88 protein-coding genes and 1 pseudogene (2 of these 89 only partly in view) are annotated in these 115343 nt (G+C 69.1%); 26 read left to right on the top strand and 63 right to left on the bottom strand.

Annotated elements, in window-relative coordinates; all coding sequences use genetic code 11:
- The 8 genes in view from hisI to hisD are tightly spaced (at most 20 nt apart) and all read right to left on the bottom strand, a layout consistent with a single transcriptional unit that may run on beyond the window.
- Positions 1–7, bottom strand: the beginning of a protein-coding gene (gene hisI, locus ACAG20_RS03600) for a phosphoribosyl-AMP cyclohydrolase (RefSeq protein ID WP_112685126.1). The gene continues 350 nt to the left of window position 1, outside the view; only the first 7 of its 357 coding nucleotides appear in the window; its start codon is at positions 5–7; its stop codon lies beyond the left edge, outside the window.
- Entirely contained in the window at positions 4–789 is a 786-nt protein-coding gene (gene hisF, locus ACAG20_RS03605) for an imidazole glycerol phosphate synthase subunit HisF (protein WP_112685124.1), read from the bottom strand. The genes hisI and hisF overlap by 4 nt, the downstream gene beginning before the upstream one ends.
- Position 790: 1 nt before the next feature.
- Entirely contained in the window at positions 791–1606 is an 816-nt protein-coding gene (locus tag ACAG20_RS03610; RefSeq protein ID WP_112685122.1) for an inositol monophosphatase family protein, read from the bottom strand.
- An 8-nt stretch (positions 1607–1614) separates the two neighbouring features.
- Complete coding sequence (priA, locus tag ACAG20_RS03615; RefSeq protein ID WP_112685185.1) at positions 1615–2355, bottom strand: bifunctional 1-(5-phosphoribosyl)-5-((5-phosphoribosylamino)methylideneamino)imidazole-4-carboxamide isomerase/phosphoribosylanthranilate isomerase PriA; 741 nt, start codon at positions 2353–2355, stop codon at positions 1615–1617.
- A gap of 20 nt (positions 2356–2375) precedes the next feature.
- Positions 2376–2999: an imidazole glycerol phosphate synthase subunit HisH gene (gene hisH, locus ACAG20_RS03620; protein WP_370491560.1), complete on the bottom strand. Its 624-nt coding sequence runs from the start codon at positions 2997–2999 to the stop codon at positions 2376–2378.
- On the bottom strand, positions 2996–3610 hold the full coding sequence (gene hisB / locus ACAG20_RS03625; RefSeq protein WP_370491561.1) for an imidazoleglycerol-phosphate dehydratase HisB: 615 nt from the start codon (positions 3608–3610) through the stop codon (positions 2996–2998). Before hisB ends, hisH begins: the two co-directional genes overlap by 4 nt.
- Positions 3607–4740: a histidinol-phosphate transaminase gene (locus tag ACAG20_RS03630; protein ID WP_370491562.1), complete on the bottom strand. Its 1134-nt coding sequence runs from the start codon at positions 4738–4740 to the stop codon at positions 3607–3609. Before ACAG20_RS03630 ends, hisB begins: the two co-directional genes overlap by 4 nt.
- Positions 4737–6053, bottom strand: a complete 1317-nt coding sequence (gene hisD, locus ACAG20_RS03635; RefSeq protein ID WP_370491733.1) for a histidinol dehydrogenase — start codon at positions 6051–6053, stop codon at positions 4737–4739. The genes ACAG20_RS03630 and hisD overlap by 4 nt, the downstream gene beginning before the upstream one ends.
- Before the next feature lie 211 nt (positions 6054–6264).
- Between hisD and ACAG20_RS03640 the strand changes: the two genes are divergently transcribed.
- Both ACAG20_RS03640 and ACAG20_RS03645 read left to right on the top strand, forming a co-directional pair.
- Positions 6265–6669: a nitroreductase family deazaflavin-dependent oxidoreductase gene (locus ACAG20_RS03640; protein WP_112685114.1), complete on the top strand. Its 405-nt coding sequence runs from the start codon at positions 6265–6267 to the stop codon at positions 6667–6669.
- Between the two features lie 25 nt (positions 6670–6694).
- Positions 6695–7105: a nitroreductase family deazaflavin-dependent oxidoreductase gene (locus ACAG20_RS03645; protein ID WP_112685112.1), complete on the top strand. Its 411-nt coding sequence runs from the start codon at positions 6695–6697 to the stop codon at positions 7103–7105.
- A 32-nt stretch (positions 7106–7137) separates the two neighbouring features.
- Here the strand turns inward: ACAG20_RS03645 and nadC are convergent, their stop codons facing one another.
- The 3 genes from nadC to nadA are packed head-to-tail and all read right to left on the bottom strand — an operon-like array spanning position 7138 to position 10621.
- Entirely contained in the window at positions 7138–7989 is an 852-nt protein-coding gene (gene nadC, locus ACAG20_RS03650; RefSeq protein WP_370491734.1) for a carboxylating nicotinate-nucleotide diphosphorylase, read from the bottom strand.
- A gap of 14 nt (positions 7990–8003) precedes the next feature.
- Positions 8004–9569: an L-aspartate oxidase gene (locus ACAG20_RS03655; RefSeq protein ID WP_370491735.1), complete on the bottom strand. Its 1566-nt coding sequence runs from the start codon at positions 9567–9569 to the stop codon at positions 8004–8006.
- Complete coding sequence (nadA, locus tag ACAG20_RS03660; RefSeq protein WP_370491563.1) at positions 9569–10621, bottom strand: quinolinate synthase NadA; 1053 nt, start codon at positions 10619–10621, stop codon at positions 9569–9571. Before nadA ends, ACAG20_RS03655 begins: the two co-directional genes overlap by 1 nt.
- Before the next feature lie 45 nt (positions 10622–10666).
- Here nadA and ACAG20_RS03665 point away from each other — a divergent pair, with 45 nt between their 5' ends.
- On the top strand, positions 10667–11359 hold the full coding sequence (locus tag ACAG20_RS03665; protein ID WP_370491564.1) for an NUDIX domain-containing protein: 693 nt from the start codon (positions 10667–10669) through the stop codon (positions 11357–11359).
- A 43-nt stretch (positions 11360–11402) separates the two neighbouring features.
- Positions 11403–12740 (top strand): lipase family protein, encoded by a 1338-nt coding sequence (locus tag ACAG20_RS03670; RefSeq protein WP_370491565.1) that lies wholly within the window; start codon positions 11403–11405, stop codon positions 12738–12740.
- Here ACAG20_RS03670 and ACAG20_RS03675 read toward each other — a convergent pair.
- The 3 genes from ACAG20_RS03675 to bioB are packed head-to-tail and all read right to left on the bottom strand — an operon-like array spanning position 12706 to position 14629.
- Positions 12706–13362: a DUF2567 domain-containing protein gene (locus ACAG20_RS03675; protein WP_370491566.1), complete on the bottom strand. Its 657-nt coding sequence runs from the start codon at positions 13360–13362 to the stop codon at positions 12706–12708. The genes ACAG20_RS03670 and ACAG20_RS03675 overlap by 35 nt on opposite strands.
- A complete protein-coding gene (locus tag ACAG20_RS03680) occupies positions 13359–13598 on the bottom strand; it encodes a hypothetical protein (RefSeq protein ID WP_370491567.1) in 240 nt (79 codons plus the stop codon). The genes ACAG20_RS03675 and ACAG20_RS03680 overlap by 4 nt, the downstream gene beginning before the upstream one ends.
- Positions 13598–14629, bottom strand: a complete 1032-nt coding sequence (gene bioB, locus ACAG20_RS03685) for a biotin synthase BioB (protein ID WP_370491736.1) — start codon at positions 14627–14629, stop codon at positions 13598–13600. The genes ACAG20_RS03680 and bioB overlap by 1 nt, the downstream gene beginning before the upstream one ends.
- Before the next feature lie 14 nt (positions 14630–14643).
- Here bioB and ACAG20_RS03690 point away from each other — a divergent pair, with 14 nt between their 5' ends.
- Complete coding sequence (locus ACAG20_RS03690) at positions 14644–15219, top strand: TetR/AcrR family transcriptional regulator C-terminal domain-containing protein (protein WP_370491568.1); 576 nt, start codon at positions 14644–14646, stop codon at positions 15217–15219.
- A 24-nt stretch (positions 15220–15243) separates the two neighbouring features.
- Here ACAG20_RS03690 and ACAG20_RS03695 read toward each other — a convergent pair whose 3' ends face one another.
- The 5 genes from ACAG20_RS03695 to ACAG20_RS03715 all read right to left on the bottom strand — a co-directional run bounded on the left by ACAG20_RS03695 (position 15244) and on the right by ACAG20_RS03715 (position 20528).
- Positions 15244–16770, bottom strand: coding sequence for an HNH endonuclease signature motif containing protein (locus ACAG20_RS03695; RefSeq protein ID WP_370491569.1), 1527 nt, complete (start codon positions 16768–16770; stop codon positions 15244–15246).
- A gap of 82 nt (positions 16771–16852) precedes the next feature.
- Positions 16853–17356, bottom strand: coding sequence for a 2'-5' RNA ligase family protein (locus ACAG20_RS03700; protein WP_370491570.1), 504 nt, complete (start codon positions 17354–17356; stop codon positions 16853–16855).
- A gap of 3 nt (positions 17357–17359) precedes the next feature.
- On the bottom strand, positions 17360–18040 hold the full coding sequence (gene bioD, locus ACAG20_RS03705) for a dethiobiotin synthase (RefSeq protein ID WP_370491571.1): 681 nt from the start codon (positions 18038–18040) through the stop codon (positions 17360–17362).
- A complete protein-coding gene (locus ACAG20_RS03710) occupies positions 18037–19194 on the bottom strand; it encodes an 8-amino-7-oxononanoate synthase (protein ID WP_370491572.1) in 1158 nt (385 codons plus the stop codon). The genes bioD and ACAG20_RS03710 overlap by 4 nt, the downstream gene beginning before the upstream one ends.
- 32 nt (positions 19195–19226) lie before the next feature.
- A complete protein-coding gene (locus ACAG20_RS03715) occupies positions 19227–20528 on the bottom strand; it encodes an adenosylmethionine--8-amino-7-oxononanoate transaminase (RefSeq protein ID WP_370491573.1) in 1302 nt (433 codons plus the stop codon).
- Between the two features lie 161 nt (positions 20529–20689).
- Between ACAG20_RS03715 and ripD the strand changes: the two genes are divergently transcribed.
- The 3 genes from ripD (at position 20690) to glgX (ending at position 25754) form a co-directional block, all read left to right on the top strand.
- Positions 20690–21319, top strand: coding sequence for an NlpC/P60 family peptidoglycan-binding protein RipD (ripD, locus tag ACAG20_RS03720; RefSeq protein WP_370491574.1), 630 nt, complete (start codon positions 20690–20692; stop codon positions 21317–21319).
- 71 nt (positions 21320–21390) lie between these two features.
- A complete protein-coding gene (locus tag ACAG20_RS03725; protein ID WP_370491575.1) occupies positions 21391–23616 on the top strand; it encodes an acyltransferase family protein in 2226 nt (741 codons plus the stop codon).
- Complete coding sequence (gene glgX, locus ACAG20_RS03730) at positions 23607–25754, top strand: glycogen debranching protein GlgX (RefSeq protein WP_370491576.1); 2148 nt, start codon at positions 23607–23609, stop codon at positions 25752–25754. Before ACAG20_RS03725 ends, glgX begins: the two co-directional genes overlap by 10 nt.
- 4 nt (positions 25755–25758) lie before the next feature.
- On the opposite strand, the gene ACAG20_RS03735 is transcribed toward glgX, so the two are convergent.
- From ACAG20_RS03735 to ACAG20_RS03745, 3 genes are all read right to left on the bottom strand, one after another.
- On the bottom strand, positions 25759–27114 hold the full coding sequence (locus ACAG20_RS03735) for a threonine/serine exporter ThrE family protein (RefSeq protein WP_370491577.1): 1356 nt from the start codon (positions 27112–27114) through the stop codon (positions 25759–25761).
- A 74-nt stretch (positions 27115–27188) separates the two neighbouring features.
- Positions 27189–28475: a threonine ammonia-lyase IlvA gene (ilvA, locus tag ACAG20_RS03740; protein WP_370491578.1), complete on the bottom strand. Its 1287-nt coding sequence runs from the start codon at positions 28473–28475 to the stop codon at positions 27189–27191.
- Positions 28476–28503: 28 nt separating this feature from the next.
- Positions 28504–28941 (bottom strand): nitroreductase family deazaflavin-dependent oxidoreductase, encoded by a 438-nt coding sequence (locus ACAG20_RS03745; protein WP_370491579.1) that lies wholly within the window; start codon positions 28939–28941, stop codon positions 28504–28506.
- Between the two features lie 91 nt (positions 28942–29032).
- On the opposite strand from ACAG20_RS03745, the gene ACAG20_RS03750 reads away from it, so the two are divergent.
- Complete coding sequence (locus ACAG20_RS03750; protein WP_370491580.1) at positions 29033–29233, top strand: hypothetical protein; 201 nt, start codon at positions 29033–29035, stop codon at positions 29231–29233.
- 24 nt (positions 29234–29257) lie between these two features.
- Here the strand turns inward: ACAG20_RS03750 and ACAG20_RS03755 are convergent, their stop codons facing one another.
- The 3 genes from ACAG20_RS03755 to ACAG20_RS03765 form a co-directional block, all read right to left on the bottom strand.
- Complete coding sequence (locus ACAG20_RS03755) at positions 29258–29713, bottom strand: DUF488 family protein (protein WP_370491581.1); 456 nt, start codon at positions 29711–29713, stop codon at positions 29258–29260.
- An 83-nt stretch (positions 29714–29796) separates the two neighbouring features.
- Entirely contained in the window at positions 29797–31632 is a 1836-nt protein-coding gene (gene fadD11, locus ACAG20_RS03760; RefSeq protein WP_370491582.1) for a fatty acid--CoA ligase FadD11, read from the bottom strand.
- Between the two features lie 24 nt (positions 31633–31656).
- Entirely contained in the window at positions 31657–32442 is a 786-nt protein-coding gene (locus ACAG20_RS03765; RefSeq protein WP_370491583.1) for an enoyl-CoA hydratase/isomerase family protein, read from the bottom strand.
- 80 nt (positions 32443–32522) lie between these two features.
- Here ACAG20_RS03765 and ACAG20_RS03770 point away from each other — a divergent pair, with 80 nt between their 5' ends.
- Entirely contained in the window at positions 32523–33356 is an 834-nt protein-coding gene (locus ACAG20_RS03770) for a class I SAM-dependent methyltransferase (protein ID WP_370491584.1), read from the top strand.
- Between the two features lie 9 nt (positions 33357–33365).
- Here the strand turns inward: ACAG20_RS03770 and ACAG20_RS03775 are convergent, their stop codons facing one another.
- The 3 genes from ACAG20_RS03775 to ACAG20_RS03785 form a co-directional block, all read right to left on the bottom strand.
- Positions 33366–34073: a hypothetical protein gene (locus ACAG20_RS03775; protein WP_370491585.1), complete on the bottom strand. Its 708-nt coding sequence runs from the start codon at positions 34071–34073 to the stop codon at positions 33366–33368.
- Positions 34074–34270: 197 nt separating this feature from the next.
- Positions 34271–34954, bottom strand: coding sequence for a hypothetical protein (locus ACAG20_RS03780; RefSeq protein ID WP_370491586.1), 684 nt, complete (start codon positions 34952–34954; stop codon positions 34271–34273).
- A gap of 125 nt (positions 34955–35079) precedes the next feature.
- A complete protein-coding gene (locus ACAG20_RS03785; RefSeq protein ID WP_370491587.1) occupies positions 35080–35478 on the bottom strand; it encodes a helix-turn-helix domain-containing protein in 399 nt (132 codons plus the stop codon).
- A gap of 54 nt (positions 35479–35532) precedes the next feature.
- Between ACAG20_RS03785 and ACAG20_RS03790 the strand changes: the two genes are divergently transcribed.
- Complete coding sequence (locus ACAG20_RS03790; RefSeq protein ID WP_112688310.1) at positions 35533–35976, top strand: PPOX class F420-dependent oxidoreductase; 444 nt, start codon at positions 35533–35535, stop codon at positions 35974–35976.
- Here the strand turns inward: ACAG20_RS03790 and dnaE are convergent.
- Positions 35973–39512, bottom strand: a complete 3540-nt coding sequence (gene dnaE, locus ACAG20_RS03795) for a DNA polymerase III subunit alpha (RefSeq protein ID WP_370491588.1) — start codon at positions 39510–39512, stop codon at positions 35973–35975. The two genes, ACAG20_RS03790 and dnaE, sit on opposite strands and share 4 nt — an antisense overlap.
- A gap of 137 nt (positions 39513–39649) precedes the next feature.
- On the opposite strand from dnaE, the gene ACAG20_RS03800 reads away from it, so the two are divergent.
- Positions 39650–39877 carry a dodecin family protein gene (locus ACAG20_RS03800; RefSeq protein ID WP_013829114.1) on the top strand — a complete coding sequence of 76 codons (228 nt, stop codon included), beginning with the start codon at positions 39650–39652 and terminating at the stop codon, positions 39875–39877.
- Between the two features lie 8 nt (positions 39878–39885).
- Positions 39886–40650: a methyltransferase domain-containing protein gene (locus ACAG20_RS03805; RefSeq protein WP_370491589.1), complete on the top strand. Its 765-nt coding sequence runs from the start codon at positions 39886–39888 to the stop codon at positions 40648–40650.
- A 1-nt stretch (position 40651) separates the two neighbouring features.
- On the opposite strand, the gene ACAG20_RS03810 is transcribed toward ACAG20_RS03805, so the two are convergent.
- Together ACAG20_RS03810 and lspA are read right to left on the bottom strand one after the other, a co-directional pair.
- Positions 40652–41572, bottom strand: coding sequence for an RluA family pseudouridine synthase (locus ACAG20_RS03810; RefSeq protein ID WP_370491590.1), 921 nt, complete (start codon positions 41570–41572; stop codon positions 40652–40654).
- Positions 41565–42149: a signal peptidase II gene (lspA, locus tag ACAG20_RS03815; protein ID WP_370491591.1), complete on the bottom strand. Its 585-nt coding sequence runs from the start codon at positions 42147–42149 to the stop codon at positions 41565–41567. Before lspA ends, ACAG20_RS03810 begins: the two co-directional genes overlap by 8 nt.
- A gap of 41 nt (positions 42150–42190) precedes the next feature.
- Between lspA and ACAG20_RS03820 the strand changes: the two genes are divergently transcribed.
- Positions 42191–43132 carry an asparaginase gene (locus tag ACAG20_RS03820; RefSeq protein WP_370491592.1) on the top strand — a complete coding sequence of 314 codons (942 nt, stop codon included), beginning with the start codon at positions 42191–42193 and terminating at the stop codon, positions 43130–43132.
- A gap of 7 nt (positions 43133–43139) precedes the next feature.
- Here the strand turns inward: ACAG20_RS03820 and ACAG20_RS03825 are convergent, their stop codons facing one another.
- Positions 43140–44465, bottom strand: coding sequence for a DNA polymerase IV (locus ACAG20_RS03825; protein WP_370491737.1), 1326 nt, complete (start codon positions 44463–44465; stop codon positions 43140–43142).
- A gap of 81 nt (positions 44466–44546) precedes the next feature.
- Here ACAG20_RS03825 and ACAG20_RS03830 point away from each other — a divergent pair, with 81 nt between their 5' ends.
- A complete protein-coding gene (locus ACAG20_RS03830) occupies positions 44547–45113 on the top strand; it encodes a class I SAM-dependent methyltransferase (protein ID WP_370491593.1) in 567 nt (188 codons plus the stop codon).
- Between the two features lie 7 nt (positions 45114–45120).
- On the opposite strand, the gene ACAG20_RS03835 is transcribed toward ACAG20_RS03830, so the two are convergent.
- The 4 genes from ACAG20_RS03835 to ileS all read right to left on the bottom strand — a co-directional run bounded on the left by ACAG20_RS03835 (position 45121) and on the right by ileS (position 51622).
- Positions 45121–45462: a DUF732 domain-containing protein gene (locus ACAG20_RS03835; RefSeq protein WP_112688074.1), complete on the bottom strand. Its 342-nt coding sequence runs from the start codon at positions 45460–45462 to the stop codon at positions 45121–45123.
- Between the two features lie 30 nt (positions 45463–45492).
- Entirely contained in the window at positions 45493–46866 is a 1374-nt protein-coding gene (locus ACAG20_RS03840) for a PPE family protein (protein WP_370491594.1), read from the bottom strand.
- Positions 46867–46884: 18 nt separating this feature from the next.
- A complete protein-coding gene (locus ACAG20_RS03845) occupies positions 46885–48186 on the bottom strand; it encodes a PPE family protein (RefSeq protein WP_370491595.1) in 1302 nt (433 codons plus the stop codon).
- 307 nt (positions 48187–48493) lie between these two features.
- Positions 48494–51622: an isoleucine--tRNA ligase gene (ileS, locus tag ACAG20_RS03850; RefSeq protein ID WP_370491596.1), complete on the bottom strand. Its 3129-nt coding sequence runs from the start codon at positions 51620–51622 to the stop codon at positions 48494–48496.
- Positions 51623–51887: 265 nt separating this feature from the next.
- On the opposite strand from ileS, the gene ACAG20_RS03855 reads away from it, so the two are divergent.
- Positions 51888–52652: a lipase family protein gene (locus tag ACAG20_RS03855; RefSeq protein ID WP_370491597.1), complete on the top strand. Its 765-nt coding sequence runs from the start codon at positions 51888–51890 to the stop codon at positions 52650–52652.
- A gap of 15 nt (positions 52653–52667) precedes the next feature.
- Here ACAG20_RS03855 and ACAG20_RS03860 read toward each other — a convergent pair whose 3' ends face one another.
- The 5 genes from ACAG20_RS03860 to ACAG20_RS03880 form a co-directional block, all read right to left on the bottom strand.
- Positions 52668–53147: a hemerythrin domain-containing protein gene (locus ACAG20_RS03860; protein ID WP_165825077.1), complete on the bottom strand. Its 480-nt coding sequence runs from the start codon at positions 53145–53147 to the stop codon at positions 52668–52670.
- A gap of 19 nt (positions 53148–53166) precedes the next feature.
- The gene (locus ACAG20_RS03865) at positions 53167–53649 is read right to left on the bottom strand and encodes a hemerythrin domain-containing protein (protein ID WP_112688057.1); all 483 of its coding nucleotides are present in this window, start codon (positions 53647–53649) and stop codon (positions 53167–53169) included.
- Positions 53650–53666: 17 nt separating this feature from the next.
- Entirely contained in the window at positions 53667–54107 is a 441-nt protein-coding gene (locus tag ACAG20_RS03870) for an OsmC family peroxiredoxin (protein ID WP_112688055.1), read from the bottom strand.
- A gap of 126 nt (positions 54108–54233) precedes the next feature.
- Complete coding sequence (locus ACAG20_RS03875; protein WP_370491598.1) at positions 54234–57308, bottom strand: RND family transporter; 3075 nt, start codon at positions 57306–57308, stop codon at positions 54234–54236.
- Positions 57309–57383: 75 nt separating this feature from the next.
- Complete coding sequence (locus tag ACAG20_RS03880) at positions 57384–58880, bottom strand: NAD(P)/FAD-dependent oxidoreductase (RefSeq protein ID WP_112685835.1); 1497 nt, start codon at positions 58878–58880, stop codon at positions 57384–57386.
- 334 nt (positions 58881–59214) lie between these two features.
- Between ACAG20_RS03880 and ACAG20_RS03885 the strand changes: the two genes are divergently transcribed.
- From ACAG20_RS03885 to ACAG20_RS03905, 5 genes are all read left to right on the top strand, one after another.
- Positions 59215–60198, top strand: a complete 984-nt coding sequence (locus ACAG20_RS03885; protein ID WP_165825003.1) for a diiron oxygenase — start codon at positions 59215–59217, stop codon at positions 60196–60198.
- 97 nt (positions 60199–60295) lie between these two features.
- Positions 60296–61063, top strand: coding sequence for a phthiotriol/phenolphthiotriol dimycocerosates methyltransferase (locus ACAG20_RS03890; RefSeq protein WP_205868867.1), 768 nt, complete (start codon positions 60296–60298; stop codon positions 61061–61063).
- 174 nt (positions 61064–61237) lie between these two features.
- Positions 61238–62596, top strand: a complete 1359-nt coding sequence (locus tag ACAG20_RS03895; RefSeq protein ID WP_112685829.1) for a cytochrome P450 — start codon at positions 61238–61240, stop codon at positions 62594–62596.
- Positions 62593–63423 (top strand): SDR family NAD(P)-dependent oxidoreductase, encoded by an 831-nt coding sequence (locus tag ACAG20_RS03900; RefSeq protein ID WP_112685827.1) that lies wholly within the window; start codon positions 62593–62595, stop codon positions 63421–63423. The genes ACAG20_RS03895 and ACAG20_RS03900 overlap by 4 nt, the downstream gene beginning before the upstream one ends.
- A gap of 70 nt (positions 63424–63493) precedes the next feature.
- Complete coding sequence (locus ACAG20_RS03905) at positions 63494–64306, top strand: phthiotriol/phenolphthiotriol dimycocerosates methyltransferase (protein ID WP_112685825.1); 813 nt, start codon at positions 63494–63496, stop codon at positions 64304–64306.
- A gap of 17 nt (positions 64307–64323) precedes the next feature.
- Here ACAG20_RS03905 and ACAG20_RS03910 read toward each other — a convergent pair whose 3' ends face one another.
- Both ACAG20_RS03910 and ACAG20_RS03915 read right to left on the bottom strand, forming a co-directional pair.
- Positions 64324–65109 (bottom strand): alpha/beta hydrolase, encoded by a 786-nt coding sequence (locus ACAG20_RS03910; protein ID WP_112685837.1) that lies wholly within the window; start codon positions 65107–65109, stop codon positions 64324–64326.
- Positions 65110–65184: 75 nt separating this feature from the next.
- Positions 65185–65988 (bottom strand): annotated as a pseudogene (locus tag ACAG20_RS03915) (SDR family NAD(P)-dependent oxidoreductase); the annotation flags it as partial.
- Between the two features lie 146 nt (positions 65989–66134).
- On the opposite strand from ACAG20_RS03915, the gene ACAG20_RS03920 reads away from it, so the two are divergent.
- Entirely contained in the window at positions 66135–67202 is a 1068-nt protein-coding gene (locus tag ACAG20_RS03920) for a PE-PPE domain-containing protein (RefSeq protein ID WP_234825635.1), read from the top strand.
- Between the two features lie 16 nt (positions 67203–67218).
- Here the strand turns inward: ACAG20_RS03920 and ACAG20_RS03925 are convergent, their stop codons facing one another.
- The 6 genes from ACAG20_RS03925 to ACAG20_RS03950 form a co-directional block, all read right to left on the bottom strand.
- Positions 67219–68577 (bottom strand): hypothetical protein, encoded by a 1359-nt coding sequence (locus ACAG20_RS03925; protein WP_112685821.1) that lies wholly within the window; start codon positions 68575–68577, stop codon positions 67219–67221.
- 149 nt (positions 68578–68726) lie between these two features.
- Positions 68727–70403 carry a hypothetical protein gene (locus ACAG20_RS03930; protein ID WP_370491599.1) on the bottom strand — a complete coding sequence of 559 codons (1677 nt, stop codon included), beginning with the start codon at positions 70401–70403 and terminating at the stop codon, positions 68727–68729.
- 339 nt (positions 70404–70742) lie between these two features.
- Positions 70743–72284 (bottom strand): hypothetical protein, encoded by a 1542-nt coding sequence (locus ACAG20_RS03935; RefSeq protein ID WP_165825002.1) that lies wholly within the window; start codon positions 72282–72284, stop codon positions 70743–70745.
- A 196-nt stretch (positions 72285–72480) separates the two neighbouring features.
- Positions 72481–73203 carry a nitroreductase family protein gene (locus ACAG20_RS03940; RefSeq protein WP_112685815.1) on the bottom strand — a complete coding sequence of 241 codons (723 nt, stop codon included), beginning with the start codon at positions 73201–73203 and terminating at the stop codon, positions 72481–72483.
- Complete coding sequence (locus ACAG20_RS03945) at positions 73196–73702, bottom strand: DUF2505 domain-containing protein (RefSeq protein WP_112685813.1); 507 nt, start codon at positions 73700–73702, stop codon at positions 73196–73198. The genes ACAG20_RS03940 and ACAG20_RS03945 overlap by 8 nt, the downstream gene beginning before the upstream one ends.
- Before the next feature lie 13 nt (positions 73703–73715).
- Positions 73716–74411 (bottom strand): flavodoxin family protein, encoded by a 696-nt coding sequence (locus tag ACAG20_RS03950; protein WP_112685812.1) that lies wholly within the window; start codon positions 74409–74411, stop codon positions 73716–73718.
- A 163-nt stretch (positions 74412–74574) separates the two neighbouring features.
- Here ACAG20_RS03950 and ACAG20_RS03955 point away from each other — a divergent pair, with 163 nt between their 5' ends.
- A complete protein-coding gene (locus ACAG20_RS03955; RefSeq protein WP_112685810.1) occupies positions 74575–75405 on the top strand; it encodes a class I SAM-dependent methyltransferase in 831 nt (276 codons plus the stop codon).
- Here the strand turns inward: ACAG20_RS03955 and ACAG20_RS03960 are convergent.
- The 12 genes from ACAG20_RS03960 to mutA form a co-directional block, all read right to left on the bottom strand.
- On the bottom strand, positions 75398–76651 hold the full coding sequence (locus ACAG20_RS03960; RefSeq protein WP_112685808.1) for an acyltransferase: 1254 nt from the start codon (positions 76649–76651) through the stop codon (positions 75398–75400). The two genes, ACAG20_RS03955 and ACAG20_RS03960, sit on opposite strands and share 8 nt — an antisense overlap.
- Positions 76652–76678: 27 nt before the next feature.
- Positions 76679–81085 (bottom strand): type I polyketide synthase, encoded by a 4407-nt coding sequence (locus ACAG20_RS03965; protein ID WP_370491600.1) that lies wholly within the window; start codon positions 81083–81085, stop codon positions 76679–76681.
- A complete protein-coding gene (locus ACAG20_RS03970) occupies positions 81082–86538 on the bottom strand; it encodes a type I polyketide synthase (RefSeq protein WP_370491601.1) in 5457 nt (1818 codons plus the stop codon). Before ACAG20_RS03970 ends, ACAG20_RS03965 begins: the two co-directional genes overlap by 4 nt.
- Positions 86538–91964: an SDR family NAD(P)-dependent oxidoreductase gene (locus ACAG20_RS03975; RefSeq protein WP_370491602.1), complete on the bottom strand. Its 5427-nt coding sequence runs from the start codon at positions 91962–91964 to the stop codon at positions 86538–86540. Before ACAG20_RS03975 ends, ACAG20_RS03970 begins: the two co-directional genes overlap by 1 nt.
- Positions 91961–96748 carry an SDR family NAD(P)-dependent oxidoreductase gene (locus ACAG20_RS03980; protein WP_370491603.1) on the bottom strand — a complete coding sequence of 1596 codons (4788 nt, stop codon included), beginning with the start codon at positions 96746–96748 and terminating at the stop codon, positions 91961–91963. Before ACAG20_RS03980 ends, ACAG20_RS03975 begins: the two co-directional genes overlap by 4 nt.
- A gap of 19 nt (positions 96749–96767) precedes the next feature.
- Positions 96768–102101, bottom strand: coding sequence for a type I polyketide synthase (locus ACAG20_RS03985; protein ID WP_370491604.1), 5334 nt, complete (start codon positions 102099–102101; stop codon positions 96768–96770).
- A gap of 50 nt (positions 102102–102151) precedes the next feature.
- A complete protein-coding gene (locus tag ACAG20_RS03990) occupies positions 102152–103909 on the bottom strand; it encodes an AMP-binding protein (protein WP_370491605.1) in 1758 nt (585 codons plus the stop codon).
- Positions 103910–104480: 571 nt separating this feature from the next.
- Positions 104481–105191 (bottom strand): thioesterase II family protein, encoded by a 711-nt coding sequence (locus ACAG20_RS03995; RefSeq protein ID WP_370491606.1) that lies wholly within the window; start codon positions 105189–105191, stop codon positions 104481–104483.
- 35 nt (positions 105192–105226) lie between these two features.
- The gene (locus tag ACAG20_RS04000; RefSeq protein ID WP_370491607.1) at positions 105227–106492 is read right to left on the bottom strand and encodes a serine hydrolase domain-containing protein; all 1266 of its coding nucleotides are present in this window, start codon (positions 106490–106492) and stop codon (positions 105227–105229) included.
- A 70-nt stretch (positions 106493–106562) separates the two neighbouring features.
- Positions 106563–107567, bottom strand: a complete 1005-nt coding sequence (gene meaB / locus ACAG20_RS04005; protein ID WP_370491608.1) for a methylmalonyl Co-A mutase-associated GTPase MeaB — start codon at positions 107565–107567, stop codon at positions 106563–106565.
- Positions 107568–109874 (bottom strand): methylmalonyl-CoA mutase, encoded by a 2307-nt coding sequence (gene scpA / locus ACAG20_RS04010; protein WP_370491609.1) that lies wholly within the window; start codon positions 109872–109874, stop codon positions 107568–107570.
- Positions 109875–109879: 5 nt separating this feature from the next.
- Complete coding sequence (gene mutA, locus ACAG20_RS04015; protein ID WP_370491610.1) at positions 109880–111778, bottom strand: methylmalonyl-CoA mutase small subunit; 1899 nt, start codon at positions 111776–111778, stop codon at positions 109880–109882.
- A 164-nt stretch (positions 111779–111942) separates the two neighbouring features.
- Here mutA and ACAG20_RS04020 point away from each other — a divergent pair, with 164 nt between their 5' ends.
- The 3 genes from ACAG20_RS04020 to ACAG20_RS04030 all read left to right on the top strand — a co-directional run bounded on the left by ACAG20_RS04020 (position 111943) and on the right by ACAG20_RS04030 (position 114062).
- Positions 111943–112704, top strand: coding sequence for a TVP38/TMEM64 family protein (locus tag ACAG20_RS04020; RefSeq protein ID WP_112689110.1), 762 nt, complete (start codon positions 111943–111945; stop codon positions 112702–112704).
- A 2-nt stretch (positions 112705–112706) separates the two neighbouring features.
- A complete protein-coding gene (locus ACAG20_RS04025; RefSeq protein ID WP_112689114.1) occupies positions 112707–113183 on the top strand; it encodes a nitroreductase family deazaflavin-dependent oxidoreductase in 477 nt (158 codons plus the stop codon).
- 180 nt (positions 113184–113363) lie between these two features.
- Positions 113364–114062, top strand: a complete 699-nt coding sequence (locus ACAG20_RS04030) for an aquaporin (protein WP_112689108.1) — start codon at positions 113364–113366, stop codon at positions 114060–114062.
- Positions 114063–114069: 7 nt separating this feature from the next.
- Here the strand turns inward: ACAG20_RS04030 and ACAG20_RS04035 are convergent, their stop codons facing one another.
- Complete coding sequence (locus tag ACAG20_RS04035; RefSeq protein ID WP_112689106.1) at positions 114070–114453, bottom strand: DoxX family protein; 384 nt, start codon at positions 114451–114453, stop codon at positions 114070–114072.
- On the bottom strand, positions 114450–115343 hold the 3' portion of the coding sequence (locus ACAG20_RS04040; protein ID WP_112689104.1) for an SPFH domain-containing protein. The gene runs 255 nt beyond the window's last position; the window shows 894 of its 1149 coding nt (coding positions 256–1149); its start codon lies off the right edge, out of view; it ends in the stop codon at positions 114450–114452. Before ACAG20_RS04040 ends, ACAG20_RS04035 begins: the two co-directional genes overlap by 4 nt.

Here is a 115343-nt window from a genome sequence, read left to right on the forward strand (position 1 = left end):
CGCTCATCGCACCACGATTCCTTCGGCCGCCATCGCGGCCTTGACCTGCCCGATGGTCAGCTCCCGGAAGTGAAACACGCTGGCCGCCAGCACCGCATCGGCGCCGGCGGCGACCGCCGGCGCGAAATGCTCGGCCGCGCCGGCACCCCCGCTGGCGATCACCGGCACGCTCACCGCCGCGCGCACCGCGCGCAACATCGGCAGATCGAACCCCGCCTTGGTGCCGTCGGCGTCCATCGAGTTCAGCAGGATCTCACCGACCCCGAGCTCCACACCGCGCACCGCCCACTCGACCGCATCGATGCCGGTGCCGCGCCGACCGCCGTGGGTGGTGACCTCCCACCCGGACGGAGTGGGCGCCGATCCGGCCGGAACCGTGCGGGCGTCGACCGACAACACGATGCACTGCGAGCCGAAGTGGCGGGCCAGCTCGGCCAGCAGCTCCGGGCGGGCGATGGCGGCGGTGTTCACCGACACCTTGTCGGCGCCGGCCCGCAGCAGCACGTCGACGTCGGCCACGGTGCGCACCCCGCCGCCGACGGTCAGCGGGATGAACACCTGGTCGGCGGTGCGGGCGACCACCTCGAGCATGGTGGCCCGGCCCGACGACGACGCCGTGACGTCGAGGAAGGTCAGTTCGTCGGCGCCCTCGGCGTCGTAGGCCGCCGCCAGCTCGACCGGATCGCCGGCATCGCGCAGGTTCGCGAAGTTCACACCCTTGACGACCCTGCCGTCGTCGACGTCCAGGCACGGGATGACCCGCACCGCGACGTCGCTGTGCTGCTGCATGTCAGTAGTCCTCCGGTGCGCCGGCGGCGGAAAGGATGTCGAGGATCTCGGTGTGCACCCCCGGTGCGGCCGCCAGCGCCGAGCGCGACTGCGCCGTCCAGGGCGCACCGTTCAGGTCGGTGACGATGCCGCCGGCGGCGCGCACCAGGGCGACGCCGGCGGCGTGGTCCCAGATGTGGTCGCCGAAACTGATCGCGCCGCCGAGGGTACCGTCGGCGACATAGGCCAGGTCGATTCCGGTGGCGCCGTGCATCCGCGGCCGCGATGTCACCCGGCTCAGGCCGGTCAACACCTCGAGCCGATAGCGGCCCGGGAAGCGCCCACGCCAGTCGACGTTGAACGTGCCGACGCCGACCAACGAGTCCGACAGCGCCGCCGGACCCAGCCTCGGCTGCGCCTCCCCGTTGCGCAACAGGGGGCCACCTGCCACGGCGGTATAGCGCTGGTCGGTGAACGGCAGCCAGGTCAGCCCGGCGACCGGTTCGCCGTCGCGCAACAGACCCAGCAGGATCGCGGCCATCGGCGATCCGGCGGCGTAGTTGAACGTGCCGTCGATAGGGTCCAGCACCCATACCAGCGGCGAGTCGATCGGTGGGCCGCCGAATTCTTCGCCGTGCACCCCGATTCCGGTCGCCGACACCAGCCCGTCGGTGATCTGACGCTCCAGGGCGAGGTCGACCTCGGTGGCGAAGTCGTTACCCCCCTTGCGAACTGCCGAGCCGGCCCGGTGGCCATCGAGGAACGGCTGCGCCGCGACATCCAGGATTCTCGACGCCTCGATGACCAGGGCGTCCAGTTCTGCGGTGTCCAGCGCCACGCGCGGTCCTAACCCCGTACCGCGGCCAGCGCCTCGGGCAGCGTGAACCGCCCGGCGTAGAGCGCTTTGCCCACGATCGCGCCCTCGACGCCGCGGTCCACCAACGTGGCGATGGCGCGCAGGTCATCGAGACTGGACACTCCCCCGGATGCGATCACCGGTGCGTCGGTGCGGGCGGCGACTTCGCCGAGCAGTTCCAGGTTGGGGCCGCCCAGCGTGCCGTCCTTGGTCACATCGGTGACGACGTAGCGCGAACAGCCTTCACGGTCAAGGCGTTCCAGTACCGGCCAGAGGTCACCGCCGTCGGTCTCCCAGCCGCGGCCCCGCAGCCGGTGCGCGCCGTCGGGATGGCCGGGCTCGATCTGCACGTCCAGCCCGACCGCGACCTTCTCGCCGTGCTCGGCGATGGCGCGAGCGCACCACTGCGGGTTCTCCAGCGCCGCGGTGCCCAGGTTCACCCGGGCGCAGCCGGTGGCCAGCGCTGCCGTCAGCGACTCGTCGTCCCGGATGCCACCGGACAGTTCGACCTTGACGTCAAGGCGGCCGACCACATCGGCGAGCAGCTCCCGGTTCGAACCGCGCCCGAAGGCGGCGTCCAGGTCGACCAGGTGAATCCATTCCGCACCGTCACGCTGCCAGCCCAGCGCGGCGTCCAGCGCCGAGCCGTACTCGGTCTCGCTGCCGGCTTTGCCCTGCACCAGCCGCACCGCACGGCCGTCGACGACGTCGACGGCCGGCAGCAGAATCAGCGCGTTGTTCACAGACGTACTCACAGTGCCTCCACCCAGTTGCTCAGCAGTCTCGCCCCGGCATCCCCACTCTTCTCGGGGTGAAACTGGGTGGCGGCCAACGGCCCGTCCTCGACAGCCGCCAGGAACGGTACCTGATGGGTTGCCCGGGTCACCAAAGCCTCCGGACGGCCCTGCCAGTGCTGGGCGGCATAGGAGTGCACGAAGTAGAACCGGGTGTCGGCAGCCATACCGGCGAACAGCGTGCTGCCGGGTGCGGCGTCGACAACGTTCCAGCCCATGTGCGGGATCACCGGGGCGTCCAGCCGGCTGACCACGCCCGGCCACTGGCCGCAGCCGGCCGTCTCGACGCCGAACTCCACGCCGCGGGCGAACAGGATCTGCATTCCGACGCATACGCCCAGCACCGGACGACCGGCAGCCACCCGTTCGGCGATGATCTTCTCGCCATGCACCTGGCGCAGCCCGGCCATGCAGGCCGCGAACGCCCCGACGCCCGGGACCACCAGACCGTCCGCGGCGGCCGCCGCGGCGGCATCCGCCGTGACCTCGACCGCCGCGCCGGCGCGCTGCAGGGCACGCTGGGCCGAGCGCAGGTTGCCCGAGCCGTAGTCCAGGATCACCACCGCGGGTTCGGCGGTCACAGAGCACCTTTGGTGGACGGCACGCCGGTCACCCGCGGGTCGGGCTCTACCGCCTGCCGCAGCGCGCGGGCGACCGCCTTGTACTGGGCCTCGGTGATGTGGTGCGGATCGCGCCCGTAGAGCACCCGGACGTGCAGCGCGATGCGCGCATTGGAGGCCAGCGTCTCGAACACATGCCGGTTGATCACGGTGTGGTACGGCGCCTGCGTACCCGCAATCGTGGTGTGCACCAGGTGGTCGGGCTCGCCGGTGTGCACGCAGTAGGGCCGCCCGGACACATCGACGGCGGCGTGCGCCAGCGTCTCGTCCATCGGGATGAACGCGTCACCGAACCGGCGGATCCCTCTCTTGTCGCCGAGCGCCTGGCCGAGGGCCTGGCCGAGCACGATCGCGGTGTCCTCCACGGTGTGGTGCGCCTCGATCTCGATGTCGCCCTTGGCGCGCACCGTCAAATCGAAGCTGGCGTGGCTGCCCAGCGCGGTCAGCATGTGGTCGTAGAACGGCACCCCGGTGTCGATGTCGACGGCTCCGGTGCCGTCCAGATCGAGTTCCACCACGATGTCGGATTCGCGGGTGGTGCGGGTTATCCGGGCGCGGCGGCTGCCGGTCATGAGGCTCCTAATGTTTGGGCGAGTTCGGTGGCCGCCAGGCGTTGGCTGGCGGCCAGCAGCGCGTCGTTCTCCTCCGGCAATCCGGTGGTGGCGCGCAGGTATCCGGCGATGCCGACGTCGCGGATGAGGATGCCGGCATCCAGGTAGCGCTGCCATGTTGCGGGCGCGTCGGCGAATTCGCCGAACAACACGAAGTTGGCGTCGCTGGGAATGACCCGAAAGCCCATGGCGGCCAGTGCCGCCGAGACACGTTCGCGCTCGGCGATGAGCTGCGCGACGCTGCCCAGCGTGTCGTCGGCGTGCCGCAGCGCGGCGCGGGCGGCGGCCTGGGTCACCACCGACAGGTGATAGGGCAACCGCACCAGCAGCATCGCCTCGATCACCGCCGGGGCGGCGATCAGGTAGCCGAGCCGGCCGCCGGCGAACGCGAAGGCCTTGCTCATGGTGCGGGTGACGATCAGCTTCGCCGGATAGTCACCGATCAGCCCGATCGCGCTGGGCTGTGACGAGAACTCCCCGTAGGCCTCGTCCACGATCACGATTCCCGGTGCCGCGTCGAGCAGCCTGCGCAGCTCATCGAACGAAATGCTCTGCCCGGACGGGTTGTTCGGGCTTGCGACGAACACCACGTCGGGCCTGCTGTCGGTGATCGCGGTGACCGCGACGGCAACGTCCAAACCGAAGTCCTCGGCCCGGTTCGCAGCCAGCCACCGGGTCTGGGTGCCGTCGGAGATGATCGGGTGCATCGAATACGACGGGACGAATCCGATTGCGCTGCGGCCGGGGCCGCCGAACGCCTGCAACAGTTGCTGCAGGATCTCGTTGGAGCCGTTGGCCGCCCAGACGTTCTCCGGACCGACCTCGACGCCGGTCTGGGTGCTCAGATAACCGGCCAAATCGGTGCGCAGCGCTACCGCGTCACGGTCGGGATAGCGGTGCAGATCGGCCGCGGCCTGCCGTACCGAGGCCGCGACGTCGTCGATCAGCGCCGCACTGGGCGGGTGCGGATTCTCGTTGGTGTTCAGCCGCACCGGCACCTCGAGTTGCGGTGCGCCGTAGGGCGACTTGCCGCGTAGATCATCGCGCAGCGGCAGGTCGGCCAGTGTGATCTCGCCTCCGGGCCGGGTCACTGCTCGAACCTCCGCCGGACCGCCTCGCCGTGCGAGGGCAGATCCTCGGCGTTGGCCAGCGCGATCACATGTCCGCTGACATCTTTGAGCGCGGCCTCGGTGTAGTCCACCACGTGGACACCGCGCAGGAAGGTCTGCACCGACAACCCGCTGGAGTGCCGCGCACTTCCCGCCGTCGGCAGCACGTGGTTGGAGCCTGCGCAGTAGTCACCGAGGCTGACCGGGGCGTACGGGCCGACGAAAATAGCTCCGGCCGAACGGATCCGGGCGGCCACCGCGGCGGCGTCGGCGGTCTGGATCTCCAAGTGCTCGGCGGCGTAGGTGTTGACAACCCGGATACCGGCGTCCAGGTCGTCGACCAGCACGATCGCTGATTGGCGTCCCGTCAGCGCGGTGACGACCCGCTGGCGGTGCACCGTGGTCTCCAGTTGCGCGGCCACTTCACGGTCGGTCGCGTCGGCCAGTTGCGGACTGGTGGTGACCAGCACGCTGGCGGCCAGCTCGTCGTGCTCGGCCTGGCTGATCAGGTCCGCGGCCAGATGCGCCGGGTTGGCGGTGTGGTCGGCCAGGATCGCGATCTCGGTGGGGCCGGCTTCGGCGTCGATACCGACCTGCGAACGGCACAGCCGCTTGGCGGCGGTCACGTAGATGTTGCCGGGACCGGTGATCATGTCGACCGGGGCCAGCTCGGCCCGATCGGTGTCGGTGCCGCCATAGGCCAGCAGCGCCACCGCCTGCGCGCCACCGACCGCCCAGACCTCGGCCACGCCGAGCAGGCGGGCCGCGGCCAGGATCGTCGGGTGCGGAAGACCGGCAAACGCCGGCTGCGGCGGGCTGGCGATCACCAGCGAGTCCACCCCCGCGGTCTGGGCCGGCACCACGTTCATCACCACACTGGACGGGTAGACGGCGTTGCCGCCCGGCACGTACAACCCGACGCGCTCGACCGGAATCCAGCGTTCGGTGACCGTGGCGCCCGGCGCCAGCGTGGTGGTGGTGTCGGTGCGCCGCTGGTCGGCGTGCACCGCGCGGGCGCGGCTGATCGCCACCTCCAGGGCGGCCTGCACCGCCGGGTCCAACGCGGTCAGTGCGGCCTCCAGCGCCGTTTCGGGCACCCGGATCGCGGGCGGGCGCACACGATCGAAGGATTCGCCGAACTCCAGCGCCGCGGCCGAGCCGCGTTCCGCGACCGCCTCGACGATCGGGCGCACCTGGGGCAACACCGCCTCGACGTCGACACCGCCGCGTGGCAGGGCGGCCCGCAGCGAAGCTGCCGACAGGTTCGCGCCACGCAAATCGACGCGCGACATCAGCGGTGTGGTCACGCCGACCATTGTCCCAGAACAGCTCAAGTGGATTTCGCCCCGTCGGTCGGCGCCCCGGGCGTCGGGTGTGTGGTTCAGCCGCGATTCGGCCGCGAAGCCGCCCAAACCGCTCACTCGACGGCGGTTGAAGCCGCTCCGGGGCGGTCGACAACCCGGCTAGGGTGGACGGCACATGTGAGCTCAGGAACGGAGTCGCCGGTTGTCCGCCAACGATCACCCCAAAAGCATTCCCGGGGTTCCCTACATCTTCCCGGACTGGTTGGACTACCTGCAGCGCACGATCGAAAGCCCGGTGGTCAAGCGCTTCCACCTCCCCACCTTCGCCGTGATCGAGCATCGGGGGCGCAAGTCCGGCAACCCGTACCGGACCGTGGTGCGCGCGTTCTGCAAAGGGCCGGTGCTGGCGGTGCTGCTCGGTCACGGTAAGGCCGACTGGGTCAAGAACGTGCTGGCCGCCGGCGAGGCCGACGTGCAGTTGTTCCGGCGCGCCGTCCACATCACCAACCCGCGGATCGTGCCCGTCGGCGGCGATACCCACGGCCTGCCGCTGATCGCGCGGGTAGGCGCGCGGTGGGTGGGGATACTGGTTGCAGACATCACCTGAAGCACCCACGAGGAACGGAGTCCGTATGGCTGTCGACAACAGTGCCGGTGACGCGTCCAAGCTGCCGGTGGTATTCCCGCAGTGGCTGGACCGACTGCAGATCAAATACATGAACCCGGTGGTCAAACCGCTCGCGAAATACCTGCCCGGAACCTCGGTGATCAAACATCGGGGACGCAAATCCGGCAAGCCCTACGAGACGGTGGTGACGACCTACCGCAAGGGAAATGTGCTGGCGATCGCACTGGGCCACGGCAAGGCCGACTGGGTCAAGAACGTGCTGGCCGCCGGCGAGGCCGACGTGCGGTTGTTCCGCAGCGAAGTGCATCTGACCAACCCGCGAATCCTGCCGGCCGGTACCGCCGATGCGTCGTTGCCGTGGGCGGTGCGGCTGCAAAACCGAAAGGTGGCGGTGCTGGTCACCGACATCGCCTGAGGGCGTCCACCTAACCGCTCCGCGGGGAGAAGCTACATGTCCAGGCCGATGTCGAGCACCCGGACCGAGTGGGTGAGCGCACCCACGGCCAGATAGTCGACACCGGTGGCGGCGTAGGCGGCCGCACTGTCCAGGGTCAGTCCGCCGGATGACTCCAGCAGCACACCGGGCGCCCGGGAGTCGCGGCGCTGCACCGCGGTCTGGGTCTGCCACACCGGGAAGTTGTCCAACAGCACCAGTTCGGGCCCCTCGGCGAGCACTTCATCGAACTGTTCCAGTGAATCGACCTCGACCTCACAGGCCACGTCGGGGGCGGCGGCGCGGACCGCCCGTAGCGCCGCGGCCACCGAGCCCGCCGCGGCGACATGGTTGTCCTTGATCAGCGCGGCATCTCCGAGCCCCATCCGGTGATTCACCCCGCCACCGACGCGCACCGCGTACTTCTGCAGCACCCGCAGGCCCGGCAGCGTCTTACGGGTGTCGCGGACCTGCGCCGACGTGCCGTCCACGGCGTCCACCCAGGCCGCGGTGGCCGTGGCGATCCCGGACAGGTGACAGATCAGGTTGAGCATGGTGCGTTCGGCGGTCAGCAGCCCGCGGGTGTCGGCCTGCAGGCTCAGCACCACCGCGCCGGGCTGCAGCCGGGCGCCGTCGGCCACCCGGTCGCGCACCCGGTAGGCCTCGCGCCCGAGTACTTCGTCGAGCACCAGCAGCGCGATGTCGACCCCGGCGATCACACCGGCGGCCCGGGTCACCAGCGCGGCCTCGGTCACCGCATCGGCCGGCACCGTCGCGACGGTGGTGACGTCGGGGCCGTACCGCAAGTCCTCGTCCAGGGCCCGGGCGATGATGAGGCGGGCCTCGTCGAGTTCGGTCTGGGACAGCGGCTGCGAAAGTGTCACAGCGCCACCGGCTCCTCGAGCACCACGGCGCCGTCACGCAGTCGGACCGTGGTGCTGCGGGCCTGGCCGGCGTCGGGGCCGGCGTACTCGGCACGATGGTGACAGCCGCGGCTCTCGGTGCGCGCCAACGCGGCCTCGGCGACCACCCGGGCCACCAGCGTCAGCGCGGCGTCCTCGCAACCCTTGCGATCAACGGCGGTCCGCTCCTCGGCGTCCGACAGCAACTCGGCGAGCCGCCGCAGTCCGTCGGCGTCGCGGACCACCGACGCATCGCCAGACATGGCCTGCTGCAGGGTCTGTCGCTCGACTGCGGCCTGCCGGCCCGGTTCGGCGGCGACGGCCTGCACCGGTCCGGCCGCCACGGCGTGAGCGGCTGCCGCCGACCCGGCTCGCTCCCCGACGACCAACCCCTCCAGCAGGCTGTTGGAGGCCAACCGATTCGCGCCGTGCATGCCGGTCCGGGCCACCTCGCCGGCGGCGAACAGCCCGGCCAGCTCGGTGCGGCCGGTGACATCGGTGATGACGCCGCCGCAGCTGTAGTGTGCCCCGGGCACCACCGGGATCGGTTGGCTGACCGGGTCGATACCGGCGTCGTGGCAGGCCGCGGTGACCGTCGGAAACCGGTCTGCGAAGCCGGCGATCCCGCGGGCGTCGAGGTAGACGCAGGCCTCGCCGGTCTCCCGCAGCCGGGTGTCGATGGCGCCCGCCACCACGTCACGCGGCGCCAGATCGCCCATCGGGTGGACCCCGGCGGTGACCGAGTCCCCCCGCGCATCGATCAGTTTCGCGCCCTCGCCGCGCACCGCCTCGGTGACCAGCGGGCGTCTGCTGCCGGCGGCGTCGCTGTAGAGCATGGTCGGGTGAAACTGGATGAATTCCAGATCGCTGACCGCGGCCCCGACCCGCAGCGCCAGGGCCACGCCGTCCCCGGTGGCGCCGGCGGGATTGGTGGTCGCGCGGTAGAGCTGACCCAGGCCACCGGTGGCCAGCACCACCGAGGGGGCGTGGATCACCCCGATGCCGTCGGCGTTGGCCACCAGCACGCCGGTGACCGTGTCGGCATCACGCAGGATCTGCAGCACCAGCTGACCGTGACGGATGTCCAGGCCGGCCGCGGCATGATCCAGTGCCCGCTGCACCTCGGCTCCGGTGGCGTCACCGCCGGCATGAATGATGCGCCGCCGCGAATGCCCGCCCTCGCGGGTCAGCGCCCAGTTGCCGACGAGATCCTGGTCGAATTGCGCACCGGCACCGGCTAATTCGGAGACCGCGCGATAGCCGTCGGCGACAATCGAGGTCACCGCGTCGCGGTCGCACAGTCCCGCACCGGCGGCCAGCGTGTCTGCGACATGGGCCGCCACCGAGTCGTCGGTGCCCGGCAGCACCACCGCGATCCCGCCCTGGGCGTAGTGGGTCGCGGTCACCGCGTATCCGGCGTGGGCCTTACTGAGCACCACCACATTCCGGCCGGCACGGCGTGCGGCGCGCGCGGCGGCCAGCCCGCCGACCCCGGTGCCGATGACGACAACGTCGGCACGCTGCTGCCAGCTGGGGCCACCGATCACTTGCTGACCGGGGCCGAGTGCCCGATCGAAACCATGCGCTGCACGCTGCGGGCCGCCAGCCGCGCGGTCTCGGGGTCGACGTCGACCTCGTCGGCGCCCTCGGTCAGACTGCGCAGCAGGGCCGCGGGAGTGATCATCTTCATGTACTTGCAGGCCGCCTTGGAGTTGACCGCCTCGAAGTCGACCTGCGGTGCCGCCTTTTGCAGCTGGTAGATCATGCCGACCTCGGTGGCCACCAGCACCTTCTGCGCCCGGGTGCGCCGGGCCTCCTCGAGCATTCCGCCGGTGGACAGGATCTTGACCCGCTCCTCGGGGAAGTGGCCCTCGCCGACCAGGTACAGCGCCGACGTCGCGCACCCGCATTCGGGGTGCACGAACAATTCGGCATCCGGGTTCGCCCGGGCCTTCTCCTCGAGGTCGTCGCCGTTGATCGCCGCGTGCACGTGGCACTCGCCCGCCCAGATGTGCATGTTCTTACGCCCGGTGACCCGCGCGACATGCTGGCCCAGGAACTGGTCGGGCAGGAACAGCACCTCGCGGTCCGGCTCGATGGCATTGACCACATCCACGGCGTTCGACGACGTACAGCAGTAGTCGGTGAGCGCCTTGACCGCCGCGGTGGTGTTCACATATGACACCACCACCGCGCCGGGGTGGTCGTCACGCCAGGCCTGCAGGTCCTCGGCGGTGATGGAGTCGGCCAGCGAGCAACCGGCCCGGGCGTCGGGGATCAGCACCGTCTTGTCCGGCGACAGGATCTTGGCGGTCTCGGCCATGAAGTGCACGCCGCAGAACACGATGGTGTCGGCGTCGGTCTCGGCGGCGATGCGGGCCAGCCCGAGGGAGTCCCCGACGTGGTCTGCGATGTCCTGGATCGGCGGCAACTGGTAGTTGTGCGCCAGGATCGTGGCGTTGCGCTGTTTCTTGAGCCGGAGGATCTCGGCCACCCACTCCTGGTCGGGCTCGATACCGCTGTAGCCGGCCGGGGAGTTGATGATGCGGTCGGCCAGGCGGCCCGCCCGCACACCGGTCTCGGTGAGGGTGGTCATGGCGACTCCTCTCGCGAATGAGGTTTTCGACTTACAATCGAAAACATGGTTCATACTAGCACCGCGCATGAGGTGCTCACCGCGGTCTTCCAGGTTGGCGACCTCGACAGCCGCCGCCCCCGACTCAACGTTCTGTTGTGGCAACGGGCTCGAGAACCCCAGCTCGGACGGTGGTCCCTGCCGGGTGGACTGTTGCGCGACGACGAGGACGTGACCACGTCGGCTCGCCGGCTACTGGCCGAGAAGGTGGACCTGCGTGAGATCGCCCACCTTGAGCAGCTGGCTGTGTTCTCCGACCCGGGCCGGGTGCCGGGTGCACGCACCATCGCTTCGACGTTTCTGGGCCTGGTGCCCTCCCCCGCCGACCCCGAACTGCCCGGCGACACGCACTGGCATCCGGTCGACGACCTTCCCCCGATGGCGTTCGACCACGCCCCCATGGTGGAGCACGCCCATAGCCGGCTGGTGGCCAAGATGTCCTATACGAACATCGGATTCGGTTTGGCGCCAACGGAATTCATCATTTCGACGCTACGTGACATCTACAGTGTGGTGCTCGGCTACCAGGTCGACGCCACTAACCTGCAGCGGGTGCTGGTCCGCCGGGGGGTGATCACGCGTACCGGCACCACCGCCCGCTCGGGACGCAGTGGCGGACGCCCGGCCGCCCGGTACCGCTTCACCGATTCCGAATTGCGGGTGACCGACGAATTCGCGGCACTGCGGCCGCCGGGGTGAGTCGGACTGGAATCTTAGTGCCTTCTTAAGCAACAATGCCCGGATGGACTTCGACAGCCTGGCCCGCGAACCCTCTGTCGAGTGGATCGGGCAGGCCCCCCACGAGCCGCTGCAACCCGACGACCGCCCGCTGCGGCCGGCCGAGGACCCGTTCTACGAACCGCCGGCCGGCTTCCAGCACGCCGTGCCCGGCACGGTGCTGCGCTCCCGTGAGGTCGAGCTGGCCTTTTTGGGTCTGATCCCCCAGCAACTGGTCGCCACCCAGCTGCTCTACCGGACCGTCGACCGCAACAACGTCCCGCAGGCGGCGGTGACGACGGTGCTGGTCCCGGCCGACCGTGAGCGCAGCCGCCCCTGTCCGATCGTGTCGTACCAGTGCGCGATCGACGCGGTGGACGGCCGCTGCTTTCCCTCGTATGCGCTGCGCCGGCGGGCCAAGGGTTACGGCTCGTTCACCCAGCTCGAGTTCGTGCTCATCGTGGCGGCCCTCGAGCAGGGCTGGGCGGTGTCGATCCCCGACCACGAGGGACGGGACGGCCGCTGGGGGGCACCGTACGAACCGGGTTACTGCGTGCTCGACGGGGTGCGCGCCGCCGTGGGTGCCGAGCGACTGGGGTTGTCCCGCGACGCCCCGGTGGGCTTGTGGGGCTATTCCGGCGGCGGTCTGGCCACCGGCTGGGCCGCGGAAGTGGGCGGCGATTACGCGCCCGAACTCAACATCGTCGGTGCGGTGCTCGGGTCGCCGGTGGGCGACCTCGGGCACACCTTCCTCGGGTTGGACGGGACGTTCTTCTCCGGGCTGCCCGCGGTGATGATCGCCACCTTGGCGAAGATCTACCCCGACTTGCAGAAGGTGATCGACGATCACGCCACCGCCGAGGGCAAGGCATTGATGCGTTCACTGGAGTCCATGACCACGGTCGGCGCCATCATGCGGATGCACCACAAGTCACTCGCGGAGTTCATCGATCGGCCGCTCCAGCACCTGGTGGAACTGCCTGCGGTACAACACGTCTTCGAGGACACCAAGCTCGGTAACCATGCCCCGAAACCGCCGGTGTTGATGCTGCAAGCCGTTCACGACCAGGTGATTTCCGTCGTGCACATCGACCACTTGGCGGAGGCCTATATCGCCGCCGGCGCCCGGCTGACGTATCACCGCGATCCGCTCAGCGAGCACATTCTGCTGCACCCGCTGTCGGTGCCGATGGTGCTGGACTGGTTACGTGACCGGTTCGCCAACCGGCCGCTGCCGGCAGGCGCGGTGCAGAGCCAGTGGCCGACGCTGCTGAACCCCAAGACCTACCTGGGCCTGGCGCGACTGGGCCTGGTGGCGGCGCGGGTGATCACCGGTGGCGCGCTGCGCCGCCTTCCACTGTGACGGTCGGGGCCGGCGGCAACCGCCTCGCCGGTTCGGGCGGATAGCCGCCCAGGTCATCGTGGGGGCTCCAGGTGGCGCACAGGCCGTACACCAGCGCCGCCGTCGCCGCCGGCAACAGCAACGTGGCCGCGATCTGTAACGGCGTGTGCCCGAAGAACACCGACGGGCCCTCCACGACGTAGTGCACCCGATGCTCGGGAGACACCGGCGCACCGTCCACATCGATCACGCCGTAACGGTGCCGCACCACCGCGCCGCCGAGCAGCATCGCCAGCGCCGCGCTCGCGGTCAGGCCCACCGACAGCCCGGCGACCATGCCGGGGCCCCGGTGGGCACGCCACTGCCAGGCGAGCGTGGCCGCCACCACCGCGACCACCCCCAACATCCCCAGCAGCAGAAACGGTGCGACGAAGAAGTGGTCGGCCTCGTTGCCCAGGTAGGCCTGTACCCGCTCACCGCCCCGGGTGAGTGCCACCACGCCGTGCACCGGTGGCGCGATCCATGCCCACAGCGCTCCCACCGGCAGCCCGGCGATGGCCAAGCCGGCAGCGAGGATCAGGCACGCCCGCCGACGGCTCAGCCGCGGCGCGGCAGGGTCCGACGGTGCAACCGGAGCCGTCATCGCCGGGTGTCCAGGTCGGCAGAATCCACCAGGCCGTGCCGAGAACACTTGGCCCACCAGCCGTCCGGGCGAACCTGCACCATCATCCGGCGTCCGCAGGCGCCGCAGAACCGCGGCGGCTCCAGCCCCAATTGGGCGGCCGTGGGCAGCGAGCCACCGGCGGGATCGTCGCGCTGCACGCCCGTGTAGACGTTGTAGACGCCGGCTCCCACCGGAGCGGGCAGGTCACGGACCATCAGAGGGTGGCGTTGAGCGCCTTGATCGGCATCTGGAGGTCGTCGAGCAGCTCCAAGTCCGTCTCGGCCGGACGGCCCAGCGTGGTCAGATAGTTGCCGACGATGATGGCGTTGATACCGCCCAGGATGCCCTGCTTGGCGCCCAGGTCGCCCAGGGTGATCTCCCGACCGCCGGCGAACCGCAGCATGGTACGCGGCAACGCCAGCCGGAACGCGGCGACGGCGCGCAGCGCATCGGCCGCCGGCAGCACCTCCAGGTCACCGAACGGGGTGCCCGGACGCGGGTTGAGGAAGTTCAGCGGCACCTCGTCGGGGTCCAGCTCGGCCAGCTCGGCGGCGAACTCGGCGCGCTGCTCCAGGGTCTCGCCCATGCCCAGGATGCCGCCGCAGCAGACCTCCATGCCGGCCTTGCCGATCATCCGCAGCGTCTCCCACCGCTCCTCCCAGGTGTGGGTGGTGACGACGTTGGGGAAGTGCGAGCGGGCGGTCTCCAGGTTGTGGTTGTAGCGGTGCACGCCCATCGCGGCCAGCTGGTCCACCTGCTCTTGGGTCAGCATGCCCAGTGAGCAGGCGATCTGGATGTCGACTTCGTTGCGGATGGCCTCGATACCGGCCGAGACCTGGGCCAGCAACCGCTCGTCGGGCCCGCGCACCGCGGCCACGATGCAGAATTCGGTGGCGCCGGTCTTGGCGGTCTGCTTGGCCGCCTCGACCAGGCTGGGGATGTCCAGCCACGCGCTGCGCACCGGCGAGGAGAACAGCCCCGACTGCGAGCAGAAGTGGCAATCCTCCGGGCAGCCACCGGTTTTCAGGCTGATGATGCCCTCGACCTCGATCTCCGGTCCGCACCAGCGCATCCGCACATCGTGGGCCAGCGCCAGTAGCTCCTCGAGCCGGTCGTCGGGCAGCCGTAGCACCTCGAGGACCTGATCGGCCCCCAACGCCTCGCCGCGCTCCAGAACCTGTTCACGGGCCAGCGCCAGGATGTCGTCGGTCACACGTGCTCCCCTCAAGACTTGAACGGTGTTCAGGTTAGGGTAACGGGGTGCAGCTGCACAAACGTGACGTGGTCGCCGCGGCGGCCACCATCCTGGACGACTACGGCATCGCCGACCTGTCGATGCGCCGGGTGGCGCGCGAGCTGAACGTCAGCCCCAGCGCGCTTTACTGGCATTTCGCCAACAAACAGCAACTGCTGGGGGCGGTCGCCGACCGCGTGCTGGCGCCGGCCTGCGTCGACCCCGGGCCGGGCGGCTGGCAGTGGCGGATCCAGACCGTGGGTGAACGCCTGCGGGATGCGCTGCTGTCTCACACCGACGGCGCCGAATTGGTGTCGGCCAGCATGGCGGCGGGTCAGTCCCGGGCGGCCACCGACATCCTGGCCCTGCTGGCGGAGGCGGCGACGGCCGCAGGCGTGCACCCGGATCAGGCCGGGCAGGTCGCCCGCACCGTCGTCTACTACGTCTTGGGATTCACCGCCGACGAACAGTCCCGGCTGCAGTGGGACGCCGCCGGGGCTGCCGAGATCACGCCCGAGGCCGACCCGAGCAGCGCGTTCGCGTTCGGGCTGGGATTGCTGATCGACGGGCTGACGATGCGGGCCGGAGCGACGCTCGGCTAGGACCGGAGCCCGTGCTTCGCCGAGTTAGAAGGGCGGCGGGTCGTCGTCTGCGGTGGCGTCGCCTTGGGGAAACCAGACGGCTTCGAAGGCGGCGCGTCGTGCTTCGCGAGCCTTGCGATTCTGGTTGCGTTCGGTGGTGATGCGGGCCGCGCGGTGTTGGGCGCGGGTGCGCCGGCGGCGGGGCATCATCGCGGTGCGATCGCCACAGCGGTCATCGTCACGTGGCTGCGGTGCCGGTAGTTCTGCGGTGGGTGCACACAAGCCCGGGAACAGCCACGCACTGCCCGGGGTGGTGACGTAGGTCTGCCCCGCCGGCGAGGTCAGGATCACCGTCCCGTCCGGCAGTTGCTGATCGCGCCAGCCCCAGAACGTCTTCACCAAATGATGTGTGCGGCAATAGCATTTGAGATTCGAGGGATGGGTGAGTCCGCCCGAGCCACGCGGAATCGTATGGTCGATGTCGCAGTCAGCTGCCGGTCGATCACAGCCGGGCCACCGGCAGGTCAGGTCCCGACACCGCACAAAGTCAGCCAACGCTTTTGAGGGCACATACCCGGGCTCGGGCGGGGCGTCAGTGGGGTGCACCAACGACACCAACCGGGCGGATCGGGCGAGCTCAGCGATCAACTCCGGCGGGATCAGCCCATCAGCGTCGACCAAGGAGCCCGGCACATCACCGGTTCCGTCGACGGTGGCCTGCTCAGCGATGACGTGAATGACCACCGGTGAGGCGGCCGGTCGCCCCGACGCTGCGCAGTCGGGGCGACCGCAACGGCACCCCAGCCGCTCGGCTCGCACCGCCAGCGCCCCCATCGCGTCGGCACGGCGCTGCTCACGAGTGCGGGGATCGTGTTCACACACCGTGGCGGCCAGCGCATCCAATGCCTTATCCAGCGCACGCGCATCGGGGGTGAACATGCTGCCCTGAATCTCCGACAGCCCGCCTTCGAGAAAGGTGCCGAACAGAATCTCGCGTTCGGCTTGGCGATCCTTGCGGCGCCGTACCGCATCCTTATCGGCCTTGGCGACGATCTTGTCGATGCGTGCCGCCAACCGGCTCATGGTCAGCGACGGCCAGCGCGTCACCTGCGCCGCCAACTGGGTATCCACGGCCGCCAATACCTCACGATCGGTGATCAACCCCGTGCGATACACGATGGTCTGGAACAGCCGGATATCGATATCACCGGCCGCAAACACCTGCGCCACCTGCGGCAAATCCTCACGCATTGCCCTGGCATACCGCAGCCGACTGCCCGCGAGCCCTTGGCTGATCCGTAACGCCGCCGCCACCTCCGCAGCCACTGCCGCCTCGGTATCGACCGCCCACTCCTCGGTCTCACCGCACGCGCTCAGCCGCAGCGCAAACAACTCCCCGATTGCCACCAGGTGCGCTGCTGCCGCCCGGTTCTCCGCCCGCGCCGAGGCCGCGATGCGATCCACCAACGCCGCCGACTCCGGCGTCGTCGCCGGATAACGCCGCCGAAACCGCTCGTTGAGCCGCGCGACCGACTCTGGAGACGGAAGCCTCGGTGAAGGGGGTTCGAACATACGTTCGATGCTACCAGGGCCTACTGACTCAACTATGACTCAACTATTTGGCAGGGTCGCGGTATTCACAACGGCTGGGCGGTCAGACCCGATACTCGGTGCGGGTGTTGCCATCCCAGCGTCGCAATCCGATGAATCGGCCGGTGATCTCACCGCGCCCGGCGATGCGCTGGGCGCGGCCCAACTGCGCCGGGCCGACGCGCCGGGCCAGCGTGACGTGGGCGGTCCACCGGCCGGGCGCGACGTTGGACATCGGTCCCGGAAGCAGGTGCGGGGCGCACACCCGGTACACCTGCGCATGCAGGTCCAGTAGCTCGACGGTCGGTACCACCAGCCGGGCAAGCACACCGTGGGAGCGCCCGAAGATCACCGTCGCGCCCAAAATGCAGTCGATCGGCAGCCGGTCGGCGACTGCGGCCAGTTCCCCGTCGACCCGGGCATCGATGCGCTGGGCGACCGCCAGGGTGACGTGCGGTCGGGCGGCCGGCGCCTGGCTGGGCACTCCGGCCGCGGCCAGCTGCGCCCAGATATCGCGGACCGTGGTCTCGGTGGCGGCGTCGAAGACCAACTCGATCGAGTGCACCATCGCTCAGCCCGCCAGCGCGCGCACCCAGCCGACATCGAACGCGGTGCAGCTCATCTCGGCGAACTCCGCAAGGTCCAGGGCCGCCGATCCCTCCGGCAGCGCGGCGCGCACCGGCGCCAGCCTGGCCAGCGCCGCACGATTGGAGGTGGCGACGGCGTCGGGCTGCCCGGGCCAGCTGCCGATGATCAGTCCGGCGCATGACAGGCCTTGTCCGGCAAGGGATTCCAGCGTAAGAGCGGTGTGGTTGAGGGTCCCCAGTTCGGCGTTGACCACCACCAGCACGGCGGCACCGAGGTCGACGGCAAGGTCCCGCAGCGTGACTCCGTCGGCGGCCAGCTCGACCAGCAGTCCCCCGGCGCCCTCGACCAGGGTCAACCGGTCGGGCCGGTCGGCGGCGCGGATCGCCCCGAGCAACTCGGCGCGGGTGGGCAGGGCCATCCCGGCCAGCTCGGCGGCGACCTGCGGGGCCAGCGGGGCCGGGTACCGGGCGGTCCCGAACAGCTCGGTGGCCCCGCACAACCGGCCGACTTCGGCCAGGTCATCGTCGCCGTCGGCGGTGCCGGTCTGTACCGGCTTGCACACCGCCACGTCCAGCCCGGCCTGGCGGGCACAGCAGGCCAATGCCGCGGTGGCGATGGTCTTCCCGACCCCGGTGCCGGTGCCGGTGATGACCAGGACGGTCATTGCGCCGCGGGGCGGTGGTCGCGCAGCACCTGGGTCAGCACCCGGCCGGCCAGCGCGAGATCTCCCTCGGTCAGCGACGCCCGCGCGGTCAACCGCAGCCGCGAGGTGCCGGCCGGCACCGTCGGCGGCCGGAAACAGCCCACCCGCACCCCGGCATCCAGGCAGGCGGCCGCGGCCGACACCGCGGTCTCGGCGTCGCCGAGAATCACCGAGACCACCGCGGACTCCGGGCGTTCGGGCACTCCGCAGACCGCGGCCAGCGTGCGGGCGTGGCGCAATACGTCGGTGGCGCGCGACGGCTCCGCGGCCAGCACGCCCAGGGCGGCCGACGCAGCGCCGAGCGCCGCCGGCGCCAGGCCGGTGTCGAAGATGAAGGTCCGGGCGGCGTCGATGAGATGATCGCGCACCGCGACCGGTCCCAGCACCGCCCCGCCTTGACTGCCCAGTGCCTTGGACAGCGTCGTCGTCATCACCACGTCGGGCGCCCCGGCCAACCCGACCTCGTGTACCAGACCGCGGCCGCCGTCGCCGCGTACACCGACCGCGTGTGCCTCGTCGACGATCAGCAACGCGCCGTGCCGGCGGCATACCTCGTGCAGCTCGCGCAGCGGGGCCAGCGCCCCGTCGGCGCTGAACACCGACTCCGTGATGACCACGGCGCGCTCCTCGGCACGGTCTGCCAGGGCCGCGGCCACCGCGTCGACGTCACGGTGACCGGTGATGACCACCCGCGCCTTCGACAACCGGCAGGCGTCCACCAGCGACGCGTGGCAGTAGGCGTCGGAGACCAGCAGCGAGCCCGGCCCCGACAGGCTCACGACGGCGCCGATATTGGCGGTGTAGCCCGAGGAGAACACCAGGCCCGCCGGCGCACCGACGAAGTCGGCCAAGTCCTGCTCGAACCGGGCGTGCAGTTCGGTGTTGCCGGTGACCAGCCGGGACCCCCCGGCGCCGCCGCCCCAGGTCTGCAGTGCCTCGACCCCGCCGGCGATGACGGCCGGGTGCGCCGAGAGCCCGAGGTAGTCGTTGGAGGCCAGGTCCAGCTCGGTGGCGACGGCGGGCCGCACCCGCAGCGAGCGCCGCAGCCCGTCCTGGCGACGCTGCTGCTCCACTTCAGCCAGCCAGGCCAGCGGAGACAGATCCGTGCGGGTCACCGTGCACTCCCTCGACGACAGTTGAACACCGTTCAGGTTAAGGCACGGACCACGCCGAGCATCGCGGCACCGATCCGGGCGATCTCCTCAGGCGTGCAGACATACGGCGGCATCGTGTACACCAGGTTGCGGAACGGGCGCAGCCAGACCCCGTGGGCCAACGCGGCCGGCGTGGCCACCGCCAGGTCCACCGATTCCCGGCATTCGATGACCCCTATCGCGCCGCACACCCGCACATCGGCGACACCGGGCAGATCGCGGGCCGGCGCCAGCGCGGCGGTCAGCCCGGAGCCGATTTCGCCGACGCGGGAACGCCAGTCCTGGCCCAGCAGCAGCTCGGTGCTGGCGACCGACACCGCGCAGGCCAGCGGGTTGGCCATGAAGGTCGGGCCGTGCATCAGGGCGCCGGCCTCCCCGCCGCTGATGGCATGCGCGATCTCGGTGCTGCACAACGTGGCGGCCAGGCTGAGGTAGCCGCCGGTCAGCGCCTTGCCGACGCACATGATGTCCGGGCTGACACCGGCATGCTCGGCGGCGAACAGCTCACCGGTGCGGCCGAAACCGGTGGCGATCTCGTCGAAGATGAGCAGCACGCCGTGGCGGCTGCAGGCCTCGCGCAGATCCGACAGGTAACGCGGGTCATGGAAGCGCATCCCACCGGCGCCCTGGACCACCGGTTCGACCACCACGGCCGCCAGTTCGTCGCGGTGACGCTCCAGTTGCGCCTCGAACGCGGCGGCGTAGGCCGGGTCGTAATCGCGGGGCACCTGTGGGGCGAACAGCTGCCGGGCCAGCACCGAATGTTCGCCGGTCCACAACGTGTGCATGCCGCCGTCGGGGTCGCAGATGCTCATCGGGGTGAACGTGTCGCCGTGGTAGCCGCCGCGCCAGGTCATCAGCCGGTGCTTGCCGGGGCGGCCGCGCGCGCGCCAGTACTGCAGCGCCATCTTCACCGCCACCTCGACCGACACCGAACCCGAGTCGGAGAAGAACACCGTGTCCAGCCCGGCCGGGGTGATGTCCACCAGCAGCTGTGCCAGCCGGGCGGCCGGCTCGTGGGTGAGCCCGCCGAACATGACGTGGTTCATGGTGCCCAGCTGCGCGGTCAGCGCGGCGTCCAGCGTCGGATGGCCGTGCCCGTGGATCGCGGTCCACCAGGAGCTCATGGCGTCGAGCACGTCGACCGGGGCGTCATCGACGATCAGCGTCAGGTAGGCACCCCGGGCCGCCACCGCCACCGTCGGGGCCGGCGCTTCGGCCCCGATCGTGCTGTAGGGGTGCCACAGGTGTGCGGCGTCGATCGCGCTGATCTGCTCGGGACTCAACGCGGACATGACTGACGACAGTAATGCGGGCGGCGACCGGCGTAACCGTTCGGTCACAGGTTGCCCAATTTCTCGGCAGCCGCAGGGAACCCCGCGTAAGCGCCGGTACGATCTGTGACAGGAGTGACCAATGATGCTGCCGTGATTACCGGCGCGAAAGGAGATGACCGATGAAACGCATCTGCGCCACCGCGATCGCACTGGCAGCGGCAATGGCCCCGACGTTGAGCGCCGCCGGCCCGGCCGGGGCCGACCCGCTCTCCCAGACCGGCCACAACCAGCTCATCGACCGCGTGGTCCAGCGCGCGCTGTCGCAACGCGGCGTGCCCTTCGTCTACGGCGGCGGCGACATCAACGGCCCGACCAACAACGCACGGGCCAGGGCGGCCACCACCCGCGGCGCGCTGACCGATCTCACCGGCCGCACCAGCCGGCCCGGCGGCCCCATCGCGGCCGGCAGCACCATGCCCGGCCTGCCGGGAACCACGCCGGCGCCCGGCGAGGACATCCCCGACACCACCACCGTCGGGTTCGACGCCTCCGGCCTGATCCAGTACGCGTTCGCCGGCGCCGGCATCAAGATGCCGCGCACCTCCGGCGAACAGTGCAGCGTCGGGCAGAAGGTCCCGCCCGCGCAGGCCCGAGCCGGCGACCTGCTCTGCTACGGGCCGGGCGGCACGCAAAGCGTCGCACTGTACCTCGGCAACAATCAGATGATCGAGGGCACCAGCCCGGCGGTCACCGTATCGCCGGCGCGTACCTCCAACATGGTCCCGTATCTGACCCGGGTGATCCCCTGACACACCCGGCGGACGTCACACCGGTTGGAATGCGGTTTCTACCGCCCGGTTAGGTAGATTATCGGGCGATCATGATTGCCCTCTCCCCGCCGCGACCGGCGGCAACACCTGCTGCGGCACCCCCCGCCGGCGGGTCGGTTGCCGGGTCCGTTCCGCCCGCCGGGACGGCCACTGCGATGGGAACCCGCAAGGCGGGCTTCTACCGCCACGACCTCGACGGGCTGCGCGGCCTCGCGATCGCGTTGGTGGCGGTGTTCCACGTCTGGTTCGGGCGGGTCTCCGGCGGGGTCGACGTCTTCTTGGCGCTGTCCGGGTTCTTCTTCGGCGGCAAGCTGCTGCGGGTGGCGCTGAACCCGTCCTCGTCGCTGTCCCCGGTGCCCGACCTGATCCGGCTGGTTCGGCGGCTGCTGCCCGCCCTGGTCGTGGTGCTGGCAGCGTGCGCGGCGCTGACGATATGGATCCAGCCGCAGACCCGCTGGGAGACCTTCGCCGACCAGAGCCTGGCCAGCCTCGGCTACTACCAGAACTGGGAGCTGGCGCGCACCGCCTCGGACTACCTGCGCGCCGGTGAGGCCGTCAGCCCGCTCCAACACATCTGGTCGATGTCGGTGCAGGGCCAGTTCTACCTCAGTTTCCTGCTGTTGATCTTCGGCTTCGCATTCGTCTTCCGGCGCCTGCTGCGCACCCACCTGCGCTCGGCCTTCGTGGTGCTGCTCACCGCGCTGACGGTGGCGTCGTTCTGGTACGCGATCGTCGCGCACCAGGCCAACCAGTCACTGGCTTACTACAACAGCTTCGCCCGCGCCTGGGAACTGCTGCTCGGCGCCCTGGCCGGGGCGCTCATCCCCTACATCCGCTGGCCGATGTGGCTGCGTACCATCGTGGCCACCCTGGCGCTGGCCGCGATCCTGAGCTGTGGCGCCCTGATCGAAGGGGTGCAAGAGTTCCCCGGTCCCTGGGCGCTGGTGCCGGTCGGCGCCACGGTGGCGTTCATCCTGGCCGGAGCCAATCGCCAGGCGCACCCCAGCACCAGCGACAAACTGCCGTGGCCCAACCGGTGGCTGGCGAGCGGGCCGCTGGTGACGCTGGGGGCGATGGCCTACTCGCTGTACCTGTGGCACTGGCCGCTGCTGATCTTCTGGCTGTCCTACACCGGTAACCGACACGCCTCGGTGCTCGAGGGCGCGGTGATCCTGCTGCTGTCCGGTGTGCTGGCCTATCTGACCACCCGGCTCGTCGAAGACCCGCTGCGCTACCGCGCTCCGGCCGGGGCCGGCGTCCCGCCGGCACGGCGCAACCCCTGGCGTGCGCCGTCGCCGGGCTGGTGGAAGCGACCGACGCTGGCGCTGGGCTCCACGGTGGTGCTGCTGGGGGTGGCCCTGACCGCGACGTCGTTCACCTGGCGCGAGCACGTCACCGTCCAGCGCGCCAGCGGCAAGGAACTGGCCAAACTCAGCAAGGACGACTACCCAGGCGCCCGCGCCCTGCTCAAACACCAGCGGGTGCCCAAGCTACGGATGCGGCCCACCATCCTGGAGGCCAAGAAAGACCTGCCCCGCTCCACCCGGGACGGCTGCATCAGCACGTTCAGCAATCCGGCACTGATCAACTGCACCTACGGCGACCCGGAGGCCAGCCGGACCGTGGCGCTGGCCGGCGGATCGCACGCCGAGCACTGGCTGCCGGCACTGGACATCCTCGGCCAGCGGCACCACTTCAAGGTGGTGACCTACCTCAAGATGGGCTGCCCGCTGTCCACCGAGAAGGTGCCGCTGATCATGGGCAACAACGCGCCTTACCCGCAATGCTACGAATGGGTGGGCAAGACCATGGACAAGCTGATCGCCGACCACCCGGACTACGTGTTCACCACCGCCACCCGGCCATGGAACATCAAACCCGGTGATGTGATGCCGGGAACCTACATCGGGATCTGGAAAAGATTGTCCGAGAACAAGATTCCGATCCTCGGGGTACGCGACACCCCGTGGTTGGTGCGCGACGGCCAACCGTTCCAGCCGGCGGACTGCCTGGCCTCCGGCGGCGACGCGGAGTCCTGCGGCATCAAGCGCTCCGAAGTCCTCGTCGACCGCAACCCCACCCTCGATTTCGTCGAACGCTTCCCGCTGCTCAAGCCGCTGGATCTGTCCGACGCCGTGTGCGACACCGATATCTGCCGCGCGGTGGAGGGGAATGTGCTGATCTATCACGACTCCCATCACCTCTCGGCGACCTACATGCGCACCATGACCGGTGAGCTCGGCCGGCAGATGGGTGCGGCCACCGGATGGTGGTGAGCCCGGTCGCCGCGGTCTGGCCAGGCCACAGCTACCCGCTCGGTGCCGTCTACGACGGGGCCGGAACCAATTTCGCGGTGTTCTCCGAGGTCGCCGAGCGCGTCGAACTGTGCCTGATCGACGACCACGACACCACCGAAACCCGCATCGGCCTCGACGAGGTCGACGGATACGTCTGGCACGCCTATCTACCCGGCGTCGGACCCGGTCAGCACTACGGATTCCGGGTGCACGGGCCGTTCAACCCGTCCGCGGGCCAACGCTGCGACCCGGGCAAGCTGTTGTTGGATCCCTACGGGAAGGCGTTCCACGGCGACTTCGACTTCGGCCCTGCCCTGTTCTCCTACGACCTGAACGACCCCGACGGCGCAGCCGGCGACGGCCCTCCCCCTGCGCTGGACTCGTTGGGGCACACCATGACCAGCGTGGTGATCAACCCGTTCTTCGACTGGGCGGCCGACCGGGCGCCGCGCACGCCCTACCACGAGACGATCATCTACGAAGCGCACGTCAAGGGCATGACGCAGACCCATCCCGGCGTCCCGGAAGAGTTGCGCGGCACCTACGCCGGGCTGGCACACCCGGTGATCATCGATCACCTCAAGTCGCTGAGCGTGACCGCCATCGAACTGATGCCGGTGCATCAGTTCATGCACGATCATCGGCTGCGGCAGCTGGGGCTGCGAAACTACTGGGGCTACAACACCGTCGGATTCTTCGCGCCGCACAACTCCTATGCGGCCAGCCGCCAGGCGGGTGGCGCGGTGGCGGAGTTCAAGGCGATGGTGCGTACCTTCCACCAGGCCGGCATCGAGGTGATCCTCGACGTGGTCTACAACCACACCGCCGAAGGCAATCACCTGGGCCCGACGATCAACTTCCGCGGCATCGACAACGCCGCCTACTACCGGCTGTCCGATGACGATCCGCGCCTCTACACCGACTACACCGGCACCGGCAACAGTCTCAACGCCCGGCATCCGCACACCCTGCAGCTGATCATGGACTCACTGCGCTACTGGGTGACCGAGATGCACGTCGACGGGTTCCGCTTCGACCTCGCCTCGACGCTGGCCCGAGAGCTGCACGACGTCGACCGGCTTTCGGCGTTCTTCGATCTGGTGCAACAGGATCCGGTGGTGAGCCAGGTCAAGCTGATCGCCGAGCCGTGGGACGTCGGCGAAGGCGGCTATCAAGTTGGCAACTTCCCGGGGCTGTGGACGGAGTGGAACGGCAAGTACCGCGACACCGTGCGCGACTATTGGCGCGGTGTGCCCGAAACCCTCGGCGAGTTCGCCTCCCGGCTGACCGGCTCGTCGGACCTGTACGAGGCGACCGGCCGGCGTCCCGGCGCCAGCATCAACTTCGTCACCTGCCATGACGGTTTCACGCTGGCGGATCTGGTGTCCTACAACGAGAAACACAACGAGACCAACGGCGAGGACAACCGGGACGGCGAGAGCTACAACCGATCGTGGAACTGCGGCGTCGAGGGGCCGACCGACGACGCCGCCATCCTGGCGTTGCGCGCGCACCAGGTCCGCAACATCATGGCCACCCTGCTGATCAGCCAGGGCACCCCGATGATCGCCCACGGCGACGAACTGGGCCGCACCCAGCACGGCAACAACAACGTCTACTGCCAGGACTCCGAGCTGTCCTGGATGGACTGGTCGCTGGTCGACAAGAACGCCGACCTGCTGGCGTTCACCCGGGCGTTGACCGCGCTGCGCACCGCACACCCGGTGTTCCGGCGACGGCGGTTCTTGCAGGGCCGACCGATCCGCGGCGGGGACGAGGTGCGCGACATCGCCTGGCTGACCCCGGCCGGGCACGAGATGACCCAGCAGGACTGGGACAGCGAATTCGGCAGGTGCGTCATGGTTTTCCTCAACGGCGAGGCACTGCCCGAACCCGATGCTCGCGGGCAGCGCATCGTCGACGACTCGTTTCTGCTGTGCTTCAACGCCGGCGAGACACCGGTGGACTTCGTCACCCCCGACGGCGGCTACGCGCAGGGCTGGCACGCGGTGATCGACACCGCCGACGCCGCCGGCCGCAGTGAGCTGTCGGTTGAGGCGGGACATACCGTCGCCGTCGCGGCACGCTCGCTGATCATCTTGTGCAAGAGCCGCTGAGGCACTAAGCGGTCCGCCGCCCGCGGTAGCGGATACCGGCCAGCTGCGGAACCCGATACGGGCTGCGCAGCCGGCGGGTCCGGTGCCCGTGGCCGCGCAGCTGATAGCGGCCGAGTTCCCGGCGCACCGAGGGCGCCAGCAGCGGGCCCAACACCGCGCCGGCACCGAGTGCCAACGCCAGCCCGATCGCCAGGCCCACCGTCCCCCCGGCATTGGGGTGCCCGTTGACGAACTGCACGAAGCCGCGGAACAAGGTCAGCCCGGGGACCAGCGGAATGATGCCCGCCATGATGATCACCAGCGGTGTCACCCGCAGCCGGGGCGCCAGCAGGGTGCCGACCAGACCGGTCGCCGCGGCCGCTAGGAACGAGCCGGCAATGGGGTCGGCATCCACCAGTCGCAGTCCGAACACCAGCAACGTGGCGGTCGCCCCGGCAAGACCTGCCGCCAACGCCGCCTTGAGCTGCGCGTAGCCGGCTATCGCGGCGGCCGCAGCGCCCATGGCGCCCGCCAGCACGTACACCGGCATACTCAGCACCGCGACCGGTAGCTCGGCGCTCACCCGGACTTGGGCGCCGAACCAGCCACCGATGCGCACCGCGATGGACACGCCGACCAGGATGCCCGCCGACGAGAGCAGGATGTCCATGCCGCGCGAGACCGCGGTGAGCTGGTAGCCGGTGATGGCGTCCTGCACCGAGCCGACGGTGGCCAGCCCCGACAACAGCACCACGATGTTGGCGGCCACCACCGGTGACACCGACGCGCCGGCGGGCAGCCAGCCGACGGCGTGCACCACGATGGCTACGCCGGTGGCCACCGCTGCGGCGGCCACCTGCTGGAACAGCAGCGGTAGCCGCCAGCCGTTGAGCACCCGGCCGACCCGGTCGATCAGTGCGGTGGTGGCCGCCGAGATCATGGCAATCACCGGCCCGGCGCCGATCAGCACCGAGAAGCAACCGGCCATGACCGCCCAGCCGGCGGTGGCCACCCACCGCGGATAGGGATGGTCGGCCCGGCTCACGAGGTCCAGCTGCTGCTGCACCCACTCGGGATCGGGCGTGGTCGTGACGACATGCTCGGCGAGGTCGGTGGCCAGCTGCAGCCGGGTGTAGTCCAGCGAGCGCGACTGCACCAGATACATCGCCGTGACCGGGGCGCCCGGCACCCCGCGAGGCACCGACACCCTGATCGAGTTCGCCATGATGTCCACCTGGGTCTGTGGCAGCCCGTAGGCGGTCGCGATCGAGAGCATGCTCGAGGCGACATCGGCGGTTCCGGCCTGCGATCCCAACAGCAGCTGCCCGAACCGCAGGGCGATGTCGAGCACCCGCCGAACATCGGTTTCATCCATACTCATCGTCTTCGATGACACCATGCCCGTCGGCTACCCGCTCGGTGACCCTGGGTCACCTACGTTGCCGGATCCGACGCTCAGAGCAGGTAGCGATACGCCGGCGAGCCGGGCTCCAGCGGCTCGACGTGGATCTGCGAGGAGCGCATCCTGGCCAGCAGACCACCGAGATCCGCCGCCGAGCCCAATTGAATTCCGACCAGGGCCTCGCCGGTTTCCCGGTTGTTGCGCTTGACGTATTCGAACAGCGTGACGTCGTCGCCGGGGCCGAGAACCTCGTCGAGGAACCGCCGCAACGCGCCCGGCTCCTGGGGAAAATCGACCAGGAAGTAGTGCTTGAGGCCGAGGTGGACCAGCGAACGTTCCAGGATCTCGCCGTAGCGCGACACGTCGTTGTTCCCGCCGGAGATCAGACAGACCACGGTGGACCCGGCCGTGATGTCGGCCTCCAGCAGCCCGGCCACCGACAGCGCACCCGCCGGCTCGGCGATGATCCCCTCGTTCTGGTAGAGGTCGAGCATCGCGGTGCACACCGCGCCCTCGTCGACCGTGGTGACCGACACCATGTCGCCGGCGGCAGCCAGCGCGGCGTAGGGCAGGGCGCCGGCGCGCTTGACGGCGGCGCCGTCGACGAACTGGTCGACGGTGTCCAGGGTCACCAGTTCGCCGGCGGCCAGCGCGGCCATCATCGAGGCCGCCCCGGCCGGTTCGATCCCCAGCACCGCACTTTCGGCAGTCCGCTCCGCGAGGTAACTGGTGATCCCGGCGATACAGCCGCCGCCGCCGACCGGAACGACGACCAGGTCCGGTTCCGTGTCGAGCTGGTTGAGGATCTCCACGGCTATGGTGCCCTGGCCCGCCATCGTCCGCAGGTCGTCGTAGGGCGGCACCAATGTGGCCCCGGTGCGGGCCACGTCGGCCAGCGCCGCCTCCGCAGCCATGTCATACGTCGCCCCGCCCACGATCAGCTCGATGAACTCGCCGCCGTGGTAGCGGATCCGGTCGCGCTTCTGCTTGGGAGTCTTGGCCGGCACGTACACCCGGCCGCGAATGCCCAGCGACCGGCAGGCGTAGGCGAAGCCCTGCGCGTGGTTTCCGGCCGATGAGCACACCACGCCGGCGGCAATCTCATCGGCGGTCAACTGCACCAGCAGGTTGTAGGCACCGCGCAACTTGTAGGACCGCACCGACTGCAGGTCTTCCCGCTTGAGGTACACCCTGGCACCGGTGATCTCCGAGAGCCGGTCGCTGAGCTGCAGCGGAGTCGGCGCCACCACGCCGGCGATTCGCTGGGCCGCCGCGTCGATATCGGCCGCGGTCAGCGGGCAGGCGTTGGAGCCACGGTTCTGGCGCAGTTCGGCGGACACCGCAATATGGTGCCACCCAGCAGCGGGTTCACCCCACCGGGGTCAGCACGAACACCGGGATTTCGCGGTCCGTCTTCTTCTGGTACTCGGCGTAGTCCGGCCAGGCGGCCACCGCGCGCTCCCACCACTGCGCCTTCTCATCGCCGAACACCTCGCGGGCGTCGTAGTCGCCGGTGACGGTGCCGTCCTGCAGTTCGACCCGCGGGTTCTTGACGACGTTGTGGTACCAGACCGGGTGCTTGGGCGCGCCGCCCAGCGAGGCGACGATCGCGTACTGCCCGTTGTGCTCCACCCGCATCAGCGGGGTCTTGCGCAGCTTGCCGGTCTTGGCTCCCACGGTGGTCAGCAGCACCACCGGCTTGCCCTTCATCTCGGTGCCCTCGGTGCCGCCGGAAGCCAGGTACTTCTCGACGTTCTCCCGGGACCAATCCAACGGGCTGGGTGCGTATTCTCCGCTCAAAGGCATGCCGTCCAGACTAGACCGGCGCCGCAACACGGCCGGCCGTCTGTGGAGTTTCGGGTGGTCGAACAATCGGTTATCGCGTACCGTTAACGGCATGACGACCGCCGAGCGCCCACGGCACCAGGTGCCGATTGCCGGGGTGCCGTGGCCGGCCTACAAGCTGGTCGCGCTGGCGGTCGGGCTGGCCACCCTGCTGGTCGTCGGCGCGGCTACGGCCAGTGCCGCGACCGCGGTGCTGAGCGCCGCCGGGGTCTGCACCGCGCTATGGCTGGTGCTGGGCTGGAAGCAGGGCTAGTCCGCGGCATCGCCCCGCGGTGCGTCAACCGGGCGACGGTCGGTCATACACCAGGACATCACCGTCGATCCGCGCTTCTGCCATCGGGCGGTGCTCCCGCAGCTTTCCGTCATGCATCAGGTGGCACACCTGCACGCCGTGGATCAGCGTGAGGTAGTCCGCGATCAGCTTCCGATGGCATCGCCACCACACGGTCTCGGCGCACATCACCGCGACCTGCCGGTCGGCCGCTTCGGCCAGCAGGTCGGCGACGCCGTCCCGAAAGTCGTCGGTGCGCATATAGCCTGCATAGGAGCGGAATGAATCATTGCGCAGTTCGACATCGGGACTGTCGCCGCTGCGCCGCCGCCAACCGCCCAACCGCGGCTCCCAGCGATAGCCGATGCCGGCTTCGGGCAGCCACTGCTGCATCGCCTCGCGCGCGCTGTCGGGATTGCGGCGGCTGCCCGGTGCGCTGCGCACGTCGACCAGACGGCGCACCCCGGCGCCGGTCAGCAGGTTCGTGATCTCCGCTGCCTCCGCGGTGCCGTGTCCGAACGTGAAAATCGCCGTGGTACTCCCCCTCAGACGGCCGTCGCCGGGCGGGCATCCTCGGTGCCCGCCGGCTGATGGATGTGCGGTGCGGGTTCGGACGCGTAGAGCGCCTCGATCTCGGCGGCGTACTTTGCCGCTATCGGCCCGCGTTTGAGCTTCATGGTGAGTGTGACCTCCTCACCGCCGGGCTCCCACAGCGTGGGCAACACCCGGAAGCGCTTGATCTGCTCGACCCGCGAGAGTTTGGCGTTGCCGGCGGCCACGCCGGCGGCGATCTGTGCGATCACCGCCGGGTCGGCGGCCAGCGCCGCAGGTGTCGCCTCCGGCAAGCCGTGCGCGGCCGCATACGGGCCGACCGAGTCGGCGTCGAACACCAGCAGGGCGGTGTTGTAGGGCCGGGCCTCCCCGATGGTGACCATCGCCCCGATCATCGGGCAGGACGCCAGGATGGCGTTCTCGATGTTCGCCGGGGACATGTTCTTGCCCGCGGCGTTGATGATCAGCTCCTTCTTACGGTCGACCACGCGCAGATAGCCTTCGGCGTCTTCCTCGAGGATGTCGCCGGTGTGCAGCCAGCCGTCGGCGTCGATCGCCTCGGCGGTCTTGGCCGCCTCCTTGCGGTAGCCCCGCATCACCAGCGGCCCCCGCACCAGGAACTCGCCGTCGTCGGCGATGCGACTTTCCAGCCCGGGCAACAACTTTCCGACGGTGCCGAGCCGGGCATCGCGAGGATGGGTGGTCGAGGCGACGCAGCTGAGCTCCGACATGCCCCAGACCTCGCTGATCGGAATGCCGATCCCGGCGAAGAATCCCAGCGTCTCCCTGGGAATCGGCGCCGCGCCCGACACCGCCCACCGCAGGTCGCCGAAGCCCAACTCGGTGCGAAGTTTCGACAGCACCAGTTCGTCGGCCTGCGACCACTCGGCGGCCACGGCGTCGGGAACCGGCTCGCCGCCGATCAGCGCCGCGGCGCGTTTGGCGCCTACTGTGAGCGCCCATCGCAGTGCGGCACGACGGTCCTCGTCCGGCTCGGCACCGACCGCGAACTCGATGGCAGCTTTGAGCTTCTCCCAGACCCGCGGTACGGCGCCCCAGATGGTGGGACGCACGTCGGGCAGGGCGGCCCCGATGGCCCGGACGTCGGGAACGACGGTGATCTGGACACCGAAGATCTCCTGGTTGTAGAGCCCCATCGCCCGGTCGGCGATATGCGCCGACGGCAGGTAGGAGGTGATCCGGTCACCGAAGCGCACTCCGAGGACCGCATCGAGCGCCGCCGCCTCGAACAGCAGGTTGGTATGGGTCATCTCCACCCCTTTGGGGGCGCCGGTGGTGCCCGAGGTGTAGATCAGGGTGATGACGTCGTCGGGTTGCACTGCCCGCCAACTGGATTCGAAGTCGAAATCGGGGCGCCCGGCGGCCAGCAGATCCGCAAGCGACAAGGTGCCGTCCGGATGGCCGTCGAGGCACACGATGTGTTCGACCGGGGCACCGCTGGACCGGATCGTCTCGACATAGGCGTGCTCGCAGATCACGACCTTGGTGCCGGCGTTGCCGAGCTGATGGCCGAGCTGCTCGGCGGGCAGCGTGTTGTACACCGAGAACGACGTGGCGCCGGCGTGCTGAGCGCCGACCTCGAGCGGATAGAACTCGATCCGGTTCGCCATCATCAGCGACACCGTGTCCCCGCGGCGCACCCCGAGGCCGGCCAATCCGGCCGCGACGTGGCGCACCTGTGCCGCATACTCGCGCCAGGTGAGCGTCTGCCCACCGCCGACGGTCCGCAGTGCCACCCCGTCGGGATCGATAGCGGCCGTGCGCTGAAACGCCTCGCACAGGGTCGTCGCCGGCGGTGTCCCTGTCATCTGCTCCTCCTGTCGTCGGCTGGCTCAGCGGCGATGGACCCGTTCCAGATACGCCATCGCCGAGGCCTGCGATTCGGTGTCGTGCACCGCGGTGACCAGCGCGTCGGCGTCGTTCCAGCTGCGCGCGGTGCCCACCATGCCCTCGGTGACCGCATTGACCTGGCGCTTGGTGCCGCCCAGGGTGAGCGCGGACTTGCCGGTCAACTGGCCGACCAACGCCTCGACCTCGGCGTCCAGGTCCGCCTCGGCGACCACTCGGTTGATGAAGCCGGCCGCCTTCGCCTCGTCGGCGCCGAACGCCCGGCAGGTCATCACCAGCTCCTTGGTCAGCGCGGGCCCGATCTCGCGGACCAACCGCGGGATGCCGCCCCAGGCCAGCGGGATCCCCAGATCGACCTCCGGTATCGAAAACCGGGTGTCGGCAGCGGCCACCCGCAGATCGCAGGCCGCGGCCAGCACGACGCCGCCACCGACGCAGTGACCGTGCAGCCGCGCCACCGTCACCGCCCGCATCGCTTCGATCGCATCGGCCATCTGCCGACCGACGTCGGCCGCCTCCCGCAGCGCTGCGGCGCCGTCGGCGGCGGCGGCAAACGCGGCCAGGTCCGCCCCGGCGGAGAATGCCCGGCCGCTGCCGGAGATGACCACGACCTTCACCGCGGGCCGGGCGTCGAACCAGCGGGCCGCGGCCACCAACTCTTCGAGGGTGACCGTGCTCAACGGATTGAGTTTGTCCGGACGGTTCAACGTGATCGAGCCGCGCGCACCCTCGGCCACCACCGCCAGCGTGGTCGCCTGCTGCGATTCCATTTCGTCGACGTTAGCGCCGCGCTGGTGGCGTTGGTTCCCGTTTACCCTCATCTGGCCGATCGTCGCCTACCGTGAAGCCCATGCCGATTGCCGTCACCGAGTTCAGCCTCCTCGAGCAAACCGCATTTCTCACCGCCTACGCGCGCGCCCTCGACCACCGCGCCGAGACGCCGATCCTCGGCGACGCGTTCTCCGACCGGGTCGTCGGTCTGATCGACTACGACTTCGCCGGCTTGCGGATCCCGGCCAGTGTGGTGCGCCAAACCGCCCTGCGCGCCAAGATGCTCGACGACCGGGTCCGCCGGTATACCGCCGCGAATCCGGAGGCCGTCGTGGTGGATCTGGGGGCCGGCCTCAACGAGCCGCTGGCACGGGTGCAGCCGCCGGCGGGTGTCGACTGGTACAGCATCGATCTTCCGCGTGTGGTCGCGTTACGCGGCAAGCTGCTACCGGCCCAGCCCGCAGAGCACGTCATCGCGGCCGATCTGACCGGCGCCGATTGGACCGCCGGCATCCCGACCGGCCGGCCCACCATGGTGATCGCCGACGGCCTGTTCGCGTTTCTCACCCAGGCGCAGGTCACCGCGGTGTTCGGGCAGCTCATCGACCACTTCGGCAGCGGTGAGCTGGCGTTCAACGACTATGGCCGGGTGGGGCCGCTCAGCTCGCTGTCGATGAAGCTCGCGCCGCGCGGCATGTTCAGTCTGCTGCGCCACGTGTGGGCCAACCCCGGTTTCACCGACCCGCACACCCCGGAGCGGTGGGAGCCGCGGCTGCGCCTGGTCGAGCAGGCCTGCCTGGCCCATGCCGCCGAGGTCGACGCGTTCCCCGGCGCGGCCCGCACGCTCACCCGGGTTGCCGGCCGGTTCAAGTCGGTGGCCGGCAAAGCCCGCGTGCTGCGTTATAAGTTCTGAGCCGAACGGTTAACCCACCAGGTCACAGAGACCAAGGAAGTCACACGGATTGAAGTCCAGCGCGGCGAACGGGTCGTTGGGGATGAGGTACTCCGGAATCTCCGGGGTCCAGGAGTGGAACAGGCTGTTCCACAGTTGCATTGGAGCGTCATCGCCGAATTGGATCAAGCCCGCCGAGACGCCCTTGAGGGGATCGGTGACCACCGAGTAGGTCAGATCGTTGGCCGACATCACCCAGTAGTTCAGATCGTGCGGCCCCACGCCATTGATGGTGAGGTTGGTGAACGCGCCGTCGAAGAGGTTGATCTGGTAGATCGAGGCTCCGGACAGGTAGCCGAAGTTCCCCAGCACACTCAAGTCTTCGGGGGTGTCAGAGTTAGGCATGAAGTCACCGAACTGGTACGCCGAGGTCGAGTAGAACGAGTTCCAGAAGTCCTCGATCTTGATGTTGTAGCCACCGACCGCTTCGCCGTTCAACTCGACGTTGTAGAGCTGGTCGCCCTTCCAGTCGGTGATCCACGGGCGGATACCTTCGTAAGACCAGTCGCGGCCCACGCTCTCCCGAGTAAGGGGCTCCATCACCAGGCAGACCACCCCTTCACAGGTTTCGTAGGGGCCGTCCCAACCGGGCACCGGGCTGGTGCTGCCGGACTCACCCGCAGCGTTGGCGACCGACATCGGCAGCACCAGCGCGGCGAACCCAGCAGCGACGCCCACCCCGAGCAGGGTAAGAAGACGGCGCGATTTCCACATGACTGCCTCCGTTAAGCTTGTTGCAAATGTGTACCTGTGAAGCTCAGGTGACCAAACGTTACACTTGCGTTACCCGATTCACATCCGAATCTGACGTATTTTTTTGTTAACACTGAGCGCGCAGTTTGTTCAACTTCGACACCCTATGTGCTGCTCCACGGTTACGCCACCGCTCCGTACTCGCCGGGGTCGAAGTCCAGACCAGCCCACGGGTCATCAGGGATGAGGTAGTCGGGCACCGCGACATAACTTGGGTTATCGAGACTATTCCACAAGAAGGTCGGTGCCGCATCACCGGCGTACTGGATGTAGTCCTGGCTCGCGCCGTCCAGGGTCACCACGGTGTTGACGTAGCCCGGCGTGGTGACGATCCAGTAGCTGGCACCGTTGGCTGCGTCGTTGATCGTCACCTGGTTGACGTCTCCGAACGTGGTGCTGTACACCGTGGTTCCGCTCAGATCGGCGAATGCGCCCGCGTCTGCCCCCTCACCGGTCGGGGTGAAATCCCCGTAGGTGTAGGTAGAACTGGACAGGAACGGCGACCAGTAGTCTTCGACCTTGATGTCGTAGCTTCCGGCGTTCACGGTCGAACCGTCGGCTTCGGTGACCGCGACGTTGTAGGCCTGCTCGCCCTTCCAGTCGGTGAAGTACGGCCGGAAACCGCTGTAGACCCAGGTGTCCGGGTCGTACTCGGCCATGACCAGGCAGGTCGCCCCGTCGCACGTCTCGTAGGGCCCGCTGTCGGCGCTGCCGGCGTGGGCGAGCGCGGCCGGCATCACCGCGCCGCCGAGCAGGGCGGCTGCCGCTCCGACGAGCAGAGCAATAACGCGATGTCGCACAGGCATCACAAATGGTCCCCTTCCCCCCAGGTCACACCAGTGGTGTGAAGTTTCAGACGTTACACGGTGATGCGGCGTTGTTATCGGAAACGGACCTAAACGTTACGTTTAGGTTCAGCGGCGGCAGCCGCTCAGTTCACGCCGCCACGGGGCGGCGGATGAACACCGCAGCTACAGGCGTCGATGGACGGGCAGGTGCACCGCATGCCCCACTCGATGACCTCGCGGGCGCGGGCCAACGACTCCAGCTGGGCGTCGATCTCGGCGAGCTTCGCCTGCGCCAGCGCGTGGCTTGCCGGACGCCCGGGCGCGTCGTCGCCGAACAACAGCGCAATCTCATCCAGGGCGAAACCCGCCGACTTGCACAGCCCGATGATCTCGAGTCGCGCCAGCACCGCCGCGTCGTAGCGACGTTGTCCGCCCACCCGCCGCGGCGCGGTCAGCAGACCGACTTGCTCGTAGTAGCGCAACGTGGTGGCGGCAACACCGCTGCGGCGGGCGACCTCGCCGATCGTCAGCGAGTCGGGCATGCGGCCTCCTGGGCGCCTTGACTTAGAGCCAACTCTAAGTTGTTCACTGGCGTCATGCCCGGACAACGACTCGACACACTGCGCCGCACCCGTTATGCGCTGCTGCGCTCCTACCGCCGCGACGGCACACCGGTGGACACCCCGGTGTGGTTCGCACTGGATGGCGACGCGGTGCTGTTCCGCACCAAGATCGGCCCGAAGACCCGCCGACTCGCGCTGCGCCCGGAGGTCGAGCTGGCCGCCTGTGACTACCGCGGCCACCGTCGCCCCGGCGCGGCAGCGGTGGCCGGCCGGGCCAGCGTCCTGGCCGGCGAGGAAGCCGAGACCGCGAACCGGATACTGCACCGGCGCTACGGGTGGCAGTGGAATATCGTGCCGCTCATCAAGATTCCGGGCGTGATTAATGTGCACCGTGGCCTCGGGCTGGGCGAGAAGTTGCGGCGCGCCCGCACCCCCACGCTGTGGCCGGACAGTGTGATCGTTCGGGTGGAGCTCTAACCGCCCAGACACCCCGGCCCGAGCAGCGCCTTGAGGTCACCCATCAGCGCCGACGACGGCGTCACCCGCAGTGACGGGTCCAGTTCCAGCACGGTGATCCGCTCCCCGCTGATCAGCCGCAACTGCACCTGTGCCGTTCCGGGATGGCGGGTCAGCACCTGCTTGAGTGCACTGACCTTGTCCATGGTGCATTGCCGGGTCGGCAGACTGACCGCCAGCGGGCGATCCGCGGCGTTGGCGGAGAAGTCCGGCACCACCAGCTCGTTGGCGATCAGCGAGATCCGGTCGTCTCGGATGTTCACCTTGGCGCTGACCAGCACCACGGCGTCGTCGACGACCTCGGCGCCGTAGGCGGAGTAGGTCTGTGGGAAGAACATCACCTCGATGCCGCCGGTGAGATCCTCCAATTGCGCCGACGCCCAAGGCAGCCCGTTCTTGTTCACCCGGCGGTTCACCGATGCCAGGATCCCGCCGACCCGCACCTGGGTGTCGGAGGCGATGTCGCCCTCCAGGATGGCGGGGATCGGGGTGTCGACCTGAGCGGCCAGCAGATGAGCGATGCCGTTGAGCGGGTGTCCGGATACGTAAAGTCCGAGCATCTCCCGTTCCAGGGCCAGTTTGTGCTTGTCGCCCCATTCTTCGTCGGGCACCCGGATCCCGAAAACCGCGTCGGCTCCCGCGCTGTCGCCGTCCCCGCCGCCGAACAGATCGAATTGGCCCATCGCCTGAGCCTTCTTGGTGCCCAGCACCGAGTCCACGGCGTCGGTGTGCACCAGGAACAGGCCCTTGCGCGGATGGCCGAGCGAGTCGAAGGCGCCGGCCTTGATCAACGACTCGGTGACCTTCTTGTTGCAGGCTGCGATATCGATCTTGTTGAGGTAGTCGGAGAAATCGGTGAAGCGGCCCTTGTGTGTTCGGGTGGCGATCAGTGAACCGACCACGTTGGCGCCGACGTTGCGCACCGCGCCCAGCCCGTAACGGATGTCGGTACCCACCGAGGCGAAATTCAATTCGGATTCGTTGACGTCCGGCGGCAACACGGTGATTCCCAGCCGGCGGCAGTCGGCCAGGTAGATGGCGGCCTTGTCCTTGTCGTCACCGACCGACGTCAACAAGCCGGCCATGTATTCGGCCGGGTAGTTGGCCTTCAAATACGCCGTCCAGTACGACACCAGGCCGTAGCCGGCCGCGTGCGACTTGTTGAACGCGTAGCCGGCGAACGGAAGAATGGTGTCCCACAACGCCTTCACGGCCTTCTCGGAGAACCCGTTGGCCGTCATCCCCTCGTAGAAGCCCTTGTACTCGGCTTCCAGTACCTCGAGCTTCTTCTTGCCCATGGCCTTGCGCAGCGCATCGGCCTTGCCCATCGTGTAGGAGGCCACCTTCTGGGCGATGAACATGATCTGCTCTTGGTAGACGATCAGGCCGTAGGTTTCGGCGAGGATCTCGCGCAGCGGCTCTTCGAGCTCGGGGTGGATGGGTTTGATCGCCTGGCGGTTGTTCTTGCGGTCGGCGTAGTCATTGTGGGCGTTCATGCCCATCGGGCCGGGCCGGTACAGCGCCAGCACCGCGACGATGTCGTTGAACTCGGTGGGCTGCATGCGGCGCAACAGGTCACGCATCGGGCCGCCGTCGAGCTGGAACACCCCCAGGGTGTCGCCGCGGCCCAGCAGCTCATAGGTGGCCGGGTCATCCATCGGCACCGACTCAAGATCCAGATCGATGCCCCGATTGGCCTTGATGTTCTCCAGGCAGTCCCCGATGATCGTCAGGTTGCGCAGGCCCAGGAAGTCCATCTTCAGCAGGCCGATCTCTTCACACGACGGGTAGTCCCAGCCGGTGATGATGGCGCCGTCCTGCGGCCGTTTCCACAGCGGGATCACGTCGATGAGCGGCTCGGAGCTCATGATCACCGCGCAGGCGTGCACACCGGCGTTGCGGACCAGGCCCTCGAGGCCCCGCGCGGTCTCGTAGATGGTGCGCACATCGGGATCGGTGTCGATCAGGGTGCGGACCTCGGCGGCCTCCTTGTACCGCTCGTGGTTGGGGTCGGTGATACCCGACAGCGGGATGTCCTTGGCCATGATCGGCGGCGGCAGCGCCTTGGTGATCCGGTCGGCGATCGCGTAACCGGGCTGGCCGTAATGGACACGGGCCGAGTCCTTCAGCGCCGCTTTGGTTTTAATGGTGCCGAAGGTGATCACCTGGGCGACCCGGTCGCTACCCCACCGCTCGGCGGCATAGCGCACCATCTCGCCGCGCCGGCGGTCGTCGAAGTCGATGTCGATGTCGGGAGCCGACGGCCGTTCCGGGTTGAGGAAGCGTTCGAACAGCAGCCCGTGCGGGAGCGGGTCGATGTTGGTGATGCCCAGCGCGTAGGCCACCAGTGATCCGGCGGCCGAGCCGCGGCCCGGGCCCACCCGGATGTTGATCGAACGCGCGTAGTCGATCAGGTCCGCGACGATCAGGAAGTAGGACGGGTATCCCTTGCCGCAGATGACATCGATCTCATAAGCGGCCCGATCGGTGTATTCGGCCGGCACCCCGGCCGGAAAGCGCCGTTGCAGCCCGGCCGCCACCTCGTGGCGAAGCCAGGAGCCCTGGTCGTGGCCGTCGGGAACCGGGAACACCGGCATCCGGTCGCGCGGCGCCCAGACGTCGGCGTAGGACTGCACCCGCTCGGCGATCAGCAGGGTCGAGTCGCACGCCTGCGGCAGCTCGTCGTCCCAGAGCGCACGCATCTCGGCGGCCGACTTCAGGTAGTAGCCGTCGCCGTCGAACTTGAACCGGGTGGGATCCGACAGCGTCTTGCCCGTTTGAATGCACAGCAGCGCCTCATGGTTCTGGGATGCGTCGCGGGTGACGTAGTGGCAGTCGTTGGTGGCCAGCGCCGGGATGCCGAGCTTGCGGCCGACGGCCAGCAGCCCGTCGCGAACCCGGCGTTCGATCGCCAGGCCGTGGTCCATCACCTCCAGGAAGTAGTTCTGCGGCCCGAAGATCTCCCGCCATTTGGCGGCCGACTCCAGCGCCTCGCGGTCCTGGCCCAGCCGCAACCGGGTCTGCACCTCCCCCGACGGGCAGCCGGTGGTGGCGATGATCCCCTCGGCGTGCTCGGCGATGATCTCGGCGTCCATCCGTGACCATTTGCCGAGCTGGCCCTCGAAGGAGGCCAGCGAGGACAGCTTGAACAGGTTGCGCAACCCGGTGGCGTTCTCGGCCACCATCGTCAGGTGGGTGTAGGAGCCGCTGCCGGAGACGTCATCGCTCTTCTGGCCGGGATCCCCCCAGTGGACCCGGCGGGTGTCGAACCGGGAACCGGGAGCGATGTAGGCCTCCACCCCGATGATCGGTTTGATACCGGCTGCGGTGGCGGCGTTGTAGAACTCACTGGCGCCGAACATGTTTCCGTGGTCGGTCATTCCGATCGCCGGCATCTCCAGACGCTGCGCCTCGGCCAGCATCGGGGCGATCTTCGCCGCGCCATCGAGCATCGAGTACTCGGTGTGGTTGTGCAGGTGTACAAACGAAGATCCCATAGGTCCGCCAGTCTATGGCCGGGCACCGACCGAGCCGGGCGTGTCGCCGGGTGTGTCTTCCCGGCGGGCGTTTCGCGCGACAGCGGCCACCGCCGTGCACTACGTTGAAGTTCGCCTGAAGCGGAGGAGACACATACATGAGCGTGTACCGGGTGATCGACATCATCGGGACCAGCCCGTCGTCTTGGGAGAACGCCGCCGCCGAAGCGGTGCACCGCGCCAAGCAAACCATCGATGACATCCGCGTCGCCCAGGTCGTCGAGCAGGATCTCACCCTCGACGACAAGGGCGGGATCATCTACCGCACCAAACTGCGGATCTCGTTCAAGATCCGGCCGCCGAAATCGCCGCGCGACTCCGGCTGACCCCCCCGATGTCACGAAGCTTCGACGACCTGGTTACCGAGGCCGCCGCCGCTCCGGTCGACGGCTGGGAATTCTCCTGGCTCGACGGCCGCGCCACCGAGCAGCGTCCGTCCTGGGGCTACCAGCGTCAGCTGGCACGTCGGCTGTCGGGGGTGGCGGCCGCCGTCGACCTGCACACCGGTGGCGGCGAGGTGCTGGCCGGTATCGAGCGGTTCGGCACGTTCCCCCCGACCATGGCGGCCACCGAATCCTGGCCGCCGAATGCCAAACGCGCCACCGAGCTGCTGCATCCGCGCGGGGTCGTGGTGGTGACGGTGCCCGACCGGCCGCCGCTGCCGTTCGGCGACGAAGCCTTCGACCTGGTCAGCAGCCGGCACTCGCTGGAGACGTGGTGGTCCGAGATCGCCCGGGTACTGCGGCCCGGCGGCCTCTACTTCGCCCAGCAGATCGGGCCGGCGACGATGCTGGAACTCAGCGAGTTCTTTCTCGGACCGATGCCCGGCAAGGGCGCCCAATACGAGCCCGAGGCGGTGCGGGCCGGCGCGACGGCCGCCGGCATGGAAATTCTCGATCTGCGCCTCGAGCGGCTCCGCGCCGAGTTCTTCGACGTCGGCGCGGTGATCTACTTCCTGCGCAAAGTGATCTGGACGGTGCCCGACTTCGCCGTCGACGACCACCGTGACCGGCTGCGCGAGATGCATGAGCTCATCGAGTCCCGGGGCCCGTTCGTCGCGCACGCCACCCGGGTGCTGGTGGAGGCCAGGAAGAGCTGAGTCAGCGCCGCAGCACGTCCAGGGCGTGCTGCAGATCGGCCGGATACTCGCTGGTGATCTCGATGCGCCGGCCGTCGCCAGGGTGGGCGAAGGCCAGCGAGTGGGCATGCAGCCACTGGCGTTCCAGCCCGAGTTTTTTCGCCAGCGTGGGATCAGCGCCGTAGGTGAGGTCGCCGCAGCAGGGATGGCGCAGCGCGGCGAAATGCACCCGGATCTGGTGGGTGCGGCCGGTCTCCAGATGCACGTCAAGCAGGCTGGCCGCGACGAACGCCTCCAGCGTGTCGTAGTGGGTGATGCTGTGCCGGCCGTTGGCGGTGACGGTGAACTTCCAGTCGCGGCCATGGTGCCGGCCGATGGGTGCGTCGATGGTGCCGCTGGACGGATCCGGATGGCCCTGCACCAGTGCGTGATAGCGCTTTTCGACGGTGCGCGCCTTGAAGGCGCGTTTCAGCGCGGTGTAGGCCCGCTCGGAGATCGCCACCACCATGACCCCGGAGGTGCCGACGTCCAGCCGGTGCACGATGCCCTGGCGTTCGGGGACCCCGGAGGTGGTGATCCGGTAGCCGGCCGCCGCCAGCCCGCCCAGCACGGTGGGTCCGGTCCAGCCCACGGAGGCGTGGGCGGCCACCCCGGCGGGCTTGTCGACGGCGACGATGTCGGCGTCGGAGTACAGGATCGCCATGCCCTCGACCTCGGCCGGGGTGTTCTCCAACGGGGCCGGCGCCTCGGGCAGCCGCACGTGTAACCACGCCCCGGCGGCCAACCGGTCGGACTTTCCGGCGGGCGTCCCGTCCAGTTCGACGTCGCCGTTCTCGGCCAGCGTCGCGGCAACGGTCCGGGACAGCCCCAGCAGGCGGGCCAGCCCGGCGTCGACGCGCATGCCGGCCAGCCCCTCGGGCACCGGCATGGAGCGTTCAGTCACGACCGGCATCGTCGCGCCGGGCGTCGTCACCGGCGCGACGGCGGCCCACCGCGTCGAAGTCGAACCCGAACACCGAGAGGGTGACCAGCAGGATCGCACCGCCGACCACCGCGGGATCGGCGACGTTGAACACCGGCCACCAACCGATCGACAGGAAGTCGACGACGTGGCCCTGCAAGTGCCCGGGGGCCCGGAAGAACCGGTCCACCAGGTTGCCCAGTGCCCCGCCGAGGATCATGCCCAATCCGACCGCCCACCACGGCGACACCAGCCGGCGCGACATCCAGATGATGCCGAGCACCACCGAACTGGCGATCAGCGTCAGCACCCAGGTGTAGCTGGTGGCCATCGAGAACGCCGCTCCGGAGTTGCGCACCAGGGTCCAGGTGACGGTGTCGCCGATGATCGACACCGGTTGGCCAGGGGTCAGCAGCCTCACCGCGAGCACCTTGGTGATGACATCGACCAGCAGCACGACCGCGGCCACCGACAGCAGCAGGCCCAGCCGCCGGCGAGGAGCCGGCGCCGGCGCCGCTTCGGTGGCCGGCTCGGTCGAGTCGGTTGTCTCCTCAGTCACGCCCCCATCATCCCTTAACGCGGGTACGGCATGATCGCGGCATGGTGTCCAAGCGCCTCACGGTCATCACCACCGGCGGAACCATTGCCGCCAGCACCGACGACGGCGGGGTGCGCCGGCCCACCGTCCACGGCGCGGACCTGGTCGCCGGGGTCGGCACCGACTCCGCCGAGGTCACCGTGGTGGACCTGATGGCGCGCGACAGCTCGGAGCTGACCCCGGCCGACTGGGGCCGGATGCTGGCCGCGGTGCGGACCGGCGTCGACGGTGGCGCCGACGGGGTAGTCGTCACGCACGGCACCGACACCTGCGAAGAGACCGCGCTCTGGCTGGAGCTGGGCTACACCGGCGACGCCCCGGTCGTGCTGACCGGGGCGCAACGCAGCTCCGATGCCCCCGACGCCGACGGGCCGGGCAACCTGCGGGACGCGCTGCGGCTGGCCGCGGACCCCGCGGCCCGCGGACTGGGTGTGCTGGTGTGCTTCGCCGGGCAGGTGCTGGCCCCGCTCGGGCTGCACAAGACCACCACCACCGATCTGACCGGCTTCGGTGGCGCACGGGTGGGCACGGTGGCCGGCGATCGGGTGTCCTTGGCCGGCGACAAGATGCGCCCGCAGCTGCCGGTGACAGCCCCGCCCCGGGTCGACATCGTCGCGCTCTACGCCGGCGCGGACGCGGCGGCGCTGGACGCCTGCGTGGCCGCCGGCGCGCGCGGAGTTGTCCTGGAGGCGTTGGGTTCGGGCAACGCCGGAACTGCGGTGATCGACGGGGTGCGCCGGCACTGCCGCGACGGGGTGGCCGTCGCGGTGTCCAGCCGGGTGCCCGGCGCGCGGGTCGGGGCGGCCTACGGGCCGGGCCGTGCCCTGGTCGACGCCGGTGCGGTCATGGTGCCCCGGCTTCGCCCGCCGCAGGCCCGGGTGCTGCTGATGGCGGCGCTGTCCGCGGGCCTGCCGGTGGCCGACGCCGTCGACCGGTGGGGCTGACGCTGTCTTACCCGGTCTCGTCCGGGACGGCCGGGTAGTCGGGCCAGTCCAGGCTGGCGACCGGATCGGCGGGGGCGATCCCGGGCTCGTCGACGGCGAAGGTCCGCACCGGGCCCGGGCCGGAGCTGCGGGTCTCGAACCGCACCGTCACCACCCCGTGGCCGGAGCCCTGCACCCAGCCGTGCCCCAGCTCGACGTGGGCGACGTCATCGCCGACCCGCCACGACGCCGCGATCGGCGGTGAAACCGGCTGCGGCGCCGACGTTTCGGGTGAATCAGCGGTGGCCTCCGGGAAGGCCAGCTCCGGGAACAGCGATTCCTGACGGACATCGGTCAGCCCGGAGAATCCCACCCCGAGCAGCCGGATCGGGCCGATCTGGGCCGGGTCCAGCAGCAGCCGGCCGGCCGCGGCCATCAGCGCGGCGGCGTCGGTGGTGGCATAGGGCAGCGTCGCCGAGCGGGTCAGCACGCTCATGTCGGCCTTCTTGAGTTTCACCGTCACCGTGCGGGCACCCCGTCCGTCGCGCAGCAGCCTGCGGTAGGCGTGTTCGCCGATCGGGCCGACCTCGGCCCGCAGCTGCTCCAGCGTGGTCAGATCGGTGGCAAAGGTGGATTCGGCGCTGATCTGTTTGGCCTCGGCACGTTCGGCGACCGGACGGTCGTCGATCCCGCGGGCCAGCCGGTGCAGCGCGGGCCCGATCGTGGCGCCCAGGATGTCGGCGACCTCGCTGTCGGTCAGCGCGGCGAACGCGCCGATGGTGGTGATGCCCAGCCGGTGCAGCTTCTCCTCGGCCACCGGACCGATACCCCACAGCCGGCGCACCGGCAGCCCGTCCAGCAGCAGTCGTTCCTCGGCGCGGCTGACGACCCGCACCCCATCCGGTTTGGCCAGATCCGAGGCGATTTTGGCGATCTGCTTGCCCGAGCCCGCCCCCACCGACGCCACCAGGCCGGTCTCGTCGCGCACCCGGCGGCGCAGCCGCTCACAGAACCGGTGCACGTCTTCGCTGCCGGCGCCGGACAACTCGGCCGGTTCGCCGAACGCCTCGTCGAAGGACAGTTGCTCGACGACCGGGATCACCGCGCGCACGGTCTCGAACACCCGGCGGCTGGCCACCGCGTACACCGCCCCGCGCGGCGGCAGCACCACCGCGGCGGCGCCCACCAGTCGGCGCGCCTGATGCATCGGCATCGCCGAACGCGCCCCGAACACCCGCGACTCGTAGCTGGCGCCGGCCACCACGCCGCGGCCGCCCAGTCCGCCGACCAGTACCGGGCGACCGCGCAGCGTCGGGCGGGTCAGTTGCTCGACGGAGGCGAAGAAGGCGTCCATGTCCAAGTGCAGGACCCACCGGGCGTCCACAGTCGCCGATCCTATGGGCCGGCGGCGGGCGATCGGGCTAGCGTTTGTTTCATGGCGATGAATCTGGTCCACCGACTGTGTTGCAGTTCGCGGTATTGGGCGCGCAATGTCGAGCACAAGTTGTTGCCGTGGGCGCTCGCCGGTGTGGAACTCGGCGAGAACACCCTGGAGATCGGCCCGGGTTACGGCGCCAACCTGCGGTGCCTGGTGGGTATGGCGCCGCAGCTGACCGCCGTCGAGATCGATCCGCCGATGGCGCAGCGCCTGCAGGCCGAATACGGTTCGCGGGCGCGCGTCATCAACGGGGACGGCACCGACACCGGCCTGTCCGGCGACACCTTCAGCTCAGTGGTGTGCTTCACCATGCTGCATCATGTGCCGACACCTGCGTTACAGGATCGGTTGTTCGACGAGGCGTTTCGCGTGCTCAAGCCGGGTGGCATGTTCGCCGGCAGCGACGGCGTGCACTCTACGACGTTCCGCCTCTTGCATATTCGTGACACCTACAACCCGGTTTCACCCGATACGCTGCCGGAGCGGTTGCGCCGCAGCGGGTTCGGCGATGTCGAGGTGTCGACCGCCGGCGGACGTCAACGCTGGCGCGCGGTCAAGCCCTGACCGGGGATCATTTGGCCGACTTGGCCGGTGCGAGTTGCTGCGGGCAATAGGTTTTGGCGGCGATCGCCGCGAACTGGGCGGCGCCGTTGATGGTCAGGGCCGGATTTGCCTCGCGCAGGTCGGTGAGCAGTTCGAGGCCGGTTTCGCCGTTGGCCACAAGTCCACAGACCGCCTGGCCGGCCGCGACGGCCTGCGCCGGGTCATCGAAGGTGATACCCACCTGGTGCAGCGACGTGATGAACTCGGTCGGATCAACGGCGCTCGCCTCGACGACACCGGGTTCGGCGTGCGCCGGTGCGGCGAGAACGAGCGCGGTCAGTGCTACCAACGGGGCGAACAAGACTCGCATTGCAGACCTTCTAAAGATGGGAGTGTCGGGTCAGCCGAGCGCGGATTGCGATCCGGTGGGCACCACCTCGTCCTCGGCGCAGACGTGCACCGCGTGGATCCCGGGCTTCAGTGACAGCTTGGCCACCAGATCGTCGAGCCCGGCTTCATCGACGTTCCAATGCTGAACGACGTCCGGCGTCTGTTGCAGCTGCGCAATGACCTGATCGAGTTTGACCGGAGCGTCGCGGTTCTTGGTGTTGGCCGCGACGACCCGCACACCCGGCGTGGCCACCCGCGCGGCAGGGCCGCCCAGTGCGCCTCCAGTCAAGCTGCCCAGCGCCGCCGGGCTGAGCAGTCCCCCGAGCTGCGCCGCCGGGGCTGCTCCCATGGCGGTGTTCGGCAAGGCGACGGAGGCCAACTTGATCGCCGGGGCAGCGGTGGCCCAACCCGGGGGTACCGACAAGGCTCCCACCGTCGAGGCGCTGCCGGCACTGGCCGAGGCGGCGGTGGCCAGCCCCCCGGCCAGACCCGGGGCCGGGCCGGCTGCCAGTCCGGAGCTCATCAGCCCACCACCCAGCGCGGATTTGGGGATCGCCGGCGGACTCGGCAGCTTGTGGAAGAGCCTGACCTGGGTCATGCCCAGGTTGGTGGTGCCGCCCACGGCGTTGGTCCAGGTGGCCTCCGACCCGATCGAGGACTGGAAGTTCCAGAACGACTCGTACAACCCGGCCATGTCGGTGTCCCCGGTGACGGCGCCCACCGCGTTCTGTGCCCCGTCTTGCGAGGGGGCCGTGGCGATGGCCTGCCCCAGCTTGGCGAGCGTCGACTGGGCGGTGGACTGCGCCGAGGCCCGCGCCGCTTCGGCGGTCGCGGCGGCCTGGCCGGTGTTGTCGTTGGTGGTCCGCGGCGGTGCGGTGAACGCCGTCAGCTGGGTGGCGGCCTGCGACGCCGTTGCGTAGCCGACCATGGCCGCGACGTCTTGCGCCCACATCTGGGCGTATTGCGCTTCGGTGGTGGCGATGGCGGCACTGTTCTGGCCCAGGATGTTGGCGGCGACCAGCGATGCGAGCTCGCTGCGGTTGGCGACGATCACCGGGGGTGGAACGACGCCGGCGAAGGCGGACTCGTAGGCAGCGGCCGCGGCCGTGGCCTGGCCGGCAGTCTCCTCGGCCTGGGTGGCCGTCGTCGTCAGCCACGTCACGTACGGCGCGGCCGCGGCCGCCATGGCTGCTGCCGCCGCACCCTGCCACCCGCCGCTGAGCCCGGCGAGCACCGCAGCGTAGGAGGACGCAGTGGCGTGCAGCTCGGTGGCCAGTCCCGACCAGGCCGAGGCCGCGCTCAGCAGGGGCGCAGCGCCCGGACCCGAATAGATCAGGCCGGAGATGATCTCCGGCGGCTGCGCCGCGAAGCTCTGAAAGGCCATGTGCCGCAACTCCTTCAGCTACTTCTGGATCGGCGGGATGACGATGATGGTCGCGGTCGTGGCGATATCAGGGCCCGCCGCCGCGGCATTGGTGACGTGCGTGACAGCGCCGATGGTGCGGGTGGAGGCCACACCCACGGCATGACCGACGGGCGCACTGAGGGCCCGGCCCGCCAGACTTGACGCCGCCATCTGCCCGAACATGGCATTCTCACCGTTGACGGCCATCGCCGGAGCCGCGTCGAGCGCGGATTTCGACAACAGCGACGCAACGGTCTGCACGTTGGGAGTCACCCCCGGAGCGGCCGATGCCCAGCTCGCCGGTACCGACAGCGACCCGACCATGCCCGCTCGGCCAATCGCCGCCGAGGCCGCGGGTACGCTCGCCGGGTTCACCGCCGCCCCGCCGCTCAGCAGCTCGCTTGCCAACAGCGGCGACAACGCTCCCGTGATGGGCTTGGGGTTGAAGAACGATCCCAGGCTCTGCGCACCGTTGTTCATGCTCACCAGGCTCGAGCTGACCTGCCACCAGTTCTTGAACAGCCGCAGGATTCCCAGCGGTGAGTAGGGGCCGTCGACGACCTTGATGAAGTTGGTGATGCTGTCCATGCCGTTCTGCAGGCCCGATGTCGCCTGCGTGGCTGCGGCGGCCAGCGAGGTCGGGTTCGTCGTCAAGGTTTGCAGGGTGCTCGGCACCTGCGACATCAGCTGGGACAGCGCCGACTGCATATTGGATCGGGCCGAGTCCTGCGTCGCGTTGGCCACCGCCGCCAACTGATCGCGCTGTCCACTGGGATCGGTGGTCTCCGGCGGTACGGCAAAAGGGGTCAACTGGGTGGCGGCCGCCGAGGAGCCGGCGTAGGCGTACATCGCGGCCGCGTCCTGAGCCCACAGCTGTGCGTAGTGCGCCTCGGTGGCCGCAATCGCCGGCGAGTTCTGCCCGAGGAAATTGGTAGCGACCAGCGATGCGAGCAGTGCCCGATTGGCCGCGACCACCGGCGGCGGAACAGTGGCGCCGAAGGCCAGCTCGTAGGCACCTGCTGCCGCTCGGGCTTGAAGCGCAGCCTGTTCCGCCTGCGCCGCCGTCGCCCTCATCCACTGCTCATACGGCGCTGCCGCAGCCGCCATCGCGCCCGACGAAGGTCCATGCCAGGCCGAACTCGCAAGGTCGGCGACGACAGCGGCGTAGACCGCGGCGGTGGTGTGCAGCTCGTTGGCCAGCGCATCCCAGGCGGCCGCAGCGGCCAGCATGGGAGCCGAACCCGGCCCAGAATAGATTCTGGCGGAGTTGATTTCCGGCGGGAGTGCACCGAAATCCATAGTGCTCCTTCGCTCGGGGTCAGTTGCGCTCACGGTGATGAGATCAGAAGGTTAGCCAGCGCCAGGCCGGTAGGCGGGCTGACTAAACCGCCGCTGCACACCGGTCACGGTATGGTTCCGAGGTACTCGGTCCGGCGGACAACGAACTGCCCACCAGGGGCTCTCCAACCCCGTGAGCAGCGCAAACACCAAGCGGCGCCGACCGCCCCCGGGCGTGTACCGACCGCTGCGGGGCGCTCACCGGCCGGCGGTCAGCAAAAGAATCTGGCTGCAAGAAACTCGCGCCGCCGCGGAGGCCGTGCCCTGCTCAGGCCTTGGTAATCGTCACCCGCACACCGTCACCGATCTCGGCGGCGTCCGGCCCAGGCTCGCCGAATTCGAATGCGGTGGCCAGGATCTCACCGGCGATCAGTTCGGCGTGGGCCTGTGCCCAGTCCAGCCGCGGGTCGGGCACCGACATCACCACGGTGATCCGGTCGGAGACCTGCAGGCCGATGTTCTTGCGTAGTTCCTGCAGTTCGCGGATGCGGTCCTTGGCCCAGCCCTCGGCTTCGAGTTCCTCGGTCACCGTGCCGTCGAGCACCACCAGCCCGGCGCCGTCGGGCAGCGCCACGGTGAATTCGGGATCGGCGGCCACCAGCTTCGCGGTGTACTCACCGTCGCGCAGCACCACCGGCCCGGCGCTCAGCGTGCCGTCCGGGTTGACCACGCCCTGCCCCGCCTTGACGGCTTTGATCGCGGCCTGCACATCCTTGCCCAGCCGCGGACCGGCCACCTTGGCGTTGACCGCCAGGTCGAAGCGGCCGTAGCGGTCGATGTCCTCGGTCAGCTCGACGGCCTTGACGTTGAGCTCGTCGGCGATCAGCCCGGAGAACGGCGCCAGCTGCTGCGGATCCTCAACGGCGACGGTGAGTTTGGGCAGCGGCAGCCGCACCCGCAGCTGGTGCGACTTACGCAACGAGGACGCGGCCGAACACACGTCGCGCACCTGATCCATCGCCTCGACCAGCTGCGAATCGCGCGGCAGGTCGCCGGCCTCGGGCCAGTCGGTCAGGTGCACCGACCGGTGCCCGGTCAGCGAGCGCCAGATCTTCTCGGTGGTCAGCGGCAGCAGTGGTGCTGCCAGCCGGCAGGTGACCTCCAGCACGGTGTGCAGCGTGTCGATGGCGTTCGGGTCCTCGTCCCAGAACCGTTGCCGGGAGCGTCGCACGTACCAGTTGGTCAGCGCCTCGGTGAACTGGCGCAGTTCCTCACACGCCCCGGAGATGTCGCAGCCGTCCAGCGCGGCGGTCAGGTCGTCGCGCAGCGCTGCCAGCTTCGCCAGGATGTAGCGGTCGAGCACGTGTGGTGAATCGGTGCGCCATACACCGGATTCGGGCGCGTAGAGGGCCAGGAAACTGTAGGCGTTGGACAGCGGCAGCATCACCTGGCGCACCCCCTCGCGGATGCCCGGTTCGGTGACGATCAGGTTGCCGCCCCGCAGGATCGGCGAGGCCATCAGGAACCAGCGCATGGCGTCGGAGCCGTCGCGGTCGAACACCTCGTTGACATCGGGATAGTTGCGCAGCGACTTGCTCATCTTCTGCCCGTCGGAGCCCAAGACAATGCCGTGTGCCACACAGGTTTTGAACGCCGGCCGGTCGAACAGCGCGGTGGCCAGCACGTGCAGGGTGTAGAACCAGCCGCGGGTCTGCCCGATGTACTCGACGATGAAGTCACCTGGGTAATGCGAATCGAACCAGTCGGAGTTCTCGAACGGGTAATGCACCTGGGCATAGGGCATCGACCCAGAGTCGAACCACACGTCGAGCACGTCGGGGATGCGTCGCATCGTCGATCGGCCGGTCGGGTCGTCGGGGTTGGGCCGGGTCAACTCGTCGATGTAGGGCCGGTGCAGGTTATCGGGTCGCACCCCGAAATCGCGTTCCAACTCATCGAGGCTGCCGTAGACGTCGATCCGGGGGTAGGCCGGGTCGTCGGATTTCCAGACCGGGATCGGCGTGCCCCAGTACCGGTTTCGGGAGATCGACCAGTCGCGCGCGCCGCGGAGCCAGTTGCCGAAGATCCCGTCCTTGACGTGCTCGGGATACCAGCTGATCTGCTCGTTGAGCTCGACCATGCGGTCCCGGAACTCCGTGACGCGCACGAACCACGACGAGACCGCCTTGTAGATCAGCGGATTGCGGCACCGCCAGCAGTGCGGGTAGGAGTGCTCGTAGGTTTCGTGGCGGACCAGCACCGCGCCATTGGGGGCGGCAGGGCCCGCGCCCGCTTTCAGGTCGGCGATGATCGCCTTGTTCGCGTCGAAGACGTGCTGTCCGGCGTAGTCGGCGACGCTGGAGTCGAAGCGGCCCTTGGCGTCGACCGGGGTGACCGGGGCGATCCCGGCGGCGTCGGTGGTGTTCTTGTCGTCTTCGCCGTAGGCCGGCGCGAGATGCACGATGCCGGTGCCGCCGTCGGTCGACACGAAGTCGGCGGCCAGCACCCGGAATGCGCCTGCCGCCGCCATGAAATACGGGAATGGCGGCAGGTAGTGCAACCCGATCAGCTCCGAACCGCGGTAGCTGCCCAACAGCTGGGGCTCTTCCCCGAATTCGCGCGCGTAGGCGCCGAGCCGCGCCTCGGCGAGCAGGTACCGGCGGTCCCCGACCGCTACCTGCACATAGGTCACCTCCGGGTTGACCGCCACCGCCAGGTTGGCCGGCAGTGTCCAGGGCGTGGTGGTCCACACCAGCAGGTGGGCACCGGCCAGCTCCGCGACCGGTCCCCCGTCGGCCACCCGGAACCCGACGGTCAGCGCCGGGTCCTGCCGACTCTGGTAGACGTCGTCGTCCATCCGCAGTTCGTGGTTGGACAGCGGCGTCTCGTCGCGCCAGCAGTACGGCAGCACGCGATAACCCTCGTAGGCCAGGCCCTTGTCCCACAGCTGTTTGAACGCCCACAGCACCGATTCCATGAACGGCAGGTCGAGGGTCTTGTAGTCATTGTCGAAGTCGACCCAGCGGGCCTGCCGGGTGACGTAGTCCTGCCATTCGGCGGTGTAGCGCAGCACCGATTCCCGGCAGGCTTCGTTAAACGCGGCGATGCCCATCGCGTCGATCTGCGACTTGTCGGTGATGCCGAGCTGGCGCTCGACCTCGAGTTCGGCGGGCAACCCGTGGGTGTCCCAGCCGAACCGGCGTTCCACCTTGTAGCCGCGCATGGTGCGATACCGCGGCACGATGTCCTTGACGTAGCCGGTGAGCAGGTGCCCGTAGTGCGGCAGCCCGTTGGCGAACGGCGGGCCGTCGTAGAACACGTATTCCTCGGCGCCGTCGCGGCGGGCGATGCTGGCCCGGAAGGTGTCGTCGGCCGCCCAGTAGTCGAGGACCTCGATTTCAGCCGCCGGGAAGTCGGGGGCACCGGCGGCCGGCTTCGGATAGCTGCGTTGACTCATGCTGTGTCGCCTCCAAGCGCCCGGCCCGGGGACGACGCCGCGCGGGTTGCGCGAGCACCGCGGTACCACCCCGCTTGCCGCGCTGCCGGCGCGACCGCTCCACAAGGCTGTGACGGGCCGACCCGTTCGGTTCTAGTGAGGCCCGGCTGTCATGCGTCGGGCCCGTTCCTCCGAAGGCTCCCCGGTGATGGCCGGATCATTGCCGATGAGCCGATTGTACGGAGCGCCGCCTCGGCACGGCCCTCGGGCTCCTAGACTTTGCATCGTGGCATTCAGCGCGTCACATGCCCGCGACGTGGCGCTGCCCCTGGCGCAGGCGGCCTACACCGTGATGTCCGGTGCTGTGCCAGCCCTGCCGCCCGGATTCGTTCAAACCGCCCTGATCGAAGCAGACCACGCCCAGTTGGCCGCGCTGCCCGACCAGCACCCGGCGAACGCGATGGCCAAAGACACCAACATCTTCGGACTCATGGGGCACGACGCGGCGACCCGCACCGCCTACCTGTCGTTTCGCGGCAGCTCCGATGTGGCGGACTGGATCGCCGACTTCGACTTCCTCCCGGCGCCCTACCTGCCGGTCGTGGGCTTCGGTCAGGTACACGCCGGGTTCCAAGACATCTACGGTTGCATCCGCGCCAGCATCGCCGCCAACCTGGACGCGGCGACTCGCGGCTGCGAGAACATCCTCGTCACCGGGCACAGTCTCGGTGCGGCGCTCGCCGTTCTGGCCGCGCCGGATATCGCCCGCATCAGGCTCGCCGGGCCGGCACGCACCATCGAGCCGCGGCTGACCACGTTCGGCGGCCCACGGGTGGGGCTGCCCGACTTCGCGGCCGCCTTCAACGCGGCCATCGAATGCTGCTACCGGGTGGTGAACTTTCTCGACATCGTGCCGCTGCTGCCGCCGTCACCGTATGTGCACGTCGGCGCCGAGATCGCGGTGGACAGCGGCGGGGCCATCGACATCGGCTGGCGGCACAGCCTGGCCGGCTATCACGCCGGGCTCGCAGCCCTGCCGGCGCAACCGTGAGCCGGCCGCCGGCGGCTAGTTCGCCTCCAGGCACTCCCAGCTGTCGGGCAGCAAGCCGGTCTCGATGAACTCGGTCACCGCTGCCACGTGCTGGGGTTCCAGCCTGCTGTCGGCGGCGCGGTAGACGACCTGCTCTTCCTTGGAGTTATGCACCGCAAGCTGATCGAGCAGCAGCCGGGCGACCGCCATCAGCGCCGCGGTGTCGCCCTCGGGCAGCAGTCCGACCAGTGCGTCCATCGTGCGCCAGATCTCGCCGTGCTCGGTCATCATGACCGCAACCGGCATCGCCATGCCGGCCTGCCGGATCGGCGGGAACAGGATCCGCTCCTCGAGGTAGATGTGCTTGCGCAGCCCTTCCAGAGCCGCGCTCAGGCCGGCGGCGTCCACCCGGCCGTCGCGAAGATCGATCAGGAAGGCTTCGAGACCGGCGTCGATCAGCTGGTGCTCACGCTCCAGGGCGGCCGACACCGGCACGCGAGCTTTCTCCGGGGGCATTGCGGTCTCCTTAGCACTCCTACACGGCGGCCTTCGCACAAACCCAGCCGTCGGGCATCCGGCCGGATTCGAGGAAGTCGGCAACCTCGGCGGCCTGCTCCGGGGCCAGGCCGGTGTCGGCGGCCGGATAGATCACCGGCTCCTCCACCTTGTTGTGGTCGGCCAGTAGAGTCAACAGCCGTTGGCAGGCCTCCCGCAACGCCTCATGGTCGGCGGCATCGCCCGGTCCGGCCGCCAGGTCGTCGAGTGCATCCATGGTGCGCCAGATCTCACCGTGGCCGCGGATCATCCCGAACACCGACATCATCTGCGCGCCCTTGCTGATCGGCGGGAACAGCAACTGTTCCTCCAGGTAGATGTGGCGACGCAGTGCGGCCAGTGTGCCGCGCAGGGCGTCGGCGTCCACGCTGCCGGCATCCAGCTTCACCAGGAAGTTCGCGAGCCCGGCGTCGACTTCCTGGTGTTCACGTTCGAGTGCGATCGAAAGCGTTGCGGGGGACATGATTTTATTCAATCCCCTCAGGCCAGCTGTGCGTCGACGCTGACCTTGGCGCCGGCGAACAGTCGCGACACCGGGCACAGCGCGGCGGCGGCGTCGACGATCTGGGCGAAGCCGGCGGCGTCCAGGCCGGCGACCTCGGCGCGAACCGTCAGCTTCGACGTAGTGATGGTGGGCAGCCCGTCGACCTCGTCGAGGGTGACCGTCGAGGTGACGTCGAGTTGCTGCGGCGGTGTGTCGTTCTCACCGAGCTTCAGCGACAACGCCATGGCGAAACATGACGAGTGGGCGGCGGCGGCCAGTTCCTCCGGGCTGGTCTTTCCGCCCGGCTGCTCGGTGCGGGCCGCCCAGGTCACCGGCAGCCCGTCGAGCGCACCGCTGCTGCCGTTTTCCAAGGCGCCCGCCCCGGTCGCCAGCGGTCCTTTCCAGCTGGTCTGCACGCTCCGATCCGCGATGCTCATCCGCCGCCTCCTCTTCCGGTGCGGACGCCGCCCCGAACCGAGCCGGACCCGCCTTAATTTTTACAATCAGGACTTGTCTAAATCTAGTCCATGGGGCGGGGTGCTGGCCAGCGTCGGATCGGCAGCTCAGTGCTCGGCTTCGTCCTCCGGCGGCGGGGTGGCCGCCAGCACCTCGGTGGCCCGGTCGTCGGTCGGTTCGGCCGGTGGCGCCGACAGTTCCGGGAACGCGGTGGCCACCATGTCCTCGAACGTCCACTCGTGCGTGTCGGACGGGTCGGCCGTCGGCGCGGTGCCGGCCACAGCCGGTGCGGCATCCGCTGCGGCCGCGGCGGATTCGCCCGCCGGCGCCGCCGCAGCCCCCGCCAGGACCGGCGCCACCGCACGCGGTGCGCGCGGCGGATGCTCCCGCACGTTCAGCGGCCACCAGAACCACCGGCCGAGCAGCGCCGCCATCGACGGCATCATGAAGGAGCGGACGATCAGGGTGTCGAACAGCAGGCCGAGCCCGATCGTGGTGCCCACCTGGCCCACCACCCGCAGGTCACTGACGAGCATGGAGGCCATGGTGAAGGCGAACACCAGCCCGGCGGCCGTGACCACCTTTCCGGTGCCCCCCATCGCCCGGATGATGCCGGTCTTGATTCCGGCGGCGAGCTCCTCCCTGAATCGGGCGACCAGCAACAGGTTGTAGTCACAGCCCACCGCCAGCAGGACGATCACCGACATCACCATCACCAGCCAGTGCAGGTGGATGCCGAAGATGTACTGCCAGACCAATACCGACAGCCCGACCGACGCCCCCAGCGAGGCCAGCACCGTACCGACGATCACCAGCGAGGCGATGAAACTCCGCGTGATCAGCAACATGATGATGAAAATGATTGCCAGCGCCGTGATCCCGGCGATCAACAGGTCATAGTCGGCGATACCCTGCAGGTCGTTGAAGAGCGCGGCGGTACCGGCGACGTAGACCTGGGCAGTCGACAACGGCGTCCCCTTGAGGGACTCGGTGGCGGCCTTCTTGATCAGGTTCACCCGCGCCATGCCTTCCGGGGTCGCCGGGTAGCCGTCGTGGGTGATGAAGAACCGCGCGGCGTGGCCGTCCGGCGACAGGAAGAGCTGGATCACCCGCTTGAAGTCGGGATTGTCGAACGCCTCCCGGGGCAGATAAAACGAGTCGTCGCTCTTCGCCGCATCGAAGTCCTGGCCCATCGCGGCCGAATCCCCGCCGACCTCCTCGACCTGCGCGATCATTCCGGACATCGTGCTGTGCAGGGTCAGCATCATGGTCTGCAGGCTGCGCAGCGCGGCGATCTGCGCCGGCATCATCTCCAGCAGCTGCGGCGTCACCACGTCGACGTTGTTCATCACCGGCGCCAATTCGTTGAGCTTGTCGGTGAGCTGGGTCGCGCCGTCCATCGAGGCGTACGCCGACCGCAGTGACAGGCAGGTTGGGTCCCCGCGGCAGTCGTTCGTGTCGACCGTTTCGCGCAGCAATTTGGAGTTCTGGTTGAAATCGGCCATGTGGCTGCGCATCTGCTGGGCCAGGTCCATCGCCTCTTGCGAAACCCCGGTCGCTTCGTGGGTATTGGTGCCCAGTTGCTGCATGAGCCCGTACATCCGTTGCAGCGACGCGATGGTGCCCTCCAGGTCGTCGGCCTGCTTGCGCATGTCGGCGACCCGGCTCTTCATGAAGTCCAGGTTCTGCATCTGGCCGGCGCTTTGGATGCTGAGCAGGAACGGGATCGAGGTATGCCCCAGCGGAGTCCCCTCCGGCCGGGTCACCCCCTGCACCAGCGCGACGCCCTCGACCGCAAACACACTCTTGGCCAGCTTGTTGAGCACCAGGAAGTCCGCCGAGTTGCGCATGTCGTGATCGGATTCGACCAGGAGCACCTCCGGCAGCAGGCGAGACTCCGGGAAGTGCCGCGACGCGGCGGCCCAGCCGAGGTTGGCCGGGGTGTCCTTGGGAATGAACGACGGGTCCTTGTAGCTCACCTGGTAACCCGGCAGCGCCAGCAGACCGATGAGTGCGACCGCGCAGGCGGCCACGAAGATCGGGCCGGGCCACCGCACGATCGCCGTACCCACCTTGCGCCAGCCGCGATCCGACATCTTGCGCCGGGGTTCCAGCAAGCCGTAGCCACTGGCGACCGTGAGCACCGCGGGGACCAGGGTCAGCGCGATCGCCACCGCGACCAGCATGCCGACCGCACACGGGACACCCATCGTCTGAAAGACCGGCAACCGGGTGAAGCTCAGACAGAACGTAGCGCCCGCGATCGTCAAACCCGATGCCAGCACCACATGGGCGACCCCGCGGTACGTGGTGAAATACGCCGCCTCCAGATCCTCGCCGGCATGCCGGGCCTCGTGGTAGCGGCCGATGAAGAAGATGCCGTAGTCGGTACCCGCGGCGATCGCCAGCGTCACCAGGATGTTGATCGCGAACGTCGACAGCCCGATCAGCCCGACATGGCCGAGGAACGCGACTATGCCGCGCGCGGCCGCCAGTTCGATCCCGACCACGGCCAACAACAGTGCGACGGTGCTGAACGAGCGATACAGCAGCAACAGCATCAGCGAGATCACCGACACGGTGGCCACCAGGATCTTCAGCACCGCGCGGTCGCCGCTGGTGTTCATGTCGGTGACCATCGGCGCCGGGCCGGTGACGTAGGCGCGCACCCCCGGCGGGGCGGGTGTGCGGTTCACGATGTCGCGGACCGCCTCGACGGAGTCGTTCGCCAGCGCCTCGCCCTGGTTGCCGGCGAGGTTCAGCTGCACCAGCGCGGCCTTACCGTCGGCGCTTTGGGCGCCGCCCGCGGTGAGCGGGTCGCCCCAGAAGTCCTGGATGTGCTGGACGTGCGTGGTGTCCGCGTTGAGCTGGGCGATCAGCTCGTTGTAGTAGTGGTGGGCGGCATCACCGAGCGGTTCCTCGCCTTCGAGGACGATCATCGCCGCACTGTCGGTGTCCGACTCCTGGAACACGTGTCCCAGCCGCGCCATCGCCTGGATCGACGGCGCGTCCTTGGCGCTCAACGACACCGGATGGTCCTTGGCGACCTGCTCCAACTGCGGGACCGCGATGCTCACCAGCGCCGTGATGGCCACCCAGCCCAGGATTATCGGCCACGCGAACCTACGGACGAACCCTGCCGCGGACGACCGGCCAAGGCCCAGGTGGTGTGTCTTCGTCACTTTCCAGGGCCCTCCCCTGACGATTTACCCCAAGCGATCACTTTAACCCCCAGTTCAGGACCGCGGCGAAGGAAACTACCCGATCAGGTAGTCCGACAGCGGGAAGTGGTCCTGCTCCTTCACCGCGCTGCGCACCGAGGTCGGCCGGAACAGCGGGGCCTCGCCGGTGTTGTGGTTGAACCAATAGGAGTTCGACGTCGCGCAATTGCCGCGATGGAACACCGAACTGTCGAGCAGGCCCATCATCCGCTCGTAGAACCGGGTGTTGGCCGCTTCGGTGACCTCGAAGGTACGGGCCTCGAGCCGCTGCAGCTCGCCGAACAACCGGTTCATGTGCCGCATCTGGTACTCGACGGTGTTGAACCAGGACAAGCCCACCCAGGCGAACGGACTGGCCATGTGGATGAAGTTGGGGAACTGCGGCGCCGTCATGCCCTGGTAGGCCTGAAAACGCGTCTCCCGCCACCACTTGCCCAGGTTGCGCCCGCCGCGACCGACCACCTCGATCGCGGGCAGATTGCCATCCCACACGTCGTAACCGGTCGCCAGCACCAGGGTGTCGACGTCGCGCTTGGTGCCGTCGGCCGAAACGATGCCGTCCGGCTCGATCCGCTCGATACCGGCCGTCTCCAGGTGCACGTTCGGTTTGGTGAACGTCGGGTAGTAGTCGTTGGAGATCGACGGACGCTTGCAGCCGAAGTCGAAGTCGGGGCTCATCTTGCGGGCCAGCTCGCGGTCGCGCACCGACATCAGCCGATGCAGGGCGGACTGGGCGGCCATCGCCTTGTTGAGAAACTTGAAGCGCCGGTAACGCCACATCGTCAAGACCATCATGAAGTCGGTGACGTTATCGGTGACCCAGCGCACGATGCGCTGGGTGAAGGGCACCCGGGCGAACATCCGCTGGACGACCGGGGGGAACACCACGTCAGACTTGGGGGTCACCAGGATCGGGGTCCGTTGGTACACGGTCAGATCGGCGACTTCTTTGGCCAGTTCAGGGATGACCTGGATACCGGTGGAGCCGGTTCCGATCACCGCAGCACGACGTCCGGCCATCGGGTAGTCGTGATCCCAGGCGGCGGTGTGGATGATCTTCCCGGCGAACGTGTCGATGCCGGGGATGTCGGGGATCTTCGGCTGGCACAGAAAACCGGTGGCGACGATGAGGAACTGTGCCGTCAGGGTTTCGCCACCGGCCAGCGCCACCCGCCACGCCTGGCTCTCCTCGTCCCACTGGGCACCGTCGACGCACGCGTTGAAGCGCATGTAGCGGCGGACGTCGTATTTGTCCGCGACATGCTCCGCGTAGGCCCGGACCTCGTTGCCCGGGGCGAAAAGGCGTGACCAGTACGGGTTCGGCTCGAACCAGTAGGAATAGGTGGTCGAGGGCTGGTCGACAGACAGGCCCGGGTAGTGGTTGACCCGCCACGTTCCGCCCAGGCCGTCCTCGCGATCGAGGATCAGGATGTTGTCGTAACCCAGCCGGCCCAGTTGGATCGCCGCGCCGATTCCACCGAAGCCCGCACCCACGATGATGGCCTGGTAGTGCTGGTATTGCTGGGTCCCCATAAGCAGAACACGCTACCGCAACCGCATGACCTGCCGCTGTGCGCGCAGGTCCGGTTGGCCTGCGGGAGATGCCGACCGAAGGTAAAGTAATGGCTGCTGCGCGATCGCGAGATGGCGGCAATCACACCACAACACCGTGACTTATCTTAGTGATTTGCCAGACTCGACGGTAGGCTTCGGCCCAGTCGCGCAGTGTTCAAGCGCATGACGCCAAGGACGGGAGAGGTCGCTCATGCCGATCTGGATCGACATCGCCGGACCGCTTGTCGGTCTGCTGATCGCTGGTTCGGCATTCGTACTCGTCGTGCGAGCCTTGGGCCGGTACCGCCGCAACATGGATGTCACCGACGACGCCCAGTACATGGCAACGCTGCGGAGCCTGTCCGAAAGCTCGGTACGCCGCCGCTTCGATCCGTTCACCGACATCGAGTGGGACGCGCCCGAGTATGCGATCACGCCCGATGACCCGCGCTGGGTGCTGAAGGACGACCCGCTGGCTCGCACCAGCTGGTATCGCAGCCAGCCGCTGAGCAAGCAGATCGAGATCGGCATGTGGCGGCAGGCCAACATCGCCAAGGTCACGCTGCAGTTCGAGAGCATGCTGATCCGCGGTCTGGTCCAATACAGCTCGCGGGTGCCCAACGGCTCTCCCGAACACCGCTACTGCCTGCACGAGTCGGTTGAAGAGTGCAACCACGTGCTGATGTTCCAGGAGTTGGTGAACCGCATCGGGTTCGACGTACCCGGGATGCAGTGGTGGATGCGCTGGCTGTCGCCGCTGATGCCGCTGTACGCCGGACCTTTCCCGAATGTGTTCTTCTTCGGTGTGCTGGCCGGCGAGGTGCCGGTCGACGTGCTGCAGACCAACGCGCTGCGCGAGGCCGGCTCCGGGCATCCGGTCGTGGAGAAGGTGATGTCCATCCACGTCGCCGAGGAGGCCCGGCATATCTCGTTCGCCGACGCGTATCTGCGCAAACGCGTCCCGAAGGTGTGGCGGATCAACCGGCTATGGATGTCGTTGTACGTGCCGTTCGTCATGCGCTTGCTGGCCAAGCCGATGGTGCAGCCGCCGCGACGCTTCTTCCAGCAGTTCGACGTGCCGCGTTCGGTGCGCAAGCAGCTACTGGTCGGCTCCCCCGAGTCCCGCCAGGCGCTGCGGGACACCTTCGCCGACATCCGGATGCTCTGCAGCGACATCGGGTTGATGACTCCCGCCGGGCGGCTGATGTGGCGGCTGTGCAAGATCGACGGAGCGCCGTCGCGTTACCGCGGCCAACCGCAGCGCACCCAGCTGCCTGCGCCAGTCACCGCGGTCTAAAGCACCCGCTGAGCTGTGACATACTTCCGGTATGGTTCGTTCTCCGTCTGAGACCCTGGAAAAAGTCGGCGCCGATCTGGTCTACCGGATCTCGGCGATGCCGATGTACAAGAAGGCCTTCAAGTACTGGTACCCGTTCATGACCAAGCGGATGGGGCACGACGACGTCGTCTTCCTCAACTGGGGCTACGAAGAGGATCCGCCGCTGGGTCTGAAACTCGACGAGTCCGACGAGGAGAACCGGTACTCGATCCAGCTCTACCACCAGACCGCCACCCAGATCGACCTGGCCGGCAAAAAGGTGCTGGAAGTCAGCTCCGGCCACGGCGGCGGCGCGTCCTTCCTGGCTCGCACGCTGGCGCCCGCCTCCTACACCGGTCTGGACTTCAACCCCGACGGCGTGGCCTTCTGCCAGAAGCGCCACCAGGTTCCGGGCTTGGAGTTCGTCCAGGGTGACGCGCTGAACCTGCCGTTCCCGGACAATTCCTTCGATGCGGTGGTCAACGTCGAGGCCTCCCACATCTACCCCGACTTCGCGCAGTTCGTTCGCGAGGTGGGGCGGGTGCTGCGTCCCGGTGGGCACTTCCTGCACACCGACTTCCGCGCCAAGGAGGACATCGAGTCCTGGCAGCAGACGCTGGCCACGCCGCCGCTGCGACTGGTCAATGAGCGCGATATCAGCCGCGAGGTCGTCCGCGGGCTGGCGGCGAACTCGCCGCGCTCCAACGAGCTGATCAACGAGCGGATGCCGTTCTTCCTGCGCCGCTTCGCCCGGGAATTCGCGGTGGTCGAGGGTTCGCTGTTCTACCGCGACCTGGACCGCGGCGAGATCACCTACCGCATCTTCGACCTCGTCAAGGACTGAGAACCACCGACGGCCTTCGGATCGCCGGAGCGGGCCGGGACGCTGTCCCCCGCTCCGGCGCTTCCTTTCTGCGACCGGCGTCGCTTCGCCCGGCGCAAACCGGGTTAGGGTGACGGCTGTGCCCAATCCCGGGCCCATCGCGCTGAAAAATCTGACGATCGAGGGGCTTGCCAGATGGACCAGAGGGAACTGACGCGTCGGCTTCGCTTTCGCGCCAGCCTGCTCAGGATCGGCATCGACGGCCTGGTCGGGGTGGCCCGCGACCGGGCGACCGCCTATCGGTACGCGCTGACCGGCCGCCAGACCGCACCGTTGACCGACTTTGACCCGTTCGCTCCGGCGACGATGCGCGACCCCTACCCGGGATACCGCACGCTGCTGAGCGGGCCGGAGGTCTGGTACAGCCGCAAACGGGGCATCTGGATCATCCCGGGGTACGACGCGGTGCGGCAGGCATTGCGCGACGACGAGGCATTGTCGTCGGCGCAGAGCCAGGCCCGCTTCCGGGTCCGGCTGCAGACGATGAACGCCCAAGACCCGCCGGTGCACACCCGGCTGCGCCGGTCGGTGTCGCGGGCGTTCACCCCGCGCGCGATGAAGGCGTGGGAGATCAACATCAATCGCGTCGCCGACGAACTCGTCGCCGCGATGATCGAACGCGGCCGGGTCGAGATCGTCGACGACCTGGCCAAGCCGCTGCCGAACCGGCTGATCACGATGATGCTGGCGATTCCGCAGGAGGACCGCCACCAGTTCCTGGAATGGGCCGACACCATCAACGAAGCGGCGTTCGCGCCGCTGACCCCGCGCGGGATGGCGCTGAACATGCGCTCGAGCCAGGCCGTCATCGCGATGCACCGCAGCCTCGACCCGATGATCAAAGCCCGCCGCGCCGCACCCGGCGACGATCTGATCTCGATGCTGGCCGCACCAAGCGGCGAGGACACCCTCTCCGATGACGAGGTGTTCTGGAGCGCATCGATGCTCGTCGGCGCCGGCAGCGAGACCACGACGAACCTGATCTCGGGCCTGTTCCTGACACTGGCGCAGCGCCCGGACGTCTACACCCGGCTGCGCGAGCACCCGGAGTTGATCCCCGCCGCGATCGAGGAGCAGCTGCGGTTGGTCTCCCCCGTGCAAGGGTTCTACCGCACCGCGACCCGCGACTACCGGGTCGGCGACCACACCATCCCGGCGGGTGCGCGGGTGCTGGTGCTGTACGCGGCCGCCAACCGCGATCCACGCCACTACCCCGACCCCGACACCTTCAACCTGGACCGCAATCCGACCGACCACCTCGCGTTCGGCGGTGGGGCGCACTACTGCCTGGGCACCCACCTGACCCGCATCGAGGTGGGCCGGGTGCTGAGGCAGCTGATCCCCCACGTCAAGGAGATCCGGCTGGCCGGCGAGTACCGCTACCTGGTGAACGCGACGATGCGCGGCCTCGAGCACCTGCCCGTCGAGCTGGTGCCCGCCGAGGCCGGCGCCGCCGGGACCGCGACCGACCTGCGGTCCACCGGCAGCCGATGACGGCCCGCCAGGTTGCGCTGGTCACCGGGGCGACAAGCGGGATCGGCGAGGCGACCACCGACCGGCTGCGGGCTGCCGGCTACCGTGTCGTCGCCGTCGGCCGCAATCCCGAAGCGCTGCAACGCCTTGCGGCGCGGGGACTGGACGCCCGTGCCCTCGATGTCACCGACGAGGCCGCGGCGCGGCGGCTCGTCACGGAGATCTGCGCCGACCACGGCGCGGTAAGCGTGTTGGTCAACTGCGCGGGATTCCCGCTGACCAGTCCACTCGAGCAGCTGGCGCTGCCGGATCTGCGCAAGCTGTTTGAGACCAATGTCATTGCGGCACTTAACTTGTCACAAGCCGTCCTGCCGGGCATGCGTGAGCGCGGGACCGGGGTCATCGTCAACATCGGCAGCACCGGGGGACGTTTCGCCAGCCCGGGAGCCGGCGGGTACCACGTGGTGAAGTACGCCATGGAGGCGCTGTCGCTGTCGCTGCGGGCCGAAGTGGCGCCCTTCGGGGTGCGGGTGGTGCTGCTCGACCCGACGGTGGTGCATACCCCGTTCGTCACCTCACAGCAGCAGGCACGGCCTTCCTACGCCGCTGATGACCCCTACGGCGACTTCAAACGTCGCTACGCCGAGAACACCCGTCAGCTGTCGGCGAAGCGCGGCGTGATGATCGGACCCGATGTCGTCGCCCGAGCCGTGGAGCGGGTGGTCCGGGCGAAGAACCCGCGGCCCCGCTATATCGTCGGGCTCTCCGGCAAAGTCACCGTGCTCGCCCGGGCGCTGCTGACCGACCGGATGTGGGACCGAATCCTGATGCGCGGACTGCGGGACTGAGCCGTCGCGGGCCGCTGACCCCCTCACCGGCCGCAAACCTCTTCCGTGACATACTCCCTCGGTGGCCACGATGAACCGTCTGATATTCAACCCGGTAACCCACCGCGTCATGACGAACCCATTCGTCTACCACCTGCTGTTCACCTCGTTCGTGACCAAGCGGTTCGCCACCCAGACCAAGCTGCTCAGCGGGGACGACTGGCTGTTCCTGAACTACGGCTACGAAGAAGACCCGCCGATGGCGGTGCCGCTGGAGGCTTCCGATGAACCCAACCGGTTCTTCATCCAGCAGTACCACCGCACCGCCGCGCAGGTGGACCTGGCCGGCAAAAGGGTGCTCGAGGTCAGTTGCGGCCACGGCGGCGGCGCGTCGTATGTGGCCCGCACCTTCAAACCCGCCTCCTACACCGGCCTGGACCTCAACGAGACCGCCATCGAGTTCTGCCGGCAGCGCCACCAGCTGCCCGGGTTGGACTTCGTGCAGGGTGACGCCCAGAACCTGCCCTTCGACGACGGCTCGTTCGACGTGGTGTTCCAGGTCGAAGCGTCGCACCTGTACCCGCATCCGGCACGGTTCTTCGACGGCGCCGCACGGGTGCTGGCGCCCGGCGGGCACTTCCTCTACACCGACTTCCGCCGGCGCAGCGAGCTGGCCCAGTGGGACGCCGAGCTGGCCAACACCGGACTGCGGCTGGTGACCCAGGAGGACATCAGCATGGCGGTGCTGCGCGGCAACGAGCAGAACCTGGCCCGCAAGCAGGACATGATCGCCCACCACGGCAGCATGGCCCGCTTCGCCAGCGCCGCAACGGACTGGACTTTCAACGGCGCCCTGAAGAATGGCGAGTTCGTCTACCGGCTGTACTGCTTCGCCAAGGACTGACCGGCTGCGGGCGGCGGCTACAGCCCGCGACCGCCGAGCCAGTCGTGGATTCGTTCGGCCACCGATTCCCAGCCCGGCTCGAGCATCATGTTGTGGCCCATGCCGGGAAAGAACTCCGCCTCGGTGCCGTAAGCCCGCGCCGTCGCCTGCACTTCTTTGCGGGTGTGCGCACCGTCCTGTTCGGCTCCCAGCACCAGCAGCGGCGCGGTGACCCGGGCCGGGCGGGGCAGATTGAGCATCAGGCAGTCGATGCTCACCCGGGCGCTGTCCTCCTGTAGTCGCGCCGCGCACTCGAGCACCTGGTCTTCGGGGGTGTGATCGGAGAAGAACTTCTCCCGGGCCAATTCCGGCGTGTTGATGTAGCGCAGGGACTTGCCGGTGACGGCCATCTTGATCGCCTGCCAGGGGTGGCTCCGCAGCCAGCGCAGGCTGGACCCGTAGTTGCCCTGCGGGGGAATCGACGCCATCAGCACCCCGGCTGGTGCGGGACGGTCCTCGAGGTACTTCTGCACGATCAGCCCGCCCATCGAGTGGCCGATCACCACGGGCTCCGCCGGCAAACTGTCGGCCACCGCCCTGACGTCCTCGACGTAGTCCTCGACGCTGCAGCGTCGCAGCGGCTTGTCGATCGCGCTGCCGCCGTGGCCACGAAAGCTGACCGCCACCGCGCGATAACCCAGGTCGGCGAAGTATCCGAGGAAATTCTCGTCCCAGCACCAGGCCGCGTGCCAGGCGCCGTGGACGAACAGCAGCGGAGCAGGATGGGTTTCACTTACGCAGCCCTTGTCGATCACCTCAAGCATCACACTGCTCCCCCTGTCCGGTGATCGACCGTCCCGTGACGTCGATGAGATCCCGGTGTGCCCCTCACCCGCGCTGCGAGTCGACAGCGGAGTGCGCCGCGCCAGCAACGGTAGCAGCGGGCCGTGCGGCACGATCCGGTAGGCGGCCACCAGCAACCGGTTCGCCCATCCGGGTGTCACCCGGCCCTTGCCCGCGGCCATGCCGTCGACCGCTGCGCGAGCGACGGTATCCACCGACTTCCACATGACCGCGGGCAAGACCTGTTTGCGTTCGCCCTCGCGGAACCCGGCGTCGATGTCCAATCGGGTGTCGACCGGCCCCGGGCACAGCGCCGTGGCGCTGACACCGGTACCGCGCAGCTCGCTGCGCAGACTCTCGGTATAGGAGGCGACGAACGCTTTGGCGGCGCCGTAGCTCGCCTGGCCGGGCAGTGGTCCGTAGCCGGCCACCGACGACACGTTCAGCACGGCCCCTCGGCCGCGCGCCACCATGCCCGGCAGGAACCGGCAACACAGATCGACAACGGCCGCCACATCGACCTCGACCAGATCCAGTTGGTTCGCCGGCTCGGTGTTGGCGGCCAGTGCCACCACCGACAGGCCGGCGTTGTTGACCAGGATGTCCGCGACCAGGCCCAGGTCGGCGATCCGGCCCGCCAACGCTGCGCGTTCGGTGCGGCGGGACAGATCCGCCGGCAACACGTGCACGGGGTGTGGGCTCAGTTCGGCGGCGAGCGCGTGCAGCCGGTCGGCGCGACGCGCCACCACGATCAGCTGGTGGCCGCGCCGGGCCAGTTCGCGTGCCATTGCCGCACCGATCCCCGACGACGCGCCGGTGACGATGGCCGCGCGGTCGGGACCCGGTGCTGGTAGAGCCACCTGGCCACCCTATCGCCCGCGCTGCCGGCCGACTCCCCCGGCAAATTATTTGACGCGCGCGAAATTTCTCCTACCTCGACAGGCGCTGGGACGAGTTCCTGTGTACGCTGACGCGGACATGTGTGTGATGTAAATGGGGGATGTTGATGACACGCTCGGGAAATCGCTGGATGACGGTCGGCTTGTTGGCGGGGGGCTGCGCCGGCCTATTGGGTATGACGTCGGCGCTCGGGGCCGGCGTGGCCCTCGGTGACGACACCGCGCTGATCATGGGCTCGGCGTTTCAGCCGACGCCCAAGGATTCCTATATCGACCAGGTCATGGACCATTTCCTCAACCCGCAGAACCCATTTCCGGGACAGCCGACATTTCCTGGCTACACCCCCGTCGGCGTGACCACGCCGCAGACCGATTACGGGCCCGGGATCGTTCAGGGCGCCGCCGACATCGACGCGGCGATCCGGGCGCACCTGGCCGACGGCGACACCGTGACCGTGTTCGGCTACTCGATGAGCGCCGCGGTGGCCACTCAGGAATTGGTGAACCTGCTCGGGTTGCCCGCCGATGAGCAGCCCGATCCGGACAACCTGAGCTTCGTGTTGCTGGAGAATCTCGGCAACCCCAATGGCGGCTTCTTCACCCGGTTCGAGTCGGGCATGCCGATGACACCCACGGACGGGATCTACCACACCGACATCTACACCATCGAGTACAGCGGAGCGACCGACTTTCCGAAGTACCCGCTGAACTTTCTCGCGCTGGCAAACGCGATGGCCGGTTACGTCTACCTGCACCCGGCGCTGCTGCCCGGGTGGCCGACGACGTTCGACCCGGAGTCGGTTCACGACGCGGTGCAGCTTCCGACCTCCGAAGACGTCAACACCGACTACTTCCTGATCCCGACGCAGAACCTGCCGCTGCTCGACGGAATTCGGGCGTTCCCGGTGTTCGGCCCGGCGATGGCCGACCTGGTGCAGCCGGCCCTGCGAGTACTGATCGACCTGGGATATGACCGCAGCGATCCCGCCGACGTCCTCACGCCGGTGTCGTGGAGCCTGCCCACAATCGACTGGGACACCGTGTCGCACAACCTCGAGCTCGGCTTCGAGCAGGGATGGACGGCCGCCCAGGTCCAGCTCGGGATGCTGCCGGAGAGCGAGCTGCCCGACCTGTACCCCTACCTGCCCGATCTGTCAGGCCTCATCGGCATTTAGCGCGTCCGGCCGGTGATCAAGCCGCGGTGACGTCGAACACGGCGTCCCACAGACCCTGGATGTCGAAGGGCCCGATGATCCCGATGTTGTCGGCGATATTGAACAGATAGTCACCGAGGAAGTCCCGGACCTGATCGACGGTGGGCAAAAAGTCGGTGGTGTCGATCGCCGGGTCGTCCGGCAGCGGGTTCTTGAGGTCGAGCAGCACGGTGCCCAGTCGCCACAGCCACGCCTCGTGCTCGATGATCTCCGGCGTGGAGACATTGGCGGTGCCGCCGTCATAGGCGGCCAGCCATTCGTCGATCACGGGGTTGCCCGGCCACAGGTCCCCGACCAGTTTCGCCAGCAGGTAGTAACTAGGCGTGTTCCAGTCCTCGGGGTTGAAGATGTCGCCCCCGGGTTCGGGCAGCAGGCACGGCCCGGGACAGAACGGGCTACCGGGGATGAATGGGTTGAAGGCCACCAGGAACGAGGCGATGACGGCCTGCAGCGCCCTGCCGAACTCCACCAGGTCGGGAAGCTGGAACTTGTCGACGTCGAAGGGCTGCATCAGGCTGTCGAAGAAGTTGATGAACGGCTGGTCGAAGTCCATCGCGTAGTGACTGCCCGCCCACGGCTGCAGCGGAGCCTCCGGGTCGATATCCGGGTAGTCCTCCGGGTTCAGGCCCAACTCCGCCAGCGTGCGGGTGCCCTCCCAGTAGAACCCGTCATGAGCGAACCCGACATTGACCATGCCGGGACCGTTGGGGTCAAAGTAATAGGAATTACCGTTCATCATGGCCGAGAACGGAATTTGGAACCAATTCTGAATCAACGGGAACTTCTGCACGCCGGTGGCGATCAGCAAGCTCCAGATGGCCTGGTCGATCCAGGTGAAGCCGGTGATCGGACTGGTCGGCATCACCGGCAGGCAGTCCAGCCCTGCGCAGCTCAGATCTACCGGGATCTCCACGTTGGCCAACATGGACAGCTGCTGACCCAGACCCGGGTGGAAGAAGTCTCCTTCGTGGCCAGCTCCGGACAGCTCCGGGAACGGAACCAGCAGTTGGGCCATGAATTCGAAGTGTCCCAGGTCGCCGGGGTCCTCACCCCAGGCGTTGGTCGGACTGCCGACGAACCACGGGCCGCTGTAGAGCAGTGACTTGGCCATCGTGTCGAACGCATGGATGTAGTTCGCCGGAACGTTGACCAGCGCCTGGAAAAGGTTCAGTGGCACGTTCAGCAGCGATTCATCGGCGGTCAAGCGGGGCGCCGGGTGCGCCGTGGTGGTGGTGCCGGGAACCGGCACGCGCGGCTCGATCGGGGCGACTGCGACGAGGCCCACAACGGTGATCGCCAGCCCAGCACCGAGGTACGAGCGCAGGGCAGACACCATCCGGGCGGAACCTCCGAAGCCGAGGGAGCGGCCCGCCAGACACGGCAGGACCTAAGAACGCTTATGCAATGTACCAAAGAATTACATAAGTGCAACCGATAGCGCTCCCCGTCCCGGAAAGCAGCTGCGGGTCTACTTCAGGCGCCGGTCTAGAAGGGGAACCAGCTCGAGATGTCGGCCCACAGGTCTTCGAGCGCGGTGTTGAGCCCGCCGCTCGGGTCGAGGAACATGATGAAGTCGTTCCACAGCAGCAGCGAGTTCTTGCCGCCGTATTCGCCGATCTCCTGCATGTCCAGCGGCAGGTCGGGGTTATAGGTCGGCGGCATGTAGTAGCCGGTCTCGGGATTGATCGGCCACGGCCCCAGCAGGCCCGGGTCGGTCATCAGCCCGCCGTTCACCACCAGGTTCGGCAACCAGGGATTGATGGCCGCGAGCGAGTCGATGATCTCGTTATGGGTCTGTGCATCGAAGGTGAATATGCCGGTCTGCAGCGCCGAGATACCGGCCATGATCTGCTCGTCGGTGCCGCCGTTGGCGTTGCCGACGGAGGACCACCCGTACGGATTCTCCTGCTCGGTCAGGTCGATCCACTGCTGGATCAGCGGGTTAGGGGCGCCGATGCCCTGAATCGACTTAACCAGGTCCAGGGTGGTCACCCCCCACGGCGGGGAGATCGGCGGCATGTTGCACAGTCCGGGGCACATCGGGCTGCCCGGCACGTAGGGGTTGAAGTCGACCACCATCCCGGCGATCAGGGCCTTCATCGTCTGGAAGATCTCCTCCGCGCTGGAGAAGTGGAAGCCGGTGAGCGGGTCGTCGCCATTGACGCTCCAGTCGACCGGCTGCATCAGGCTGTCAAACCATTTCTGCATGGGGCCGAACGGGTCCAGCTTGAAGGTCAGACCTGCCCACGGCATCAGGTTGAGCTGGTTGCCGTACTGGTCGACGACGGGATCGCCGTTCTCGTCAAGAATGGTATGCGTTCCCGGATAGCCGAAGCCGGGCTGAGCCTCACCGGACCATGGGCTCCCGCCGAACCTGGGCGCGCCCGGCACCGCGCCGCCCTCACCGACACCGGCGTCCGGGTTCGCGATACCGCCGGAGGTGGGATTGTCGGGGTCGCTCCACGGCGTTTCCGGGAACTTGTAGCCGTTGAGCAAGTCCTGCAGCGGCACCTTGAGCCAGTACTTGAACAGGTCCAGTTGGTTGTCGTCGTTGGGGAAGTTGGTGAACTTTGCGAAGAAGTTCAGCATCGAGTCCAAGGCGGTGATCCCGGTGATCGGGTTGATCGGCGACATCGGGTAGCACTGGATCGAGTCACACGAGGCGCTGATCGGCAGCATGGCCGCGGCGAAGATCGCAAACTGCTGACCCCAGCCCGCGGTGCCGTCGGCCAGGGCATCCGGGTCGATCGTGGGGTCGTACAGGCCAGAGAGCTGGGGCGCGAACGGTAACAGGTAGTCCATGACGGCCATGAAGTGGCCCGGGTCGCCCGGGTCCTCACCCCAGATGTTGGTGGCGCTCGGGGTGAACCAGTTTCCGGTGAAGAAGAACGAGTTGGCCAGCACGTTGGTGGCCGACACCTCGTTGAACGGGATGTTGACCAGGTCCTGGAACAGGTTGAACGGGATGTTCAGGAGCGAGGCCTCGGCGGCCAGCTGAACCGCCCGCTCGGCGGCGCTCAGGCCGGCTTCCCACGGCGAGACCGGCGCGACGGGGGCCATGGCCACGACGCTCGCGGCGGCGACGGCGGCACCGGCGGTCATGTGGCGGCGCGGCGGGAGCGTCCGGTGCGCACCGGCGATCGCGTACCGACGCTCAGGCACCGCCCGGTGTCTGCCCGCGTTCGTATACCGACGCTTCCGCGTCACACCCTTCTTCACATATCCCCCTTGAGTCCCCACCGAACCGTGCCAGCATAACGGCGGCGCGGTCCGGTGTCTAAGCGAGTGTTGATTAATTTACATGGGGTGCGGACAGGCGTCTGCTAAGTGGTAGATCACGATCGTCTTTGGCGGGTCTTCTACTCCAGGTCACCGGTTCGGCCACTTTTGTCCGCGGTATCCGCCCGGAAGCATCCGCAACGCCGATTCAGGCGGACCATACCGCACCAGGTGGCCGACCGCACCCGGTGGCGGCACCGGCCCGGGCCACGGCGCCCCGATCTAGAGCAGCGCTGCCAGATCCGCCAGCCCGACGGCGTCGAGCAGGCCGGCGAACCCGTCCGCGGTGCCGGCCGCCGCGCCACCGCTGTCGCCGAGATCAGTGCCGGCCCCCAGCACCGGGGTGAAGTCGTCGAAGTCCACCGGCTGGTAGCCGGCCAGATTCGCCCAGTCGGCGAAGAACTGCTGGACCCCGGACTGCTCCATGACGTCGATGAGTTGCTGCATCACGGGCGACGGCGAGAATGCGATCGGGGTGTCGACGTTGGCCGGCGGGTCATCCGGCGAGGCGTTGCCGACATCGAACCACTGCTGTAGCGACTGCGACAGCGCGTCATTGACGTCGACCTGGTGCGGTGTCGGCCCGTTGGCCATGCCGTAGAACGCGTTGAGCGGGTTGTCCGCGTTGGCCAGTGCGAGCCAATTCGCCAGATAGGGGTTGCCCGGCCACATCTTGTCGAGGCCGGCCACCAGCGCCAGCGGGGTGGCCCACGGATATGCCAGGCAGGTACCACCGCAGAAGGGATCGCCGGGAGACGACGGGTCGAAGGCGATGATCATGCCCGCGGCCAGCGTCTGCAGCGCCCGGCCGACCTCGTCGAACGTCGGGATCTGGAATCCATTGACGTAGGTGTTGAGGTCCACCGGGGCCTGCAGGCTGTCGTAGAAGTTCTGGAAGGGATACAGCAGGTCGAGCTTGAAGGTCTCGTTGGACCACGGCATCAGGTGCATCGGGTTGCCGTTGCCGTTGACGACGTCGTCGGTGCCGGGAACCACGTGGATGCCCATCGCCGCCGCGTCGCCCTCCGGCAGGTTCGCGATGTCGTCCGGCGTCGCCGGGTGCGTGCCGGCGAAACCCAGCACCGGATCACCGGGTACCGAGCCGTCTGGGTTTCCCTCGTTGTCGACGCCGATCCCCATCGAAGGGTTGATCACCGTGGGAAAGGTATAGCCGGCCATCAGGTCCGACAGCGGCACCTGGAACCAGTTGTCGAACAGCGGGTAGGGCTGCATGCCGGACAGCGCGGCGGAGAACCAGAGGTTGTGGTCGATGAAAGCCGAACCGGTGATCTCGCTCGACGGCAGCAGCGGTGCGCTGTAGTCGGCATCGCTGGACGCGCTCGTCGGGATCTCGGCATCGGCGAGCAGGGTGAATTGCTGGCCCAGCCCCAGGTGGCCGGCGGCCGCCTCCTCCCAGTCGAAACCGGGGGCCCCCGGCGCCGGGCTGCCCTGCCCGGAGATCTGGGTGAACGGGAATGCCATGTCGATCGTGCCCATGAAATGCCCCGGATCGCCCGGATCCTCACCCCAGATGTTGGTGGCGCTCGGCGACCACCAGTTCCCGCTGTAGATCAGCGAGTTACCCAGGACGGTCATCGCGCCGAGTTCGGTGCTGGGAATGTTGACAATGGCCTGGAACAGGTTCAGCGGAATGTTGAGCAGCGAATCTCCGGCGCTGGCCAATACCAGGTCCCGCCCCACGACCAGCGGGCCCGCCGGCGTGGTCGCCACCGGTGTGACCAGCGCGGCGGCGAGCATTCCCACTGCCGCGAGCGCAGTCTTCGAATCGGTTGGGTATTTCGCCGTGTCCATGAGCCCCCCGACCGCTGTGTTACACGGGATCGGCTGAATCTACATCACTCGGTTTGCGCTGAACAATACAAACAGAATCTTGTAATCTTCTGCGACGGATAGGATGCCTTTTCGGCTCCTAGACCGGACTATTTCATCCGAAACCGGCTCATTCTTCCAGCCACGGTCGGTTACCGTAGCCGTCGAGATGGGCGACCTCCCCGACCGGCCTGCGGGTGGTCGGGCCGTAGCGTCCGCGGGGCCAACCCAGCGGCACGATGCAGCACGGCGTGACGTCGCGCGGCAGGCCCAGGATGCGCCGTGCCGCCCGTTGACTCCACAGCGGCAGCGTGATCAGCGAGGCGCCCAGCCCCATCGCACGGGCCGCCAGCAGCAGGTTCTGGACACTGGGATAGATCGACCCCCAGTAGGCCGACTCGGCGATATGCGGCATCCGCACCACCGGCAGTCGTCCTTCCCGGGCCCCCAACCGCAGGCAGGCCACCACCAGCACCGGGATCTCGGCGAAGTGGTCGATCTGCCACTCCATCGCCCGTGCGATCCCGGCGATCGACTCGTCGGTCTTGAGCCTGCGCCGCAACACCACGTCACGCTGGATCTTCCACGCCTGCCGGTAACGCTTGGCCAGCTCCTCTTTGACCCGGCGGTCGCGAACCACGATGAACTCCCAGTTCTGCCCGTCGTTGCCGGTGGGGGCCCGCAGCGCCAGCTCGATGCACTTGAGCACCACCGCGTCGTCGACCGGTTCGGAGTAGACCCGGCGCACCGCACGCTGGGTCATCATGGCCTCGCCCAGCGGCATGTCGAGCCGGCCCAGCGCCTCGGCGGTAGCGGGCACGTTGGCGGGGATGAACCGCACGGTGTCAGCCATTCTCGGTCAACCAACCTGCGGTGAACCGCTGAATATTGGGAATGCCCTCGGCGAACTCCTTGGCAAGGAACCGCTCGATCGGCCCACCCACCAGCGGGATCCTGAACTCGATGGTGCCGGTGAGGTCCATCCGCGAACCACTGCCGGCCGGCTGCAGCAGGGCGGTCCCGCCGCCGCGGCCGGGCGCCCCGACCACCGCGACGTCGATGTCACCGGTGACCCGACCGTCGCTGGTCGGGGTCCAGACCTCGGTGGTCACGATGTTGAGGTCGCCGCGGTAGACCTTGGTCAGCATCCCCGGCAGCGCGCCGTGGCGCAGGTCCTCGGTGACCACCACCCGGACCGCGCCGTGCTCATCGACGGTCAGCGAGTCCAGCGTTTTCTCGCCGCCGTCGAACTCGGCGTTGCGGGCCAGCCAGTAATCACGCGAGCCGAACGCGGATTGAATCTGCTCAACACTTGCCGGCGACTCGAACACGATGTCGAAGGAACGGGGCATGCCTGCCTTTCCCCTACTTTCCGAACAGCCGGCTCGCCAGGCCCGCCGCAAATGTGCGCACCCGGTCGAGTTGCTCGGGCTGGACGTTGGTCGGCGGAAGGCGCAGCCCCAGGTAGCGCTTGCGGTAGCGCCCGCTGCCCAGGTAGCTGGTCAGCGACAGCATCGAGCGCAGCGGGTCGCCGGGATAGGTGAAGTGGATCTCGTCGGTGTAACGGCCACCGCACTGTTCGCCGAGCCGGCAGACCTCGGCGTAGTTCTCCTGCCAGTACTCCCGGCACACGGTGAACACCGCGAACGGCTTGCCGTCCAGCAGCTTTCGCGCCTCATCGGTTTGCAGGAACGACCGGATCGGCATGGCGGGCGCCTTCCACCAGGTCGGTGAGCCGATGCAGATCAGGTCGTAGTCGCCGTCGCGCACCGCGTCGGGAGTGCGGATCTCGCCGGTCTCACCGCGCTGCTGGGGCTTGAGCACGCTGAGCATGTCCGGCCACACCCGGCGCATCGGGAACCGCGAGAACCGCTGCGCGTAGCGCGGATCGGTGAACTCGATACCGGCCTTGGTGACCTCGCAGCCCCGCTCGGCGAACACCTCGCCGGCCGCCTCGAGGACCTTGAGTGCCTGTCCGGTGTAGCTGTAGTACAACAGCAGTACCCGTGGCGCCTGCCCACCGCCGTTGGTCTCATCCGCCATATCCGCCTCCTGGTTCATGCAGCAGCGGTCCCAGCTTCGGCTCTCCTCCGTCGAGCCTCGCTGAACCGCCGGGTTCATGCGACGGTCCCAGCTTCGGCTCTCCTGCGTCGAGCCTCGCTGAACCGCCGGGTTCGACCGTGCGGTGCATCCGGTTTCCGTCCAGGGTATTAGGCTCGCCGACGTGGCAGACAAGATCCCCGTCGACCTGCAGGGCGCCGCACAGACCATGTTGACGACGCTGTACCTCAAGGCCCTCGACGCCGATTTCGACTCCCCGGTGTTGGGCGATCGGTACGCCAAGGAGGCGGTCGAGCGCATCGACTTCGACTGGGACGCACTCAAAGCCCCCGGCAGGTGGGCGCCGCTGGTGACCGTGCGAACCGCCCAGTACGACATCTGGGCGCGCCAGTTCCTGGCCGCTCACCCGCGGGCCACGGTCATCCACCTGGGCTGCGGCCTGGACGCCCGGGTCTTCCGGATCGATCCGGGGCCGGAGGTGGCCTGGTACGACGTCGACCAGCCGCCGGTGATCGCGTTGCGCGAGCAGATCTATCCCGACCGCCCCGGTTACCACCTGATGGCGACCTCGGCGACCGATCCGTCCTGGCTGGACGAGATTCCCGCTGACCGCCCGACGCTGTTGCTGGCCGAGGGCATCAGCATGTACCTGACCGAGTCCGACGGGGTGGCGCTGCTGCAGCGTGTCGTCGAGCGGTTCCCCGCCGGCGAACTGCAGATCGACTTCTACAACTGGTTCGGGATCAAGTCGCAGAAGACCCACCGACTGCAACGTCAGTCCGGTGCCACGCTGCACTGGGCGGTCAACGACCCGGCCGACATTCTCGACAAGGTCGCCGGAATCCGGCTGTTGGCCGCCGCCAACCTTTTTGACGCGGAGACCTTCAGCCGGGTGCCGGCCGGATTCCGGCGATCGGCCCGGGTGGCTCGCGCGGTGCCGCCGCTGCGCGGAATGCTCCAGTACCACCGCTACGCTTTCGGCGCGATCAGCTGACACTCGCATGCTGCTCGGCGATGCCGCACAGCAGCGCGCGAATCGCCTCCACCGAGCGCTCCGGCTCGGGCCCGTGGGAGTGGTATTCGATGTTGAGCTGGCCGGCGAAGATCTGGGTGAAGTAGATGTCGATCCCGGCGCTCACCGCGAAATACAGTTCGCCGTGGGTGGTGGTCACCTCCACACCCGGTGGTGTCCGCACCGGCGGAACCAGACCGTTGTTGCTCAGCACAACGACGTCGGGCAGGCCGGGCGGGTTTCCGACGTACTGCGGGCTGAAGTGCAGCCGCGACTGCTGGATGACGCCCTCATCGAGGTCTTTCTGGAAGCTCTCGGCGATATCGCGGGCGATCGCGACCAGGTCGGTCTTGGCGTCGATCTCGGCGAGATAGGTGGCCAGACCGATCGGGTTGGTGCATCCGGTGGCCGAAACCGGCGGAGACAGAAAATATCTCAGGTCCACGGTATAGACGTAGGGCACCGGAATGCTCAGTTTGCCCCGCAATTGCCATTCGGCCATCAGCACGGCCGCCGACAGCACTGCGTGCAGGCTCAGGTCGTGGGCCCGCCCGAATGCGACCACGTCGTTGGTCTGGCTTTCGCTCAGCCGGCACGACGCCATGGGAACCCGCACCGGCGACGACGGCGTCTCCCCCGCGACGGCCCGCCGGGTGGGAGGAAGGTCGTAGGCGAACAGTGCCGGCATGAACCGCTCGATGCCGGAGCGCTGCTGCTTTTCGATCCCCCGGTCTGCCAGCACCGCCTCGATCGACTGCGGCGCGGGCTCGACGTTGATGACGCCGATCCTTCCGGTGGTCACCAGATCGGTGTAATAGGAGAGCATCTCCTCGATCAGCGCGTACATGTGGTGGCCGTCGGCGACGGCGTGGTGTACATACAGCGTCGGCTGCGCCTGACCGTCGGCGATGATCACTCGCAGCGCAACCAGCGACTCCGTCTGATCGAAATGCGGGGCCGGCGGCTCGGCGTCGGTGCTGGCGAGTTCGATCACGTCGATGCCGTCGGGCATCAAATCGTCGGTGACGAACTGGTGCCGGCCGTCGGGCAGTCGCTCCAGGCGACCGGTGAGGATCGGATGTGCCTCCAGCAGCGCCTCGTAGGCCTCCGAGAGCAGGTCGATGTCGACCGGACCGGTGACGTGGGCGGCCAGGCCCACGAAGTTGTGGGTCTCGGCGAGCATCTCCTCACTGATCGCGAGCTTGCGAATGACCGACGTGGCAAACACTTTCGGTTCTCTCCTAAATCCGGAAAACTACGACAGCTCGACCAGGGTCATTTCCCCGTCTGCAGCGTCGGCCGAGTCCAGCTCGTCTTCGGCGATGGCCTCGCGGACCAGATCCATCACGGCCCTTGTGAACCCGTCGGCGATCGCCTGCGCCACCGGCTCCTCGATGCGTCGGCTGTCATACCACCAGTCCAGGTGCAGCACCCCGGCGGAGCGGTAGGCCCGCAGCTCCAGCGCGTGTCCCAGGCCCGGGATCGCCTCGCGCACCGGCATCGCGGTGTCGGGGTCGAACTGCACGGGTGCGTCGCCCGCGGCCGGCAGTTCGGGGATCGTCCCGACGTAGGCGAAGTGGATCTCGGCCGGTGGCACCGAGCCGAATAGCCGCGCGGTCGGTGCGTACAGGTAGCGCAGCAGCCCGTAGCCGATCCCGTAGTGCGGTACCTCCCCCAGGGTCTCGTGGATCTTGTCGAGCAACCGGCGTGCGCCTGCCGGTGCGGCGGTGGCGCAGTCCAAGGCAACCGGGTAGATCGTGGTGAAGGATCCGACGGTGCGTCGCAGGTCGATATCGGGTTTGAGCACCGAGCGGCCCGTTCCCCCGATGTCGACGGCGACGGTGCCCTCACCGACGGCCGCCGCCACCGCCCGGCTCAGCCCGGCCAGCAGGATCTCGTTGATCGGCAACCGCAGCCGGCGCCGGGCGTCGTCGATCTCGCTGACGTCGGCCGCCCCCAGCGCCGAGGTGAGCTTGGCCAGATCGGCTGCCCCCGGCGGCTCGGCGACGTCGGCACCCAGCCGCAGGGTCGCGGCTTGTGTTGTCCGCAACCAGAATTCGCGGCTCTCCAGCACCGCCGGATGGGTGGCCAGTCCGGCGCAACGCTGCGACCATTCGGCCCACCCGACGCCGACCGGGGCCAGCTCGATGTCGTTGCCCGCCAGCTGCTGGCCGAACGCGGTGAAGATGTCGGTCAGCAGGATGTCGCGGGATGCCTCATCGCCGACGATCGCGTGCAGGCTCAACGCCAGATAGCACACGTCGCCTGCGGCACCCCGGATGTACAGGGCGGTCAGCGGCGGGCAGGACAGCTCTTGTTCGCCGATGTGCTCGGCCAGCATGGTGCGCACCGCATCGTGCTCGGCGGTGAGGCCCTCCGGCAGCGAATGGGTGCTGATCTCGCCGAACTCGGCGGGTTCGGCGATGCGCTGTTCCCAGGTCCCGGCCCGCTCGGTGATGCGGAGCCGCAGCGCGTCGTGGTGATTGACCACCGCGGTCAGCACCGCACGGACGTCGTCGACGGAGACGTCGGGGCGCAGCCGAAGGACCAGCGGGATGCGCCAGTGACCGTGCTCGCGAACACCGTTCTCCAGGAAGTAGGTGATGTTCGGCGGGACGGGCGGGTGCTCGACGGCGCCGGGCGACTGGCGGGCCAGGCCGCCCGCGGCGTAGCGAGCGGTCAGCGCCTTGGCCAGGGCCGACACCGTCGGGTTGTCGTAGAGGTCCTGCGGGGTCAGGTCCAGCCCCTCATGGGAGGCGGCCATCGCGACGCTGATCGCCACCAGCGAGTCGCCGCCGATGTCGAAGAAGTTGGCATTGCGGTCCACCGAGCTGACCCCCAGGCAGACCGCCCAGATGCGTTGCAGCGTCGCGTCCATGGACGCCCCGGCCGAGCCCGCGGCGCCGTCGGCTCCGGACGCGCCGTTCACCGCGGCGCCGTTGGTCGCGGCGCCGGATACCCAGGTGGCGCCGGCGTTGTGTTCTAGCCAATGCCGTTGCCGCTCGAACGGATAACCCGGAACTGCGACCCGCTTGGGCTGGTAGTCGCCGCGCAGGCCGGCCCAGTCCACCTCGACGCCGGCGGCCCACAGTTGGCCCAGCGCCAGCAGGAAGGCGTCGCGGTCGTCGCGGTTCTGGGCATGGTGGCGCATCAACCGGACGGCACGGTGGCCACCGGCGAACTTGGGATTCCTCGCCGCCGAGGCGGTCAGGGTGGCGCCGGGGCCGACTTCCACCAGCACCCGGTGCGGCTCGTCGAGCAGCGTGTCGATCTCGTCGGCGAAGCGCACCGTGGCACGGACGCTACGCGCCCAGGTCGCCGGGTTGGTCGCCTCGCTGGGCGCCAGCCAGGTCCCGGTCAGGTTGGACAGCACCGGGATCCGCGGTTCGTTCAGGGTCTGCCGGGACAGGAACGCGGTGAACTCCGAGATCATCGAGTCCATCAACCGGGAGTGGAACGCGTGCGAGGTGCGTACCCGGCGCGCGTTGATGCCGGCCTGCTTGAGGGTCTCCGAGAACTCGCGGATGGCGTCTTCGGCGCCGGCCACCACGCAGCCGTCCGGGTCGTTGACCGCGGCGAGGTCGACGTCGGCGGTCAGGTAGGCGCCGACCGCGTCGGCGCTGATCGGTACCGCCACCATGACGCCGCGGGGCGCGGCGTGCATCAGCCGCGCCCGCATCGCCACCACCTTGATCGCGGTGTCGAGGTCGAAGACACCGGCGATGGTGGCCGCGGCGTATTCGCCGATGCTGTGGCCGACCACCGCGGACGGCCGCACCCCGTAGCTTTCGATCAGTTTCGCCAGCGCATACTCCACGGTGAACAATGCCGGCTGAGTGCGGTCGGTGCGCTCGAGGTCACGTGAGGTGCCGTCGAAGATCACCGCCCGCAGGTCGAAGCCCAGCTCGGCGTCGAAGCCGGCCACGCAGCGGTCGAAGTACTCGGCGAACACCGGCTCGGTGTCATACAGGCCGCGCGCCATACCGATGTGCTGTGCGCCCTGGCCCGGGAACAGGAACACCACCCGGTCGGCGGTGGCGGCCGCGTCATCGCTCACGCCCTCACCGATGAAGACGTTCTCGCTCTCCTCGGCGGTCAGCACGGCGGCGGCATCGGCACGGTCGGCGACGACCGCCGCCAGGCGCAGGTGGTACGCATGCCGGGCGGCCAGGGTGTGGGCGACGTCGGGCAGTGCCGGCGCCTCGCTGTCGTCGGCGGTCAGTGCCGAGGCCAGCTCCTTGCGTCCCTGTTGCAGCGCCTCGGCGGTGCGCGCCGACAGCAGCAGCACCTCGGGTCCGGGGCGCGGGGCGGCGCCGGCCGGTTGGTCTGCCGGCCATTCCTCCACGATGACATGGGCGTTGGTGCCGCCCACGCCGAACGAGCTGACCCCGGCACGGCGAATGCCGTCGGCTTCCCAGGGTCCGTATTCGCTCCGGATCCGGAACGGGCCGTCGTCGAGGTGCAGTTCGGGGTTCGGGCTGGTGTAGTGCAGGGTGGCCGGGATCGCCCGGTGCTGCAGGCACAGGATGGTCTTGATCAGGCTGGCGATGCCCGCCGCCGATTCCAGGTGCCCGATGTTGGACTTGACCGATCCCACGTAGCAGGGCCCCGAGCGCGGCTCCTCGGACACCGCGAAGGCTTGTCGCAGGCCCTCGATCTCGATCGGGTCGCCCAACGGGGTGCCGGTGCCGTGCGATTCGACGTAGCTGATGGTGGCGGCGTCCACATCGGCCACCGCGTGCGCCTCGGCGATCACATCGGCCTGCCCGGCGGCGGTGGGCGCCGCGTAGGTCATCTTGGTGGCGCCGTCGTTGTTGAGCGCCGAGCCCCGGATCACCGCGTGGATGTGGTCACCGTCGTCGACGGCGGCCTCCAGCGCCTTGAGCACCACCACACCGACGCCGCTGGCGAAGATCGTGCCGTCGGCCCGCACGTCGAACGGCCGGCAGTGCCCGGTCCCCGACACCATCGAGCCGGGCTCGTGCCAGTACCCGACGTGGTGCGGAATCCGCAGCGACGAGCCGCCGGCCAGCGCCATGTCGCATTCGCCGCCCAGGATGCTCTGGCAGGCCAGGTGCACCGCGACCAGCGCCGAGGAGCACGCCGTCTGCACTGACAGCGCCGGCCCGCGCAGGTTGAGCTGGTGGGCCACCCGGGTGGCCAGATAGTCCTTGTCGTTCTGCAACGACAGGTTGACCATCTCGAAGCTGACGCCCTGACCGATGATGAGGTTCGGGTCGTAATGCGACATCAGGTTGTGCAACAGATAGCCGCTGGTGGTGCTGGTCCCGTAGACGCCGACCGACCCCTCGAGCTCCCCCGGCCGGTAGCCGGCGTCTTCCAGGGCATGCCAGGCGGTCTGCAGGAAGAGCCGGTGCTGCGGGTCCATGGTGCGTGCGGCCAGCGGCGTGAAACCGAAGAAGCCGGCATCGAACTCCTCGATGCCGTCCAGCAACGCGGCTCGCCGCACGTAGTTGTGGTTCGCCAGCGCCTTGTCGCTCACGCCGTTGGCGCGCAGCTCGTCCTCGGACAGCGTGACGATGGATTCGGTGCCGTTGCGCAGGTTGTGCCAGAACTCCGTCAGGTTGCGGGCGCCGGGAAACCGCCCGGCCATGCCGACGACCGCGATCGCGCCTGCCGGCAGTTCGTTGTTGGTGCTCACGTTCGGTCTCCTACTTTTCGCCGCGACGCCGCCCGCTGCCGTGCCGCGGCACGCTGCTGGGCGCGGCTACGGACTTCGCTGGCGCCGTCGCCGGCACTGTCCTGCGAAGCCAGGCCCAGTTGACGGGTCAGGTCAGCGGCCAGGTCGGTCAGTGAGGCGCCCTGCAACAGCAGCGCAACCGGGGGCTCCGCCCCGAAGTCGCCGCGGACGGTGTTGCGGATGCGCACCGCCATCAGCGAATCCATGCCGAGCTCGGTCAGCGGCCGGCCGGGGTCGATCGCACTGTCTTTGGGGTAGCCCATGATGGCCATGATCCGCGAACCCAGTCGGCCCAGGACCGCCTTGGCGGCCTCGGCGGGCTCGAGCTGCTTGAGGCCTTCCGGGCCGGGCCAGTCGTCATCCTCGCTGTCGAGGTCGAGTTCGGCGGCCAGCGTCGCGAAGTAGCCGAGTTGCTGCAGTTCCGGGAACGCCGCGGCGACCCGGTCCAGGCGCAACCGCGCCACCCCGACCCGGGCGAGATCGCCGCCCAGAATCGCCTCCAGCGCCTCCATGCCCTCGGCCGGGTCGATGGGGTCCAGCGCACTGAACTTGAGCTCCTGGGCGACTCCGACGCCGGACCACTGGCCCCAGTTGATCGTGATCGCCGGCAGCCCGGCGGCCCGCCGCCACGCCACCAGGCCGTCGAGCCAGGCGCTGGCCGCCGCGTAGGAGGCCTGTCCGGGTGCCCCGAGCAGCGACGACGTCGAGGAGAACCCGACCCACCAGTCCAGCTCTTTGCCGGAGTCGCCCAGCGTGGCCTCGTGCAGGCGTAGCGCCCCGGTCGCCTTGGGCGCCCAGACCCGCTCCAGGGTGTCGTGATCGATGCCGACCACGATCTGGTCGTCGATGACCGCGGCGCCGTGGACGACACCGCGCAGGCTCAGCCCGGTCTCTCGTGCGGCGGCGACCAGGCTCTCGGCCACACCCGGTGCGGCCAGGTCGCCGGAGACGACCGCGATCTGGGCCCGCCCGGCGAGCTCGTCGAGCACCGCGCGCTGCTGGTCGGAAGGCTGCGAGCGGCTGTTGAGCACGATGCGCGCGGCGCCGTGGTCGATCAGCCACCGGGCCACGACCAGGCCGATGCCGCCCAGCCCGCCGGTCAGGACGTAGGCGCCGTCGGCCCGGACAGCCGGGGCGCCGCTCGCGGTCAGGGTGGCCCGCTTGAGACGCTCTGCGTAGCGCGTGCCGCCACGCCAGGCCACCACGTCGTCGGTGCCCACCAGGCCCAGTTCGGTGATCAGCGTCGCCGCCGGGTCCGCCGCCGCATCCAGGTCGACGACCCCGGCCCGCAGGTCCGGGTGCTCGTAGGCCAGCACCCGCACCAGCCCCTTGAGGGCACAGATCGACGGGTCGCCGGGTTCATGGCTGCCGGGCCCGCCGGCGTTCACACTCAAGCCGTTGCGGCCGACGAGCCACAACCGGGGTGCGGTGCCGTGCCAGCCGGAGACGATGGTGCGCACCGTGGCGGCAACCGACCAGGCCAGCTCGCGGCCGCGGTCGGCGGCGGCGGTTGGATCGAAGGAACCGTTGTCGGCGAAAACCAGCACGCCGACCGGTGGCCGGTCCGGGTCGTCGGCGGTCTGGGCGAAGGCCTCCCGTACGGCCGGCTCGCTGGTCAGGTCCGCAGTGATCACCCGGCGGCTGTCCGAGGCGAACCGGTCGGCGAAATCGGCTGCGAAAGCCCGGCTTTCGTCGCCCTCGGTCAGCACCAGCCAGCTGCCTTCCGCGGCCGCCGGGACCTGCGGGGGCACGCCGGCGTCGATCCACTCGGTGTCGAAGATCTTCTGGCTCAGTGGCAGCGGCACCGTGCGGCGCTGCACGCGCTGCAGATAGATCCCGGACAGCTCGGCGGTGACCGTACCGGTGTCGTCGGTCAAGGTGACCCGGCCAAGGATGCCGTCGTCGTCGTGGCTCACCAGCTCGGCGTGGCCGCGGGCCCGCCGGCCCACCTCGCCGAACACCCGAATGGTCTCCACCGCGACCGGAAGATAGGTGGCTTCCTGCGCCCCGGAGCCTGATCCGCTCAGCGCCTCATCGGGCAGCGCGGCGGCCAGGCACTGCAGCGCCGCGTCGAGCATCACCGGATGGATTCGGTAGCCCCGGTGCGCGGTCGCCTCGTCGGGCAGCACGATCTCGGCCTCCGAGCCGCCGCCGGGCTTGCGGACGATGCGGGTCAGCGCGGCAAATGCCGGCCCGTGCTGCAGGCCGGTACGGCGCAACGCCGTGTAGAGGTCCGCCGGTGACAACGCGGTGCCGCCCCCGCCGGATACCGGGCGTTGCACGGCGGCCGATTCCGGGGCGGCCGCGGCGACCCTGGCGACGGCGTGGCGCGACCAGCCGCCGCCGGGCGCACGGGAGTGGATCTCGACTCGCAGGTCGTCGGAGCCATCGCCGTCGGTCAACAGTCGGGTGGTCACCTCGGTCCGGGCGTCGACTCGCAGCATCTGTTCGACCTCGACGCGGTCCACGGCGACCGCCGACACGGGCAGGCTCAGCGCCTCGCCGGCCGCGGCGAGCGCCATCTCGGCGAAGCCGGTGGCCGGCATGACGACCTGGCCGTGGACCTTGTGGTCGGCCATCCATGCCACGACGTCGGTGCCCACGTCGGCCTGCCAGACGTGGCCGTGGCCCGACGGCAGCTCCACGTGCACGCCCAGCAGCGGATGCGCGTCGGCCGAGTGCCGGTTCGCCGCGGTCACACCGGCCCAGTAGCGCACGTGCTGCCAGGGGCGCGGCGGCAGGTCGGCGCGGCCGACCCCGCCGTCCGGCCGCGGCGCCTCCGCCGACGGCGGTGCGACGGTCGCCAGGTTGGTGTGGAAGCTCAGCGCCTCGGGCTGCTCACGCAGCAGGGTGCCGGTCACGGTGGTGTCACCGGCGGGCCGCGCCGCCTCGAGGTTGCCGTTGATGGCGTGGGACAGCAGCGGATGCGGGCTGACCTCGACGAACGTGGCGTGCGCCGCCGTGGCCGCGGTCACGGCCTGGCTGAACCGCACCGGGTTGCGCAGGTTGTGCACCCAGTAGTCGGCATCGAATACCGGCATGCCGGTTCCGTTGTCGGTCTGACCGACGGTGCTGATCAGCGGGATCGTCGGCGCCGACGGCTTCAAGTCGGCCAGCGCGGTGGCCAACTCGCCCAGGATCGGGTCCACGGTGGGATGATGCGATGCCACGTCCACCTCGACGCGGCGGGCCAGTTTGCCCTGGGCGTCGACCACCGCGATGACCGCGTCGACCTGGTCGGGCGGGCCGGCGATGACCGTCTGCTGCGGGGCGGCGTACACCGCCACGGTGATGTCGGAGTGCTCGGCGACCAGCTTCTCGGCTGAATCGGCATCGAGCTCGAGCAGCGCCATCGCGCCCTGGCCGCTCAACCGGGCCATCAGCTTCGAGCGGGTCGCGATGACCTTCAGGCCGTCGGCCGGGCTCAGCGCACCGGCCACCACGGCGGCGGCCACCTCTCCCATCGAATGCCCGATCACCGCGTCCGGCTCGACCCCGTGGGAGCGCCACAGCGCCGTCAACGCCAGCTGCATGCCCACCAGGACCGGCTGGATGCGGTCGATGCCGACCACCGGCTCACCGGACTCCAGCACGTCGCGCAGTGAGAACCCGACCTGCGCGACGAAGTCCGGTTCCAGCTCGTCCACGGCGGCGGCGAACGCCGGCTCGTCGGTCAGCAGTTGCCGGCCCATGCCGGCCCACTGCGAACCCTGACCGGAGTAGAGGAACACGGTGCCTTTGCCGGCCTGGGCGGCGCGGGTGCCGACCACGCCGGGGGCCGGGTAGCCGCCGGCGACCGCGCGCAGCCCGGCCAGCGCCTGCTCGGTGTCGCGCGCGCAGACCGTGGCGAACCTGGCGTACCGGCTGCGGTGGTGGTTGAGGGTGTTGGCCACGTCGGCCAGTGGCACCTCGGCGCCGGGGCCGGCCAGCCAGTCGGCCAGCGTCGCCGCCCAGGCCGCCACCCGCTGATCGGTCTTGCCCGAGACCACCAGCGTGGCCACCGGGTCGGCCGGTGCCGGCGCGGGTACCGGGTCCGGGCCCTGTTCGAGTACCACGTGCGCGTTCGTGCCGCCCAGCCCGAACGACGAGACCGCGGCGCGCCGCGGACCCTCGGCCGCCGGCCAGGGGGTCATCTCGGTGGGAACGAACAGCCGCGTCGGCGAAGGGTCGATCGCCGGGTTCCACTTGGTGAAGTGCAGGTTCGGTGGGATCTGCCCCCGCTGCACCGCCAGCGCCGCCTTGATGAAACCGGCGATCCCGGCGGCGGCCTCCAGGTGACCGATGTTGGTCTTCACCGCGCCCAGCGCGCACTTCTCGGCGCCACGTCCGTAGACCTCGGCGAGCGCCTCGAATTCGATCGGGTCGCCCAAACCGGTTCCGGTGCCGTGGGTTTCGATCAGATTGACTGATCCTGCCGCGACGTCGGCGCTGCGCAGCGCGCGGGTGATCGCGTCACTTTGGGCGATGGTGTTCGGTGCGGTCAGGCCGTTGGACCTGCCGTCGGAGTTCACCGCCGAGCCCCGCACCACCGCCACGATCCGGTCGCCGTCGCGGATCGCGTCGGTGAGCCGCTTGAGCACCACGATCCCGGCGCCCTCGCCGCGGACGAATCCGTCGGCGCCGGCGTCGAAGGTGTGGCAGCGGCCGCGCGGCGACAGCATCCCCCACTTGGCCATGGCGATCTGGGTTTCGGGCCGCAGGATGAGGCTGACCCCACCGGCCAGCGCCAGGTCGCTCTCCCGCATCCGCAGGCTCTGGCAGGCCATGTGGACGGTGACCAGTGATGACGAGCACGCCGAGTCCATCGCGACGGCGGGCCCACGCAGACCAAGCAGGTAGGCGATGCGCCCGACGGCGACGGCGTGCGCGTTGCCGGTGGCCGAGTAGCCGTCGATCGCGTTCGGGTTGGAGGCTGAAATCCCTTGGTATTCGGTGTAATACACGCCCATCATCACGGCGGAGCGGATGCCCGACAGGTGTTCGGGCGACACACCGGCGTGCTCGAGCGCCTCCCAGGCGACCTCGAGCATCAGCCGTTGCTGGGGATCCATCGCCTCGGCTTCACGCGGGGAGATGCCGAAGAAGTCGGCGTCGAAACCGGCGACATCGGAGATGAAGCCGCCCCACTTCGACGACATGCGCCCCGGCGCCAGCGGGTCCGGGTCGTAGTACTCGTCGGCATCCCAGCGGTCCGGGGGGATCTCGGTGATAGCGTCGCGGCCGCCTGCCAACAGGTCCCAGTAGGCGTCCGGGCCGGACGCCTCACCGGGGAACCGGCAGCCGATCCCGACAACCGCGATCGGCTCCGCGGCGGCGATCCGGGACGCCTTCTCGAACTGCTCGGTCAGCGCCCCGCGCTTGTCGGCACCCATGGCCGACATCCTGTTGAAGATCGACTTGGAGGTTCCCGTCATCAAAAACTACCGCTCTCGCTCCCGGCCGATGCCGACTCGACCTGATCGAACAACTCGTCCAGCACACCGCCGGAGGAGTCGAACGTCAGATGACCGTCATCGTGTGCTGCTTCGTCCTGCGGGGCGTACCGGGATGCCAGCAATCCCACCAGATGCGTCGCCAAAGCTGAAATGCTGGGGTGGTTCCATAGCATCGACGCCGACAAATCCACCCCCACCAGTTGCTGCGTCTCTTTCAGCACCGTCATCGCGATCATCGAGTCCAGACCCATCTCCGGGAACGGCTGGTCCACGTCGACCGCTGCCGCCGAGGTCCGAAGCTCGCGGGCAAGGATAGCCTGCAGCCGGACCACCAACTCGTCGCGTCGCTGGTCGGCGGGTATCTGCGACCAGTCCGGCGCAGCCGTCTCGCCGGCGCCTGCGGCGGTGCCGCTGTCGTGCTCATCCGGCCCGCCGGCACCCACCGCCGCGGCTTCGCCGACGAGGTCCTCGAAGAACGTCAGCTCCCGGAACTCCGGCGAGGTGGCGACGGCCCGGTCGATGCGCAGCCGGCCCACCCCGACCCGGGGCCCCAGGGAGGCGGCGCCGAGCACCGCATCCAGTGCCTCGACGCCTTCCTCCGGGCTGATCGGATCGAGCACGCTCAGCGTCATCGAGCGTCCGATCCCCACGTCGGACCACTGGCCCCAGTCGATGGCGGTCCCCGGCAGGCCGGATGCGCGCCGCCACGTCATCAGGGCGTCCAGCCACGCGTTGGAGGTGGCGTAGCCGAGCTGACCGGGCAGGCCCAGCAGGGCGGCCATCGAGGAGAAACCCACCCACCAGTCGAGCGGACGCTCGGCGGTGGCAGCATGCAGCAGCGCGCCGCCGAGGGCTTTGGCCGACCAGGTGCCCGCCAGGCTCTCCGGGGTCACCGCCGTCACAAGGCCATCGCCGAGCACACCGGCGGCGTGTACGACGCCGCGCAGCGGCCGGCCGGTCTCCTCGGCGGCGGCGACCAGACGTTGCGCCACTCCCGGTGAACTGATGTCGCCGGCGACGTAGGCGACCTCGGCGCCGGCCGCCAGTTCGTCGAGCACCGCCCGCTGCGCCTCGGAGGGCTCGCTGCGGCCGTTGAGGACGATACGTCCGGCGCCGCGCGACACCAGCCAGCGCGCCACGACCGTCCCGAGCCCGCCGAGACCACCGGTGAGCAGGTAGGAGCCGTCGCCGCGGACCTTGGCGTGGCCGCCCTCGGAGGTCTGCGCGGCCTCGCCGAGCGAGGCCCGGGTGAGGCGTTCGGTGTAGCGCCGGCCGGCGCGCCAGCCGACGATGTCGTCGCGGACCGGGGCCTGCAGTTCGGCCAGCAGCACACCCAGCAGGGCGTCGACGTCATCGGCTGTGTCCAGGTCGACCAGCGTGGCGCCCAGGTCCGGTTCGTCGGCGAGCACCCGGGCCAGTTCGCCGGGGAACCGCCAGGTGCGGACGACGCCCTTGAGCGCGCCGACGGCGGGGTCGCCCGGCTCGTCGGCGCCCACCGCCAGACCGCCGCGGCTGACCAGCCACAGCCGCGCACCGTTGGTCTCCGGCCAGTCCTGCACGGCCGCCCGGGCCGCTCTGGAAGCGGTCCAGATGAGGTCACGCGCCCGGGCCAGCGCTTGCGGGTCGGCGATGTCGGAGCCGTGCTGTCCGAGGAACACCACGATGCCGGCGGGCGGGCGCGCGGGATCGGCGCCGGTTTGCGCGACCGCCTCGGCCAGCGCCGGCTGGTCGGCGAACGGTCCGGTGATGACCTTGCGGTCCGGGCCGGCCAGCCGTGCCGCGAATGCCGCCGCCAGGCGCTCGGTTGCGCCGTCGGCGGCGGCGTCGGGCTCGGTGAGCAGCAGCCAGCTGCCGGCCGCCGCGCCGGTGGCTTCCGGCGCCGGGGCTTCGATCCACTCGGTGGCGAAGAGCTTGTGCTCCAGCGGCACCCGCAGTGAACCGGGGTCGATCGGGTGCAGTTCGACGCCGGTGAGTTCGGCCACCACGGCCCCCGAGTCGTCGGTCAGCACGATCCGGCCCACTGCCGTCGTCTCGCCGCGGCTGGTCAGCTCGGTGTGGCACCGGACCTGGCGGCCGGTTCGGCCGAGCACCCGCACCGCGGCCACCGCCGTCGGCGCGTAACCGAGACCTTCTGGGTCGGAGATCGCCGCCGCCAGCGCCCGCAGCGCCGCGTCGAGCAGCACCGGGTGCAGCCGGTAGCCGGGGTGGCTGGCGACATCCTCGGGCAGCGTGAGCACGCTGCCGCCGGTGACCGCGTCGTCGCCGCCCTGCTGTGCGGCGGTGATGTCGGCCAGCGCATACCGCGTCCAGGACTGGCCGGCGGCCCGGGCGTGGATCTCGACCCGGGTCTGCGCATCCGCGCCGCTGAGCACGGTGGTGACCTGCATGCCCCCGTCGAGCACCAGCGGCTGCTCGAGCTGCAGGCCGGTCACGCTGATGGCCTCGACGGGTCTGCCGAGCGCTTGGCTGCCCGCCGCCAGCGCCATCTCGACCAGGGCGGCTGCCGGCAGCACGGTTTGCCCCTGGATCTGCGCGGCCGGCCACGGCAGCAGTTCGGCGCTGAGCTCGGTCTGCCAGACGTGGTCGCGGCCGGTGAGCATCTCGACGTGCGGCCCGAGCAGCGGGTGGATATCCGGTGCCTGCCCGATCCGCGCGGGCGCGGAGATCCAGTGGTGGGCGTGTTGCCAGGGGGTGGTCGGCAGCTCGGCGAAGCCGCCGGCCGTGACGCCGGAAGACCCGTCGCCGAGTTCGGCGAGTTGGAGGTGGAAGCTCACGGTTTCGTCGTCGCCCCTGCGCAGGGTTGAGATCACCGTCGCCGGCTCGGCTGCGGCGGCCTCGACCGTCTCGATGATCGAGTGCGTCAGTAGCGGGTGGGGGCTGATCTCGATGAAGGTGCCGTGCTCGCGTGCCGCGGCGGTGATGGCCTGGCTGACCAACGCCGGTTGACGCACATTGGCGACCCAGTAGTCGGCATCGAGCACCGGAACCGGCCCGGCCGGATCAACCACCGTGGAAATGAACGGAATCTGCGGGGCCGAGGCCACCAGATCTGCCAACTGCGCCCGCAGCTCATCCAGGATCGGATCCATGAATGCGGTATGCGAGGCCACCTCCATATTGACCCGCCGCGCAAACCGCTCCCGGCCGGCCACCGCCGCGATCACCGCATCCACCTCGGCCGGCAAGCCGGCCACCACCGTCTGCCGCGGCGACAAATACCCGGCCACCTCAACCTGCGGATACCCCGCCAACAACTCCTGCGCCGCCGAGGCATCCAGTTCCAACAGCGCCACCGCGCCCTGACCGGCCTGCCGCGACATCAACGCCGACCGCGCCGCGATCACCCGCAACCCCTGCTGCGGCGTCAGCGCCCCGGCCACCACCGCCGCAGACACCTCCCCCATCGAATGCCCCACCACCGCATCCGGTGACACCCCATAGGACCGCCACAACGCCGCCAACGCCAGCTGCACGCCCATGATCACCGGCTGCACCTGCGCATCACCGGAGATCTCAGCACCCGAGGCGATCACATCCCGCAGCGAAAAACCGAGCTGCGCAACAAAATCCGGCTCCAACTCAGCAATCGCCGCCGCAAACACCGGCTCCTCGGCCAACAACCGCCGACCCATCCCCGCCCAATGCGAACCCTGCCCGGAAAACACGAACACCGGCCGGCTGCCCGCGAGGCGGGCCCGCGGTTCGATGACACCGGCGGCACTGTCCCCGGCGGCCAGCGCCGTCAGGCCGGCGACCGCCGCAGCGCGGTCCCTGGCGCACACGCCCGCGGTGTACTTGAAGCGGCTCCGGTTGTCGCGCAGCGTCTTTGCGACATCGGTCAGCGGCACGTCGGCGCCGTCGCCGCGCAGCCAGTCGGCGAGCACGCCGGCCGTGGCCGCGATACGCGCCGGCGACTTCCCCGAAACCAGCAACGTGCTCACCACCGGCTCGGCAACCGGCGAGACCGACTCCGACACCGGCGCCTGCTCGACCACCACATGCGCATTGGTGCCCGACACCCCAAACGAGGACACCCCCGCCCGACGCGCACGCGACACCGCCGGCCACGACATCGCCTGCGCCGCAATCTGAAACTTCGATGCCGCCGCACCGGCATTCGGCGTCAACGCCGAGAAATTCAAATGCCGCGGAATGAACCCGTGCTGCACCGCCAACACCGTCTTGATGAAACCGGCAACACCGGAGGCGGACTCCAGGTGCCCGAGGTTGGTCTTGACCGACCCCAACACCAACGGCGCCGCCGCACCCCGCTCACCGAACACCGCCGCCAGCGCATCCAACTCGATCGGATCACCCAGCGCCGTCCCGGTCCCGTGCGCCTCGACGTAGTCGATATCACCCGGGGACAACCGCGCCGCCGCCAACGCCGCCCGCATCACCTTCTGCTGCGCCGGACCCGACGGCACCGTCTGACCCGACGACGGCCCATCCTGATTCACCGCCGAACCCCGCACCACCGCCAGAATCCGGTCACCATCACGCTGCGCATCCGAGAGCCGCTTGAGCACCACCACCCCGGCACCCTCACTACGGACATAGCCATCGGCGGCGGCGTCGAACGTCTTGCACTGCCCGTCGGGGGCCAACATGCCCCACCGCGAGGTGGCGATGCTGTTCTGCGGGGACAAGATCAGGTTCACCCCGGCCGCCAGCGCCTGATCGGACTCGCGCCGGCGCAGACTCGCACACGCCAGATGAATCGTCACCAACGACGACGAACACGCGGTGTCCACCATCATCGCCGGACCGTGCACACCGAGGAAATACGCCAACCGGCCCGCCGCGAAGTTCGGGCCGTTGCCGAACGCGAGGTAGGGGTCGACATCCCGGGGGCCGACCCTTTCGGCCGCCAGCAAGGCGTAGTCGTTGGTGGTGAGGCCGACGAAAACGCCGGTCTGGGTGCCCCGAATCGCCTCCTTGGTGATCCCGGCATGCTCCAACGCCTCCCAGGCCACCTCCATCAACAACCGCTGCTGAGGATCCATCGCATCGGCTTCGCGCGGCGAAATACCAAAAAACTCCGCATCGAACTCAGCGGGCTGCCACGACGACAAAAACCCACCCTCACGAGAACAAATCGTCCCCGCCACCGAATGATCCGACGAATAAAACGCATCCGCATCCCAGCGATCCGCCGGAACCCGAACAATCCCCGAACCCTCAGCACACAACAACCGCCAAAAACCGGCAGGATCACCCACCCCACCCGGCAACCGACAACCCAAACCCACCACCGCGATCGGCTCGGTATCACCGGCCTCCGCCACCGCCAACCGCGCCGTCAAATCATCAATCTTGCGCAGCGCCTCAGCGACAATCGAACGACGATCCGGCCCCCCAGCCGATTCGGCCCTCCCGGCCGACGCGGAACCTATCTCGCTCAACTCAACCTCTCCGAAAGCTGCGCGAGCAGCTCGTCATCGCTCATGTCGTCATAGGCGTCGGCGCTGTCCTGTTCGGCGGCCTCGGCCACCTCCGGCAGGATCGTGGCCAGGTATCCGGTCAGCGCGTCGATGGTCGGATAGTCGAATACGACTGCGGCCGGCAGAATTTCGCCGAGGCTGTCCGACAGTGATCGCTGCAGCGTCACGCTCATCAGCGAATCCATGCCGGAGGCGAAGAATCCGGCCGTGGGGTCCAGCACGTGGCGCGAGGCCAGGCCCATAGCGGCGACGACCTGCATGGTGACGTGGTCGTGCAGCAACCCCAAGCGCTGCTCGGGTTCGGCTTCGGCCAGCGCGCGGCGGAACTCGGTGGTGACCGGCGCGGATCCGTCGGCGGGTTCGGCAACGGTCAGCAGGTCGTCGACGATGTGCAGTGCCGCGCGGGTGCGGTAGGCGGTGGCCAGCCGTGGCCAGTCCGCCGCCACCACGGTGTGCCGCACCGCGCTGTTCGCGCCGATCACCAGCGGCAACGCCCCGATGGCCACGTCGTCGCTCATCGGCTCCAGCCCGGACTCCACGGTCACCTGGCGTTCGATGTCGGATTGGGTGTCGCTCAGCGACTTCCACAGCCCCCAGTTGATCGCGGTGGCTGGCAGCCCGGCCGCACGACGAGCGTAGGCGAAGGTGTCCAGGAAGGTGGTGGTCGCGGTGTAGTGCGCCAGCCAGCGCGATCCGGTGATTCCGGAGATCGACGAGAACAGCACGAAGTGGCGCACCGGGTGCCGCAGCGACAGCTTGTGCAGCACCGCGACCACGTCGAGCTTCGGCCGGAACATGGCGGTGACGTCGTCGTCGGTCATGTCGCGCAGTGTCACCGGCCCGCCCGCGAAGGCGGCCACGTGGATGCCCGCTAGCGGCGGCAGGTCGGCGCCGAACCGGTCGAACAACGCGCTCATCGCGGTCTCGTCGGCCGCGTCGGCGGCCACCGTCACCAGTGTCGTTCCCGCCAGTTCGGCCGCCAGCTCGTCGAGTCGTGTCCCCGGGTTGCGCGACACCGCGACGATGGTCTTGGCTCCGCTGGTCGCCAGCTGTCGAACCAGCTGCGGTCCGATGTTGCCGGTGGCGCCGATCACCAGATGGCAGCTGTCCGGGTCGAATTCGACCGGTGCGGCGGCACCGGTGGGCCGGGCCTTGCGCAGCCTCGGAACCCGGCGGACACCGGCCCGGTAGACGATCTGGTCCTCGGTGTCCTCGGCATCGGCTTCGGCGAGCAGGTACCCGGCGACCAGCGACGCCGGAACCGACTCGTCGACGTCGATGACCCGGCCCCAGATCTCGGGATGTTCCAGGGCCAGGCTGCGGCCCAGCCCCCACAGCACGGCATGCGCGGGGTTGGCGCGGTCGCCCTCGCCGACAGGTTGGGCGTTGCGGGTCAACAGGAACAGCGTCGCCGGGGCCGGCTGGTCCAGCATGGCCGCGGCAAGCCGCCGTGCCGCGTTGAACGTGTCGTAGGCCGGTGTCGCGCTGAGGTCGGCTGGCGCGGTCGGCGGCGCGTAGAGGACACGGCTCGCTCCGCGCAGCGCCGTCGCGAGGGCGGCGGGATCGGCGCCGGCAGCCAGCACCGATGCGTCCAGCGTCGTCACGGCCCCGGGTCGCAGCGCGCCGAGTTCGGCACCCAGGTCGTCGCCGCCGATCACCAGCCAGGACTGGCCGGTGGCGGCGGGTTCGGCGGCTTCGCGGCCGCCTGATTCGCTTTCCGGCCAGCTCAGCTCGCACCACCACTCCGCGGGTACCGCGCCGGCGCTACCCGCCGCGGGAGCCATGCCGGCGGCGGCCGGTCCAGGGCTGCGCCGGATCTCCACGGTGTCGATCCAGTGCCGGGTGTGCTGCCACGGCGTCGCGGGCAGCACCGGGTGCGGTTCGGGCGGATGCGGGGTCTGCGGCGGCTGAGCGGTGTGGGTGCGGTTGAGGTTGGTGTGGAAGCTGATCGCGTCGTCGGCGTTGCGGGTCAGGGTTCCGACGCTGTGGTGGTGGCCGCCGAGCGACTCGCACGTGTCGGCGATGGCGTGCGTCAGGATCGGGTGCGCGCTGACCTCGACGAACGTGGTGTGTTCTGCGGCCGCGGCGGTGATGGCCTGGGCCAGCAGCGCAGGCCGGCGGACGTTGCTGACCCAGTAGTCGGCGTCCAGCAGCGGCATACCCCCGGCCGGCATGGCGGTCTCGGTCACGGTGGAGAAGAACGGGATGGTGGCGACCTCGGGAGTCAGGCCCGCCAGTGCCGCTTGCAGTTCGGGCAGGATCGGATCCATCAACGCGGTGTGCGAAGCGACTTCCATGTTGACCCGGCGGGCGAACTTGTTTCCGGCGCTGACCGCCGCGATGACGGCATCCACCGGCGCCACCGGGCCGGCCACCACGGTCTGCTTGGGCGACAGGTAACCGGCCACGCTGACGTCGGGGTAGCCGGCCAGCAGCGCCTCGGTGGCCTCGCTGTCCAGGTTGAGCAGCGCCACCGCGCCCTGCCCGGCCTGCTGCGACATCAACCGGGAACGGGCCGCGATCACCCGGAATCCATCGGCCGTGCTCAGTGCCCCGGCGACGACCGCCGCGGTCACCTCACCCATGGAGTGGCCGATGACGGCGTCGGGGTGCACCCCGTGGGAGCGCCACAGTTCGGTCAGGGCCAGTTGCAGTCCCATCAGGACGGGCTGCACCTGCGCGTCACCGCTGATCGCTTCACCGCCGGAGATCACCTGCCACAGTGAGAATCCGACGTGTTCGACGAACACCGGTTCCAGCAGCGCCAGGGCGCGGGCGAACGCCGGTTCGTCGGTGAGCAGTTGCCGGCCCATGCCGGCCCAGTGCGAGCCCTGCCCGGAGTACACGAACACGGTGCCCGGCCCGCACGGCCCGTCGTGCGGTCCGACAACGCCACTACCGGACCCGTCGCCGGAGGTGCCGGCGGCCAGCGCCTGCAAACCGCGCACCGCCTGCTCCCGGTCGCGGGCGCATACGGTGGCGAACTGCGCCTGCCTGGCGCGGTGGTGGTTGAGGGTGTGCGCGACGTCGGGCAGTTCGATCTCGGCGCCGTCGCCCGCCAGCCAGGTGGCCAGGTCGCCGGCGGTCGCGGCGATCCGCTCCGGGGTCCGCCCCGAGATCACCAGCGTCGTGACCGCCGGATCGGGTTCGCGCGCAGCGATTTTGGCGGGCGGCGCCTGCTCGATCACCACGTGGGCGTTGGTGCCGCCGAAGCCGAACGAGGAGACGCCGGCGCGTCGCGGGTGCTCGGTGGACGGCCAAGGCTGTTCTTCGGCGACGACCTTCAGGCGCAGCTGGTCGAACGAGATGTGCGGGTTGGGCGTGTTGAAGTGCAGGTTGCGCGGGATCTGCCCCCGTTGCACGGCCAGCACCGACTTGATGAAGCCGACCATGCCCGCGGCCGCTTCCAGGTGGCCGAGGTTCGACTTGGCGGCGCCGAGCAGCAGCGGCGCATCCACCGGGCGTCCCCGTCCCAGCACCGTGCCCAGCGCTCGCGCCTCGATCGGGTCGCCGAGCAGCGTTCCGGTGCCGTGGGTTTCGACGTAGTCGACTTCCTGCGGCGTGATCCCGGCGTCGGCGTAGGCCGAGCGCAACACCGCCATCTGGGCGGCCGGATTGGGTGCCAGCAGGCCGTTGGAGTGGCCGTCGGAGTTGATCGCCGATCCGCGGACCACCGCCAGCACCCGGTCGCCGTCGCGGCGCGCGTCGGACAGCCGCTTGAGCACCACCACACCGCAGCCCTCACCGCGGACGAAGCCGTCGGCGTCCGCGTCGAATGCGTGGCATGCGCCGGTCGTCGACAGGGCGCCGCTCTGGTCGAAGCCGCGGAACACCGCCGGGGACATCAGCAGGTTCACCCCGCCGGCGATGGCGGTCTCGCACTCGCCGGTCCGCAGGCTCCGGCACGCCAGGTGCAGGGCGACCAGCGATGAGGAGCACGCGGTGTCCACCGTCACCGAGGGCCCGCGCAGGTCCAGGAAGTACGAGAGCCGGTTGGCGATGATGCTCAGGGCGCCGCCGGCGTTGCTCCAGGCGTCCACGCCGGTCAGGTCGGCCGATGCGTGACAGCCGTACTCGGTGATGCTGGCCCCGACGTACACGCCGGTCTGCGAGCGCCGCAACGAGGTCGCCGGAATTCCGGCGTGCTCCAACGCTTCCCACGCCACTTCCAGCAGCAGTCGCTGCTGCGGGTCCATCTTGACGGCTTCCCGGCTGGAGATCTCGAAGAACTCCGCATCGAAGGCCGCGATGTCGCTCAGGAACGAGCCCCAGCGGGTGGTGCGGGCGATGGCGCTCGAGACCTCGGGCGACCCGTCGTCGAACGGCGCCCACCGATCGGCCGGCACTTCGGTGACCGCGTTGCCGCCGTCGATCAGGAACTGCCACAGCGCATCCGGCGAGTTGATATCACCGGGGAACCGGCAACCCAGGCCGATCACCGCGATGGGTTCGTCGGTGCCGAACCGGCCGGGCTCGGGTCCGGCCTCCTCGTCGGCGGACTCCGGCTCGATGAGGAACCGCGCCAACTCGGTGACCGACGGATGCTGCCAGAGCTCCACCGGCGACACTTTGCGGCCGAGCAGCTCGGACAGCTCACCGCAGAGCACCACCGCGTCGCGGGACCCGACGCCCAGATCGTTCAGCGACGCGTTGAAGTCGATCTCATCGGGGCTGCAACCGATATTGGTGACCAGATAGTCGGCCAACCAGTGGCGCAGGGCTTCTTCGTCAAATGCTGCGGTCATGAGGGGAACCCGATTCCCACTAGATCCCGTCCCATCCGGCCGGAGCCGATTCCACGCTGTCGAACAGCTCATTCAACACACTGTCGGCCGACTCGGTCAGCTCGCCGCCGGCGGCAGCCGGGTCGTCGCCGGAGTCCTCCTGCGGCAGCAGTTTGCCGGTCAGGTGGGCAGCCAGCGCCGCAGTCGTCGGGTGGTTCCACAGCATCGTCGCCGACAGCTCCAGGCCGACCAGCGCTTCGATGTCGCGCCGGACCGCCATGGCCATCACCGAGTTGAGGCCGAGCTCGGCGAACGGCCGGTCCAGCGCCAGCTCGGCCTCCGGCATACGAAGCTCGCGGGCCAGGATGCTGCGCAACCCGATTTCCAGCTCGCTGAGTATCTCATCGGCGGGTAGTTGCGCCCAGTCGCGGGTCGGTCCGCCGGCATCGGCAGCGGAGGATCCCGGCTTCCCGACGCCGCCTTCCCGGGGCAGCGGAACCATCACTGCCTGGGCGACGTCGTAGTGCTCGACGTGGTCCCAGGCGGCGAAGGCCTCGGCCGGGGAGATCGGCCGGGAGCCCATCCGCTCCAACTCGTGCAGCACGACGTGGGCCTCGGCGCCGAAGCCGAGGTCTTTCCATGCCACCCAGTCCAGGCTGACGCTGTGGCAGCCGCGCCGGTGGCGGGCGCGGGCCAGCCCGTCGAGGTAGGCGTTCGCACTCGCGTAGGCGCCCTGGCCGGGCACCCCGAATACCGCGCCCGCCGCGGCGGTCATGAAGAAGAAGTCCACGCTCGCCGGCGGGAACAGTTCGTGCAACACCTGGGCGCCGGCGATCTTCGGCCACATGGTGGCCCGCAGCCGGTCGTCGTCGACCTCGGTCAGCAGCTGCCCCTCGGTGATGCCGGCGGCATGGATGATGCCCCGAATCGGCGGTGCGCCGGCGGCATCCCGGCGAGCCAGCAGTTCGGCCACCGCCTCTCGGGAGCCGATGTCGAGCGCGGCCACGTCGACGCTGACACCGCGGCGCTCCAGCGCGCGGATGGCGGCGATCCGGCGGCGGAGATCGGGCGCGACATCGTCACCGTCCCAGTCGCGCCGGGGCGGCAGGGCGCTGCGCCCGGCCAGCACCAGCCGGCGGGCACCCCGGTCGGCGAGCCACCCGGCCATCAGCAGGCCCAACGCACCCATACCGCCGGTGATCAGGTAGGCGCCGTCGGGCTGGCACACCATCGGCTCCCGCTGCGGCGGGCCGGAGATCGGGGTGAACGTCGGCTCGAGGAACCGGCCGTCGCGCAGCACCAGGATGGATTTGGCCGGGGTGCGCAGCACCGCCGACAGCGGCGCGACGCCACCGGCGAAGCCGACGGGGTCTTCGGGCAGGTCGACCAGGCCGCCGCAGAGCTGCGGTTGCTCGGCGCGGATCACCCCGGCCAGGCCCCACAGGGCGCTTTGGCGCACGGCGGCATCGGAGCCGGCCTCGTGGACACCCTGGGTGATGATCCACAGTGCCGGCGGGTGGTTCTCCCGCTCGGCGAGCTGGGCCACCAGCTCGGACACCTCGCCGACGAGCCGGGACGCGCAGTCCAGGTCGGTCTCGCCCGGCCGGGAGCCGGCGACGTAGACGACGGCCTGGGCCTCGGTGATGCCGGCGCAGCGGTGACCGGCTGCGACCAGCCCGCCACGCAGCGCCTCGGCGGCGTCGCCGTCGCCGAGGACCGCCAGCGTGCCGGGCTGCTCCGGCGGCTGGGGAGCCCCGTCCCAGGGCTGCCAGTCGATCGCGTGCGCGATCGAGCTGGGGTCCCCGGTGGGCGCCGCGGTGTCCAGCGCCGTGTAGCGCAGCGACCGAATGTCGACACAGCATTGGCCGTCGGGCGTGCTCACCGCGATGTCCACGATGAGCTCGCCGTCGTCGCCCTCGCGACGGTGCACGGTGACGCCGGCGCAGCCGTCGGCGGGCGGTTCCCCCAACCGGATGCTGTGGGCCGAGGCCGGCACCATCAGGTCCGGGTTGGCGTCATCGACCAGCCGTGCGACGTGCAATGCGGCGTCGAGCAGGGCCACCGTTGCCGATTGTGCGGCCGCTGCTGCTTCTATGTCGGCCCGCAGCTCCGCCGGGGTCGACCGGCCGGCCCGGAGCGACCAGTCGAACGGGCGGCCTTCACTGCCCCAGGTCAGCCACCGCGAGGTCACCGCGTCGTCGTCGAATTGCGTGCCGGCGTGGCCGTTCTTGTGCATCGGCTTGGTGCCGTCGGAGGCGGATTCGTCGTGCGGCGCGATGCGGGCACTGAGGTGTTTGACCCAGCGCGCACCCGCATCGTCGGTGACCGCCTTCGACAAGATGACGACCGACTCGGCGTCGGCGACCACCTGGACGGTCCGCGGCCGGTCGATGATGATCGGGTGCTCGAAGCGGATGTCGCTGACGGCCGGCTGGCCGCTCGCCTCGATGGCGGCGTCGGCCAGCGTTTGCAGCAGCACCGATGCCGGCACCAACTCCACCCCGTTGTTGCGGTGACTGCCGGGATACGGCTTGGACTCCGGCGCCAGCCGCGCCTGCCACAAGTGGACGGTCGGTGTGCTGCCGACCTTGATGTGGGTGCCCAGTAGCACGCCGGGCCGCGGCGCGGATTCGGCTGCGCTGACCGAGTTTTCGATCTCCAGCCAGTGGTGGGTGTGGCGCCACGGCGTGGTGGGCAGCACCGGGTGCGGCTCGGGCGGGTGCGGCAGGTCCCGGGGTTTGAGCGGGTGCGCACTGTTGAGGTGCTGGTGGAATCCGACGGTGTCATCGCCGTGGCGCACCAACGTCGCGACGCTGCGGTGCGGAACCGTCTCCAGGTTCTCGTCGATGGTGTGCGTCAGTAGCGGGTGGGGGCTGATCTCGATGAAGGTGCCGTGCTCGCGTGCCGCGGCGGTGATGGCCTGGCTGACCAACGCCGGTTGACGCACATTGGCGACCCAATAGTCGGCATCGAGCACCGGAACCGGCCCGGCCGGATCAACCACCGTGGAAATGAACGGAATCTGCGGGGCCGACACCACCAGATCCGCCAACTGCGCCCGCAGCTCATCCAGGATCGGATCCATGAACGCGGTATGCGAGGCCACCTCCATATTGACCCGCCGCGCAAACCGCTCCCGGCCGGCCACCGCCGCGATCACCGCATCCACCTCGGCCGGCAAGCCCGCCACCACCGTCTGCCGCGGCGACAAATACCCGGCCACCTCAACCTGCGGATACCCCGCCAACAACTCCTGCGCCGCCGCGGCATCCAGTTCCAACAGCGCCACCGCGCCCTGACCGGCCTGCCGCGACATCAACACCGACCGCGCCGCGATCACCCGCAACCCCTGCTGCGGCGTCAGCGCCCCGGCCACCACCGCCGCAGACACCTCCCCCATCGAATGCCCCACCACCGCATCCGGTGACACCCCATAGGACCGCCACAACGCCGCCAACGCCAGCTGCACGCCCATGATCACCGGCTGCACCTGCGCATCACCGGAAATCTCAGCACCCGAGGCGATCACATCCCGCAGCGAAAAACCCAGCTGCGCAACAAAATCCGGCTCCAACTCAGCAATCGCCGCCGCAAACACCGGCTCCTCGGCCAACAACCGCCGACCCATCCCCGCCCAATGCGAACCCTGCCCGGAAAACACGAACACCGTGCCGGGCCCGGGCAGCACCGTTGCCGGCTCGACGACGCCGGGTGCGGACTCCCCGGCGGCCAGCGCGGTCAGGCCGGCGATGGCCTGCTGGTGGTCGCGGGCGGCGACGGTGGCGAACTTCTGATGACGCGTCCGGTGGTGGTTGAGCGTGTGGGCGACCTCGGCCAGCGGCACGTCGGCGCCGTCGCCGCGCAGCCAGTCGGCGAGCACGCCGGCCGTGGCCGCGATACGCGCCGGCGACTTCCCCGACACCAGCAACGTGCTCACCACCGGCTCGGCAACCGGCGAGACCGACTCCGACACCGGCGCCTGCTCGACCACCACATGCGCATTGGTGCCCGACACCCCAAACGAGGACACCCCCGCCCGACGCGGACGCGACACCGCCGGCCACGCCATCGCCTGCGCGGCAATCTGAAACTTCGCCGCCCCCGCACCGGCATTCGGCGTCAACGCCGAGAAATTCAAATGCCGCGGAATGAACCCATGCTGCACCGCCAACACCGTCTTGATGAAACCGGCAACACCGGCAGCCGATTCCAGGTGCCCGAGGTTGGTCTTGACCGACCCCAACACCAACGGCGCCGCCGCACCCCGCTCACCGAACACCGCCGCCAGCGCATCCAACTCGATCGGATCACCCAGCGCCGTCCCGGTCCCGTGCGCCTCGACATAGTCGATATCACCCGGGGACAACCGCGCCGCCGCCAACGCCGCGCGCACCACCTTCTGCTGCGCCGGACCCGACGGCACCGTCTGACCCGACGACGGCCCATCCTGATTCACCGCCGAACCCCGCACCACCGCCAGAATCCGGTCACCATCACGCTGCGCATCCGAAAGCCGCTTGAGCACCACCACCCCGGCACCCTCACTGCGGACATAGCCATCGGCGGCGGCGTCGAACGTCTTGCACTGCCCGTCGGGGGCCAACATGCCCCACCGCGAGGTCGCAATGCTGTTCTGCGGCGTCAGCATCAGGTTCACCCCGGCCGCCAGCGCCTGATCGGACTCGCGCCGGCGCAGACTCGCACACGCCAGATGAATCGTCACCAACGACGACGAACACGCGGTGTCGAGCATGATCGCCGGACCGTGCACACCGAGGAAATACGCCAACCGGCCCGCCGCGAAATTGGCGGCGTTGCCGAAGGGAACGTAGGGATCGATATCGGCGGCCTGAATGTTGCCGATCATGTCGAGGGCGTAGTCGCTGGTGGTCATACCGACGAAAACGCCGGTCTGGGTGCCCCGAATCGCCTCCTTGGTGATCCCGGCATGCTCCAACGCCTCCCAGGCCACCTCCATCAACAACCGCTGCTGAGGATCCATCGCATCGGCCTCACGCGGCGAAATACCAAAAAACTCCGCATCGAACTCAGCAGGCTGCCACGACGACAAAAACCCACCCTCACGAGAACAAATCGTCCCCGCCACCGAATGGTCCGACGAATAAAACGCATCCGCATCCCAGCGATCCGCCGGAACCCGAACAATCCCCGAACCCTCAGCACACAACAACCGCCAAAAACCGGCAGGATCCCCCACCCCACCAGGCAACCGACAACCCAAACCCACCACCGCGATCGGCTCGGTGTCACCGGCCTCCGCCACCGCCAACCGCGCCGTCAAATCATCAATCTTGCGCAGCGCCTCAGCGACAATCGCCCGGCGATCCGGCCCCCCAGCCGGTACAGCGTTCATCTCGCTCAACTCAACCTCCCCGAAAGCCGCGCGAGCAGCCCCTCATCGCATCACACTGACCGAGCGGAAGTATCCAGTCGGTCGAATCCGTCCCGCTGGTAGATCTCCACGCAGCTGGAGCGGCGGATCTTGCCGCTGGTTGTGATCGGGATGGCGCCTTGCGGAACCAGAACCAGATCGCCGATCGCCAGGCCGTGCGCCTTCGACAGCGCGGACGTGACCTTCCGCCTCACCTCGTTCAGCCTGTCGGCAACCTCCTCGTCCGAGCCCCCCTTGTTCTTGAACTCGGCGATCGTAACAAGCTGCTCCGACCTACTGTTCGATACCGACACCGCAGCGACGCGCCCGCCGGTGATCTCCTGCACGGTGGCCTCGATGTCGTCCGGGTAGTGATTCTTGCCGTCGACGATCAGCAGGTCCTTGATCCGGCCGACGATGTAGAGCTCGCCGGCGGAGATGACGCCGAGGTCGCCGGTCTTGAGCCAGGGGCCCTGCGGCGTGCCGGGCGAGGGGTCGGCCAGCTTGCCGCCGAAGGTGGCCTCGGTGGCCTGCTGGTTGTGCCAGTAGCCGGCCGCCAGGTTGGGGCCGTATGCCCAGATTTCGCCGACCTTGCCCTCCGGGTTCTCGGTCTGGGTGTCGGGGTCCACGATGCGGACCGTGCAGGCCCGCGGCACACCGCAGCTGACCAGCTCGACGCCGCCCTCGGGTCCGCTCGGCTCGGCGATGCCGTCGGCCAGCTTGGTGTAGTCGAAGCGCGGGGTCGGCGGCGGGCTGCCCGGGGTGTTCGACGTCAGGTAGACGGTGGCCTCGGCCAGGCCGTAACCGGGCCGCAGCGACGCCGGGTTGAGGTTGAACTTGGTGAACCGCTCGACGAGCCGGCGCAGCGTCGCCGCGTGCACCCGCTCGGCGCCGAACGCAAAGGTGTGGACCTGGCCCAGGTCGAGGCCCGCCATGTCCTCGTCGGAGGTGCGCCGGACGGCCAGCTCGTAGGCGAAGTTGGGCCCACCGGTGTAGGCGTTGGGATAGCTGGCCACCAGCTGCATCCAGCGGGCCGGCTTGGCCAGGAACGCCATCGGGCTGAAGATCACCGCCTGATGACCCCCGACCAGCGGGAAGATGATGCCGCACATCAGGCCCAGGTCGTGGTAGAAGGGCAGCCATGCCACCAGGGTGGTGTCGGCCGGCACCGTCTTGCCGCGGTCCTCGAAGGTGTCGGCGATCATCTGCCGCATGTTCTCGATCGCGTTGTGGTGGCCGACCATGACACCGGCGGGGGTGCGGGTCGAACCGGAGGTGTACTGCAGGAAGGCGATCTTGGTGTGTGCGGTGGTGGTGGGCGCCACCGCCGGCTCGGAGTCCAGGTCCAGCGCGTCGACCTCGATCACCACCGGCGGTTTCCCGCCCAGGTCACGGATCGAGTTGGCGATGTCGCCGACCGCCGCCGACGTGGTCAGGATCGCCGCCGGGGTGCAGTCGCGCAGTGCCGCCGTCACCCGCTCGTCGTGCGCCCCGAACATCGGCACCGGCAGCGGCACGGCGATCATTCCCGCCTGCAGCGCGCCGTAGAAACCGATGATGTACTCCATGCTCTGCGGGGCCAGCAGCGCCACCCGGTCGCCGGGCGAGGCACAGGTCGCCAGCTCGGCCGCCACCACCTGCGCCCGGTCATGCAGCTGCGACCAGGTCACCGTCTCGCGGTAGCCCTCCGGGTCGACGTCGAAGTCGATGAAGGTGTACGCAGGCGCATCCGGCTTTTCCCGGGCACGGTCGGCCAACAGGCTCGGGATATGCGATTGAGTAACCGGCATAGCGATGATTTCTCCTTGTGCTGTCAGGTCCGCGGACCTCACCTGCTCAGTAGTTAGGCCCCGTCCAGAGTCGTCACGTGTGGCGTCCGAACTGACGGTTTCGCTGCGCGGCGCCCCTGCACAGCGGAGGTATGCAATTGGATTAGCGACATTTGGGATGCTTCCCTGGGATCGGGTCCGGTGGGCGACGTGGCGCAGCCCGCTCAGCTGAGTGCGTCAGCCTCACCCGCGGCCGGTTGCCCGCCATGCCGGCCGAAGAGGAGGGCGGGTACATCCGGTCGCCGAGATCGCGCGGCCCATGCGGCCGGAACGGGTGGTTCGACCATCGACACGGGTACCCCTTCTGGATGTTTGGAACCTACGCAAAAACTCCTTGGACCCCGACATCCCAGGCGTTTCCCTCCCGCGGAGGCTACCACGTAGGCACTGTTGACAAGGAATTTCTAGGTCCCTCACAGCGCGAACGAGGCAGACCCGGGATGTTAGCGCAGAAGTCATTAATAGCACCAGCGGTCACACCGGTACCAACAGCAAACTCACAGTCAAGGCGGGGCCTGGCCGCGCTCGCCCGTCATCGTTGGCAGTACGCCGCCAGTTTCGCCTCGATGTCGCCGACCAGTTCCGGCAAGTGGTCGTTGAGGTAGAAGTGGTGGCCCGGCGCGGTGAACGTTCGGGCGCTGAACTCGGCGGTGGTGCGCTCGGCCCAGGGGGCGACCTTGTCGGCGGTCGCGACGTCGTCTTCGTCGCCGTGGAAGGCGACGATGGGACACGACACCCGGGCCTCCGGCGGGCAGTCGTAGTTGGCGATGGCTTTCAGCCCGCGCAAGGTCGGGAGGATTTTCGCCGCGAACTCCTCGTTCTCCAGGAACTCGGGGTTGACCCCGGTCATCTGGCTGACGGCCTCGAGCAGGCCGCGATCGGAGTCCCCGATGTTGTCGTAGCCGGCCCGGCCCGGCGCCCCCGCCGCGGAGACGAACAACGCCGCGATCCTGGTGCCGTTCGCTTCGAATCGGCGAGCCACCTCGAAGGCCAGCAGGGCGCCCATGCTGTGGCCGAAGAAGGCGGCGCACTCGTCGGCCGGCGGAGCCAGCTTCTCGCAGACCCGGTCGGCGAGGTCCTCGATACTGGTGAAGGCGCCGAGGTCGTGGTTACCGCCCTTGCCGGGGTACTGCACTCCGACGCGTTTGACGTCGGTGGTGAACGCCTTGGAGAACGGAAGGTAGTACTGCGGCGATCCGCCGGCGTGCGGGAAGATGTAGAGCTTCGGCGTACGGTCAGTCACTCGCGCAACATTAGCGGTCGCCGCCGGCGGCCCCGCTACCCGATTGCCGCCGTCGCGTCGCCGAACGGGGCTCCCAGCCGCGGGACCGCGTCGATCCCCCGCCGGCGTCCACCCGCAACGGCGCGGCGGACCAGCGCGGCCACCCCGACGAACCCGGCATGATCCAGCGCCACGAACGGGGTCAGCAGCCGGTTGTGCACGAATCCGAACGCCAGCCCGGTCGCCGGATCGGCCCAGCCCATCGAGCCGCCCAGCCCGACATGGCCGAAGCCGGGCATGACCTGGCCGAACGGGATCGCGTGATAGCCGAGGTGGAAGGCCAGCGGAACGCCGACGGTGCGGTCCCATTCCAGGGTGCGCCGACCGGTCAGACCGTCCACCAGCCGGCGCGACAGGAACCGGGTGCCGTCGAGCTGCCCGCCGTTGGCCAGCGCACCGTAGAGGCGCGCCAATCCCCGTGCGGTGGCCACGCCGTTGAGCGAGGCCGCCTCGGTGTCCAGGAACGGGATGTCGCCGCGCACGGTGTCCATCACCCCGGGGAAGTAGAACGCGCCGAATCCCCCGTACGGCAGCATGGCGGCCGCCTTGGGCGCCACGAAGTCGACGATCGGGTTCCGCCGACTGCGCTGCGGCATGATGATCTGTGCGGCGACGGTCGGGCAGCCGGCGGGCGGACGGCCCAGATGCAGGCCGTCGGTGTTCAGCGGCGCGGCCAGCTCGGCGCGGAACAGCTCACGCATGCCGGTACCGGTGACCGCTCGGGCCAGCCCGGACATCAGCCAGCCGTAGGTCAGCGCATGGTAGGCGGGCTTGCCGAATTCGCGCCCCGGCGCCGCGGCCGCCATCCGGGCCTCCATGGTGGCGTGGTCGAGCAGGTCCGCCCTGCTGGCGCCCTGCAGGTGGGTCAGCCCGACCCGGTGGCCCAGCAGCTGCCGGACGGTGATCCCGGCCTTGCCGTTGGCGCCGAATTCCGGCCAGTACTGCGCCACCGGCACGTCGTAGTCGATCAGTCCCCGGTCGACCAGCCGGTGGATGACCGTCGATGCAGCACCCTTGGTGGCCGAGAACACCATCGCGCCGGTGTCGACCGACCAGGGCACCCGGCCCGCGCGGTCCGACCACCCGGTCCACACGTCGACGACCGGCCGACCGTCCAGGTACACCGCCAGGGCGCCGCCGCCGTAACGGCGACCGGGGAACATCGCGGCGAAAGCGCGCACGGCACACGCGAAGCTCGGGTCGGCCGCGCCGTGGACGTTCGCCGGAAGCGCGCTGCGGCGAGCGCCGGGATGCTGTGTCATGGCTGGGAATCTACCTCGCGGCCGGTGCCCATAAGCCGTGTTACCGCGCGAGTCGCGGGGCCCGAGCCGGCTAATGCCAGATGGCCTCGAGGATTCGCTGGGCGGCCAGGGCGGGGGTCAGATCACCGCTGAGCACCTGCCGTTCGGCCTCGGTGCGCAGCGCGCGCACCGCCGGGTCCGACAGCGCCCGTTCCAGCACCGCGTCGGCTACCAGTTGCCGGGTCCAGTCCACCTGCTGGGCGCGGCGCCGGGACTCGAACTCGCCGGCGTCGATCAACGTCTGCCGGTGCCGCTCGATGGTCTCCCAGACTTCCGCGAGCCCGCTGCCCTCGATCGCGCTCATCGTCAGAACCGGTGGGCGCCAGAGGGTTTCATGCGGATAGATCAGCCGGATCGCGGCCGACAGTTCTCGGGCGGCCAGCCGCGCCTCGGCGAGATGCTCGCCGTCCGCCTTGTTGACCACCACGAGGTCGGCCAGCTCCAGCACACCCTTCTTGATGCCCTGCAACTGATCGCCGGTGCGGGCCAGCGTCAAGAAGACGAAGGTGTCGACCATGCCCGCGACCGTCACCTCGGACTGGCCGACGCCCACGGTCTCGATGAGGATCACGTCGAAGCCGGCGGCCTCCAGCAGCACCACGGTCTCCCGGGTGGCCTTGGCGACGCCGCCCAGGGTGCCCGACGTCGGCGACGGGCGGATGTAGGCGTCCGGGTGCGCCGCCAGCCGCTGCATCCGGGTCTTGTCGCCCAGGATCGAACCGCCGGTGCGCGTCGACGACGGGTCGACCGCGAGCACCGCGACCCGGTGCCCGCGCTCGATGAGATGCATCCCGAGCGCCTCGATGGTCGTCGACTTGCCCACCCCGGGGACGCCGGTGATCCCTACCCGCCGGGCTGTCGACCCGGGGTCCGCCTGCTGTCCGGGTGACAGCGCCAGCAGCAATTCCTGGGCCTGTTCGCGGTGATCGGCGCGGGTGGACTCGACCAGTGTGATGGCCCGGGGCAGCACGGAGCGGTCACCGGCGCGCACCGCTGCCGCCAATTCGGCGACGCTGTCGCCCACGTTGTCAGCCATCTATTTCGTGTCTGCGACCGGTCCGTCCGGTTCGCCGAGCTCGTAGCCTCGCTGCGACGCGAGCGTGCGCAACAGGTCCGCGGCGGCGTCGGCGATCACCGTGCCCGGCGGGAAGATGGCGGTCGCTCCGGCGGCATAGAGCTCGTCGAAGTCGCCGGGCGGGATCACCCCGCCCACCACGATCATGATGTCGGGCCGGCCCACCTCGGCCAACGCGTCGCGCAGCGCCGGCACCAGCGTCAGGTGCCCGGCCGCCAGCGATGACACCCCGACCACGTGCACGTCGTTGTCGGCGGCCTGCCGCGCCACCTCGTCGGGGGTGGAGAACAGCGCGCCGACGTCGACGTCGAATCCGATGTCGGCGAACGCGGTGGCGATCACCTTCTGACCCCGGTCGTGCCCGTCCTGACCCATCTTGGCCACCAGGATGCGAGGCCGGCGGCCGTCGGCCTCGGCGAACTTCTCCACTAGGGCGGTTGCGCTGGCGATGTTGGTGCCCTTCCCGACTTCGTCACGGTAGACGCCGGAGATGGTACGGATCTCGGCCTGGTGGCGCCCGTAAACCTTCTCCAGCGCATCGGAGATCTCTCCGAGGGTGGCCTTGGCGCGGGCGGCGTCGATGGCCAGCGCCAGCAGGTTGTTGCCCAGCCCGTCTTCCCCTTGTGGGCCGATAGGCCCTGACAGCGCAGCCGCCCGGGTCAGCTCGGCCAGCGCGGCCTGGCACGCCTTTTCGTCGCGCTCGGCGCGCAGCTGCTGCAGTTTGGCCAGCTGTTCGGCGCGTACCCGGCTGTTCTCGACCTTGAGCACCTCGATCTCGGTGTCCTCGGCGACCTGGTACTTGTTGACGCCGATCAGCGGCTGACGCCCCGAGTCGATCCGGGCCTGGGTGCGGGCGGCGGCCTCCTCGATGCGCAGTTTGGGGATGCCGTCGCTGATGGCCTGGGCCATGCCACCGTGGGCTGCCACTTCTGCGATGTGGGCGCGGGCGCGCTGCGCCAGCTGGTGGGTCAGCCACTCCACGTAATAGGAGCCGCCCCACGGGTCGATCGGCCGGGTGGTGCCCGACTCCTGCTGCAGCAGCAGCTGGGTGTTGCGGGCGATGCGGGCGGAGAAGTCGGTGGGCAGTGCCAGCGCCTCGTCGAGGGCGTTGGTGTGCAGCGATTGGGTGTGGCCCTGGGTGGCGGCCATCGCCTCGATGCAGGTGCGGGCCACGTTGTTGTAGACGTCCTGGGCGGTCAGCGACCACCCCGAGGTCTGCGAATGGGTACGCAGCGACAGCGATTTCGGGTTCTTCGGGTTGAACTGGGCGACCAGCTCACTCCACAGCAGCCGGCCGGCGCGCAGCTTGGCGACTTCCATGAAGAAGTTCATGCCGATGCCCCAGAAGAACGACAACCGGGGCGCGAACTTGTCGATGTCCAACCCGGCGTCCAGGCCGGCCTTGATGTAGTCCACCCCGTCGGCCAGCGTGTAGGCCAACTCCAGATCGGCGGTGGCACCGGCCTCCTGGATGTGGTAGCCCGAGATCGAGATCGAGTTGAACTTGGGCATCTTCGCGCTGGTGTAGCCGAAGATGTCGGAGATGATCCGCATCGACGGCTTCGGCGGGTAGATGTAGGTGTTACGGACCATGAACTCTTTGAGGATGTCGTTCTGGATGGTGCCGGCCAGCTTCTCCGGCGGCACCCCCTGCTCCTCGGCGGCCACCACGTACAGCGCCAGGATCGGCAGCACCGCACCGTTCATCGTCATCGAGACGCTGACCGCGCCCAGGTCGATGCCGTCGAACAGCTGCCGCATATCCAAGATGGAATCGATTGCCACACCGGCCATTCCGACGTCACCCTGCACCCGGGGGTGATCCGAGTCGTAGCCGCGGTGGGTGGCCAGGTCGAAGGCGACCGACAGGCCCTTCTGCCCGGCCGCCAGGTTGCGCCGGTAGAAGGCATTGGAGTCCGCGGCCGTGGAGAACCCGGCGTATTGGCGGATCGTCCACGGCTGGTTGACGTACATCGTCGGATACGGCCCGCGCACGAACGGCGCCTCGCCCGGGAAGCTGTCCAGCGGGTAGCCGTCGGCGAGCACGGCGGCGCGATCGGCGGCGGTGTAGACCGGCTTGACCGCGATGCCTTCCGGGGTGTGCCACTCCAGCTGCTCCGGTGTGTAGCCGTGAGCGGCCGCGGCGGCCGCGACGTGCTCGGCGACGTCGGTCGCAGAGACTTCAGCCGCCGGTGCGCTGTCCTGATCGCCGTGCAGCGGGACGTCAGCGAAGCTGCCGAGGGTGCTGTGTGAGGTGCTGGCGGTCATGGTTCTCAAGCCCCCAATCGGGTAAGTAGGTCCGACAACGCCTGCACCGCATCGATTTTCATGGTCAGGTAGTCGTCCGGCTTCGGGTCGGTGTCGGTGTTGGCCGCCAGGGCCTTCGCCGGTCCTGCCAGGTAGACCCGCTCGATCCCGGCGGCGCGGGCGGCCGCGATGATCCCGGCGGCTTCGGCGCCGTACCGGGCGTCGCTGCCACACACCACCGCCACGGCCGGCAAGCCCGCGCGTTCGGCGGCCGCTGCCACCCCCTCGGCGTCCACCGTGCCGGGGTTGACCACGTCGATGCCGCCGGAGGCCAGCAGGTTGGCGGCAAACGTCGTCCGGACGTTGTGCTCGGCCATCGGGCCCAGCGGCAACAGCAGCACCTGCGGCCGGGCGCCGGTGCGGGCCAGGTGCGCGTCGGAGCGGTCGCGCAGCGCCTCGAACTGCGCGGCGTAGCGTCGCAATCCCGGCCGGGTGGCCTCGGTCGCCGATGGCGGCAACGGCGGCTCGGCCAGGTTGGGATACTCGTTGACCCCGGTGATCGCCTTGCGCCGGTGCGCGATGTCCGCGGCCCGGGCCGCGGCGACGCCGGCGATCTGCTCGGCGATGTGTTCGCGGGCGGCTTCGAATCCCCCGAGCGCCTCGATCTCCTGGAACTGCCGCCACGCCTGTTGCGCCAGCTGCTCGGTGAGATCCTCGACGAACCAGGAGCCGCCGGCCGGGTCCAGCACCTGGCCCAGGTGCGATTCCTCGAGCAGCAGCAGCTGGGTGTTGCGGGCGATGCGCCGGGAGAAGGCGGCCGAGGCGCCGGGCTGGCCGCCGCTGATGGCGCTGTCGAACGGCCACACCAGGACGGTGTCCGCGCCGCCCACGCCCGCCCCGAACGCGGCCAGCGTGGTCCGCAGCATGTTCACCCACGGGTCGCGTTGCGTCATCATCGCCAAGGATGTCTCGGCGTGGACGACGGCGGCGCCGGCCTCCGGCGCCCCGGCCACCTCGGCCACCCGCGCCCACAGCTGGCGCGCCGCCCGGACCTTGGCGATCGTCATGAATTGGTCGTCGTCGGCGGCGAGCCGGAAACCGATCTGACCGATGGCATCGGCGATCGGCAGTCCGGCGTCGGTGAGCGCCCGCAGGTAGGCGACGGCCGCGGCCAGGCCGGCGGCCAGCTCGCCGGCCGCACCGGCGCCCAGGTTGTGCAACGCCGGCCCGTTGACGGCGATCGCGCGGACACCGCGGTTGCCGGCGGTGCGCGCCGCCACGGCGACCACCTCGTCCATCGCCGGAGCCGGCACGCCGGTCAGGGCGGCGATCAGCGGGTCCGCGCCCAGATCCAGCGACAGGTTGGCACGGTTGTCCGGGTCCAGACCGTCGACCAGCGCCAGCATGGTCTCGGCCGCGGCGGTGTAGTCACCGGCTCCGACTCCATCGAGGAGCACCGGGACCAACTGCAGGTAGACGTCGTCGAAGACCCGCCGCAGCTCATCGGCCGCAACGCCGCCCTCGCCGACCCGCACCACCAGCGCGCTGACCCCTTCGGTCAGGGCGGCCAGCACCACGCCGTTGACGTCGGCCCCCGTCGCCGGCCCGTTGCCGGGGAAGCGCTCGGCGACCTTCCAGCCGCTGTTGACGTCGCGCAGCGCGTCGGCGCCACGCACGTAGGGCCACCGGCCGGGCAGCGGCTGCTCCGGCAGCGCATCGAAGCCGGTGTAGAGCGCCCGGATCGCGAAGCCGTCCGGGCCCCCTACCGGGGTGTCCAACAGCCGCTCGGGCTCGCCGCGGGTCTCGGCGTCGATATCGGCCGGTTCGCGGCGCAAGCTCTTGGCCAGCACCCCGGCCACGGCGGCACGCCAGCGGGCCCGGGCTGCCGCCATGCCGGCGGGTTCTGCGGACACGTCGATGGACACCGGCGACTCCTGTTATTACTCGTGAGTAACTGATGGATCGCTACTCGGCACGTGTTAACCAGGCTAAATGATGGTGCTCGACGGGTGCTGCGGAGGTGCGCCGGACGCCAAAACTCCGGTCGTGCGACGCAATTCGTTAACCATCGGCCCGTACCCTGAGGGCCGTGAAGACCGCCGCGACCGGAATCCCGCAGGCACTGCGCAGCGCCTGGCCGGCACTGGTGACCATCGCCCGTCAGGTGGCGGTGTGGCGATTGGCGTTGACCACGGCCGTGATCGTGACCCTGGTCGCGGTGGCACTGCTGGTCCCGGTGCCCACCGCCGTGCAGTTGCGGGATTGGGCGCAGCCGCTCGGCCCGTGGTTTCCGCTGGCGTTTCTGACCGCGCACACCGTGGTCACGGTGCTTCCGTTCCCCCGTACCGCCTTCACGCTCGCCGCCGGCCTGCTGTTCGGGCCCTGGCTGGGCATCGTGCTGGCGGTGTCGGCCAGCGCGCTGAGCGCCGTGACGGCGCTGATCTTGATGCGGGTGTTCGGTTGGCAGCTGAGCCGGGTGGTGCGTCATCCACGGATGCACTCGCTGGACGCCCGGCTGCGTGAGCGCGGCTGGCCGGCGGTGGTGTCGCTGCGGTTGATTCCGGCGATCCCGTTCTCGGTGATCAACTATGCCGCCGGCGCGTCGGCGGTGCGATTGCTGCCGTACACGGTGGCCACCCTGATCGGGTTGCTACCGGGCACCGCCGCGGTGGTGGTGCTGGGCGACGCCCTCACCGGCGATGTGAGCCCGCAGCTGTTCGCCGTGTCGGCGTGCACGGCCGCGGTCGGGGTGGCGCTGCTGGTGTATGAAGTGCGCAGCCACCGCCGCCACCGGAGCGCATGCGATACCAGCGCCACCGCCAAGGCCGCCGAGCCGGCAGTGACGTGCTGAACATGTCCATCCTCGCCGAGGCCGCCAGCCGACTACTGCGATCAAGGCGGCTGACGCGGGCGCCGATCTGGCTGTATCGGGCACGCCTCGGCGGCCTGCTCGGGGACCGGCTGCTGATGCTCGAGCACATCGGGCGCCACACCGGTGCGCGCCGCCACGTCGTGCTGGAGGTACTCGAAGCCCGCGGCAACCCCGCCGACCGCTACATCGTCGCCTCGGGTTTCGGGGACCGGGCCCAGTGGTTCCGCAACGTCACCGCCGACCCGCGGGTACGGGTCTACGCCGGCGGCCGGGCGCCCGCGCCGGCGACCGCGCGGGTATTGGATCAGCGCGAGGCGGACCGGGTGCTGGGCGACTACATCCGGCGACACCCCCGCACCTGGGAGCAGTTCAGCGCGGTGCTCGAACGGACGTTGGGCACCCCGGTCAGCGCGACCGACACGGCGCTGCCGATGGTCGAGTTGCGGCTGGACCGGTGACCCGGCACGACGCGTCCTGGCAAATAACACGAAGGCCTCCCCAATCCGGCAACAAATCGGTGTAAAAGGGCATGCGCACAGCGAGAAAATGTGTAAAACCCCGTTAAAGTATTCGTTGGTGTCAGGTGCCGGTACGGCACGAATTCGAGGGGTGCTCGACGGATCGAAGGGACCGGATCAATGGCTGATCGGAACGCCGCGGTGCGCAAGTATTTGACCGAAATGATCGGCACGTTCGTTTTCATGTTCGCGGTGATCGGCATCGTGCTGGGCGGATCCGAATGCCTCGCCGCCACCGCGCTGGGCATCGGTGCTGTGCTGATGGTGATGGTGTACGCCAGTGGGCATATATCGGGAGGCCACCTGAACCCGGCGGTGTCGATCGCGGCCTATTTGCGGGGCGCGCTGCCATTGGGCGATCTCGGGCCCTACATCGTCGCCCAGTTGGTCGGCGCCCTCGCCGCATTCGGAGTGGGTTTCGGGCTGTGGCACGACAAGTACTCCACCGGCACCCTTGATCTGAGCGGGGCCGTCTGGTCGGCATTCCTGGCCGAATTGGTGTTCACCTTCGCGCTCTGCTACGTGGTGTTGCATACCGCAACCAGCAAAGACAGCGCCGGCAATAGCTTCTACGGTCTGGCGATCGGGTTCATCGTGACGGTCGGGGTGGTGGCGGTCGGCGCCATCTCCGGCGCCGCGTTCAACCCGGCCATCACCTTCGGGCTGATGCTGTCGGGCGTCTTCGCCTGGAAGTTCCTCTGGGTCTACCTGCTGGCCCAGGTGCTCGGCGCGGTGGTGGCCGCCTACGCCTACAAGGCCACCAGCCTCGACGAGCACACCGCCCACCGCCACGAACACACCGCGGCCCGCAGGGGTTGACGACAGGTTACGACTCCAGGGCCCGTACGCCGCTGGCCGCGGTGTGCGGGCCCTGCACCGTCATGACGGCGAACACGGCCAGCAGCAGCACCGCTGGAACGATGTTGGCCGCGCGATTGCGTACCCGCAGCTGGATGCCGAGCGCCCCGGCGAAATACGCCGTCAGCATGGCGGTGGTGGCGCGGGCGACACCCGGGAAGCGGAACACCGATCCCAGTCCCAGCGCGGCGGCGGCCTTGGCCACCGGAACGGCCCAGCGGGCCTCGGGCGGGATGCGCATGGCGGCCATGTTCTTGGCGACATAGGGCACCGGGATCGCCGATGCCACCGCATCGCCCGCCAGGAACGCGGCCAGCGCCGCGTAGGTGGGCCTGGCGGTCAGCGCGCTCACGCCATGCCGGGATCGAGCTCGGGCGGCAGTATCGCGCCCTCCACCGGCTTGCGCGCATCGGCCTCGGCCTTGGCGACCGCCTGTGCGATCGCCGGGTCGGTCTGGGTGGTGAACCAGTCGGCGACCTCTTCGCTGTCATCTTCCGGACGCGCCGGGGCGTCGTCGACCGGCGACGGCTGGTAGCGGAAGACGCCGTCCTCGTCCGGTGCTCCCAGCAGCTTGGTAAAACCCTGCAACGCGCTGCCGAAGTCGCTCGGCACCACCCAGACCTTGTTGGCCTCACCGCGGGCCATCTCCGGCAGCACCTGCAGGTACTGGTAGGCCAGTAGCTCGGGCGTGGGCCGGCCGGCCTTGATCGCCGCGAAGGTCTTCTCGATGGCCTTGGCCTGGCCCTGCGCTTGCAGGTAGGCCGCGGCCCGCTCGCCCTGCGCCCGCAGCATCCGGGATTGCCGCTCGCCCTCGGCGGCCAGGATCGACGCCTGTTTGGCGCCCTCGGCGGTGAGGATCTCGGCTTGCTTCTCCCCCTCGGCCTGCTTGATCGCGGCTTCCCGCTGCCCCTCGGCGGTGAGGATCATCGCTCGCTTCTCCCGATCCGCCTTCATCTGCTTCTCCATCGATGCCTGGATCGAGGGCGGCGGATCGATGCTGCGGAGCTCCACCCGGGCCACCCGCAGTCCCCAGCGGCCGGTCGCCTCGTCGAGCACGCCGCGCAGCTGGCTGTTGATCACCTCACGCGAGGTCAGCGTCTGTTCCAGCGTCATCCCGCCGACGACGTTGCGCAGCGTGGTGGTGGTCAACTGCTCGACGCCGACGATGTAGTTGCTGATCTCATACACCGCAGCCTTGGGGTTGGTGACCTGGAAGTAGACGACGGTGTCGATGTTCAGCGT

Source organism: Mycobacterium sp. pW045 (assembly GCF_041287085.1).
GTDB classification, from domain to species: Bacteria; Actinomycetota; Actinomycetes; order Mycobacteriales; family Mycobacteriaceae; genus Mycobacterium; species Mycobacterium algericum_A.

Bases quoted from the DNA above. Each gene is read 5' to 3' on its own strand.
- ACAG20_RS03770 (WP_370491584.1), top strand. From the start codon at position 32,523: ATGCCGATTGCCGTCACCGAGTTCAGCCTCCTCGAGCAAACCGCATTT.
- ACAG20_RS03780 (WP_370491586.1), bottom strand. From the start codon at position 34,954: ATGCCTGTGCGACATCGCGTTATTGCTCTGCTCGTCGGAGCGGCAGCC.
- ACAG20_RS03735 (WP_370491577.1), bottom strand. From the start codon at position 27,114: ATGAGTATGGATGAAACCGATGTTCGGCGGGTGCTCGACATCGCCCTG.
- ACAG20_RS03900 (WP_112685827.1), top strand. From the start codon at position 62,593: ATGACGGCCCGCCAGGTTGCGCTGGTCACCGGGGCGACAAGCGGGATC.
- ACAG20_RS03885 (WP_165825003.1), top strand. From the start codon at position 59,215: ATGGATGTCACCGACGACGCCCAGTACATGGCAACGCTGCGGAGCCTG.
- ACAG20_RS03680 (WP_370491567.1), bottom strand. From the start codon at position 13,598: ATGGTCCGTGACCTGCCCGCTCCGGTGGGAGCCGGCGTCTACAACGTC.
- ACAG20_RS03910 (WP_112685837.1), bottom strand. From the start codon at position 65,109: ATGCTTGAGGTGATCGACAAGGGCTGCGTAAGTGAAACCCATCCTGCT.
- ACAG20_RS03985 (WP_370491604.1), bottom strand. From the start codon at position 102,101: ATGAACGCTGTACCGGCTGGGGGGCCGGATCGCCGGGCGATTGTCGCT.
- ACAG20_RS03765 (WP_370491583.1), bottom strand. From the start codon at position 32,442: ATGGAATCGCAGCAGGCGACCACGCTGGCGGTGGTGGCCGAGGGTGCG.
- ACAG20_RS03645 (WP_112685112.1), top strand. From the start codon at position 6,695: ATGGCTGTCGACAACAGTGCCGGTGACGCGTCCAAGCTGCCGGTGGTA.
- ACAG20_RS03820 (WP_370491592.1), top strand. From the start codon at position 42,191: ATGGTGTCCAAGCGCCTCACGGTCATCACCACCGGCGGAACCATTGCC.
- ACAG20_RS03725 (WP_370491575.1), top strand. From the start codon at position 21,391: ATGATTGCCCTCTCCCCGCCGCGACCGGCGGCAACACCTGCTGCGGCA.
- dnaE (WP_370491588.1), bottom strand. From the start codon at position 39,512: ATGGGATCTTCGTTTGTACACCTGCACAACCACACCGAGTACTCGATG.
- ACAG20_RS03905 (WP_112685825.1), top strand. From the start codon at position 63,494: ATGAACCGTCTGATATTCAACCCGGTAACCCACCGCGTCATGACGAAC.
- ACAG20_RS03940 (WP_112685815.1), bottom strand. From the start codon at position 73,203: ATGGCTGACACCGTGCGGTTCATCCCCGCCAACGTGCCCGCTACCGCC.
- glgX (WP_370491576.1), top strand. From the start codon at position 23,607: ATGGTGGTGAGCCCGGTCGCCGCGGTCTGGCCAGGCCACAGCTACCCG.
- ACAG20_RS03845 (WP_370491595.1), bottom strand. From the start codon at position 48,186: ATGGATTTCGGTGCACTCCCGCCGGAAATCAACTCCGCCAGAATCTAT.
- ACAG20_RS03670 (WP_370491565.1), top strand. From the start codon at position 11,403: ATGGACTTCGACAGCCTGGCCCGCGAACCCTCTGTCGAGTGGATCGGG.
- ACAG20_RS03860 (WP_165825077.1), bottom strand. From the start codon at position 53,147: ATGCCCCCGGAGAAAGCTCGCGTGCCGGTGTCGGCCGCCCTGGAGCGT.
- ACAG20_RS04025 (WP_112689114.1), top strand. From the start codon at position 112,707: ATGTCCATCCTCGCCGAGGCCGCCAGCCGACTACTGCGATCAAGGCGG.
- ACAG20_RS04000 (WP_370491607.1), bottom strand. From the start codon at position 106,492: ATGACACAGCATCCCGGCGCTCGCCGCAGCGCGCTTCCGGCGAACGTC.
- ACAG20_RS03865 (WP_112688057.1), bottom strand. From the start codon at position 53,649: ATGTCCCCCGCAACGCTTTCGATCGCACTCGAACGTGAACACCAGGAA.
- ACAG20_RS03835 (WP_112688074.1), bottom strand. From the start codon at position 45,462: ATGCGAGTCTTGTTCGCCCCGTTGGTAGCACTGACCGCGCTCGTTCTC.
- ACAG20_RS03805 (WP_370491589.1), top strand. From the start codon at position 39,886: ATGTCACGAAGCTTCGACGACCTGGTTACCGAGGCCGCCGCCGCTCCG.
- ACAG20_RS03750 (WP_370491580.1), top strand. From the start codon at position 29,033: ATGACGACCGCCGAGCGCCCACGGCACCAGGTGCCGATTGCCGGGGTG.
- ACAG20_RS03890 (WP_205868867.1), top strand. From the start codon at position 60,296: ATGCCGATGTACAAGAAGGCCTTCAAGTACTGGTACCCGTTCATGACC.
- ACAG20_RS03745 (WP_370491579.1), bottom strand. From the start codon at position 28,941: ATGCCTTTGAGCGGAGAATACGCACCCAGCCCGTTGGATTGGTCCCGG.
- ACAG20_RS03800 (WP_013829114.1), top strand. From the start codon at position 39,650: ATGAGCGTGTACCGGGTGATCGACATCATCGGGACCAGCCCGTCGTCT.
- ACAG20_RS03925 (WP_112685821.1), bottom strand. From the start codon at position 68,577: ATGGTGTCTGCCCTGCGCTCGTACCTCGGTGCTGGGCTGGCGATCACC.
- ACAG20_RS03830 (WP_370491593.1), top strand. From the start codon at position 44,547: ATGGCGATGAATCTGGTCCACCGACTGTGTTGCAGTTCGCGGTATTGG.
- hisB (WP_370491561.1), bottom strand. From the start codon at position 3,610: ATGACCGGCAGCCGCCGCGCCCGGATAACCCGCACCACCCGCGAATCC.
- ACAG20_RS03715 (WP_370491573.1), bottom strand. From the start codon at position 20,528: ATGTCCGCGTTGAGTCCCGAGCAGATCAGCGCGATCGACGCCGCACAC.
- ACAG20_RS03950 (WP_112685812.1), bottom strand. From the start codon at position 74,411: ATGAACCAGGAGGCGGATATGGCGGATGAGACCAACGGCGGTGGGCAG.
- scpA (WP_370491609.1), bottom strand. From the start codon at position 109,874: ATGACCGCCAGCACCTCACACAGCACCCTCGGCAGCTTCGCTGACGTC.
- ACAG20_RS03695 (WP_370491569.1), bottom strand. From the start codon at position 16,770: ATGTTCGAACCCCCTTCACCGAGGCTTCCGTCTCCAGAGTCGGTCGCG.
- ACAG20_RS03870 (WP_112688055.1), bottom strand. From the start codon at position 54,107: ATGAGCATCGCGGATCGGAGCGTGCAGACCAGCTGGAAAGGACCGCTG.
- ACAG20_RS03700 (WP_370491570.1), bottom strand. From the start codon at position 17,356: ATGGTGCACTCGATCGAGTTGGTCTTCGACGCCGCCACCGAGACCACG.
- ACAG20_RS03895 (WP_112685829.1), top strand. From the start codon at position 61,238: ATGGACCAGAGGGAACTGACGCGTCGGCTTCGCTTTCGCGCCAGCCTG.
- hisF (WP_112685124.1), bottom strand. From the start codon at position 789: ATGCAGCAGCACAGCGACGTCGCGGTGCGGGTCATCCCGTGCCTGGAC.
- ACAG20_RS03880 (WP_112685835.1), bottom strand. From the start codon at position 58,880: ATGGGGACCCAGCAATACCAGCACTACCAGGCCATCATCGTGGGTGCG.
- ACAG20_RS03790 (WP_112688310.1), top strand. From the start codon at position 35,533: ATGCCCGGACAACGACTCGACACACTGCGCCGCACCCGTTATGCGCTG.
- ripD (WP_370491574.1), top strand. From the start codon at position 20,690: ATGAAACGCATCTGCGCCACCGCGATCGCACTGGCAGCGGCAATGGCC.
- ileS (WP_370491596.1), bottom strand. From the start codon at position 51,622: ATGAGTCAACGCAGCTATCCGAAGCCGGCCGCCGGTGCCCCCGACTTC.
- ACAG20_RS03825 (WP_370491737.1), bottom strand. From the start codon at position 44,465: ATGGACGCCTTCTTCGCCTCCGTCGAGCAACTGACCCGCCCGACGCTG.
- ACAG20_RS03970 (WP_370491601.1), bottom strand. From the start codon at position 86,538: ATGACGGGAACCTCCAAGTCGATCTTCAACAGGATGTCGGCCATGGGT.
- ACAG20_RS03665 (WP_370491564.1), top strand. From the start codon at position 10,667: ATGGTTCATACTAGCACCGCGCATGAGGTGCTCACCGCGGTCTTCCAG.
- ACAG20_RS03920 (WP_234825635.1), top strand. From the start codon at position 66,135: ATGACACGCTCGGGAAATCGCTGGATGACGGTCGGCTTGTTGGCGGGG.
- meaB (WP_370491608.1), bottom strand. From the start codon at position 107,567: ATGGCTGACAACGTGGGCGACAGCGTCGCCGAATTGGCGGCAGCGGTG.
- ACAG20_RS03990 (WP_370491605.1), bottom strand. From the start codon at position 103,909: ATGCCGGTTACTCAATCGCATATCCCGAGCCTGTTGGCCGACCGTGCC.
- ACAG20_RS03945 (WP_112685813.1), bottom strand. From the start codon at position 73,702: ATGCCCCGTTCCTTCGACATCGTGTTCGAGTCGCCGGCAAGTGTTGAG.
- nadA (WP_370491563.1), bottom strand. From the start codon at position 10,621: ATGACCACCCTCACCGAGACCGGTGTGCGGGCGGGCCGCCTGGCCGAC.
- fadD11 (WP_370491582.1), bottom strand. From the start codon at position 31,632: ATGACAGGGACACCGCCGGCGACGACCCTGTGCGAGGCGTTTCAGCGC.
- ACAG20_RS03840 (WP_370491594.1), bottom strand. From the start codon at position 46,866: ATGGCCTTTCAGAGCTTCGCGGCGCAGCCGCCGGAGATCATCTCCGGC.
- ACAG20_RS03675 (WP_370491566.1), bottom strand. From the start codon at position 13,362: ATGACGGCTCCGGTTGCACCGTCGGACCCTGCCGCGCCGCGGCTGAGC.
- ACAG20_RS04030 (WP_112689108.1), top strand. From the start codon at position 113,364: ATGGCTGATCGGAACGCCGCGGTGCGCAAGTATTTGACCGAAATGATC.
- ACAG20_RS03980 (WP_370491603.1), bottom strand. From the start codon at position 96,748: ATGACCGCAGCATTTGACGAAGAAGCCCTGCGCCACTGGTTGGCCGAC.
- bioD (WP_370491571.1), bottom strand. From the start codon at position 18,040: ATGACCGTCCTGGTCATCACCGGCACCGGCACCGGGGTCGGGAAGACC.
- ACAG20_RS03785 (WP_370491587.1), bottom strand. From the start codon at position 35,478: ATGCCCGACTCGCTGACGATCGGCGAGGTCGCCCGCCGCAGCGGTGTT.